The sequence below is a fragment of the Pantoea sp. 22096 genome (genome assembly GCF_052045955.1).
Classification (GTDB): Bacteria; Pseudomonadota; Gammaproteobacteria; order Enterobacterales; family Enterobacteriaceae; genus Pantoea; species Pantoea alfalfae.
In genome coordinates this window covers 972,821-1,087,152 of record NZ_JBQEPW010000001.1, presented here as the reverse complement: position 1 = coordinate 1,087,152, position 114,332 = coordinate 972,821, and the positions used below count along the sequence as shown (strand labels likewise).

Annotated in this window: 103 protein-coding genes and 1 pseudogene (2 of these 104 running past the window's edge); 50 read left to right on the top strand and 54 right to left on the bottom strand. The window is 55.4% G+C overall.

Features of this window, described 5'->3' with window-relative positions:
- The 3 genes from ACTJKZ_RS04970 to ACTJKZ_RS04960 all read left to right on the top strand — a co-directional run.
- On the top strand, positions 1-791 hold the 3' portion of the coding sequence (locus ACTJKZ_RS04970) for a LacI family DNA-binding transcriptional regulator (RefSeq protein WP_161734797.1). It extends 244 nt beyond the left edge of the window; only the last 791 of its 1,035 coding nucleotides appear in the window; the start codon falls outside the window, past its left edge; its stop codon occupies positions 789-791.
- Positions 792-1,054: 263 nt separating this feature from the next.
- Positions 1,055-1,948, top strand: a complete 894-nt coding sequence (locus ACTJKZ_RS04965; protein ID WP_161734799.1) for an SDR family oxidoreductase — start codon at positions 1,055-1,057, stop codon at positions 1,946-1,948.
- 92 nt (positions 1,949-2,040) lie between these two features.
- Positions 2,041-3,864 carry a glycoside hydrolase family 15 protein gene (locus ACTJKZ_RS04960; protein WP_440829315.1) on the top strand — a complete coding sequence of 608 codons (1,824 nt, stop codon included), beginning with the start codon at positions 2,041-2,043 and terminating at the stop codon, positions 3,862-3,864.
- Between the two features lie 13 nt (positions 3,865-3,877).
- On the opposite strand, the gene ACTJKZ_RS04955 is transcribed toward ACTJKZ_RS04960, so the two are convergent.
- From ACTJKZ_RS04955 to ACTJKZ_RS04935, 5 genes are all read right to left on the bottom strand, one after another.
- On the bottom strand, positions 3,878-4,375 hold the full coding sequence (locus tag ACTJKZ_RS04955; protein WP_222924021.1) for an RES family NAD+ phosphorylase: 498 nt from the start codon (positions 4,373-4,375) through the stop codon (positions 3,878-3,880).
- Positions 4,375-4,827: a type II RES/Xre toxin-antitoxin system antitoxin gene (parS, locus tag ACTJKZ_RS04950; RefSeq protein WP_161734809.1), complete on the bottom strand. Its 453-nt coding sequence runs from the start codon at positions 4,825-4,827 to the stop codon at positions 4,375-4,377. Before parS ends, ACTJKZ_RS04955 begins: the two co-directional genes overlap by 1 nt.
- An 86-nt stretch (positions 4,828-4,913) precedes the next feature.
- Positions 4,914-6,068 carry a class C beta-lactamase gene (ampC, locus tag ACTJKZ_RS04945; RefSeq protein WP_440829314.1) on the bottom strand — a complete coding sequence of 385 codons (1,155 nt, stop codon included), beginning with the start codon at positions 6,066-6,068 and terminating at the stop codon, positions 4,914-4,916.
- 30 nt (positions 6,069-6,098) lie between these two features.
- Positions 6,099-6,344, bottom strand: a complete 246-nt coding sequence (locus ACTJKZ_RS04940; RefSeq protein ID WP_161734815.1) for a hypothetical protein — start codon at positions 6,342-6,344, stop codon at positions 6,099-6,101.
- 67 nt (positions 6,345-6,411) lie between these two features.
- Positions 6,412-7,593 carry a glycosyltransferase family 4 protein gene (locus ACTJKZ_RS04935; protein ID WP_440829313.1) on the bottom strand — a complete coding sequence of 394 codons (1,182 nt, stop codon included), beginning with the start codon at positions 7,591-7,593 and terminating at the stop codon, positions 6,412-6,414.
- A gap of 628 nt (positions 7,594-8,221) precedes the next feature.
- Here ACTJKZ_RS04935 and hpxO point away from each other — a divergent pair.
- Positions 8,222-9,379 carry an FAD-dependent urate hydroxylase HpxO gene (gene hpxO / locus ACTJKZ_RS04930; protein WP_222924018.1) on the top strand — a complete coding sequence of 386 codons (1,158 nt, stop codon included), beginning with the start codon at positions 8,222-8,224 and terminating at the stop codon, positions 9,377-9,379.
- A 42-nt stretch (positions 9,380-9,421) separates the two neighbouring features.
- Here hpxO and dcp read toward each other — a convergent pair whose 3' ends face one another.
- The 5 genes from dcp to guaD are packed head-to-tail and all read right to left on the bottom strand — an operon-like array spanning position 9,422 to position 17,411.
- Entirely contained in the window at positions 9,422-11,464 is a 2,043-nt protein-coding gene (gene dcp, locus ACTJKZ_RS04925; protein WP_222924017.1) for a peptidyl-dipeptidase Dcp, read from the bottom strand.
- A gap of 60 nt (positions 11,465-11,524) precedes the next feature.
- Positions 11,525-12,301 (bottom strand): xanthine dehydrogenase accessory protein XdhC, encoded by a 777-nt coding sequence (gene xdhC, locus ACTJKZ_RS04920; RefSeq protein WP_253421955.1) that lies wholly within the window; start codon positions 12,299-12,301, stop codon positions 11,525-11,527.
- Entirely contained in the window at positions 12,288-14,654 is a 2,367-nt protein-coding gene (gene xdhB, locus ACTJKZ_RS04915) for a xanthine dehydrogenase molybdopterin binding subunit (protein ID WP_285085755.1), read from the bottom strand. Before xdhB ends, xdhC begins: the two co-directional genes overlap by 14 nt.
- Positions 14,644-16,086 (bottom strand): xanthine dehydrogenase small subunit, encoded by a 1,443-nt coding sequence (gene xdhA / locus ACTJKZ_RS04910; protein ID WP_260058227.1) that lies wholly within the window; start codon positions 16,084-16,086, stop codon positions 14,644-14,646. The genes xdhB and xdhA overlap by 11 nt, the downstream gene beginning before the upstream one ends.
- Positions 16,083-17,411, bottom strand: coding sequence for a guanine deaminase (guaD, locus tag ACTJKZ_RS04905; RefSeq protein WP_440829312.1), 1,329 nt, complete (start codon positions 17,409-17,411; stop codon positions 16,083-16,085). Before guaD ends, xdhA begins: the two co-directional genes overlap by 4 nt.
- Before the next feature lie 401 nt (positions 17,412-17,812).
- Here guaD and ydfG point away from each other — a divergent pair, with 401 nt between their 5' ends.
- On the top strand, positions 17,813-18,559 hold the full coding sequence (gene ydfG / locus ACTJKZ_RS04900; protein WP_161735918.1) for a bifunctional NADP-dependent 3-hydroxy acid dehydrogenase/3-hydroxypropionate dehydrogenase YdfG: 747 nt from the start codon (positions 17,813-17,815) through the stop codon (positions 18,557-18,559).
- 31 nt (positions 18,560-18,590) lie between these two features.
- On the opposite strand, the gene ACTJKZ_RS04895 is transcribed toward ydfG, so the two are convergent.
- Positions 18,591-18,917 carry a YnfA family protein gene (locus ACTJKZ_RS04895; protein WP_061063722.1) on the bottom strand — a complete coding sequence of 109 codons (327 nt, stop codon included), beginning with the start codon at positions 18,915-18,917 and terminating at the stop codon, positions 18,591-18,593.
- Between the two features lie 133 nt (positions 18,918-19,050).
- On the opposite strand from ACTJKZ_RS04895, the gene ACTJKZ_RS04890 reads away from it, so the two are divergent.
- Entirely contained in the window at positions 19,051-19,374 is a 324-nt protein-coding gene (locus ACTJKZ_RS04890) for a DUF1283 family protein (protein WP_013357904.1), read from the top strand.
- 45 nt (positions 19,375-19,419) lie between these two features.
- Positions 19,420-19,716, top strand: a complete 297-nt coding sequence (locus ACTJKZ_RS04885; protein WP_161735904.1) for a DUF1161 domain-containing protein — start codon at positions 19,420-19,422, stop codon at positions 19,714-19,716.
- A gap of 39 nt (positions 19,717-19,755) precedes the next feature.
- Here ACTJKZ_RS04885 and ACTJKZ_RS04880 read toward each other — a convergent pair whose 3' ends face one another.
- Positions 19,756-21,222, bottom strand: a complete 1,467-nt coding sequence (locus tag ACTJKZ_RS04880; protein WP_285085753.1) for an MDR family MFS transporter — start codon at positions 21,220-21,222, stop codon at positions 19,756-19,758.
- Between the two features lie 392 nt (positions 21,223-21,614).
- Here ACTJKZ_RS04880 and ACTJKZ_RS04875 point away from each other — a divergent pair, with 392 nt between their 5' ends.
- Genes ACTJKZ_RS04875 through osmV form a run of 4 tightly spaced genes read left to right on the top strand, consistent with a single transcriptional unit; the run spans position 21,615 to position 25,053 of the window.
- A complete protein-coding gene (locus tag ACTJKZ_RS04875; protein WP_222924012.1) occupies positions 21,615-22,331 on the top strand; it encodes an ABC transporter permease in 717 nt (238 codons plus the stop codon).
- A gap of 17 nt (positions 22,332-22,348) precedes the next feature.
- Positions 22,349-23,260, top strand: coding sequence for a glycine betaine ABC transporter substrate-binding protein (locus ACTJKZ_RS04870; protein WP_440829311.1), 912 nt, complete (start codon positions 22,349-22,351; stop codon positions 23,258-23,260).
- 9 nt (positions 23,261-23,269) lie between these two features.
- Positions 23,270-23,917: an osmoprotectant ABC transporter permease OsmW gene (gene osmW / locus ACTJKZ_RS04865; RefSeq protein ID WP_010244802.1), complete on the top strand. Its 648-nt coding sequence runs from the start codon at positions 23,270-23,272 to the stop codon at positions 23,915-23,917.
- A complete protein-coding gene (gene osmV, locus ACTJKZ_RS04860) occupies positions 23,917-25,053 on the top strand; it encodes an osmoprotectant ABC transporter ATP-binding protein OsmV (protein ID WP_222924011.1) in 1,137 nt (378 codons plus the stop codon). The genes osmW and osmV overlap by 1 nt, the downstream gene beginning before the upstream one ends.
- A gap of 420 nt (positions 25,054-25,473) precedes the next feature.
- Here the strand turns inward: osmV and ACTJKZ_RS04855 are convergent, their stop codons facing one another.
- From ACTJKZ_RS04855 to ACTJKZ_RS04840, 4 genes are all read right to left on the bottom strand, one after another.
- Positions 25,474-26,850 (bottom strand): nucleobase:cation symporter-2 family protein, encoded by a 1,377-nt coding sequence (locus ACTJKZ_RS04855; protein WP_440829310.1) that lies wholly within the window; start codon positions 26,848-26,850, stop codon positions 25,474-25,476.
- A 180-nt stretch (positions 26,851-27,030) separates the two neighbouring features.
- Positions 27,031-27,729 (bottom strand): dethiobiotin synthase, encoded by a 699-nt coding sequence (bioD, locus tag ACTJKZ_RS04850; RefSeq protein ID WP_161735893.1) that lies wholly within the window; start codon positions 27,727-27,729, stop codon positions 27,031-27,033.
- Between the two features lie 113 nt (positions 27,730-27,842).
- Entirely contained in the window at positions 27,843-29,060 is a 1,218-nt protein-coding gene (mlc, locus tag ACTJKZ_RS04845) for a sugar metabolism global transcriptional regulator Mlc (protein WP_161735892.1), read from the bottom strand.
- 130 nt (positions 29,061-29,190) lie between these two features.
- Positions 29,191-30,084 carry a LysR family transcriptional regulator gene (locus tag ACTJKZ_RS04840; RefSeq protein ID WP_161735890.1) on the bottom strand — a complete coding sequence of 298 codons (894 nt, stop codon included), beginning with the start codon at positions 30,082-30,084 and terminating at the stop codon, positions 29,191-29,193.
- A gap of 95 nt (positions 30,085-30,179) precedes the next feature.
- Between ACTJKZ_RS04840 and ACTJKZ_RS04835 the strand changes: the two genes are divergently transcribed.
- The 3 genes from ACTJKZ_RS04835 to ACTJKZ_RS04825 all read left to right on the top strand — a co-directional run bounded on the left by ACTJKZ_RS04835 (position 30,180) and on the right by ACTJKZ_RS04825 (position 33,330).
- A complete protein-coding gene (locus ACTJKZ_RS04835; RefSeq protein WP_222924008.1) occupies positions 30,180-31,430 on the top strand; it encodes an MFS transporter in 1,251 nt (416 codons plus the stop codon).
- A gap of 168 nt (positions 31,431-31,598) precedes the next feature.
- Complete coding sequence (locus ACTJKZ_RS04830) at positions 31,599-31,859, top strand: hypothetical protein (protein WP_033732735.1); 261 nt, start codon at positions 31,599-31,601, stop codon at positions 31,857-31,859.
- Between the two features lie 286 nt (positions 31,860-32,145).
- Positions 32,146-33,330 carry a sugar transporter gene (locus tag ACTJKZ_RS04825; RefSeq protein WP_161735885.1) on the top strand — a complete coding sequence of 395 codons (1,185 nt, stop codon included), beginning with the start codon at positions 32,146-32,148 and terminating at the stop codon, positions 33,328-33,330.
- A 78-nt stretch (positions 33,331-33,408) separates the two neighbouring features.
- Here ACTJKZ_RS04825 and bhsA (ACTJKZ_RS04820) read toward each other — a convergent pair whose 3' ends face one another.
- Both bhsA (ACTJKZ_RS04820) and bhsA (ACTJKZ_RS04815) read right to left on the bottom strand, forming a co-directional pair.
- On the bottom strand, positions 33,409-33,666 hold the full coding sequence (gene bhsA / locus ACTJKZ_RS04820) for a multiple stress resistance protein BhsA (protein ID WP_090960886.1): 258 nt from the start codon (positions 33,664-33,666) through the stop codon (positions 33,409-33,411).
- 36 nt (positions 33,667-33,702) lie between these two features.
- Positions 33,703-33,960: a multiple stress resistance protein BhsA gene (gene bhsA, locus ACTJKZ_RS04815; protein WP_253421967.1), complete on the bottom strand. Its 258-nt coding sequence runs from the start codon at positions 33,958-33,960 to the stop codon at positions 33,703-33,705.
- A gap of 308 nt (positions 33,961-34,268) precedes the next feature.
- On the opposite strand from bhsA (ACTJKZ_RS04815), the gene ACTJKZ_RS04810 reads away from it, so the two are divergent.
- On the top strand, positions 34,269-34,919 hold the full coding sequence (locus tag ACTJKZ_RS04810; RefSeq protein ID WP_222924005.1) for a TetR/AcrR family transcriptional regulator: 651 nt from the start codon (positions 34,269-34,271) through the stop codon (positions 34,917-34,919).
- A 34-nt stretch (positions 34,920-34,953) separates the two neighbouring features.
- Here ACTJKZ_RS04810 and rhaM read toward each other — a convergent pair whose 3' ends face one another.
- The 4 genes from rhaM to rhaB are packed head-to-tail and all read right to left on the bottom strand — an operon-like array spanning position 34,954 to position 38,832.
- A complete protein-coding gene (gene rhaM / locus ACTJKZ_RS04805; protein ID WP_161735880.1) occupies positions 34,954-35,268 on the bottom strand; it encodes an L-rhamnose mutarotase in 315 nt (104 codons plus the stop codon).
- Complete coding sequence (gene rhaD / locus ACTJKZ_RS04800) at positions 35,258-36,100, bottom strand: rhamnulose-1-phosphate aldolase (protein ID WP_440829309.1); 843 nt, start codon at positions 36,098-36,100, stop codon at positions 35,258-35,260. Before rhaD ends, rhaM begins: the two co-directional genes overlap by 11 nt.
- A gap of 10 nt (positions 36,101-36,110) precedes the next feature.
- On the bottom strand, positions 36,111-37,367 hold the full coding sequence (locus ACTJKZ_RS04795; protein ID WP_161735876.1) for an L-rhamnose isomerase: 1,257 nt from the start codon (positions 37,365-37,367) through the stop codon (positions 36,111-36,113).
- Positions 37,360-38,832: a rhamnulokinase gene (gene rhaB, locus ACTJKZ_RS04790; protein WP_222924002.1), complete on the bottom strand. Its 1,473-nt coding sequence runs from the start codon at positions 38,830-38,832 to the stop codon at positions 37,360-37,362. The genes ACTJKZ_RS04795 and rhaB overlap by 8 nt, the downstream gene beginning before the upstream one ends.
- 291 nt (positions 38,833-39,123) lie before the next feature.
- Here rhaB and rhaS point away from each other — a divergent pair, with 291 nt between their 5' ends.
- Together rhaS and rhaR are read left to right on the top strand one after the other, a co-directional pair.
- Positions 39,124-39,945 carry an HTH-type transcriptional activator RhaS gene (gene rhaS / locus ACTJKZ_RS04785; protein WP_440829308.1) on the top strand — a complete coding sequence of 274 codons (822 nt, stop codon included), beginning with the start codon at positions 39,124-39,126 and terminating at the stop codon, positions 39,943-39,945.
- A gap of 11 nt (positions 39,946-39,956) precedes the next feature.
- On the top strand, positions 39,957-40,823 hold the full coding sequence (rhaR, locus tag ACTJKZ_RS04780) for an HTH-type transcriptional activator RhaR (RefSeq protein ID WP_161735872.1): 867 nt from the start codon (positions 39,957-39,959) through the stop codon (positions 40,821-40,823).
- 529 nt (positions 40,824-41,352) lie between these two features.
- On the opposite strand, the gene rhaT is transcribed toward rhaR, so the two are convergent.
- Positions 41,353-42,387 carry an L-rhamnose/proton symporter RhaT gene (gene rhaT / locus ACTJKZ_RS04775; protein WP_222924000.1) on the bottom strand — a complete coding sequence of 345 codons (1,035 nt, stop codon included), beginning with the start codon at positions 42,385-42,387 and terminating at the stop codon, positions 41,353-41,355.
- Positions 42,388-42,745: 358 nt separating this feature from the next.
- On the opposite strand from rhaT, the gene ACTJKZ_RS04770 reads away from it, so the two are divergent.
- Positions 42,746-43,069, top strand: a complete 324-nt coding sequence (locus ACTJKZ_RS04770; RefSeq protein ID WP_440829307.1) for a hypothetical protein — start codon at positions 42,746-42,748, stop codon at positions 43,067-43,069.
- A 43-nt stretch (positions 43,070-43,112) separates the two neighbouring features.
- The gene (locus ACTJKZ_RS04765) at positions 43,113-43,211 is read left to right on the top strand and encodes a YoaK family small membrane protein (protein ID WP_008925225.1); all 99 of its coding nucleotides are present in this window, start codon (positions 43,113-43,115) and stop codon (positions 43,209-43,211) included.
- A gap of 3 nt (positions 43,212-43,214) precedes the next feature.
- Here the strand turns inward: ACTJKZ_RS04765 and ACTJKZ_RS04760 are convergent, their stop codons facing one another.
- Complete coding sequence (locus ACTJKZ_RS04760) at positions 43,215-43,481, bottom strand: DksA/TraR family C4-type zinc finger protein (RefSeq protein WP_098050469.1); 267 nt, start codon at positions 43,479-43,481, stop codon at positions 43,215-43,217.
- Positions 43,482-43,677: 196 nt separating this feature from the next.
- On the opposite strand from ACTJKZ_RS04760, the gene aldA reads away from it, so the two are divergent.
- On the top strand, positions 43,678-45,114 hold the full coding sequence (gene aldA / locus ACTJKZ_RS04755; protein ID WP_440829306.1) for an aldehyde dehydrogenase: 1,437 nt from the start codon (positions 43,678-43,680) through the stop codon (positions 45,112-45,114).
- Between the two features lie 541 nt (positions 45,115-45,655).
- Here aldA and ACTJKZ_RS04750 read toward each other — a convergent pair.
- Positions 45,656-46,924, bottom strand: coding sequence for an MFS transporter (locus ACTJKZ_RS04750; protein WP_253418672.1), 1,269 nt, complete (start codon positions 46,922-46,924; stop codon positions 45,656-45,658).
- Positions 46,921-48,342, bottom strand: a complete 1,422-nt coding sequence (locus ACTJKZ_RS04745; RefSeq protein WP_440829305.1) for a M20 family metallopeptidase — start codon at positions 48,340-48,342, stop codon at positions 46,921-46,923. The genes ACTJKZ_RS04750 and ACTJKZ_RS04745 overlap by 4 nt, the downstream gene beginning before the upstream one ends.
- Before the next feature lie 140 nt (positions 48,343-48,482).
- On the opposite strand from ACTJKZ_RS04745, the gene ACTJKZ_RS04740 reads away from it, so the two are divergent.
- Positions 48,483-49,397: a LysR family transcriptional regulator gene (locus ACTJKZ_RS04740; RefSeq protein ID WP_440829304.1), complete on the top strand. Its 915-nt coding sequence runs from the start codon at positions 48,483-48,485 to the stop codon at positions 49,395-49,397.
- Positions 49,398-49,833: 436 nt separating this feature from the next.
- On the opposite strand, the gene ACTJKZ_RS04735 is transcribed toward ACTJKZ_RS04740, so the two are convergent.
- Positions 49,834-51,429 (bottom strand): ABC transporter substrate-binding protein, encoded by a 1,596-nt coding sequence (locus ACTJKZ_RS04735; RefSeq protein ID WP_440829303.1) that lies wholly within the window; start codon positions 51,427-51,429, stop codon positions 49,834-49,836.
- Positions 51,430-51,556: 127 nt separating this feature from the next.
- Between ACTJKZ_RS04735 and pepT the strand changes: the two genes are divergently transcribed.
- Positions 51,557-52,783 (top strand): peptidase T, encoded by a 1,227-nt coding sequence (gene pepT / locus ACTJKZ_RS04730; protein WP_440829302.1) that lies wholly within the window; start codon positions 51,557-51,559, stop codon positions 52,781-52,783.
- 36 nt (positions 52,784-52,819) lie between these two features.
- Here the strand turns inward: pepT and ACTJKZ_RS04725 are convergent, their stop codons facing one another.
- Both ACTJKZ_RS04725 and ACTJKZ_RS04720 read right to left on the bottom strand, forming a co-directional pair.
- Positions 52,820-53,596 carry a transporter substrate-binding domain-containing protein gene (locus tag ACTJKZ_RS04725; RefSeq protein WP_440829301.1) on the bottom strand — a complete coding sequence of 259 codons (777 nt, stop codon included), beginning with the start codon at positions 53,594-53,596 and terminating at the stop codon, positions 52,820-52,822.
- 62 nt (positions 53,597-53,658) lie between these two features.
- Positions 53,659-54,825, bottom strand: coding sequence for a methionine aminotransferase (locus tag ACTJKZ_RS04720; protein WP_161736912.1), 1,167 nt, complete (start codon positions 54,823-54,825; stop codon positions 53,659-53,661).
- 125 nt (positions 54,826-54,950) lie between these two features.
- On the opposite strand from ACTJKZ_RS04720, the gene ACTJKZ_RS04715 reads away from it, so the two are divergent.
- On the top strand, positions 54,951-55,832 hold the full coding sequence (locus ACTJKZ_RS04715; RefSeq protein WP_285085745.1) for a LysR family transcriptional regulator: 882 nt from the start codon (positions 54,951-54,953) through the stop codon (positions 55,830-55,832).
- On the opposite strand, the gene ACTJKZ_RS04710 is transcribed toward ACTJKZ_RS04715, so the two are convergent.
- The 4 genes from ACTJKZ_RS04710 to ACTJKZ_RS04695 all read right to left on the bottom strand — a co-directional run bounded on the left by ACTJKZ_RS04710 (position 55,790) and on the right by ACTJKZ_RS04695 (position 62,365).
- Entirely contained in the window at positions 55,790-57,454 is a 1,665-nt protein-coding gene (locus ACTJKZ_RS04710) for a methyl-accepting chemotaxis protein (protein ID WP_253418687.1), read from the bottom strand. The two genes, ACTJKZ_RS04715 and ACTJKZ_RS04710, sit on opposite strands and share 43 nt — an antisense overlap.
- A 217-nt stretch (positions 57,455-57,671) precedes the next feature.
- Positions 57,672-59,192 (bottom strand): carboxylesterase/lipase family protein, encoded by a 1,521-nt coding sequence (locus ACTJKZ_RS04705; RefSeq protein ID WP_253418690.1) that lies wholly within the window; start codon positions 59,190-59,192, stop codon positions 57,672-57,674.
- Positions 59,193-59,619: 427 nt separating this feature from the next.
- Entirely contained in the window at positions 59,620-60,963 is a 1,344-nt protein-coding gene (gene hglS / locus ACTJKZ_RS04700; RefSeq protein WP_161735158.1) for a 2-oxoadipate dioxygenase/decarboxylase HglS, read from the bottom strand.
- Positions 60,964-61,030: 67 nt separating this feature from the next.
- Positions 61,031-62,365, bottom strand: a complete 1,335-nt coding sequence (locus ACTJKZ_RS04695; RefSeq protein ID WP_440829300.1) for an MFS transporter — start codon at positions 62,363-62,365, stop codon at positions 61,031-61,033.
- Positions 62,366-62,687: 322 nt separating this feature from the next.
- Between ACTJKZ_RS04695 and ACTJKZ_RS04690 the strand changes: the two genes are divergently transcribed.
- Complete coding sequence (locus tag ACTJKZ_RS04690) at positions 62,688-63,608, top strand: LysR substrate-binding domain-containing protein (protein WP_161735160.1); 921 nt, start codon at positions 62,688-62,690, stop codon at positions 63,606-63,608.
- Here ACTJKZ_RS04690 and smrA read toward each other — a convergent pair.
- Positions 63,605-64,171, bottom strand: a complete 567-nt coding sequence (gene smrA, locus ACTJKZ_RS04685; RefSeq protein WP_260058252.1) for a DNA endonuclease SmrA — start codon at positions 64,169-64,171, stop codon at positions 63,605-63,607. The genes ACTJKZ_RS04690 and smrA overlap by 4 nt on opposite strands.
- A 317-nt stretch (positions 64,172-64,488) precedes the next feature.
- Between smrA and ACTJKZ_RS04680 the strand changes: the two genes are divergently transcribed.
- A complete protein-coding gene (locus tag ACTJKZ_RS04680; protein WP_010244686.1) occupies positions 64,489-65,241 on the top strand; it encodes an FNR family transcription factor in 753 nt (250 codons plus the stop codon).
- Positions 65,242-65,358: 117 nt separating this feature from the next.
- Complete coding sequence (gene uspE / locus ACTJKZ_RS04675) at positions 65,359-66,315, top strand: universal stress protein UspE (RefSeq protein ID WP_013357947.1); 957 nt, start codon at positions 65,359-65,361, stop codon at positions 66,313-66,315.
- A 47-nt stretch (positions 66,316-66,362) separates the two neighbouring features.
- Here uspE and pntB read toward each other — a convergent pair whose 3' ends face one another.
- Entirely contained in the window at positions 66,363-67,751 is a 1,389-nt protein-coding gene (pntB, locus tag ACTJKZ_RS04670) for a Re/Si-specific NAD(P)(+) transhydrogenase subunit beta (protein ID WP_440829299.1), read from the bottom strand.
- Between the two features lie 3 nt (positions 67,752-67,754).
- The gene (gene pntA / locus ACTJKZ_RS04665; protein ID WP_440829298.1) at positions 67,755-69,287 is read right to left on the bottom strand and encodes a Re/Si-specific NAD(P)(+) transhydrogenase subunit alpha; all 1,533 of its coding nucleotides are present in this window, start codon (positions 69,285-69,287) and stop codon (positions 67,755-67,757) included.
- 539 nt (positions 69,288-69,826) lie between these two features.
- Between pntA and ydgH the strand changes: the two genes are divergently transcribed.
- On the top strand, positions 69,827-70,780 hold the full coding sequence (ydgH, locus tag ACTJKZ_RS04660; RefSeq protein WP_061062532.1) for a DUF1471 family protein YdgH: 954 nt from the start codon (positions 69,827-69,829) through the stop codon (positions 70,778-70,780).
- A 204-nt stretch (positions 70,781-70,984) separates the two neighbouring features.
- The gene (locus ACTJKZ_RS04655) at positions 70,985-72,376 is read left to right on the top strand and encodes a basic amino acid/polyamine antiporter (protein ID WP_161735174.1); all 1,392 of its coding nucleotides are present in this window, start codon (positions 70,985-70,987) and stop codon (positions 72,374-72,376) included.
- Between the two features lie 19 nt (positions 72,377-72,395).
- On the opposite strand, the gene ACTJKZ_RS04650 is transcribed toward ACTJKZ_RS04655, so the two are convergent.
- Positions 72,396-72,809, bottom strand: coding sequence for a hypothetical protein (locus tag ACTJKZ_RS04650; protein ID WP_161735178.1), 414 nt, complete (start codon positions 72,807-72,809; stop codon positions 72,396-72,398).
- 178 nt (positions 72,810-72,987) lie between these two features.
- On the opposite strand from ACTJKZ_RS04650, the gene rstA reads away from it, so the two are divergent.
- From rstA to ACTJKZ_RS04625, 5 genes are all read left to right on the top strand, one after another.
- On the top strand, positions 72,988-73,713 hold the full coding sequence (gene rstA, locus ACTJKZ_RS04645) for a two-component system response regulator RstA (protein ID WP_013357953.1): 726 nt from the start codon (positions 72,988-72,990) through the stop codon (positions 73,711-73,713).
- Complete coding sequence (rstB, locus tag ACTJKZ_RS04640; RefSeq protein ID WP_253418699.1) at positions 73,710-75,011, top strand: two-component system sensor histidine kinase RstB; 1,302 nt, start codon at positions 73,710-73,712, stop codon at positions 75,009-75,011. Before rstA ends, rstB begins: the two co-directional genes overlap by 4 nt.
- A 19-nt stretch (positions 75,012-75,030) precedes the next feature.
- Positions 75,031-76,518 carry a carboxypeptidase M32 gene (locus ACTJKZ_RS04635; RefSeq protein ID WP_285088416.1) on the top strand — a complete coding sequence of 496 codons (1,488 nt, stop codon included), beginning with the start codon at positions 75,031-75,033 and terminating at the stop codon, positions 76,516-76,518.
- A gap of 159 nt (positions 76,519-76,677) precedes the next feature.
- A complete protein-coding gene (gene asr / locus ACTJKZ_RS04630) occupies positions 76,678-77,199 on the top strand; it encodes an acid resistance repetitive basic protein Asr (protein ID WP_440829297.1) in 522 nt (173 codons plus the stop codon).
- A 294-nt stretch (positions 77,200-77,493) separates the two neighbouring features.
- A complete protein-coding gene (locus tag ACTJKZ_RS04625; RefSeq protein ID WP_008925243.1) occupies positions 77,494-78,303 on the top strand; it encodes a trypsin-like serine peptidase in 810 nt (269 codons plus the stop codon).
- Positions 78,304-78,357: 54 nt separating this feature from the next.
- On the opposite strand, the gene hrpA is transcribed toward ACTJKZ_RS04625, so the two are convergent.
- Complete coding sequence (gene hrpA, locus ACTJKZ_RS04620; RefSeq protein ID WP_440829296.1) at positions 78,358-82,260, bottom strand: ATP-dependent RNA helicase HrpA; 3,903 nt, start codon at positions 82,258-82,260, stop codon at positions 78,358-78,360.
- 257 nt (positions 82,261-82,517) lie between these two features.
- Here hrpA and ACTJKZ_RS04615 point away from each other — a divergent pair, with 257 nt between their 5' ends.
- Positions 82,518-83,117, top strand: coding sequence for an FMN-dependent NADH-azoreductase (locus ACTJKZ_RS04615; protein ID WP_440829295.1), 600 nt, complete (start codon positions 82,518-82,520; stop codon positions 83,115-83,117).
- Positions 83,118-83,181: 64 nt separating this feature from the next.
- Here the strand turns inward: ACTJKZ_RS04615 and ACTJKZ_RS04610 are convergent, their stop codons facing one another.
- Genes ACTJKZ_RS04610 through ACTJKZ_RS04600 form a run of 3 tightly spaced genes read right to left on the bottom strand, consistent with a single transcriptional unit; the run spans position 83,182 to position 86,344 of the window.
- Entirely contained in the window at positions 83,182-83,520 is a 339-nt protein-coding gene (locus tag ACTJKZ_RS04610; RefSeq protein ID WP_161735194.1) for a YdbL family protein, read from the bottom strand.
- Positions 83,521-83,531: 11 nt separating this feature from the next.
- On the bottom strand, positions 83,532-83,720 hold the full coding sequence (locus ACTJKZ_RS04605) for a YnbE family lipoprotein (RefSeq protein WP_009090058.1): 189 nt from the start codon (positions 83,718-83,720) through the stop codon (positions 83,532-83,534).
- Positions 83,717-86,344: a YdbH family protein gene (locus ACTJKZ_RS04600; RefSeq protein ID WP_161735196.1), complete on the bottom strand. Its 2,628-nt coding sequence runs from the start codon at positions 86,342-86,344 to the stop codon at positions 83,717-83,719. The genes ACTJKZ_RS04605 and ACTJKZ_RS04600 overlap by 4 nt, the downstream gene beginning before the upstream one ends.
- 145 nt (positions 86,345-86,489) lie before the next feature.
- On the opposite strand from ACTJKZ_RS04600, the gene ACTJKZ_RS04595 reads away from it, so the two are divergent.
- A complete protein-coding gene (locus ACTJKZ_RS04595; RefSeq protein ID WP_253418711.1) occupies positions 86,490-87,482 on the top strand; it encodes a 2-hydroxyacid dehydrogenase in 993 nt (330 codons plus the stop codon).
- A 46-nt stretch (positions 87,483-87,528) separates the two neighbouring features.
- Here the strand turns inward: ACTJKZ_RS04595 and ACTJKZ_RS04590 are convergent, their stop codons facing one another.
- Complete coding sequence (locus tag ACTJKZ_RS04590; protein WP_003853763.1) at positions 87,529-87,804, bottom strand: putative hemolysin; 276 nt, start codon at positions 87,802-87,804, stop codon at positions 87,529-87,531.
- A gap of 184 nt (positions 87,805-87,988) precedes the next feature.
- Between ACTJKZ_RS04590 and ACTJKZ_RS04585 the strand changes: the two genes are divergently transcribed.
- Both ACTJKZ_RS04585 and ttcA read left to right on the top strand, forming a co-directional pair.
- The gene (locus ACTJKZ_RS04585) at positions 87,989-88,645 is read left to right on the top strand and encodes an MgtC/SapB family protein (RefSeq protein ID WP_150010231.1); all 657 of its coding nucleotides are present in this window, start codon (positions 87,989-87,991) and stop codon (positions 88,643-88,645) included.
- 1,601 nt (positions 88,646-90,246) lie between these two features.
- Positions 90,247-91,182, top strand: coding sequence for a tRNA 2-thiocytidine(32) synthetase TtcA (gene ttcA, locus ACTJKZ_RS04580; RefSeq protein WP_161735202.1), 936 nt, complete (start codon positions 90,247-90,249; stop codon positions 91,180-91,182).
- Between the two features lie 87 nt (positions 91,183-91,269).
- Here the strand turns inward: ttcA and ynaL are convergent.
- From ynaL to ACTJKZ_RS04565, 3 genes and pseudogenes are all read right to left on the bottom strand, one after another.
- Positions 91,270-91,374 (bottom strand): annotated as a pseudogene (gene ynaL / locus ACTJKZ_RS04575) (proline-rich small protein YnaL); the annotation flags it as partial.
- Between the two features lie 300 nt (positions 91,375-91,674).
- Complete coding sequence (gene zntB, locus ACTJKZ_RS04570) at positions 91,675-92,658, bottom strand: zinc transporter ZntB (protein WP_161735206.1); 984 nt, start codon at positions 92,656-92,658, stop codon at positions 91,675-91,677.
- A 118-nt stretch (positions 92,659-92,776) separates the two neighbouring features.
- The gene (locus ACTJKZ_RS04565) at positions 92,777-94,396 is read right to left on the bottom strand and encodes a peptide ABC transporter substrate-binding protein (RefSeq protein ID WP_440829511.1); all 1,620 of its coding nucleotides are present in this window, start codon (positions 94,394-94,396) and stop codon (positions 92,777-92,779) included.
- A 152-nt stretch (positions 94,397-94,548) separates the two neighbouring features.
- Here ACTJKZ_RS04565 and mpaA point away from each other — a divergent pair, with 152 nt between their 5' ends.
- Positions 94,549-95,256, top strand: a complete 708-nt coding sequence (mpaA, locus tag ACTJKZ_RS04560) for a murein tripeptide amidase MpaA (protein WP_161735208.1) — start codon at positions 94,549-94,551, stop codon at positions 95,254-95,256.
- Here mpaA and ycjG read toward each other — a convergent pair.
- On the bottom strand, positions 95,231-96,214 hold the full coding sequence (gene ycjG / locus ACTJKZ_RS04555; RefSeq protein WP_440829294.1) for an L-Ala-D/L-Glu epimerase: 984 nt from the start codon (positions 96,212-96,214) through the stop codon (positions 95,231-95,233). The genes mpaA and ycjG overlap by 26 nt on opposite strands.
- A 146-nt stretch (positions 96,215-96,360) precedes the next feature.
- Between ycjG and tpx the strand changes: the two genes are divergently transcribed.
- On the top strand, positions 96,361-96,864 hold the full coding sequence (gene tpx, locus ACTJKZ_RS04550) for a thiol peroxidase (RefSeq protein ID WP_161735213.1): 504 nt from the start codon (positions 96,361-96,363) through the stop codon (positions 96,862-96,864).
- 329 nt (positions 96,865-97,193) lie between these two features.
- Here tpx and tyrR read toward each other — a convergent pair whose 3' ends face one another.
- The gene (gene tyrR / locus ACTJKZ_RS04545; protein ID WP_440829293.1) at positions 97,194-98,759 is read right to left on the bottom strand and encodes a transcriptional regulator TyrR; all 1,566 of its coding nucleotides are present in this window, start codon (positions 98,757-98,759) and stop codon (positions 97,194-97,196) included.
- Between the two features lie 229 nt (positions 98,760-98,988).
- On the opposite strand from tyrR, the gene ACTJKZ_RS04540 reads away from it, so the two are divergent.
- Genes ACTJKZ_RS04540 through ACTJKZ_RS04530 form a run of 3 tightly spaced genes read left to right on the top strand, consistent with a single transcriptional unit; the run spans position 98,989 to position 101,762 of the window.
- Positions 98,989-99,345 carry a GtrA family protein gene (locus ACTJKZ_RS04540; RefSeq protein ID WP_253418714.1) on the top strand — a complete coding sequence of 119 codons (357 nt, stop codon included), beginning with the start codon at positions 98,989-98,991 and terminating at the stop codon, positions 99,343-99,345.
- Positions 99,345-100,295, top strand: coding sequence for a glycosyltransferase family 2 protein (locus ACTJKZ_RS04535; protein WP_161735221.1), 951 nt, complete (start codon positions 99,345-99,347; stop codon positions 100,293-100,295). The genes ACTJKZ_RS04540 and ACTJKZ_RS04535 overlap by 1 nt, the downstream gene beginning before the upstream one ends.
- A 48-nt stretch (positions 100,296-100,343) precedes the next feature.
- Complete coding sequence (locus ACTJKZ_RS04530) at positions 100,344-101,762, top strand: hypothetical protein (protein ID WP_285088411.1); 1,419 nt, start codon at positions 100,344-100,346, stop codon at positions 101,760-101,762.
- A 42-nt stretch (positions 101,763-101,804) separates the two neighbouring features.
- Here ACTJKZ_RS04530 and ACTJKZ_RS04525 read toward each other — a convergent pair whose 3' ends face one another.
- The 6 genes from ACTJKZ_RS04525 to pspA are packed head-to-tail and all read right to left on the bottom strand — an operon-like array spanning position 101,805 to position 105,820.
- A complete protein-coding gene (locus ACTJKZ_RS04525) occupies positions 101,805-102,866 on the bottom strand; it encodes a YcjF family protein (RefSeq protein WP_440829292.1) in 1,062 nt (353 codons plus the stop codon).
- Entirely contained in the window at positions 102,863-104,260 is a 1,398-nt protein-coding gene (locus ACTJKZ_RS04520; protein ID WP_222925428.1) for a YcjX family protein, read from the bottom strand. The genes ACTJKZ_RS04525 and ACTJKZ_RS04520 overlap by 4 nt, the downstream gene beginning before the upstream one ends.
- A complete protein-coding gene (pspD, locus tag ACTJKZ_RS04515; RefSeq protein WP_003853796.1) occupies positions 104,241-104,489 on the bottom strand; it encodes a phage shock protein PspD in 249 nt (82 codons plus the stop codon). The genes ACTJKZ_RS04520 and pspD overlap by 20 nt, the downstream gene beginning before the upstream one ends.
- Positions 104,490-104,544: 55 nt before the next feature.
- On the bottom strand, positions 104,545-104,895 hold the full coding sequence (pspC, locus tag ACTJKZ_RS04510) for an envelope stress response membrane protein PspC (RefSeq protein WP_013357981.1): 351 nt from the start codon (positions 104,893-104,895) through the stop codon (positions 104,545-104,547).
- Complete coding sequence (gene pspB, locus ACTJKZ_RS04505) at positions 104,892-105,119, bottom strand: envelope stress response membrane protein PspB (protein WP_161735233.1); 228 nt, start codon at positions 105,117-105,119, stop codon at positions 104,892-104,894. Before pspB ends, pspC begins: the two co-directional genes overlap by 4 nt.
- A 35-nt stretch (positions 105,120-105,154) precedes the next feature.
- On the bottom strand, positions 105,155-105,820 hold the full coding sequence (gene pspA, locus ACTJKZ_RS04500) for a phage shock protein PspA (protein WP_098050427.1): 666 nt from the start codon (positions 105,818-105,820) through the stop codon (positions 105,155-105,157).
- A gap of 164 nt (positions 105,821-105,984) precedes the next feature.
- On the opposite strand from pspA, the gene pspF reads away from it, so the two are divergent.
- On the top strand, positions 105,985-106,986 hold the full coding sequence (gene pspF / locus ACTJKZ_RS04495; RefSeq protein WP_161735239.1) for a phage shock protein operon transcriptional activator: 1,002 nt from the start codon (positions 105,985-105,987) through the stop codon (positions 106,984-106,986).
- Positions 106,987-107,078: 92 nt separating this feature from the next.
- On the opposite strand, the gene ACTJKZ_RS04490 is transcribed toward pspF, so the two are convergent.
- Positions 107,079-108,314 carry an MFS transporter gene (locus ACTJKZ_RS04490; RefSeq protein WP_440829291.1) on the bottom strand — a complete coding sequence of 412 codons (1,236 nt, stop codon included), beginning with the start codon at positions 108,312-108,314 and terminating at the stop codon, positions 107,079-107,081.
- Between the two features lie 422 nt (positions 108,315-108,736).
- Between ACTJKZ_RS04490 and ACTJKZ_RS04485 the strand changes: the two genes are divergently transcribed.
- From ACTJKZ_RS04485 to sapD, 7 genes are all read left to right on the top strand, one after another.
- Positions 108,737-109,222, top strand: coding sequence for an Hcp family type VI secretion system effector (locus ACTJKZ_RS04485; protein WP_122458382.1), 486 nt, complete (start codon positions 108,737-108,739; stop codon positions 109,220-109,222).
- Positions 109,223-109,225: 3 nt separating this feature from the next.
- The gene (locus ACTJKZ_RS04480) at positions 109,226-109,642 is read left to right on the top strand and encodes a polymorphic toxin type 44 domain-containing protein (RefSeq protein ID WP_440829290.1); all 417 of its coding nucleotides are present in this window, start codon (positions 109,226-109,228) and stop codon (positions 109,640-109,642) included.
- On the top strand, positions 109,620-110,042 hold the full coding sequence (locus ACTJKZ_RS04475) for a hypothetical protein (RefSeq protein ID WP_161736798.1): 423 nt from the start codon (positions 109,620-109,622) through the stop codon (positions 110,040-110,042). Before ACTJKZ_RS04480 ends, ACTJKZ_RS04475 begins: the two co-directional genes overlap by 23 nt.
- Positions 110,043-110,375: 333 nt before the next feature.
- On the top strand, positions 110,376-111,998 hold the full coding sequence (sapA, locus tag ACTJKZ_RS04470) for an ABC transporter substrate-binding protein SapA (RefSeq protein ID WP_161736799.1): 1,623 nt from the start codon (positions 110,376-110,378) through the stop codon (positions 111,996-111,998).
- On the top strand, positions 111,999-112,964 hold the full coding sequence (sapB, locus tag ACTJKZ_RS04465; RefSeq protein WP_161736800.1) for a putrescine export ABC transporter permease SapB: 966 nt from the start codon (positions 111,999-112,001) through the stop codon (positions 112,962-112,964).
- Entirely contained in the window at positions 112,951-113,841 is an 891-nt protein-coding gene (sapC, locus tag ACTJKZ_RS04460) for a putrescine export ABC transporter permease SapC (protein WP_013357991.1), read from the top strand. Before sapB ends, sapC begins: the two co-directional genes overlap by 14 nt.
- Positions 113,842-114,332, top strand: the beginning of a protein-coding gene (sapD, locus tag ACTJKZ_RS04455; RefSeq protein WP_440829289.1) for a putrescine export ABC transporter ATP-binding protein SapD. The gene runs 505 nt beyond the window's last position; the window shows 491 of its 996 coding nt (coding positions 1-491); the start codon lies at positions 113,842-113,844; the stop codon falls past the right edge of the window.

The window sequence follows — 114,332 nt, the reverse complement described above, 5'->3', positions numbered from 1 at the left end:
GCCTGGTGCGCTGGATGACCCAGTATTTGCAGGAAGCGGGAAAAGTGGCGATGCTGATCAACACCGACCGCTCGGATGCGCGGGTTTCCGACGCACTGCAACAGGCGATTAATTTCCGTGCCGACGCCTCAATCATTCTTTCCGGTATGCCGGACAGCGGCATTACCCGGCTCTGCTACAAGCACGGTCAGCATCTGGTGCTGATTAACCGCGACGAATCCCTGCCCGGCACGCTCAATATTAATCCCGACTCCCGCCCTGCCGCCGAAATGGCGGTTAACGCCTTTGTCCGGGCAGGCTGCAATCGCATCGCCTTTGTCAATTCGCTGGCAGGCACGCCGAGTCTGCTGAAGCGCGAAGCCGATTTTCTGGTGGCGGCGCAAAAAGCGGGTATCACAGTTCAGGTGGAGCGATTCGGCACCACCTCCTATGAAAGCGGCCAGATTCTGGCCCAGCGTCTGCTGACGCGTAACATTCGCCCGGATGCGGTTTACTGTGCTACCGACCTGCTCGCCTGCGGTTTTATGGATGAGGCGCGTCACCGCTTTGCACTGCGTATTCCGGAGGATCTCTGCATCATGGGGCATGACAATATCCCGCAGTCGGGCTGGTCCTCGTATAACCTCACCACCTTTGCGCAGCCAGTGGAGCAGTTTGCCCGCGATGCGATTGCCTGGCTGGTGGAGAAAGAAGCGCAACCGGAAACGCTAACACCCAAAAATGAACAACAGCAGGAGCGGAGAATATATCCGGTCGATGTGGTCTGGCGGGGTTCAGTACGGGGCGGTTAACTGCCCTTTATTTATTTTCAGCCGGAACATTTCACCTGCTGAAATAATCCCCAGTCGGTTTTACGCTTCGCTTTACTTATTTCCTGCCCCCTTTGAAAATAATCGGACAGTGCCGCACACAATATCGATTTCCTGACTACGCTTTATCTGCATTATTAAGTTATTCTGGTTTTATCTGCTCAATGAATCAGCAGTCAGATGTGACAAATATCACATTTGTGCCAGGCTTAATGTCTCAGATAACTCTGTTCAAGGAGCATACAATGGCTACACCAACTAACAAGACGCTCGATCTGGATCAATTTCCTAAGCCTCCGTTTGAGGACCAGCCACAACAGGCGCCAGGCCTGGCCAGCAAGATGATCCCGGTTCCAGACCACGGTGAAACCAGCTACCGCGGTACTGGCCGACTGACCGGCCGTAAGGCGCTGATTACCGGCGGTGACTCCGGAATTGGCCGCGCTGTAGCCATCGCTTATGCCCGTGAAGGCGCAGACGTGGTGATTAACTACCTGCCGGAAGAACAGCCCGATGCCGATGAAGTGATTAAATTAATCGAAGCGGAAGGCCGTAAAGTTTTCGCTATTCCCGGCGACATTCGTTCTGAAGAATTCTGTCAGCAGCTGGTGAAAGACGCCGCTGATAAATTAGGCGGTCTGGATATTCTGGTGAATAACGCCGGTCGTCAGCAATTTAATGAGTCCATTCGTACTCTGAGTACGGAAGATTTTGACGCAACGTTTAAAACCAACGTTTATGCGATGTTCTGGATCACCAAAGCAGCGCTGGAATATCTGCCACGCGGTGCGTCGATTATTAATACTTCATCAGTACAGGCCTTTAAACCCAGCGATATTCTGCTCGACTATGCGCAGACCAAAGCGTGTATCGTTGCCTTCACCAAATCGCTGGCTAAGCAGCTGGGTGGCGACGGTATTCGCGTCAACGCAGTCGCGCCAGGCCCATACTGGACGCCACTGCAATCCAGCGGCGGACAGCCAATGGAAAAAGTGAAGCAGTTTGGTGCCGATTCACCGATGGGCCGTCCCGGTCAGCCGGTTGAGATCGCCCCACTCTACGTTACCCTGGCCTCAACCGAAAGCAGCTACTCCTCCGGTCAGGTCTGGTGCTCTGATGGCGGCACCGGCACGCTGTAAATTGTCTCTGATGGCCGCATAACGCGGCCATTTTTTTGTCCCGTTTTTGCCCACAGAAGAATTCTCGTTACAGTGAAATAAGGAAGCAGACCATGCAAAACCCGATCATTCATTCGCCGGTCAGAGAAGATGGCTTTGCGGGTCTGGGTGATTATGCCGCCATTGGTGAAGGCCGCTCGGTGGCGCTGATCGCGCCGGATGGGGCTATTGACTGGTGGTGCGCGCCTAATCTCGATGCGAAACCGCTGTTTGATCGCCTGCTTGATGCCGGACTCGGTGGCTACTTTCAGATCGTGCCGCGCACGCCCTATCAGGTTTCGCGCCGCTACCGTGACAACAGCAATGTGCTGGAAACCCGTTTCGAAACGGACAGCGGCAGCGTACTGTTGACGGAATCAATCAACAGCACGCTGGCGGGCCGTCTGCCGTGGTGTGAACTGGCGCGTCGCATTGAGGGCGTCAGCGGGGAGGTGGAATTAGCGATCACCCTGCGTTTCGGCACTGCCGCTGAAACCCGTTCGCCCTGGGTGGCTGACAATGAGAAAGGCAAGGTATTTCACATCGCGGAGATCATGGCGATGTTTCGCACCAGCGAAGATATTCAGATAACCGAGCTGGATGATGAGCAGGTCTGCGCCACGCTGCGCACAACGGCCGGTTCCCGATCGCTCTGCGCGCTGCTGGTGACCGAAAAAGAGCCGCTGGCGGTGCCGCCACTGGAGGCTATCGATCAGCGGATCGAAACCAGTCACACCGGCTGGACCAGCTGGGTGGAGAGCCTGCGTTACGCTGGCAGCTATCCGGCACTGGTAAAGCGCTCTGCCCTGTCGCTGAAGTTTCTCTGGTACTCTCCGACCGGTGCGCTGGCCGCTGCCGCGACCACCTCCTTACCGGAAGGTATCGGCGGCGAGAAAAATTATGATTACCGCTACGCCTGGGTGCGCGACGCCTGCCTGATTATTAAAGCGTTCGTCTATATCGGGGCGCTGGAAGATTGTAAGGCGGCCTTTTCCTGGCTGTCGCAGACCATTATGCGTCACGGTGTCAGACTGCGGGCCTGCTATGCCCTGAATGGCGATGAGGTGCCCGCCGAGCGTTATCCGCCGCTGAGCGGCTATAAAAACTCTCAGCCGGTGCGGGTTGGCAACAACGCCCGCGACCAGCTGCAGCTCAGCATGTATGGCGACATGCTGGTCACCGCACAGCACTTTATTGAAGCGGGACACGTACTGGATATCACCACCTCGCGCATGCTGGGTGAGCTGGCAAACTGCTGCGCCGATCACTGGCGGCAGAAAGATTGCGGCATCTGGGAACTGCCGGAGCTGCAACATTACACCCACTCCAAGATGGCCTGCTGGATGGCGCTGGACCGGGCGGTCGCGCTGGCCGAAAGCCAGCATATCGAACCGACCTGGCTGGGACGCTGGCAGCGGGAACGTGACCGCATTCGCGACTGGATTGAGTCGCACTGCTGGTCAGAGCAACAGCAGGCTTATCTCTTTTACGCCGGCAGTGACGATCGCCTCGACGCATCGCTGGCGCTGGTTCACGGCTACGGCAACGCGGTTAATCCGCAGCGGATGCTTTCGACCTACCGCGCAATCCAGCAGGCGCTGGGCGACGGCAGCGCCATGCTCTATCGCTACAGCGGCGTCAGAGAGGAAGAGAGTACCTTTCTCGCCTGCGCCTTCTGGCTGGTAGAAGCATGGGCAGAGATGGGCGAGACCGGCCAGGCGGAACAGGCGATGCAGGAGATTCTTGATACGCTGAACGGCCACGGTAACGTCGATATCTTCAATGAGATGTATGATGTCCGCAGTCAGAGCTGGCGAGGCAATATGCCGCAGGGGCTGAGCCATCTGGCATTGATCTGCGCGGCGCAGGCGTTGTCGGAATCGCAGCCGTCAGCGTGATGCATCACTCATGTTACAGAGAGGTCAGGGAACCGGCGTCCTGTTGCAGCCGGAAGCGCGGGTCGAAGAAAAACGGTTCTGCCACCACTTTACTGATGATGCCCGCTGCCGCCGGATGACGGGGATTGAATAGCGCGTTCCATTCACCCGTCAGCGTGCTCGGCACCTTGAGCACCAGGCCGTTGTCCGGGCTGGCGAGCCAGTCATCACCAATTTGTCGGGTAGAAGATGGTGCAGGATCGGCCTGCCAGTCAGCGGGTAACGCCGCCAGCGAAAGCTCGGTGATCAGCGATTCCGGTACGTTAATCGCCAGCATTGTGTAGTCATGCGCCAGATCCTGAATGGTGAGGTGCACCAGCGCCTCCAGCACACAGAGCGCCCGGCTCGATCCCATATAGACACAGATCGTTCCCACAGAATTCCAGCGCCCGCCATAAGTACGGGCACCGAACCCATCAAAAGCGGTCATCGCATACTCACGCTTCACCAGGCGAAAGAAAGGCACCGCCATCAGGTGATCACGCCATGCTCAAGCTGACCAATCAGGTTAATCACCGCTTCAGCACCCACCACCGTGGTGGTCATCTCGGCTGGTTTTTTACCACCCAGCGCTTTGGCGGGCGTTTCCAGCCACTGCACCAGCCGCTCTCTGTCGTCACGAAACAGGGTGCTGGCGGCAGAAAGAACGCGGATCAACATATAGATCCGTCCGCTCTGATCGGGCGAAAAGGTCTGCTGCGGATCTTTGACTTTACGGTTATAAGTGGTGCGATCGATGCCCGCCAGACGGCACAGCCAGCCCTCATCAAAGGTGGACAATGACGCGGTGCGTTTCAGCACGCCGCTGCTGAATCCTGTTGCGATACGCTGGTGTGCATCAGGCAGCGTTTCCGGCAGGTTCAGGGCGTGCAGGAGCGAACGGTTATGCTGATGCTGAGCGGGTGTGTAGATGGCGATGGACATAGCAGCCTCCTGTTCATTTGATTTTCATTTTAGCGCAAATGAACAGAGGGTGCCAGCCTGCTCGGGCTGAGCAGGCGTGAGGCGTATTATTCAGCCGTACCCTGCCGGAGCGCCTGCAGAATCTGCCACACTACGCGGATGCGAAGCGGATTGGGGTAATTTTTGTTGGCAAGTAGCACGATGCCGCTGTTCTGCTCAGGAATAAAAGCGATATAGGCACCAAATCCATTAGTAGAGCCGGTTTTATGCACCCAGCTGGCGCTCTGCGACGGTCCGACCGGATTGATCAGGGTCGCCGGACGCGGTTTCAGCGCCACGCCATTATCGTTGTCTTTGAGCAGCGTCTTAGCATCGACGGGCCAGTCGTAGATCTCCCAGCCCAGCCCCTGGTAAAGACTCCCGACGTTAAAATAGCGCGACTGCGCGGTGCGGATGGCATTGCGCAATACGGCATTGCCCGCCGACAACCGGTTGGGATCGACGTTGGCTTGCATAAAGGTCAGCATGTCACGCGCGGTGGATTTGACGCCATAGGCTTCGGCATCCAGCATGCCGGGGGAAACCCGAACCGGCTGACCGTTTTTATAGCCCCAGGCGTAGTTCAGCATCATCGACGGCGGCACGGTAATGTAAGTGCGCGTCAGGCGCAGCGGCTGAAACACATGTCGCTCCATCGCCTGCTCATAATCGCCCTTCACCATCAGCGAGCCAAACAGACCGATACTGGCGTTAGAGTACTGGCGCTGCAGACCGGGTGCTGCCTCTGGCTGCCAGTTCTGATAGAAGCGGAGCAGCGAAGCCTGATCGGTCACCTCATCGGGCAGCTGTAGAGGCAGGCCGCCCGCGGTATAGGTCGCCAGATGCAGCATCCGCACCGGACGCCACTGCTCACCCGTCAGCTGAGGCCAGACTTTCTGTACCGGATCGTTAAGACGGATTTCGCCGTTGCGGATCATGATTCCGGCCAGGGTGCCGGTAAAGGTTTTACTCACCGACCCCAGTTCAAACAGCGTGTTTTCCGTAACCCGGCGGCGTGACTCAAGATCGGCCACGCCGAGGTTCACAAACTGCGCCCGGCCCTTGTAAAGCACCGCCACCGACATACCGGGGATCGCCTGCTGCTCCATCAGCGGTTCGATCACGGCTTTAACCAGAGAAGTGACCTGCTGTGAGGAGAGATCGGCGGCAACACAGCTGGCAGAGAGAGAAAATAAAGCAAGGTAAAAAAAGGACTTTTTCATTGTTAACTAAGCGTTCTTCACTGAATCGAATTATTTACACTGGCTGGAACAGGCCTGTACGCACATCTGAGCCTTTGAGCTACAGGCACCGCTATCCCGGGTGTTGCAATGGGATTGCTCTACGTAGCAATTGGTCTGACAGGTGGAGAGATCGCAGCGGTCAGCGACGGGCGTCAACTGCACCAGCGGCGCGCGGGCCGGAAAAATCGGTGCAGGCTGAGCGAAGGCGCTGCTGCCCAGTAATCCGGACAGCAGCAGAGCGAGGATAATTTTCATAACATTTCTCCTGAGGTACGCAGCACTAAGTATGGCCAGTCTGGCGCGCGCCGTCAGAGAAATCTCATCAAATTGAGACCCCAGGAGGGTGTTGAGTGACATTCATCACGCCACGACTGTAAATATCATTGAGCCGGGCGATATAACGCTGGGTGTCATGCTGCTCTTTGATACGCAGAATGGCCGCTTCCCCTTTCTCCTGCAATATTTCAGGACGTTCAATGATGGCGAGCAGCGTCGATTTCAGCCCGTCCACCAGCGACCGGCGCAACTGCGATTTTTGCTCTGCCGAGGTGATGCTGTATTCGCGATCGGGGTCAAGCGGACTCGCAATGACCCAGCCCGCATTGGCAGGATTGATTTCCGGCAGCGCACGCACGTTGCTGGTGATGACCGGACAGCCGTTGGCCTGCATCTCCAGCACGGAGAAACCGTAAGTCTCCTGCCAGGTCGGTAATAAACCGGCATCGCTCTGACGGAACAGCTGCATCAGCGCACTGTTTTCCATCTGTGAATGATGCGTAATGCAGCGATAGCGCTTGATGCGGTTCTCAATGTCGCGACAAAAAGCATCATCATCCTGGAATTGACGGTGAGCAACATTACGACGTTTGGTGAGATCGCCAATCAGCTGCAGATCCAGCTGCGACTCGTCCAGCCGGTGCTCTTCAATCAGCTCACTGATTGCCAGCACCACTTCCGCCCCGCCTTTACGGTAGAACTCATTACCGGCAAAGATCAACTTCAGAATACCGGGCTGACGCGGCGTTTTTTGCTGAACGAACAGCTTTTGCGGCGGATGCAGCACCAGGGTTTTACGGCGGATTTGCTGCGCAACATCCGGTTTGAACAGTTTCATCTGAATGTTCAGCGTAGCGTCTGAGATGGCAATCAGCCCCAGACAGTTATCTTTTAACAGATAAGGAATAAGCCGTTGCAGCTCAGGGTTATCCTGCTTGGCAACACCCGCTACCGGCAACACGCGCGGCAGCTCGGTTTCAAACGAGGCGACCCACTTCTGCTGAGTGATGGCGACTTCGTTGAACAGATGAAGGATGTCAGCCCGCGATGCCCCGGAAAAAGGCACAGGCTGAAAGACAAAGGTTTTATTCTTTTTAAGCAATCGGGTACGTAACGGATTAATAAAATAGAACAGATTGCTCTTTTTCAGATTTATATAGTCGTTATCCGGATTAACTAAGATATTACGTTGCTCCGGATACTGGTTATTCGTGATTCCAATTTTCATGATCGTCTTCCAGAGTCCTTTATGTCCAGAGTGATCTATATCACGCGATCGCGGCGGATACGTTTGAGCAATTTCCTAAAAGCCCTTTCTGCTGTGGCTTGCACAGTTTTGCTAATGATTGCACCCGGTGATAAAACAGTCATAACTGTGTCTGTTTATGAATCTGCATTTTTTATTAACAGGTATGTTTAATTGTTTCAGCCCAACTGCCTGTTGAATAAGGTAAGGATTTCCCGGGCAATACCTGCGCCATTTATTATGTGTATGTTTAATTATTTGTTAGTAATGTTATCAAAGCGAGATAGTTATTTAGTTTACAACTTTTAAAGTAATTTACGGCGCGGGATAACGGGATGTCGACTCTCACTGACTGATGAATGTCCCGGAAACCTGATAGCGACCATAAAACAAATGATGAAACAAAAGATGCAGCCTGATCACATCTGCACTCTTCTGGCTCCCTGAGTTGCCACATTTAAGTGCATCACATCAGAAAGAGGTTGCCTGCCGCACACCGCAAGAATGAAAGTAAATCCATGATTTAATTTAATTTTGTAGCAAACCCCAGCGTAGCCACCTCTCTGGTACAAAAGTTGCAGGAGTCTCTCCATGCAGACAGGAGAGCATTATGAAAGCAATCGTAATTGGTGGCGGTATTGGCGGAATGAGCAGCGCGATTGCGCTGGAGAAAGCCGGGATCGACGTTGAGGTGTTTGAGGCCGTTCAGGCGATGAAACCCGTCGGCGCGGCGATTTCTATCTGGCCCAATGGCGTTAAATGCCTGAATGCGCTGGGAATGAAAACCGCGCTACGTAAGCTGGGCGGCAATATGGCCTATATGGCCTATCACGACGGCGCAACCGGTGCGCCCCTGACCCGCTTCAGCATGGCTCCGCTGGTGCAGCAGGTGGGCGAATATCCCTGTCCGGTGGCACGAGCAGAACTGCAGGCGATGCTGATTGATACCTTCGGACGAGAACGGGTGCAGTTTGGCAAGCGGGTGATCCAGGTCGAACAGACTGAAAATGGCGTCATCGCCACTTTCTCTGACAACAGTCAGGCGCACGGCGATTTTCTGATTGCCGCCGATGGCACCCATTCCGTCGTCCGCGACTATGTGCTGGAGCAGAAGCTGGAACGACGTTATGCCGGTTACGTTAACTGGAATGGCCTGGTCACCATAGACGAACGTATTGCGCCCGCCGATCAGTGGACCACCTTTGTTGGTGACGGTAAGCGTGTTTCACTGATGCCGGTCAGCGGCAATCGATTCTACTTCTTCTTTGATGTGCCGCTACCGAAGGGACTGCCGCAGGATCGCAGCACGGTGAAAGCGGACCTGACCGGCTACTTCCAGGGCTGGGCGGATCCGGTGCAGCAACTGATTGCGGCAATTCATCCCGACACCACTAACCGGGTTGAGATCCACGACATTGAACCGTTCAGCCGCTTTGTCAAAGGGCGAGTAGCGCTGCTTGGTGATGCGGCCCACAGCACCACGCCCGATATTGGTCAGGGTGGCTGTGCGGCGATGGAAGATGCCGTCGTGCTGGCCGCGACGCTGGCCTCTCATTCGCTGGGTATAGAAGATGCCCTGTTGCGCTATCAGGCGCGACGGGTTGAGCGGGTAAAAGATCTGGTGCTGAAGGCGCGCAAACGCTGTGACGTGACCCATGCGCGCGACCCGGCGGTCACGGCGGAGTGGTATCAGTCATTGAAAAACGAAACCGGTGAGCGAGTGCTGGCCGGAATGTGCGAAACCATCGAAGGCGGCCCGCTGGGCTGACCAAAAAAACAGGGGCTGTCACCATGACAGCCCTTTTAATTATCAATTCGCCAGACCGCGATTCTTCAGCATGGGCTCAAGCTGAGGTGCTGCGCCCCGCCAGCTTTCATACAGCGTTTTAAGATCGCTGCTGTTACCTCGTGACAGAATCTTCTGCCGGAAGATGTCGCCGTTTTCACGGGTCAGTCCGCCATGCTCCGCAAACCATTGATAGCCATCGTCGGCGAGCATCTGCGTCCAGATATAGGCGTAATAACCTGCGGCGTAACCACCGCCCCAGATATGCTGGAAATAGCTGGAACGATAGCGCGGCGGCACCGCCGACAGCGCCATATTGTCGCTCTGCAACGCCTGCTGCTCGAACCCTTCTACGCTTTGCGGTGCGGCATCACAGTTAAGGCTGTGCCAGTGCAGATCCAGCAGCGCGGCAGCCAGCAGTTCGCTCATCTCATAGCCTTTATTGAACGTCGCGGCCCGGACGATCTTTTCATGTAGCTCAGCAGGCATCAGCTCATGAGTCTGATAGTGACGGGCATAGTTTCGGAACACCGCTGGCTCGCTGGCCCAGTGCTCATTGATCTGCGAAGGAAACTCAACGAAATCGCGCGGGGTTTCCGTTCCCGACAGGCTCGGATAGCGCTGGCTGGCAAACAGACCGTGCAGCGTGTGACCGAACTCGTGAAACATCGTGATAACGTCGTCCCAGCTCAGCAGCGCCGGTTCACCGGCTGGCGGCTTGGTGTAGTTACAGACGTTGTAGATCACCGGTTTGCTGTCGAGCAGCGTAGACTGGTTGACGAAGTTGCTCATCCAGGCGCCGCCGCCTTTGCTGTCGCGCTTAAAGAAGTCGGTGTAAAACAGCGCCAGGGGGGTCTCATCGGCGTCAAAAATCTCGTAGACCTGGACGTCGGGATGGTAAACGGGCAGATCCTGTCGCGGCGTGAAACGGATGCCATAGAGTTGCGTCGCCGCCCAGAACACGCCATTCTGCAGCACTGAATTCAGTTCAAAGTAGGGCTTAATCTGGCTCTCATCCAGATCGTAACGGGCACGCCGCACCTGTTCGGCATAAAAACGCCAGTCCCAGGCCTGCAGGGTAAAGTCGCCCTGCTGCTGGTCGATGGTCTGCTGGATAGCCGCCGCTTCACGCTCCGCACGACCGCGCGCGGCAGGCACGATGTTATGCATAAACGCCAGCGCCGCCTTAGGCGTTTTGGCCATCTGATCCTGTAACTTCCACTCGGCATAGCTGGCAAATCCCAGCAGCCGCGCCTGCTCCGCCCTGACCTGCGCCAGACGTAATACCAGCTCGCGGGTGTCGTTCTCATCGCCTTTTTCCGTGCGCGTCACGCCCGCCTTAAACAGCGCTTCACGGGTTGCGCGATCGGCCAGGCTCTGAAGTGCGGGTTGCTGGGTGGTGTTTTGCAGCACCAACAGCCAGCGCTTTTCCAGTCCGCGTGCCTGCGCTTCCGCCTGCGCCACCGCCAGATCGGCCGGTGAGAGTCCCTCCAGCTTCTGCAGATCATCGACGACCAGCCCACCCGCTTTAGTGGCGGCCAGCAGTCTGTTGGTGAAGCGGGTGCTGAGGCGGGCCGCCTCCTGATTCAGTGCCTTAAGCTGCTGTTTCTGCGCTTCCGGCAGATTGGCCCCCGCCAGCTGGAAACGCTGCCAGATCACCTCGACCAGCCGTTTTGATTCAGCATCCAGTTTAGCGCGCTGCAGATAGACCGCATCGAGCCGCGAAAACAGCGGGCGGTTCAGCATGATGTCATCGTTGAGCGCGGTAAGCTGAGGCGCAATCTCCTCATCCACCTGCTGAAGATACGGACTGGTATGCGCCGAGGTCATGGCACTGAACACCAGATTCACCCGGTTGAGCAGTTGTCCGCTCCTCTCCAGCGCCTCATAAGTGTTGAAAAAGCTGGGCGCGTCGCTGTTCAGTGCGATCGCCTCGATCTCCTGACGCTTCTCCTCAATGCCCGCCTGCAGCGCGGGCAGAAAATCCTGCTCCTCAATCTGGTCAAAGGGAGGCGCCTGATAAGGCAGTGTGCTGACGCTAAAGAAGGGATTCTGACGGGCGTTCATGGTTCGCTCCTGGTGGGCATCGCAAAGTCTTATCCTGACAGGTTGCCGCGAAAGCGCAACTCAGGCGATTTGCTGCTGATACACGCTGATGATTTCCCCGGCAATCGCCACCGCAATCTCGGCGGGCAGCTTGCCTTTGACGTCCGGCAGGCCAATCGGACAGCGTAGGCGCGCCAGCGGCTCGCTTGCCACACCCTTGCCTGCCAGCCTGTAGCGGAAACGCTGGTTTTTCGTTTCAGAACCGATCACCCCGGCATAGCGGAAATCGCCGCGCTTCAGCACCGCCTCGCACAAATCGAAGTCGAGGGGATGATGATGGGTCATGATGATGAAGTAGCTGCCCGCAGGCGCCTGGGTCACACAGTCGAGCGGATCGTCCGGCTGCAGTGTCATCACGCCAGCGGGAACGTGGCTGAACTGCGCCGGACGGCTATCGATCCAGTTTACGTGACAGGGTAACGTCGCCAGCAGATTCACCAGCGCCTGTCCGACATGGCCCGCGCCAAACAGGTAAATTTCCGGCTGCGCCTGAAGCAGCGGCTCAAACAGCAGTGTGGTTTTGCCGCCACAACACTGTCCGAGCCGCGCGCCGAGGCTGAAATCCTCGATGTGGGGCGCAGTTGCCCCGCTCTGCAGCATCGCCCTGGCCTGAGCGATGCACGCAAACTCCAGATGACCGCCACCGATAGTGAGAAAACTCTCCTGCTGCGTGACGACCATTTTGCTGCCGCTGTCACGCGGCACCGAACCGTGCTCACTGAGCACGGTGATCAATACGCAGCTCTGGCGTTTTTCACGCAGCTGATGCAGCACGCCGATCCAGTCATGATAGATCATCAACAACTCCCGTCAGGCGCTGCACGCCCCAGAAGATCCGCTCCGGTGTCGCAGGCGCATCCAGCCCAGGGTGCTGCTGGTAACCGGCGACGCTGGCGACCGCATCCTGCAGCGCACACCAGGCGGCTATCCCTAACATAAACGGCGGTTCGCCTACGGCCTTGGAGTGAAACACTGTGTCTTTCGGGTTTTTACGGTTCTCCACCAGCGTGACCCGCAGGTCCGCCGGAACGTCGCTGATGGCAGGAATTTTGTAGCTTGCCGGACCATCGGTCAGCAGCTGGCCTTTGTCACTCCATACCAGCTCTTCGCAGGTGAGCCAGCCGACGCCCTGCACAAAGCCCCCTTCGACCTGCCCGATGTCGATGGCAGGGTTCAGCGAGGCCCCGACGTCATGGAGAATATCGGCGCGCAGCAGGCGGGATTCACCGGTTAAAGTATCGATCACCACCTCGCAGCAGGCAGCCCCAAAGGCGTAGTAGTAGAACGGCGTGCCACGCCCGGCCAGCCGGTCGTAATGAATCCCCGGCACGCGATAATAGCCGGTGGCAGAGAGTGGCACCTGATTGAGCCACGCCAGCTTCGCTACCTCGGCAAAGGTATAATGCTTTTCGCCAGCGCGCACTACGCCATTACGAAAGCTCACCGCCGCCGCATCGCACTGATGCAGTTCGCAGAGCATGGCGGTCATGCGGTCGCGCAGGATTTCCGCAGCGTTTTGCGCTGCTTTACCGTTAAGGTCAGCGCCGCTGGAGGCCGCCGTCGGCGAAGTGTTGGGCACTTTGCCGGTGTCGGTGGGGGTAATCTGGATTTTATCGGTTTCAATCTGCAGCACTTCGGCAACAATCTGAATCACCTTGGTGTTCAGTCCCTGGCCCATTTCGGTGCCACCGTGGTTAAGCTGCACCGTGCCGTCGGTATAGATCAGAATCAGCGCGCCCGCCTGATTGAGGAAGCTGGAGGTAAAGGAGATGCCGAATTTTACCGGCGTCAGCGCCAGGCCGCGTTTCAGCAGCGGACTGCGGGCGTTAAACGCTGTGATTTCCGCGCGCCGTGCCTGATAGTCGCTGCTCAGCTCCAGCTGTTCAGTGATCTCATCCAGCAGATTATCCTCTACCTGCTGGTGGTAATGGGTGATGTTACGCTCCTGCTTGCCGTAATAGTTACGCTTGCGCAGCGCCAGTGGGTCCAGTCCACGGTCGCGGGCGATATGATCCATGATCTGTTCAATCGCCACCATGCCCTGCGGTCCGCCAAAACCGCGATAGGCGGTATTCGAGGCCATATTGGTGCGGCAGCGATAGCCGGTTATTAGCGCATCGCCGAGGTAATAAGCGTTATCGGCGTGGAACATGGCACGATCGACGATTGATCCGCTAAGATCCAGCGAATAACCGCAGTTGCCGGCAAGATCGATTCTGATGCCGCACAGACGCCCGTCCTCTTCAACGCCCGCGTCGTAGCGTACAAAGAACGGATGGCGTTTGCCGGTGACGCGCATATCGTCGCGGCGTGAGAGCCGCATCTTTGCCGCCCGGCCGGTCTGACGCGCCACGATCGCGCAGAGGCAGGCAACCCCGGCCGCCTGTGTCTCTTTACCGCCAAAGCCGCCGCCCATCCGGCGCATATCGATGGTCACCTGATTCAGGCTGATGCCCATCACTTCCGCCACCAGCTTCTGCACTTCGGTGGGATTCTGGGTTGAGGAGAAGACCTGCAACTGCTGATCTTCGCCAGGAATGACCATTGCCGTCTGGGTTTCCAGATAGAAATGCTCCTGGCCGCCGATATGGAACGATCCGCTGACCCGATGCGGCGCGCGTGCCAGTGCCGCGTCTGCATCCCCGCGCTGGTGAATGTGCGGTTCCTGCACAAAGCTGCCCTGCGCCAGCGCCTGCTCCACATCCAGCAACGGTTCCAGCACGTCATACTCAATCACTGCCGCGGCCGCGCCAAGACGCGCAGCGTCAGGGGATTCCGCCGCCACCGCAATCACGATCTGCCCCAGGTACTCTACTTTGTCATGTGCCAGCAGCGGATCGCCCGGCTCCAGCGGCCCGACATCATTGATGCCCGGCACATCCTGCCAGGTTAATACGCTCACCACGCCGGGCACGGCATAACAGGGCTGCACATCTATGCGCAGGATGCGCGCATGAGCATGCTCACTCAGGCGCGGACAGAGGTGCAGCAGACCAGGCAATTCCGGCTTGTCGTCGATAAAACGCGCCTCGCCGGAGACATGTTTTTCCGCGCTCTCATGACGATGACTGCGACCCACGCCGCTCTGTAAATCCGCGGCATACTGCGCCTTGATCACCTCTTCGTTGAGTTCAGGACGGTTATGAGACATAGCGGGAGACCTCGAGGCAGGTGATTTCGCCGTTGTGGCGATGCCAGTAGCGGCGGAGCAGATTGCGTGCCACCTGAAGGCGGTAGTTACTGCTGGCACGGAAATCAGAAAGCGGCTGGAAATCTTCTGCCAGCGCGGCGGCTGCTCGTGACACTGTCACGGAACTCAGCAGCTGACCGACCAGCGCCTGTTCACACTGCCGGGCGCGTTGCGGCGTGGCCGCCATGCCGCCAAAGGCGATACGGGCGGAACTTACCACGCCCTGTTCCATCTGCAGATTAAAGGCAGCGAACACGGCGGAGATATCATCATCCAGCCGTTTAGAGACTTTCCAGGCAACAAAATCTGGTGACACCGTCACTTTATCGATGCGAATAGCGCGGATAAACTCCCCTTTTTCCAGCTGCGTCTGGCGATAGCCGGTAAAGAACTGATCCAGCGGCAGGCTCCGCTGCTGCTCACCGCGCTGCAGCAGCAAGCTGGCATTGAGGGCCAGCAGCACCGGCGACGCGTCCCCTATGGGTGATGCATTACCGATGTTACCGCCGAGTGTCCCCTGCAAACGGATTTGCAGTGAAGCAAAGCGTTGCAGCATCTCGCTGACGCCGGGAATGCGGCTGGCAAGAAACTCGCTAACCTGCTGTAGCGATGCGCCCGCACCCAGCAGATAGTGATCGTCAAATTCGCTGCAGACTTTCAGCGCGGCAACCTGCTCAAGTGCAATCAGTAGCGGTATTTTTTTATGCTGCTGGGTGATCTGCAGGCTGAGATCGGTGCCACCCGCAATCAGCTTCGCATCGGGATGTGCCTGATAGATTGCGGCCAGCTGGGATGGAGTTTTTGGCAGAAAGCAGCGATGACCCTCAACGCCTATCTCCTGCATCTCCGGAGTGGCCAGCGCCGCCAGCCGCTGTACGGTGCTGGCGGCACTGTGATCGAACTGGTCATTGACCGGCTGCGAGCAGAGCTGTTCGGCCGCAGCCATGATTGGCCGGTAGCCGGTGCAGCGACAGAGATTGCCCGCCAGCGCAGTTTCCGCCTGATGCCGATCCCAGCCCGCTGACTTTTTTTGCAGGCTGAAGAGCGACATTACAAAGCCTGGCGTGCAGAATCCGCATTGTGAGCCGTGGCAGTCGACCATTGCCTGCTGCGCCGGATGCAGTGCGCGACCGTGGCGCAGATCCTCAACCGTGATCAGCTGTTTGCCCTGTAACGCGGAGACCAGCGTCAGGCAGCTATTGATCGTTTCATACTGCATCTCACCGCCGACAGCTTTACCCAGCGTGACGCTGCAGGCACCGCAGTCGCCGGAGGCGCAGCCCTCTTTAGTGCCAGGCCGATGCTGACAAGTGCGCAGGTAGTTGAGCACCGTGAGATTCGGGTCGAGCGCATCTTCGCTGACCAGCTGGTTATTTAACAGAAACTGGATCATGCGGCTTGCTCCTGTGCATCGCGCTGCCAGACCGGACGACCACCGACCCAGGTCTGGGCAATGTTGCGGTCGTCGCCCAGCGTCATTAATACAAACAGTTTTTCCCAGATGTCTTTGCTGTTGCCGATGCGGAGTTGCTGAAGCGCAGAGACCGCCGGATCGAGCACCACAAAGTCCGCCTCTTTACCGACGCTGAAGTTCCCGATTGCATGGTCGAGATCCAGCGCGTGCGCCCCGCCCAGCGTGGCGTGATAAAAGGCTTCGGCGGCGCTGAGCCGGTAGTGCTGCAGCTGGCCTACCTTGTAGGCTTCGCCCAGGGTCTGCAGCATACTAAAGGTGGTGCCTGCGCCGACATCGGTGCCAATGCCTGTTTTCACGCCCTGCTGCCAGCTGCGTTTAATGTTAAACAGGCCGCTGCCGAGGAACAGGTTTGAGGTAGGACAGAAGGCAATGGAGGAATCGGTATCGTGCAGACACTGCCATTCCTGCTCTTCCAGATGCAGGCAGTGCGCAAACACGCTGCGGCGACCCGTCAGCTGGTAATGATGATAAACATCCAGATAACCCTCGCGCTCCGGGAACAGTTCTTTTACCCAGGCAACCTCCTGCGGGTTTTCGCTGAGATGAGTGTGCAGCCAGGTATCCGGAAACGCCTGACGCAGTTGCTGCACTTTCTCCAGCAACTGCGGGGATGAGGTCGGCGCAAAGCGCGGTGTCAGTGCATAATTCAGCCGTCCACGCTTGTGCCAGCGCTCAATCAGCGCTCGCGTCTGCTGGTAGCTCTGTTCCGGGGTTTCGATGAGATTGTCGGGTGCATTGCGATCCATCATCACTTTGCCGGCAATCAGCCGCATGTTCAGGGCTTCGGCCGCGCTGAACAGCGCATCGACGGATTGCGGATGCACGGTGCCAAACACCAGCGCGCTGGTGGTGCCGTTGGAGAGCAGCTGATGCAGGAAAAAGGCGGACATCTTTGCGGCGTGATCCGGGCAGTGATACTGCGCTTCAACCGGGAAAGTGTAGTGATTCAGCCACTCCAGCAGCTGTTCGCCAAAGGCACCAATCATCTCCGTCTGTGGATAGTGAATGTGGGTATCGACAAAGCCAGGCACAATCAGTTTGCCGCGCATATCGGTAACAGGCTGACCCGCCAGCCTCGCCTCGCTGTTCTCCCAGCTATCCAGCCCAACCACGTGTCCGTCACGCAGCAGCAGCAGGCCATCCTCCAGATAGCGAGCCTTTCCGGTCAGGTCGTCGGGATGATCCACCACGCCTGTGAAGTCAAAAAAGGTGGCGCGTATCGCCATATCGGTTGCTGATAGCATGGTATGTCCTTTCTGAAAGCGCGATTGATTATCTGCAGATGAATCTCTGTAAAAATCTTGCAACCTGCGTGCCAGATCTGAAATACAATAAAACCCTTAAATATCAACACACTATCGACAAAAGTTAAGCGTTGCGCAACAAAGGTAGCCTTCGTTAGCGTCGCAACCGTTTGCGAAGCCGATGCAAACGGTTGCGATTCGATATTGCACGGATGACTTAATGTGAGTATGGCCTGTTGCCAGACAATCTGCCCTTTTGCGGTGCAGACTGCCCTGAAAAGGCGCAGCGGGATGCCCGTTAAAATCCGTTTACGGGCCAGGCTGCTTTTCCTCGCGCAGAAGCAGAAATGAAATGCTATGGTGAAGCCCTCGACTCTGAAAATGGCATAAGGAACAGTGAGATGATTATCTTTGTCACCGGCGCGACTGCCGGTTTTGGTGAAAGCATCACCCGCCGCTTTATTGAGAACGGTCACAAAGTGATTGCGACCGGCCGACGCGCTGAACGTCTGAAAGCGCTGAAGGATGAGCTGGGCGACAACCTTTATACCGTGCAGCTGGATGTGCGTAACCGTGCCGCTATTGAAGAGGCGGTGGCACAGTTACCGGCCGAATGGCGCAATATCGACGTGCTGGTTAATAACGCCGGTCTGGCACTGGGCATTGAGCCTGCGCACAAGGCTAACGTGGAAGACTGGGAAAACATGATCGACACCAACACCAAGGGGCTGGTCTATATGACCCGTGCCCTGCTGCCACAGATGGTGGAGCGGGATGCAGGTCATATCATCAACATCGGGTCCATTGCCGGCAGCTGGCCGTATGCCGGAGGCAACGTTTATGGGGCGACCAAAGCCTTTGTGCGCCAGTTCAGCCTGAACCTGCGAACCGATCTGCACGGCACCGCGCTGCGTGTGACCGACATTGAGCCGGGTCTGGTTGGCGGCACCGAGTTTTCCAACGTGCGCTTCAAAGGCGATGATGACAAAGCCGGTCAGGTCTATGAAGGCGCTACTGCTCTGACGCCAGAGGATGTGACAGAAGCGGTCTGGTGGGTCGCCACGCTGCCTAAGCATGTCAATATCAATAGTCTGGAGATGATGCCGGTCAGCCAGACGCTGGCGGGTCTTAAAGTACATAAGCCGTAAACCTCTGCCGCGCCAGCCATGATGGCTGGCGTTAACCGCGTCCCCAGCCCATGACGATGATCAGCATGCCGCTAAAGGCAATCAGTGCCCCGCTCCAGTCCCACGCACTTAACTTCACGCCATCCACCACCCGTAACCAGAGCAGTGCGGTGAGCACATAGACGCCACCGTAGGCGGCATACACTCGTCCGCTGGCAGCCGGATGCAGAGTCAGCAGCCAGACAAACAGCGCCAGACTGGCCGCGGCAGGCAGTAACAGCCACGCCGATCCCCCTTTTTTAAGCCATAGCCACGGCAGAAAGCAGCCGGTGATCTCCGCCAGCGCGGTTATAAAAAACAGCAAGGCGGTCTTAATCAGCACCCTTACCTCTCCTGAACGTAAACAAACGACTCACCGCTGGTGAGCAAAGAAACGACGATGATATACTATGAGAACTCGCTGCAACAGCCGTCCCGGATGGCGATGTTTGCGTTAACTAAAGGATATTGTGATGAAAAAAATGATCCCTGCCGTGCTGATGGTGCTGCTCTCTACCGCGGCGTTGACTGCCACTGCGAATACTAACCGTCTGATCATTGAAGATGGCAGTTCTGCGCTGAGCAATGAAGCAGCGCGTCAGGACAAAGAGCAATGGAATGACACACGTATGCTGCGCAACAAAGTAAACACCCGCGTCGAAAAAGAGTTTGATAAAACCGACCGCGCCTTTGATACCCGAGACAAGTGCGAGCAGAGCCTCAATCTCAACGCGTACTGGGAACCTAACACCCTGCGTTGCCTGGATCGCCGTTCAGGTCGCCCGGTAGCGCCGTAAATTTGAGCTATAGTAATGACGGACGACTAACATAAGGAAGACGTGATGAAGCTACAGAGGGTTTTGTTAAGCGCGGCGTTTTTATCTCTGCCGCTGATGGCGCAGGCATCCTGTGAATCGGTGAAAGCCGATATCAGCCAGAAAATCATTCAGAACGGTGTGCCTGAATCAGGTTTTAGTCTCGACGTTGTTGCCAACGATCAGGTTGATCAGGCGGGCGGTCAGGTCGTCGGACATTGTGAAAACGACACACAAAAGATTGTTTACAAGCGAACAGGCCGTGACGATGAAGCTAGCGTCCCTGCCAGTGCCGGCAGTTCTCAGGACGCGCCAGCACAGTAGTCAACGTCAAACCAGGGCGACATCCTGTCGCCCTGCCAGCTAGTCCGCCTGTTCCGGCCGCTGACGCGGCATCATCCATGCCACCCCCACCGCAAACAGCGCAATGACCAGTGCGACTACAAACACCCAGTGCAGTGAGACGGCTATCGCCGCCACCATCTGCTGCAGGTTTTCCGGCTGTAACTGCTGACGACCGGGTTCAGACATGACCTGCTGTACCGGATCCTGCACCTGCGGTAGTCGCCACTGCAGATTGAGATTCAGCACCGCGCCCATAATCGCCGTCCCCACCGCCGACCCGATCATCCGGCTGAACATGATAGACGCGGTACAGATCCCGCGGATCTGGTAGTCCGCCTGGTTCTGCACAGAGACCAGGAAGGTGGTACTGGTCATCCCCATGCCGGTGCCAATCAGAAACGCCGTGAAGCCTGCCTGATAGAGGGAGCTGGCGGGCTGCAGGAACAGCAGCAAGGCGCTGCCAGCGACCAGCAACAGCGCGCCGAGCTGGGCGGTAAAGCGGTAGGACGTGTGGAGCATCAGCCTGCCGCTCAGCGTGCTGGCCAGCGGCCAGCCAATTGACATCATCGCCAGCACACTGCCCGCCTGTAACGGTGAGCCGCCGTGTATCCCCTGAATCCAGGTGGGCAGAAACGCGCTGATGCCCATCATAGCCGCTCCGATAATCAGGTTGCCCGCATTGCCCGCCACAATAAGCCGGCTGCGCCAGATGATTAGCGGAAACAGCGGTGCCGCTGAACGCTGCTCATGGCGTTTAAGCTGCCAGCCCGCGAACAGGGAGAAAAGCAGGAACGGCACCAGCCAGACGCCAAGCTGTTCAGCCTGCAACAGCGCAATCAGCAACGCGGTCACGCAGAGCATCAGCCAGCTACTGCCCGCCAGATTCAGCGGCTTCGCTGTCTCCTCCTTCTGGTGCGCCGGTAACCAGCGCGCCAGCATCAGCATGCTGATCAGGCCTATCGGCAGATTGACCCAGAAAATCACCGACCAGCTAAAGTGCTGCACCAGCCAGGCGCCGGTCAATGGCCCGACTATCGCCGCCACACCCCACACGCTGGAGAGCCAGCCCTGCACGCTGGCGCGTTCACGCGGTGAATAGATGTCGGCCACAATGGTGGAGCTGAGCGGCATAATCGCGCCCGCTCCCAGGCCCTGAAACGCCCGGAAAAGAATCAGCCAGGTCATGGTGTGGGCAAAGCCACACAGCACCGATCCCACCAGGAAGATGGCGGTGCCGACAAATAACATCGTTTTCCGACCCACCATATCCGCCAGCCGCCCGTAAAGCGGCACGCTGACCGCCTGCGTCAGCAGATAGATTGAGAAGACCCAGCCAAACTGAGAAAAACCGCCAAGGTCAGCAATAATGGTCGGCATCGCAGTGGCCACAATAGTGACTTCAATGGCCGCCATAAACATTGCCAGCATGCAGGCAATTAAGATCCAGTGGCGATGCCCGGTCTGGAGTTGTGCGCTTTCAGTCATAGGGTTCCTTTTTTAATCTGCAAGGCTAGCTCAAAAACAGCCAAAGCAGTTTCCCGCGCGTGCGCATCTTCTGCGCCATCTGTGACGGTGTCACCTAAAGTCGATGAATATTTTTTATTGTCGCATTAGCCCAGCGGCTACGCGGCTTTAACACACTTTTAACCTGTTTCTATCTGCCTGATAGATGACTTAAAAGCTGGCTTATGAAAAAAAGGCCTGCTATAGCATTACCCCATCTTGTTCGGTATTTACTGAAAAAGAGTGGATAAACAGTCATTTTATCTACATTTTATCGCAGTTTCGGTTTTGGGTGCGGCGGCAGTTTTTGTCGCACCTGTCGGGCTGTTTATGGTTGTTATAACAATTGAGATCGTCATCAGGGAGATTCTCCTATGCAAAATGCTTCACTGGCCCGACGCGCCGGTCTGGCACTGCTTGCAGTGGTCGCGGTGATCGCAGTACTGATCTGGGGCTTAGGCTGGGATCAGCTGGTCGCACGTAAAGTCGATCTGCTTTATCTCGGGCAGCAACACCTCTTCTTAGTTTTCTGGTCAATGTTGTTCGCTCTGCTGGTCGGTATTCCCAGCGGCATCCTGCTCAGTCGCCCGTTTGCGCGTCGCTGGGCCGAGTATGTGATGCAGATTTTCAATGTCGGTAACACTCTGCCACCGCTCGCGGTACTGGCACTGGCGATGGTTATCATCGGGATTGGCGACCGTCCGGCGCTGATTGCGCTGTTTCTGGCGTCGCTGCTGCCCATCGTCCGCAACACCTTCTCCGGTCTGAGCGCAGTTCCTCCGTCGCTGATTGAGGCCGCCAACGGCATCGGCATGACCAAATGGCAACGTCTGCGTCAGGTTGAACTGCCCAACGCGATGCCAGTGATCCTGGCAGGCGTGCGCATCGCCACCGCCATCAATGTCGGCACCGCGCCACTGGCCTTCCTGATTGGTGCCAGCAGCTTTGGTGAGCTGATCTTCCCGGGTATCTATCTGAATGACTTTCCGACACTGATTCTGGGTGCCGTTGCTACTGCGCTGGTGGCACTGGTTCTGGATATGATGCTGGCCGCGCTGGGCCGCTTTCTGAGTCCGCACGCTGCGGCCTGACCACAAGGAGCTTTGCAATGCTAACGAAGTGGATTAAGAAAAGCGCTGTCGCGCTGACCGCGACGCTGCTGCTTAGCCAGACGGCACAGGCGGCGGCCCCGCTGGTGATGGCGACCAAGAGCTTTACCGAACAGCATATCCTGTCAGCGATGACGGTGCTGTGGCTACAGAAAAAAGGCTTTGAGGTGGTGCCCAAACGTAATATCGCCACCACCATTGGCCGTAACGCGCTGCTGAATAAGCAGATTGATATGGTCTGGGAATATACCGGTACGTCACTGATTATCTTCAACCACATCAGCCAGCCGATGTTTTCACAACAGGCCTATGAGACGGTGAAAAAACTGGACGGAAAACTGGGGCTGGTCTGGCTGAACCCGGCACCGATGAACAACACCTACGCCTTTGCCATGACTCAGGAGCGGGCCAAAAAAGAGGGCATCACTACGATGTCACAGCTGGTCGCGAAAGTGGAACAGGTTCGTCAGTCTGACCCGGACCACAACTGGCGACTGGGACTGGACCTGGAGTTTGCAGGTCGTTCAGACGGCCTGAAACCGCTGCAGAAGACTTATAACCTGGCGCTGGATCGCCCGCAGATCCGTCAGATGGATCCGGGCCTGGTCTATAACGCCATTCGCGACGAATTTGTGGATGCCGGTCTGATCTACACCACCGATGGCCGGGTTAAGGGCTTTAACCTGAAAGTGCTGGAGGATGATAAACACTTCTTCCCGAGCTACAACGTGACGCCGGTCGTGCGTCAGGATGTGCTGGCGAGTCATCCAGGGCTGGATAGTGCCCTTAATCAGCTCTCTGCACAGATCACCAATGAGGCGATTACCGAGCTGAACAAGCGGGTCGATATCGATCATCAGTCACCGGAAAAAGTGGCACGTGATTTCCTTCAATCCAAAAACATGCTGTAAGGAGGCACTGTGGATACCCTTCACTACATCATGGATAACTGGAGCACCCTGCTCACTCTGAGCTGGCAGCACAGCTGGCTGGTGCTGGTTGCGGTCGGTCTGGCCATTGTGATTGGCGTGCCGCTGGGCATTCTGATCGTACGCGTCAGATGGTTAGCAACGCCGATCCTCGGTATCGCTACCGTAGTACTGACTATCCCGACCATTGCGCTGTTTGGTCTGATGATCCCGCTGTTTTCGCTGATCGGTCAGGGCATCGGTGCGCTGCCAGCCATTACCGCCGTGTTCCTCTACTCGCTGCTGCCGATTGTGCGTAATACCCACACCGCGCTGGAGAATCTGCCGGACGGTCTGCGTGAAGCGGGTCGCGGCATTGGCATGACCTTCTGGCAGCGTCTGCGCTGGGTTGAAATCCCGATGGCGCTACCGGTGATTTTTGGTGGCATCCGAACCGCTGTGGTGATGAATGTTGGCGTGATGGCGATTGCCGCCGTGATTGGCGCGGGCGGTCTGGGCCAGCTGCTGCTGGATGGTATCAGTGGCAGTGATATTCGTATGTTAATTGCCGGCGCATTGATGATCTGTCTGCTGGCTATTTTTCTTGACTGGCTGCTGCACCGTTTGCAGCAGGCGCTGACTCCAAAGGGGATTCGATAATGATTACGCTGGAAAACCTGACGAAAACCTTTACCCAGAAAAACGGCACGACTAATAAAGCCGTCGATAACGTCAGCCTGCATGTGCCAGCCGGTGAGATGTGCGTGTTGTTGGGGCCATCAGGCTGCGGCAAAACCACCACGCTGAAGATGATTAACCGTCTGATTCCGGCCACCAGTGGTCGGATCCTGATAAATGGCGAAGATACCAGTACTCAGGACACCACCACCCTGCGCCGCAACATTGGCTATGTGATCCAGCAGATTGGCCTGTTTCCCAACATGACTATCGAAGAGAACATTACCGTTGTGCCACGCATGCTGGGCTGGAATAAGAAGCAGTGTCATGAGCGCGCCACGGAATTAATGAGCATGGTGGCACTGGACCCTAAAAAGTTCCTGCACCGCTATCCGCGTGAGATGTCTGGCGGTCAGCAGCAGCGTATCGGCGTCATTCGTGCGCTGGCGGCGGATCCACCGGTATTGCTGATGGATGAGCCGTTTGGTGCTGTCGACCCGATTAACCGTGAAGTGATTCAGAACGAGTTTCTCGACATGCAGCGTCAGCTTAAGAAAACCGTGATGCTGGTGAGTCACGACATCGATGAGGCGCTGAAACTCGGCGATCGCATCGCGGTATTTGGTCAGGGCAGGATCGTGCAATGCGCCAGTCCGGATGAACTGCTCGCGACGCCAGCCAATGATTTCGTTGGCTCGTTTGTCGGTCAGGACCGCACGCTTAAGCGTCTGTTACTGGTGCAGGCGGGTGACGTAACCGATCAGCAGCCGACCATCACCGTGCGCCGCTCGACGCCGCTGGATGAAGCCTTTGGCATGATGGATGATAACGACATGCGGTCGATTACCGTTGTCGATGAGGATGGCAAACCGCTGGGCTTCGTGAAGCGTCGTGAGGCGCGTAACGTTAGCGGCCGCTGTGAAGAGAAGCTGCATACCTTTAAGGTGACCGGTAAAGCCGAAGAGAACCTGCGAGTGGTGTTGTCGAAACTCTATGAGCACAACACGGTCTGGATGCCGATTGTTGATGAAGAGGGGCGCTACAGCGGGGAAATTTCGCAGGATTATATCGCGGATTATCTCAGCTCGGGTCGTACCCGTCGTCGTCTGAATCCATAGTGCAGTCAGACGAAAGGGCCGCCATGGCCCTTTCAATCGCAGAGAAACCCTAATCCGGGTGAAACTGACAGCAATACAAAAGTTTAATGTGCAGGGAACTGGGTCAGAAGAGGAAAGCGTCCCGCGCCAGGGACGGCGCGGGTCGAGCAGTCAGGGATGACTCTTTTGCGTCTTTCCGATCTGATCCGGTTCCCTTCGCAGACTCGGTCTTATAGCGAATCAGTTTACGGGCTACATGGGACCATTCTTTCTGGTATTTCAGGTAATGGCTCAGGGAGCATACGCCCGCCGCAAAGACGCAAAACCCACCATCCCTGGCCCGCTATACTTTGCTACTGGCGTATGCTCCTATCGCTTTGAATTACTGCGTTGTCTGTAAGGACAACATCGGCCCTTCTGCATTTAACGGCTTTTTAGCTTTTAGCTCTCCGTGAGCGTTTCCGCCTCCACCTCTGCCACCGCAGGTGCCTCGTCTGGCAGGACCAGATTGAGCACAATCGCCAGAATGCCGCCGGTTGTCACCGCGTGACCAAATAAATGGTTAATCAGCGGCGGGAACTGCTTCAGCACCTCCGGCACCGCTTCCACCCCCAGACCAATCCCGAATGAGATCGCGACAATCAGCATCTCGCGGCGACCCAGCGGCGTCTGGGTCATTACCCGGATACCGGCAGCGACTACACTGCCAAACATTACCACTGTCGCTCCCCCCAGTACGGGTGGCGGAATCTGCTGCAACAGCGACCCAACATAGGGAAAGAGCCCCAGCAGCGCCAGCATAATCCCCAGAAGCATACCGACATAACGACTGGCGACGCCGGTCATCTGGATCACGCCATTGTTCTGCGCGAAGGTGGTGTTTGGAAATGCGGAGAAGACCGCAGCCAGCACGCAGCTCAGGCCGTCGGCAACAAGGCCGCCCTGCAACCGCTGCTGAAAAGGTTTACCAGTGATTGGCTGCCGGGAAATCAGGCAGTTAGCGGTGAGATCCCCGACCGCTTCAATCACCGCAATCACAGACACCAGCGCAATCGGCAGAAAAATGGTCCAGTCAAAGGCGAAACCAAACCGGAATAAAGCAGGCAACACCAGCCAGCTGCTCTCCGGCGCGGCCCTGAGTTGCAGATGACCGGTTAAGGCTGCTGCAATACATCCCACCGCGATGCCGGCCACTACCGCCACCAGTCGCGCCCAGCGGTTACGCGAGCGGTTCAGCGCCACGATCACCAGCAGCGTCAACGCACCCAGCGCCAGATTCCCCGGCGAGCCAAAATCTGTGGCGTTGTGACCACCCGCCCAGTCAGTGATGCTGACTTTTATCAGGCTGATGCCTATCAGGGTTATTACCGTACCGGTTACCACTGGTGTCAGCACTTTGCGCAGCGTGCCGACGCAGCGACTGATCAGAACCGGGATCAGCGCCGCCGCCAGGTTGCAGCCAAACAGCATCGCCATAATCTCTTCGGGCGAACCGCCGCGCCCTTTTACCATCAGGCCACCGGAGAGAATCACGCCCAGAAATGCGAAACTGGTACCCTGCAGGCAGATCATGCCCGCCCCGACGCCATAAAAACGTCTGGCCTGCATAAACGTGCCTAAGCCGGAGACGAACAGCGACATGCTAATCAGATAAGGAATATAGGCCTGCAATCCCAGAACCGAGCCAATAATCAGGGGGGGTGTGATAATGCCCACCACGCTGGCCAGCAGATGTTGCAGCGCGGCAAAGAACGCCGGGATGGGGCCAATGCGGGCTTCAAGCCCATATAACAAACCTTTCTCGTGCGAGTGCGACATGATGGGGCTCCAGCTCAGTGTGATAAGCGGAGTTAATGCATTTTCTGCGCCATGACGTCAGGGTTTCGCGATATCCGATCCAGGTCTTTCAATTCTAAATGGAAATAGTTAAAGACAGCCGACAACAAGCCTGAAACTTTAGGCTCATTGCCGACTCAGATGACTTAGTTTGTTTCATAATCAGGCGATCTTTGCACTCACAGCGTGCAGATTGTTCTGCTCCAGCAGAGAAATATCGATGTAAGAGGTCAGATCACGCTGTTCTGCACGCGGCAGATAAGGCAGCTCGCCGAGTAGCGGCGCACTAATTTTTTCACGCAGAATCTCAATAATGTCGCTGTACTGCGCCAGTCCCGGATTGATGCGATTGGCCACCCAGCCCACCAGTGGCAGTCCATCCTGCGCTATCGCTTCTGCGGTTAACAGGGCGTGACTGATACAGCCCGACTGGATGCCGACCACCAGTACCACCGGCAATTGCTGCTCAACGACCCAGCAGGAGAGCGGACGTCCGTCGTTCATCAGGCTGCGCCAGCCACCTGTGCCCTCAACAACCACCCGATCGGCCTGCTGCGTCAGGCTGGTTAATCCCCGGGTCAGCAATCCGTAATCGATAATCTGCCCCGGATGGGTGCAGATCTCCTCTTCCTGGAAAGCCAGCGGATTGATCGCCTGGTATGCCAGGTCGATTGACGACGCGCTTTGCAGAACCTGTGCATCTTTGTTACGCAGGCCATCCGCGGTTTTGACAGCACAGCGCGCGACGGGCTTGAAGCCCACAGCACTCTGTCCGGTCTCGATAAAACTTTGTAACAGCGCGCGGGACACTACCGTTTTGCCTACTGCGGTGTCGGTGCCGGTAACAAATAGTCTGTTCACTCAACTTCTCCTCTCGAACCGTTGCGGTTAATCGGTGATTAACCTTGCTGCGAACCGGCATTTTAAGGAATGGAGGATGAGAACAGATTGCGTTAGCGCAAGTTCAGGCCTGCTTAACCTTGCAACAGTTTCACTAACAGGTGTCCGTTGTAGAGCGCATCTTTGATCAACGCGGCTCCGCCCAGCGTTCCAGGCTCGCTGAATTCAGTAGGTGCCAGCTGAATACCAGCACTGTAGGCAGGCAGTGACTGCTGCAGAATAGTGTTGCGCACTGCGGGAAACAGCACATCAGCGGCGGCATTGAGAGGAGAACCGATAAGAATATGTTGTGGATTAAAAATGTTGACCATCATTGCCAGGATCCGCCCAACGTGATGCCCGACGCTGGCAATGGTGTCACGCGCCAGACGATCACCCGACTGCGCGGCCGCACACAGTGAAGTCAGCGTCAGCGGCTGGTTATTGAGCAGACTGTCAGGCTGGGCAGGCAGACGCTGCGCCGCCAGCGCCAGCAAACTGCCGGTGCTGGCTACCGTCTCCAGACAGCCATGATTCCCGCAATAGCACTGCTGGCCATAAGGGTCGATCTGAGTATGGCCAATCTCAACCAGCGCCCGGCCACTTTTATGCAGTAGCTGACCGCCACTGATGACGCCAGCCCCCACGGTTTCATCAATCACAATCTGAATCACATCCTGCGCGCCCCGGGAAGCACCAAACAGCGACTCCGCCAGCGTCCAGGCTGAAATGTCATGCTGCACAAACACCGGTAAGCCGGTTCGCGCCGCCAGCGCATCGCCCAGCGGCATATCGCGTACCTGATAACCCGGCAGCCGATGCACCACGCCTGATGCCGCGTTGATCAGCCCCGGCAGCGTAATGGCGATGGCCGTGAGACGCTCCAGCTTCTTCTGATGACGAATAAAGAAAGCATCGACCTGGTCAATCAGCGAGGTCAGTAAGGGCTGAGCAGCTTCATCCGGCAGAGGGAGACTCTCTTCTGCCAGCTCACGGCTGCTGAGATCGCGCAACGTAAAGGTCATGGCACCGCGATGCAGACGAATCGCCAGATAGTGCCAGGCGTCGGTATCCAGTATCAGGCCAATGGCCGGACGGCCACGGCTGCCGGGATCCTGAAACTCAGTCTCCTGCACCAGATGCGCATCCAGCATCTCGCGCACAATTTTGGTTATGCTGGCCGGAGCAAGCTGGGCACGGCGGGAAAGTTCGATACGCGAAATGGGACCGTAACGGTCAATTAATCGATATACGACACCTGCATTAGTCTGCTTGATCTGGTCAATGTGGCCAGGTTGACTGTCCGGATTCACAACCCTGCTCCCGGTTATTTTCGCGCTTCTAAATAAACATGCGCCATGGTGAGGCAGATCAGGCGACAGCGTCAAATATTTGATTAGAAATGTGATTTATCGCACAGATTGATGCTGTGTCACGCTCGCTTCAGGCGTGGTTTTCACGCAGCAACGCCATCATATTCTCCATCTGCGCATTTATTTCGCGTCCGGCTGACCAGACCAGCCAGAGTTCTGAAATCGCATCCTCTTCCGTTAAGGGCAGCCAGACCAAATCGGCCAGCCGTGCCCGGCGAAAGGAGGCGGGCAGAATGGAAACGCCTAAACCGGTTGCCACCAGCCCCAGGATGGTCATCGCCTCACCCACTTCCTGGGTGATGTAAGGCTTGATGTGGTAGCGGTGCAGCAATGCCAGAATATCGCTATAGAGCGCGGTTCCGCCCTGAGGATCGAAAAAGACAAAGGGTTCAGCCGCCAGCGCCGTCACAGAGATCTTTTCAGCCTCAGCCAGCAGATGCGCCTTGTGCACCACGGCATAGAGCGGCTCGCTCAGTAGCAGCTGATGACGCAGGTCGGCGGGCAGCGGCGTGTTGCGCATCACGCCGAGATCGAGCCGTCCGTCATGTAACGGTGCCAGTTGCTGGCGAGTGTTGATCTCCTGCATCTGAATATGCACCTGCGGCCAGCGCTGACGAAACTGGAACAGCGCATCAGAAACCACGGCGGTAAACGGAGCCGATGAGGTAAAGCCGATCCGCAGCTCTCCCTCTTCGCCACGATGTAACCGGGAAGCGCGATCGGCCGCCTGCTCAACCTGCAACAGTATCGCCCGGGCATCGCTCAGCAACTGATGGCCGGCGGCGGTCAGCTGCACGCTGCGGTTGTTACGGGTAAACAGCCTTGCGCCGGTCTCCGCCTCCAGCTGAATAATCTGCTGGCTGAGCGGCGGTTGGGAAATATTCAGACGCTGGGCTGCCCGCCCGAAATGGAGCTCTTCCGCCACCGCAATGAAGTAGCGCAGATGACGCAGTTCGATATTCATATTTTAAACGTCTTATTTGAGATTATTAATATATTAGACAACATAATGCCACTTTCCTAAGCTGACGACAGGTTTTCAGACTGAGAGGAAGATGTGTGAGTCGCTCAATACAGGCCACAGTGGATGAGAAAGCGGTGGCTGAACCGCAGGAGTCCGTTGCCGCAGCAGGTCATATCCGGCGGGGAACACCCGCTTTTATGCGCGTCACGCTGGCGCTTTTCTCTGCGGGGCTGGCGACGTTTGCCCTGCTCTACTGCGTGCAGCCGATTCTGCCGGTGCTGTCACAGCAGTTTGGTGTTTCTCCGGCGACCAGCAGCCTGTCGCTCTCTATCTCTACCGGCCTGATGGCGCTGGGTCTGCTGGTGACCGGGCCGCTCTCTGATGCTATCGGGCGCAAATCGGTAATGGTGACCGCTCTGATGCTGGCGGCCATCTGCACGCTGATCTCCGCCACCATGACCAGCTGGCACGGCATTCTGATTATGCGGGCGCTGATGGGACTGTCGCTCAGCGGTGTTGCGGCGGTCGGTATGACCTATCTTAGCGAGGAGATGGATGCGCGGGTCGTCGCCTTTTCAATGGGGTTGTATATCAGCGGTAACTCAATTGGCGGGATGAGCGGGCGTCTGTTAAGCGGTGTCCTGACCGACCTCTTCTCCTGGCGCATCGCCGTGGCGGTGATTGGCTGTTTTTCGCTGGCCTCAGCGCTGATGTTCTGGAAGATCCTGCCTGCATCGCGTCATTTCCGCCCCATCACGCTGCGTCCACGTAATCTGCTGATTAACTTCCGGCTGCACTGGCGCGATCCGGGCCTGCCCTGGCTGTTTGCCGAAGGCTTTCTGCTGATGGGTGCCTTCGTCACCCTGTTTAACTATATTGGCTACCGTTTACTGGATGCGCCCTGGCATCTCAGCCAGGCCGTGGTGGGTCTGTTATCAGTGGTCTATCTCACCGGCTCATGGAGTTCACCTAAAGCGGGTGCGCTGACCAGTCGTCTGGGACGCGGGCCGGTGATGCTGGGCGCAACAGCCATCATGCTGCTGGGTTTGCTGGTCACTGCCTTTAACTCGCTCTGGCTGATTCTGCCTGGAATGATGCTGTTCACCGCCGGTTTTTTTGCCGCTCATGCGGTCGCCAGCGGCTGGATTGGTCCCCGTGCACGCCGGGCGCGTGGGCAGGCTTCCTCGCTCTATCTGTTCAGTTACTACGTGGGTTCCAGCGTGGCGGGCACGCTGGGCGGTCTGTTCTGGCATAATTTTGGCTGGAGCGGAATCACGCTGTTTATCAGCGTTCTGCTGATCCTGGCGCTGCTGGTTGCCTCGCGTCTGCATAGTAAAAGACTCTGACCGTTTTCTCCCGAGCCAGGCTCCGACCTCTCCAGCGGGCCTGGCAGCTTATCATGCTGAACATTCCCTTCAGATCCATAACAAACAAAACGTGCTTTTCCCGCTATAATCCTTTTTATTGTAATAATTCATCTGCTTTGCCTTTTAACACGGCAACAAGGACCGCCTGTGGCTCTCTACTACTACGTTAATAAACAATCGGGATATAACGATAATCATGTTGTTCATGCCGCGGGCTGCCCCCATCTTCCTGACATGGATAACCGACTGTTTCTGGGCAGTTTTTATCATGTGAATGCCGCCATTCTGCAGGCAAAAAAATATTATGCGGGAGCCATCGGCTGCGAAAACTGCTGTCCGCTTAATCACAGCGACCCGCAGGCCAGTCAGCTTAGTGTGGCCCTGAAACATACTCCGCCATCGCGTTAATCAAACGGACAGCCCAGAGGTGAAACGCTTCCCGCTGTGCTGTTCCATGACATCCTGCCTGAGGGTAACCCGCTGCTCTGAATGATGATTGCACCTCTTCGCTCCTGATAACCTCAGGCTATCGCCCTGTGACAGGGAGATAATTAAAAATCAGCAATAAAAGGCATTTATAAGGTTTCGCTTCCCGCTTTATTCACTACAATGGTCAGTAATTTGTGACGCAGGTCACTTTCACTGGATGTTTCTGCCACATCCGATTTCGCTGTACTGACTGACTTGACTCCTCATGCAACCAACAACTGTTTCACGTAAAACTGCCTGGCTACGCGTGGTATTGCTGGCCATCGCCGCATTTGTCTTCAATACCACCGAGTTCGTGCCGGTTGGCCTGTTGTCCGATATCGCTGCTGACTTTTCAATGCAGACGGCTGATGTCGGGATCATGCTGACCATCTACGCCTGGGTAGTCGCACTGCTTTCACTGCCGCTGATGCTGCTGACCCGCAACATTGAGCGACGGCTGCTGCTGGGCGTGTTGTTCCTGATTTTTATCGTCAGCCACATACTTTCGACCGTCGCCTGGGATTTCCGGTCGCTGATGGTATCGCGCGTCGGCATCGCCCTGTCTCATGCGGTGTTCTGGTCGATCACCGCCTCGCTGGCGATTCGTGTTGCCCCGGCGGGTAAAAAAACCCAGGCGCTGAGTATGCTGGCGACCGGTACCGCGCTGGCGATGGTGCTGGGCGTGCCGATTGGCCGCGTAGTGGGACAGTATCTTGGCTGGCGCACCACTTTCGGCGCAATTGGGCTTTCGGCTCTGGTGCTGATGATCATGCTGGTACGTATTCTGCCACGCTTGCCGAGTGAGCATACCGGTTCGCTGAGCAGCGTCCCGATGCTGTTTCGTCGTCCGGCGCTGGTCAGCATGTATCTGCTGGTGACGCTGGTGGTGACCGCGCATTACACCGCCTACAGCTATATCGAGCCATTTATGCAGACCGTCGCGCACGCCAGCGGCAATTTCACAACCCTGCTGCTGCTGCTGTTTGGTTCAGCGGGCATTATCGGCAGCCTGCTCTTCAGTACGCTGGGTAACAAATTTCCTTCCGCCCTGCTGATTGCTGCCATTGCGCTGATCACCCTTTGCATGGGCCTGCTGATCTTTGCCGCCGTCCGCCCTGCAGCTATCTCCACGCTGTGCGTTGTCTGGGGAGTGGCGATGATGATGATCGGGCTGGGTATGCAGGTGCGGGTACTCTCGCTGGCACCAGATGCCACGGATGTTGCAATGTCGCTGATGTCCGGTATCTACAATATTGGTATTGGCGCGGGCGCGCTGCTGGGTAACCAGGTCAGTCTCCATCTGGGCATGGCTGAAGTGGGGAATGTCGGCGGGATGATTGGTCTGGTGGCGTTGCTGTGGTGTGTTTATATTTTCCGACGCTATCCGCAGTTACGCAGTAACGGATAATCAGCGCGGTACTAAATAAAAAAGGCTTCAGATAAGTAGGTTTATCTGAAGCCTTTTTATGATTATTTATAGCGCCTGTTACTTATAAAGAACGGCTGTGCCATGCAGGTTGTTGCTGCCAGAGGTCGAAGTGATGCGGAAAGACTTTGCGCCGACATCGCTGGCCTTCTCTGACAGTTGCTGTTCCAGCGAGGTCAGATTCGTGCTGCCCGTTGCGCTGATGACACCGATTTTTTGCTGATCCAGCGGGGTGCTGCTTACCTGTTGGGCCGCCACGCTGGCAAAGGAGAGGCCACTTAGCACCGCCGCCGCGACCATCATATTGATACGTTTCATAACGAACCCCTTCTCACTTCATCTGTTGAAACCAAATTACTGATAAATCACAGCCGTGCCGTGCAGTTTATTCTGGCCGCTGGTTGAGGTGATGCGGAATGATTTCGCACCGGCTTCATCAGCTTTGGCACTCAGCTGTGATTCAAGGGAAGTCAGGTTGGTGCCGCCTTGTACTGAGATGGTGCCTACTGGCTGCTGATTAGACGGCTCACTGGTCACGAGATCAGCGGCATAAGCGCCAAAGGTCAGGGTAGTCAGTAGCAGTGCTGCCAAAATAGTTTTGATGGTTTTCATAAAATTCTCTCTATTCGGTATTTGAATTCGGATGGTCTGAGTCAAGTTGTCGTCGTTTAATTAACGAACGTTAAATAAATGATAGACTCTGATCCGATTCGTCGTCAATATTTATTTAATGAGCGTTATTTTATTCGTGATGTGGCGTGATTATGGGCTTCAGCCCCTTTTCTGACTTAACCATAGGGGCGGTAAGATTGCGCCGACGCACAAAATGACAACGCTTGTGGGTGACGTTTTTAATGGACCTTGCACATTTTTATAATGATCGGTAATTTAATAAGATGTTTTACTGTCTGAGAGGGTGTATGAGTCAGGTTCAGGATTGCGATGTAAAAAAATGCCGCGGCCGACCCAAAGTGTTCGATCGCGAAGCCGCGCTTGATAAAGCTCTGACCCTGTTCTGGACGCACGGTTACGAGGGAACCTCTCTCGCCGATCTGGTCGCCGCAACCGGCGCAAAAGCGCCAACCCTCTACGCAGAATTTGTGAATAAAGAGGGACTATTTCGCGCAGCGATGGAGCGTTATGTAGAGAAGTTCAGCGCATGGCGTAAAGCGGCATTAGGCGATGATCAGTTACCGGTGGATCGGGCCATTGAAGCCTATTTCCGCTCTACTGCAGCCTGTTTTACCGAACGTGACTCTCCCGGTGGGTGCTTCTTTATCTGCACCTCAACTGCCCTGTCGGCGGCGTCGGCAGAGATTGCCGCCATGCTACAACAGCAACATCAGTCGCAGGAGCATGTGCTGAGTGATTTTTTGCTGGCGCGCCAGCGACGTGGCGAACTGAGTGCGGCAGTAAATATTCCGGCGCTGTCACGTTATCTGAGTTGTATGCTGCAGGGCATGTCAGTGCGCGCGCGCGAAGGCGCAGAGCGTGACGATCTTGAGGGTATTATTGATACGCTGATGGCCATGTGGCCAACGCTGACCGGCTTGTGTCAGGCTAAGCGTTAGAGTATCAGGGCGGCGATGCCGCCCTTTCCCTGCTTTATTCCAGAAAGAACACTGGTTTCAATGACTGACTGATCGGGCTGTTATCCGCATTAGACGGCATCACATCTTTCATTGATGCCCACCAGCGCTGACACACCTCGGTTTTTGCCACCGCTTCCCAGCGTGCTTCAGATTCAATCTCAACGCTGGCGAACAGCAGACTCCGCTCTGCGTCCAGCCAGATGGCATAGTTATGCGCGCCGTGTGCTTTCAGCGTCTCAGCCAGTTCAGGCCAGATTGGGGAGTGACGACGCTCATACTCTGCATGACAGTCGGCATTCACCTGCATCACAAAGGCTTTACGCAGCATTGGCTGGCCCCACATCCAGCGCCGGTTGCCACGGCTTCACGCCAAAGCGCTCACCCAAGGCAATCAGCTGTTCGGTGGTGATGCTCTGGCGAATTCCGCCCATTGAAAGCACTTTGACGATCACTTCTGACGATTTTTCCGCCGTATCAATCAGACCAAAGGTTTCATCGAGTGTCGGGCCTGTGCCAAAGACGCCGTGGAATGGCCACATCACCAGGGTGTGAGACTGCATCTGTCCGGCAGTCGCAGTGCCGATTTCATCGGTGCCAGGAACCATCCATGGCAGCACACCCACGCCATCCGGGAAGACCACCAGACATTCGGTACTGCCTTCCCACAGCAAACGGGTAAAGCGTGCAGAGTCCATCTCAACCACGTAACTCAGAGCCATAAAGTTGGTCGCATGGCAGTGCATTATCACCCGATCTGCGCCTTTGCTGACGGCTTTACGTACCGCATGAGACTGAAAGTGTGATGCCAGCTCAGAGGTGGGCAAACCGCCATTCGACAGGCCCCAGTGAATTTTATAGGAAAGTCCCTTGTCATCCACCTGCAGCAGTGCCAGACAATCCGCCGGATCCAGCTGGACGTTGCGCATGAATTTACCTGACCCGGTTACCAGAAACCAGTCATTCGCCAGCGCTGGCGCTGGCTGTGTCAGCTCAATGCAACGCGGCTCCTTATAGAAATCGGTGGCGAAGGACTTAACCTCCTCCTCCAGCAGACGGAGGCTGACGTTACCGCCGTTACGTTCGTCCCAGCCCTTGAGCCACATGTCGCTGGTCGCTTTGACCATTCCCTTAACAAATCCGGAAGAAAGAATGCTTTGCATAGTGAAATCCTTAACGTTGGCTCAAGATCTGTTGTTCATAATGACGGACATCGCCTAACCAGCTGGCATCAGCCGGGACGTCATGGCGCAGGCACCACGCTTCCCAGACCGCCTGCCATGGCAGTGATTTTTGCTCTTCCAGCAGGGTAAGCCGCGCGGTGTAATCGCCGCTGTTCTCGGCCTGCCGTAAGCGGTCGGTTGGCTCCAGTAAGGCACGCAGCAGCGCTTTTTTGGTATTACGGGTGCCGATAACCCAGGCGGCAATACGGTTAATTGAGGCGTCGAAGAAGTCGAGGCCGATATGCACTTTGTCGAACAGTTGGTGACGGACAATCTCACTGGCGATAGCCTGGGTCTCATCATCCAGCAGCACAACATGGTCGCTATCCCAGCGCACCGGACGGCTGACGTGCAGCAGCAGGCGCGGCACATAGAGCATGGCGGCGGAAATTTTGTCGGAAATCACTTCAGTGGGATGGAAATGTCCTGCATCCAGGCACAGCGCCGTCTGGCGACTGGCGGCATAGCCAAGATAAAACTCATTAGAACCTACGGTGTAGCTCTCAGCGCCTATGCCAAACAGCTTGCTCTCAACCGCATCGATATGATGCTGCGGGTTGATTTTTTCTGAGATGATTTCATCCAGCGCACTCATCAGGCGCTCACGCGGGGCAAGCCGATCCACGGTGATATCTTTCATACCGTCCGGCACCCAGATATTCATCATTGAGGGGGTGCCAAGCTGCTCACCAAATGAAGCGGAGATGCGGCGACTCGCTTTGCAGTGGTCGATCCAGAACTGACGGACGGTTTTATCACTGTGCGATAGCGTAAAGCCATCAGCGCTCTTTGGATGCGAGAAGCAGCTTGGGTTAAAATCGAGACCCAGCTTATTCTCTTTGGCCCAGGCGACCCAATTGGCAAAATGGGCAGGTTCAATGGCATCCCTGTCCACCGGCTTGTCGCTTTCAAGGTAGATAGCGTGCAGGTTCAGACGTTTAGCGCCAGGAATCAGCGACATAGCCTTGTCGATATCACTGCGTAGTTCACTGGCATTCCGTGCCCGTCCAGGGTAGTTACCGGTCGCCTGAATGCCGCCGGTCAGTGCGCCCTGGGGGTTCTCAAATCCCCGGACATCATCACCCTGCCAGCAGTGCATGGAGACCGGAATGCGATCCAGCTGGCGGATGGCCTGCTCAACATCAACCCCATTTTCAGCGTAGCGTTGTTTAGCCAGTTCAAAAGCCTGTTCAATCTGCTTAGTCATAAGCGGGTTCCTTAGCGGGTTGACTCAGCGTCGCGAAGCGTGCCTGACTGGCACTGAAGACGCTGTGTGTTTGCGGTTCGAATTTTTCGAGTGGGAAGTTGTTAATGACGCTGCAGCGGAAATCAGCCACATCGGTCAGCTCGCCCAGTGCAATCAGCTGGCAACCAACGTTACCCAGCGTGGAGGCTTCAACCGGGCCTGCCAGGACCGGGATCTGGCAGGCATCGGCGCAGAGCTGATTAAGAAAGCGGTTCTGGCTGCCGCCTCCCACCACGTGCAACTGGCTGAAAGGCTTGCCGCGCAACTGAGCCAGCTCCTGGATTACTTCACGGTAGAGCAGCGCCAGGCTATCAAATATGCAGCGCGCCAGCGCAGCGGCAGATTGTGGCACCGGCATGCCCTGCTCTGCGCAGGCGTTCTGAATCTCATTGACCATGCTGTCTGGATTGATGAAACGCGCATCATTGGGACTGATGAGTGAAACACAGGCGGGCTGACGGGCTGTCTCTTCAATCAGCATGCTGAGATCGTCAATCTGCAGTTCGCTGCAGATTCGCTGCAACAGCCACAGCCCCATGATGTTTTTCAGTACGCGATACCCCTCTGCGCCGCCTTCGTTGGTGATGTTGGCGCGCAGTGCAGTATCGCAGGCATAGGGCTGCAGACTTTCGAAGCCCATCAGCGACCAGGTACCCGAGCTAAGATAGGCGGCGTCGTCCTGCATCAGCGGCGTTGCAAGAACTGCGCTGGCCGTGTCGTGAGTGGCGACGGCGATCACCGGAACCGCCGTGCCTGCGCGATTGATCCAGTGACCGACGGTATTGCCTGGTGCCTGCGGCTGGCCAAACCATCGCGCATCAACGCCCGCCCAGGCGAGCAAATCGCGATCCCACTCACCGCTGTGAATATTGAGCATTTGCGTGGTGGTCGCGTTGGTGTATTCCCAGTTGAGATTACCGGTCAGGCGATAATGCAGGTAGTCAGGTATCATCAGCGCATGCGCCACGCGGGCCTGCCAGTCGGGCTGCTGCTGATGCAGAGCGCGCATCTGATAGAGTGTATTGAACGGCAGAAACTGAATGCCGGTTCGGGCATAAATGGCGCTACGGCTGAGCTCGTGCTGCGCCTGCTCCATCAGGCCATGCGTGCGCGCATCACGATAGCTGACCGCTTCACCCACCGGCTCACCCTCTGCATCCAGCAGCACCATATCAACACCCCAGGTGTCGATGCCGATACTGTCAGGGACGATGCCTTCATCATCTAACTGAGCCAGCCCGGCGCGTATCTCCTGCTCCAGCATAGACAGATCCCAGCAGTCATAACCGGCACGACGCTGGCGCTTATTTTTAAAGCGCCGGACCTCACGCAGTGCCAGCTGGCGCTGCGCGGCATCCCAGCTGGCGAGCATAACCCGTCCGCTGGATGCGCCGAGATCGATAGCAACAATGTTTCTCCTGGTCATGGCGACTTTTCCCTGTGATTAAGTGGTCACAGAGTAAAAATCTTGCCTGGTCGTCACCTTCCCGAGAATGCCAACAGGCGTTAGTGGCTGGCAGATGGGCAAAGAACTTGGTGAGAGAGATCACAGAGATGGCAGCAGAGGCGATGTGACCCCTGCCGCAAATCTGTTAACTGCCAGGGATTTCTTGAAAAATCAGCATGATTCCTGCTGAGTCCAGCTGAAAATTCAAGGTAAGGTAACAGCGTCCTGATTAGACTGCGTTACGGTTTTGTTAAGCAGCGAGAGACGACGATGACCATATTGCACAGTGCAGATTTTTTTCCCGAAGGCGATTACGCGATAGCGATTGAACCCCGCATACCGCAGGCAGCTTTTCCGGAACATCATCATGATTTTCATGAGATTGTACTGGTGGAGCAAGGCTCCGGCATTCATGTGTTTAATGGTCAGCCGCAGACGCTATGTGCGGGCTGTGTCTGCTTTGTGCGCGATCACGATCGTCATCTCTATGAGCAGACCGACAATCTTTGCCTGACCAATGTGCTTTATCGCAGTCCCGGCGCGTTTCGCTTTCTCTCCGGGCTGCAGGCTTTGTTGCCCTGCGATCAGGACGGGCATTATACCTCTCACTGGCGTATCAATCATAAAGTATTGTCGCAGGCGCTGAGCGTGACAGCGAAAATGCAGCAGGACGATACCTGGTCGCTGGAGAAACAGGCGCACCAGGAACAGCTCTTTTTACAGTTGCTGGTGCTGCTGCGTGAAGCCTGTATTGACGGGCAGAGTCAGGATCAGGAGGCACGGTTGCATCGCCTGCTCGACTGGCTCGGCGACCATTACAGTGACGAGATTGTCTGGGAGGAGCTGGCTGATCGCTTCTCCCTGTCACTGCGAACCCTGCATCGGCAGATGAAACAGCAAACCGGCAGTACGCCGCAGCGCTATCTGAACCGTTTGCGGCTGTTACAGGCTCGTCATCTGCTGCGTCACAGTGATATGCGAATTACCGATATCGCCTTCCAGTGTGGATTTGGTGACAGTAACCATTTCTCAACCCTGTTCAGGCGCGAATTTGGCTGCGCACCGCGAGCGGAGCGCCAGCAGATGTTGTAAAGGAGCAAAGTATGGCGTTGATACTCAGTCGGGATGACTATTTTCCCGCCGCCAGTTTACCGGTGGCGGTTGCCGAAAGGATGCCCCAACCCTCCTTTCCGCCCCATCAACACGAATTCAGCGAAATCGTGATTGTCTGGCGCGGTAACGGCCTGCATGTCCTCAATGATCGTCCCTGGCTGATAACCTGCGGCGATGTTTTTTATATCCGCGACAGTGACTGCCATAGCTACGATAGCGTCAACAATCTGGTGCTGGATAATATCCTCTACTGCCGTGACCGCTTTGGCCTTAGCCTTGACTGGAATCAGCTCCTGCCACAACAGGGACCGGACTCGCCCAGCTGCTGGCGTCTGACCACGCGCGGCATGTCACTGGCCCGTGGTGTTATCAGCCAGCTGGAGCGTGAAAGCCGCAAAAGCGATCCGCTGTCAGTGCAGCTCTCTGAGGCACTGTTTTTACAGCTGGCATTGATTCTGCGCCGTCATGGTTACGCTGCCGATCGCCCCTGGGCATTGCCGGAGGGGGAACAGCTCGATCTGCTAATGTCAGCCTTGCAGGGTGCCCTTGCCCGTCCCTTCGATCTGGCGGCATTTTGTCAGCAGAATCAGCTCAGTGAGCGGGCGCTGCGGCAGCTTTTTCGTCAGCAGACCGGAATGACCATTGGTCATTACCTGCGCCAGTTGCAGCTCTGCCAGGCAAAATATCTGCTGCGCACTCAGGATTGCCTGATTAGTGAGGTTGCCGCCCGCTGCGGCTTTGATGACAGTAACTATTTCTCGGTGGTCTTCACCCGTGATACCGGTTTAACGCCCAGCGCCTGGCGTCAGCGATTTATTGCGCCACGGCAGGTTTTGAAAAGTGCCGAGTCTGAATAAAAAGGGCCTGTGTTGGAGGCCCATTCAACACCCTTGCGGCAAACAATTTAGCGCACTGAGATTGCCGCAATGAATGAGCAGCAATGCACATGCTACAAAGCGCAGGGAACACGGTCAGAAGAGGAAAGCGTCCCGCACCATGGACAAAAACGCCAGGCGTTTTTGAACAACCCAGAGCGTTGACCCGGTAACGGGTGCACCTCAGGGATGAGGTGCGTACTAAAAACGCCGGGAGCGTTTTTGAACAACGCAGAGCGTTGGCCCGGTAACGGGCGCACCTCAGGGATGAGGTGCGTACTAAAAACGCCGGGAGCGTTTTTGAACAACGCAGAGCGTTGGCCCGGTAACGGGCGCACCTCAGGGATGAGGTGCGTAATTGTGCGGGTAGAGCATGCCATGGATGGCGGCTTTTGCGTCTTTCCGATCTGATCGTGTTCCCTGAGCGCGCACGATCTGACCGCATCTTTGCTAACGCTAAGGGCCTGTTATTCAGGCCCTTCCTGCATAAAGACAGCATTACTCTTCGCAATCAGGCCGCCATACCCAGCCCGACGATGTTAGCGGCAATGATGATCACCACACAACCGATCGATAACACGCTCACCGGGCGACGCCCTGCTGACTTCCACTCTTTCATCAGCAGGCCCACCAGGCCACCACACAGAACGTAAAGGCTCATGTGCAACATCCAGCTGACGTAGTCATACTGCGCCGGGATTCTGGCGTGGCCCCAGGCGTAAAAGAAGAACTGCAGATACCACATGGTGCCGCCGAGCACCGCAAAAGCGGTATTGGCAATCAGCAGCGACTTCCCGACAGAGAAATCTTTACGTACCGACAGCTCAGGCCGGGTGGCCAGCCGCCAGAAACAGAAGGCCAGATTCACCAGTGCACCGCCGCCCATGATGATGACGTAGCTGGGTAAAGCCACATAAAGCGGATCGATGCCCAGATTAGCGGCGGCCTGATGCATCGGTTTCGCCGCATCCATCGCAAAGGACATACCCGCTGAGAAAATGCCGCACATTACCGCCAGCAGCAGTCCTTTTCTGAGATTAAACTCTTCGGCGTTTATTCCCAGCGCCCGCTCCTTTAATAGCCCGGCACGTGTCACAATCCCAACGCCAATCAGCGCCACCAGCACGCCCAGCAGGGTTAACCGGCCCCCCGCCGAGGCGAACAGTTCGCCAAAACGGCCCTGCAGGAGTGGCGTCATCAGCGTGCCGACCACCAGGGTAATGCCAATTGCGATACCGATTCCCATCGACATGCCGAGGTAACGCATGGTCAGGCCGTAGTTAATATTGCCAATGCCCCACATCGCGCCAAACAGAAAGACCGGCGTCAGTTGCGACAGCGTGAAACTGCTGTAATAGGTCATAAAGTCTGGCAGTAAAATGGCACTCACCGCCCACGGCAGGATCAGCCACGACATCAGGCCACCAATTGACCACATGGTTTCCCATGACCATCTTTTCACCTGTTTAAAAGGCGCGTAAAAACATGCGGCGCTGGCAGCACCGACAAAATGCCAGAATATACCTGCAATAATGGCGCTGTTCATTGTTATTCCCCGGTTAGGTTGAGGCCTGTCGGAAACCTGTCAGCTTCCGTTCAGCATGCAGTCTACGTTTTGCAGGAATTCCTCAGCCTTTGGATAAATGCCGGAAGCCGCAGCGAAGTGGCAATATTTACCCGTTATCAACGTTAAGGATCACAATTTCAACGTTGTCAGATAACCGGACAATGAATATGTTAAGTATCTTATTATTCTGACTTTTTTATCATTTTGCTGTGTGGCGCAGCACACTTTTAAACTGACTGCCATTTAAACTGGTATGGTGGCAAAAGGGCAAAGAAGCCTTCTTTACCGCAGAGAAGGTCGTATAAACTGGGGCAAATTGATTGGATCAGGGATTGGGATGACAACGAAGTGGTTAACACTGTTTCTTTCGCAGTCAGTCAGCCGGGTGATGATGGATGATCTCCGGGCGATATTACCTGCAGATGCGATAAAGGTGTTTGTGAATGGTCTGGATGAAACGCACTATGCCACCATTGAGTGTGTGCAGGCGGAGCAACATTGCGCCCTTATCGCCTCGGCGATTGTGGTCTGGCGTCAGCTCGGCCATGTACATCATATTATTTATAAAAAAGGCGAGGTGCTGCGTGAGGAGAACGAGGCAACGCAGTTCCAGCTTTTCACCCTGCTGAAAACCCACCGCGCAGTCCTCCAGATCTCATGATAAGATCGCGCTCCCTGAAATCGCTGTTTGCAGCAGGTTGAATATGAGAATTGGAATTCTGTTTCCGATCGCCATCATCGTGGCGGGCGTGGGCTTTCTGGCGTGGTTTATTGGCAGCGGCCTGGCGATGCCAGGCTCCTGAGAGTTAGCGCAGCTGACTGTCTTTACTGCCCCGACGGTTATATAAGCTGCTGGTCTGCTGCTGTTTGTCGATTTTTTCCTGACACGCCACGCAGTAATGCACCCCTTTGAGTGCCTGACGGCGCGCTTCGGGAATCGGTTCGCCGCAGAGTTCACATTCGGTGGCGCTTTCGCCCTGCCCGAGCGATTGTCTGACCCGCTCAATCCCGTCGTTAACGGTGCTATCAATCTGTTCCTGTACTGCGCCTTCTGCCGCCCATCCGCTTGCCATGATTTAACCCCTTTTTCACGATTTCACTCCTTTAAATCTACAACAGATTGACGTTTTTGCCGCAGAACTCACCGATATCTGTGATTGGCTGCCATCCGGACCACCAGGCTGGCAATAAGCTAAAGGTCACGTTTAGCGATCTGTTTCACCCTGCTATCACATTACTGCAACGTATCGATAGCGGAGAGCTAAGCGAATGACAACACATCATCAACATTACATTAATGGCGAGTTTGTCGCCCATCAGGGTGACCAGTGGATTGAAGTCACCAATCCGGCCACTGAAGCGTTGCTGTCACGCATACCCCAGGGCACCCGTCAGGATGCCAGCCTTGCGATCAATGCCGCCGAAGCCGCTCAGCCGGCGTGGGAAGCGCTGCCTGCGGCAGAGCGCGGCGTCTGGCTGCACAAAATCGCCGGCGCCATCCGCAACCGCGAGCCTGAACTGACGGCAACCATCGTGGCGGAAGGCGGCAAAACCCAGGGACTGGCCAAGACGGAAGTGCTGTTTACCGCCGACTACCTCGATTACATGGCGGAGTGGGCCCGCCGTTATGAAGGCGAGATCATCAACAGCGACCGCCCCAACGAAAACATCTTCCTGTTTAAAAAAGCGATTGGCGTCACCACCGGGATTTTACCGTGGAACTTTCCCTTTTTCCTGATCGCCCGCAAAGCGGCGCCAGCCCTGATCACGGGCAACACGATTGTGATTAAACCCAGCGAGCTGACGCCGAACAATGCCGCACTGTTTGCCGACATTATCCAGACGCTGGGTCTGCCCACTGGCGTCATCAACATTGTCTATGGTCTGGGACCGGAAGTGGGACAGGAACTGGCGGCAAATCCTAAGGTCGGGCTGGTGAGCCTGACGGGCAGCGTCGGCGCAGGTATCGCCACCATGGAAGCCGCGGCTAAAAATGTGACCAAAGTGTCGCTGGAACTGGGCGGCAAAGCGCCCGCCATCGTGATGGAGGATGCCGACCTGGATCTCGCGGTGCGATCTATTATCAGCTCACGAGTTATCAACAGCGGCCAGGTCTGTAACTGCGTGGAGCGCGTCTATGTGCAGGAAGGTATTTACGATCGTTTTATCAGCGCACTGACTACCGCATTTCAGCAGGTGACGTTTGGCGATCCCGCCGAACGCAGTGATATCGATATGGGACCGCTGATTAATGCCGCCGCACGGGATCGGGTCGAGCAGAAAGTGGCAGACGCCGTTGCCGCAGGCGCAAAAGTAGTACTGGGCGGCAAGCGTGCCGGAGAGCGAGGCTTTTTCTTCCAGCCCACGCTGCTGACCGATGTCCGTCAGGAGATGGCGATTATGCAGGAGGAGATTTTTGGTCCGGTGCTGCCGGTAATGACCTTTAAAACGCTGGATGAGGCAATTGCGCTGGCCAACGACTGCGAGTACGGACTGACCTCCTCAATTTATACGCAGAACCTCAATACCACCCTGATTGCGCTGCGCAAACTTAAGTTTGGCGAAACCTATGTTAATCGTGAGAACTTTGAGGCGATGCAGGGCTTTCACGCCGGATGGCGTAAGTCGGGTGTCGGCGGAGCCGATGGAAAACATGGTCTGGAGGAGTATCTGCAGACCCATGTTGCCTATCTGCAGTTCAGTTAAGCGCAGGCTCGATTTTCAGACCTGACAGAGTCATGACAAGACTGAATCAGTGTGAGTGTGGCAGCACCCTATAGGCTCAACGCGCAGGGAACACGGTCAGAGCAGGAAAGTGTTCCCCGCCACGGACAAAAACGCCGGGAGCGTTTTTGAACAACGCAACGCGCTGGCCCGGCAACGGGCGCACCTCAGGGATGAGGTGCGTACTAAAAACGCCGGAAGCGTTTTTGAACAACGCAACGCGTTGGCCCGGGTACGGGCGCACCTCAGGAATGAGGTGCGTACTAAAAACGCCGGGAGCGTTTTTGAACAACGCAACGCGTTGGCCCGGCAACGGGCGCACCTCAGGGATGAGGTGCGTACTAAAAACGCCGGGAGCGTTTTTGAACAACGCAACGCGTTGGCCCGGCAACGGGTGCACCTCAGGGATGAGGTGCGTAATCGCGCGGGCCGGGCATGCCAGGGATGGCGGCTTTTGCGACTTTCCGATCTGACCGTGTTTTCTGCGCAGGCTCGATCTCACCACAGAACGTTTCTGATTCTGCTATGACACCCGCTTACTGCAGCGCAGCAGCGCGATACCGCTCAGCACAGCCACTGCCATCAGGTAGTAGCCTGGTGCCAGACTGCTGCCGGTGGCGGCAATCAGCATGCTGCAAATCAGCGGCGCAAACCCGCCGAATACCGTTACAGCCACGTTGTAACTGATCGCCATCCCGCTGGCGCGGGTAGTCGCCGGGAAGAGATCGGCCATCACCGACGGCACCGTCGAGAAGTAGATCGACTTCAGCAGCGCCATCCAGGCCACCAGCAGGATCAGCGTGGTGGGCGTGGTATGATCGACCATCCATTTAAATGCGGGATAGATGGTGACCACCAGTAACAGCAGCGATCCCCACATCAGCGGCAACCGGCCAATACGCTCCGCCCACAACCCCATGATGGGCGTTACCACCGTCAGGATAATCCCCGCTATCAGCGTGGCGGTGAAGGCGACCGAGCCTGGCAGGTGCAGCGTTTTGGTGGCATAGGTCGGAATGTAATTGAGCATGTAGTTGACTGCGGTCGAGATCACCATCACGCCAATTGCCAGCGCGATCAGCGCTTTCTGCCGCCCGAACAGCGTTCTAAGCGGTGCGGCTTCCTTTTCCTGCGATGCAAAGCTGGCAGGTTCCTGCACATGACGGCGAATGTAGATCCCCAGAGGCCCAATCAGTAAGCCGAAAGCAAACGGGATACGCCAGCCCCACGCCTGAATCTCACTTTCGCTCAGCCACTGTGTCAGCCCCAGCCCAAAAACCGATGCCATCAGCGTGCTCGCCCCCTGGGTGGCGAACTGCCAGCTGGCGATAAAGGCTTTGCGCTCAGGAAAGTGCTCCACCAGGAAGGCGGTCGAACTGCCAAATTCGCCGCCAGCAGAGAAGCCCTGAATCAGACGCGCCAGGATGATCAGCAGCGGTGCCGCCAGACCGATGGTGGCGTAGCCCGGCATAAAGGTAATGATCGCCCCGCCCAGCATCATCAGGTTAATCGACAGCAGCAGCGCCTTTTTGCGACCATGCCGGTCGGCATAGTTGCCGAGCACAATGGCTCCCAGCGGACGGATCAGGAAGGAAATACCAAAACTACCAAAGGTCAGCAGCAGCGATACCGACGGATCGCTGACCGGGAAGAAGACGTGCGCGATATAGCTGGCAAAAAAGCCATAAACCGCAATGTCGAACCACTCCAGCGCGTTACCGATGCAGGTGGCGAACAGCGTTTTGTGCAGGCTCGGTTTCACCTGCGGGGCACTTTGCGCGATGCTGCTCATTGTTCACCTCTCCGCCACTGATGGTGGCGCGTCATCAGCTGTTCGCCCTCTTCTCCCAGTTGCCAGAACAGCCGGGTCATGATTGCCAGACCCTCCCGTGCAATCGAGTTGAGCATATGTTCGTTAATGCCATGCTGGCCGCAGGCGGGATAGGAATGTGGCACCCACAGCGTCGGCAGGCCCAGAATGTCGGCGAAGACCTCATTGGGAAGCGAGCCGCCGAGATTGGGCAGCAGTGCCGGTTTTGTGCCGCTGCTACGGGCCAGCGTATCCAGCGCCCAGTCCACCAGCGGATCCTGCGGATCAAGCCGTGTTGCCGGTGAGCCGCGCAGAAACTCCACGCTGACGTTATCGAAACCGTGCTGATGCAGATGACGTTCGACATGTTGCACCAGATTTGCCCAGTCGGTGCCGACCACAAAACGCAGCTGACATACCGCTGTGGCGCTGCCCGGAATCGCGTTCATGGGTCGTGCCGGATTGCCGGTTTCAAAGGCCAGCACCTCCAGCGTGTTCCAGCCATAGAGCCGCTCGGCAGGTGTCAGACCAGGCTCGCCCCAGCCGTCAGCAAGTGTGGGATCGCCCGGCATGCCGCCCACATCAATATCACTGAGGATGGCGCGCACGGCGTCGGTCAGAGAGTCCGGTTTCAGCGCGGTAACCTGTAATACGCCCTGCGCATTCACCAGGCAGGCGATCGCACTGGCCAACTGGGTACCGGGATTGCTCAGCAATCCGCCCCAGTTGCCGGAATGGTAGGCGTTGTCACGCGCCCGAATAGTCAGACGAAAGTTCGCCGCACCGCGCGAACCCAGAAACAGTGTTGGCCGCAGCGCATTAAGACGCGGGCCATCCGAGGCGATAAAAAGATCGGCCTTTAACAGCGCCTGCTGTTGATGGCAGATCTCAGCCAGCCCCGGCGAGCTGATCTCTTCACCCATTTCAAACAGGATTTTGCAGTTGAAGCCTAGCGCGCCGCCGCGTGCCTGCCACACCTGCTCCAGCGCCGCGAAATTAACGCAGTGTTGCCCTTTGTTATCCGCGCTTCCCCGTCCATACAGGCGGTCGCCTTCAGCTGTGAGTTGCCACGGCGATAATCCTTCTCGCCAGTTTTCATCGTCGCCAAACACGACATCGCCGTGGCCATAGCAGAACAGCGTCGGTTTTAGCGGATCTTCAATGCGGGTGGCGATCAGAAACGGCGGGCTGCCGGGTTGCGGATTGTCAAACGGGTGCAGCGTAAACCCCATCTTCGCCAGTTGCGGGCCAATTTCCTGCTGCAGATAGTGGTCCAGCTCTGTCCGTCGGTTGGTGTGCTGGCTTTCTGTCACGCAGGCGACACGCCGTGCCAGAAGCTTCTGAAACTCACCGCTATCGAAATAGTGCATCGCCTGGTCAACTGCCTGTTGCTCTGTCATGTTTGCCCTGTCTGTTATTTTTATCGTGCTTTATCTTTGACAAACTTCACCCTTTGCCACAATTATCAATTTATCGAGTTCGCTTTGCTTTTAAAGCAAGGCTATGCTGCCCTTTTATGATGCATTTTGTCGGAGTGACCATGTTAAGCAGCGAGATACGCTATTTCCTGGCGGTTGTTGAGAGCGGCTCGCTGAGCGCCGCCAGTGAGAAACTGTTTGTCGCGGTGTCGGCGATCAGCCGTCAGATTCAGCGGCTCGAAGCGCAGGTTGGTGTGCCCCTGTTTGAGCGGCATGCGCGCGGCATGGTGTTGAATGAGGCGGGTGAGATTTTTGCGCATCACGTGCGTAAAAGTCAGCTTGATATGGAATATGCGCTTGCGGAGATTAAGGGCTTGAAAGCGGTACGCCGCAGCCTGATCCGTATCGCCTGCACGGATGGCATGGCGTTTAGTCTGTTGCCTGGCCTGCTGGCGGAGTTTCGACTGGCGAATCCCGGCGCACTGTTTGCGATTATTGTGACGCACTCCCAGGGCGTGGCGGCATGTGTCAGGGCGGGTGAATGCGATGTGGCGCTGCAATTCAGTCTCCAGCCTGAGCGCAGCGTTGAGGTGCTTGGCTCGTGGCCTGCCCCGGTGTTACTGGCGATGCATGAGTCACATCCGCTGGCGTCACGTGAGGTAACACTGGGCGATCTGCATCGCTGGCCGCTGGCGCTGCCGGGCCATCACACGACCGTGCGGCAGCTGTTTGATCTCTCCTGTCAGATGAATGACTGCGTGGTTGAACCGGTATTGACCTGCGACTATTTCGCTACGCTTTATCACTTTTTGCTGCATACGCCGCAGGCGGTGACCATCTGTAGCGCGTTTACCCTGTTGTTTGAGCGCGAGTCCCGAAATCTGGTGTTGCGATCGATGGGGGTGGACCAACTGAGTCAACGCACGCTGCAGCTTCAGACAGTGTCGGGACGTCAGCGCAATGCGGCTCTGACGCTGTTTTTGCAGTTTTTGCAGCATCGGCTGACTAAGATGGATCAGCAGGTGAGGATGGGATAAGGGGTACACTAGCGTGGGTATTTTGAATGGTAATTAAGATCTGCGCCGATTCGCTGTGAGACGGTGCCGGCTAAGGGAATACGAGCAGACCGGAAAGTCGCAACAGCCGCCATCCATGGCATGCCCGGCCCGCGCGATTACGCACCTCATCCCTGAGGTGCGCCCGTACCCGGGCCAACGCGTTGCGTTGTTCAAAAACGCTCCCGGCGTTTTTAGTACGCACCTCATCCCTGAGGTGCGCCCGTACCCGGGCCAACGCGTTGCGCTGTTCAAAAACGCCCGGCGTTTTTGTCCATGGCGCGGGACGCGTTCCTCCTCTGCTCGTGTTCCCTTCGCATTCAGCTTATGTGTTGCGGTTAGAATCAAACTCATGTGAGTTTGTCAGCAGTTGCAATGGCCCACTGATGTGCGGGCCATTGAAGTTAACTGCTACGGGTTACTGCTTAATATCAACCTGATAGAAGATGTGTTTGCCGAACGGGTCGACCTGATAGCCGCTGACCGATTTGCGCACCGGCTCAAAGATGGTGGAGTGTGCAATCATTACGGCGGGCATCTGGTCATGCATCATCTGCTGCGCCTGCAGATAGAGCGCAGTACGTTTGCCCTGTTCCGGCTCAGCACGGGCTTCGGTGATTAACTTCTCGAACGGCTGATAGCACCATTTTGAGGAGTTGGAACCACCCTGTGCAGAGGTGCAGCTGTAGAGTGGGCCAAAGAAGTTATCCGGATCGCCGGTCGCGGTGGTCCAGCCCATCAGCGCCGCCTGATGCTCGCCGCTGCGAACGCGTTTCAGGTACTCGCCCCACTCATAGCTGACGATACTGGCTTTGATGCCAACTTTGGCCCAGTCCGACTGAATCATCTCCGCCATGCGGCGTGCATTCGGATTGTAAGGCCGCTGAACCGGCATCGCCCAGAGTGCAATCTCGGTGCCCGGTTTCACACCCGCCTGTTGCAGTAACGCTTTGGCCTTTTCTGGATCGTAGTCGTAATCTTTCAGATCTTTGTCCGCACTCCAGACGCCTGGTGGCAGGATATTTTTCGCGACCGTGCCGGTGCCTTTAAATATCGCCTCGATGATCGCCGGTTTGTTGATCGCCATTGCCAGCGCCTGCCGCACTTTAACGTTGTCGGTTGGCGCTTTGGTGGTGTTGAATGCCAGGAAGCCGGTGTTCAGACCCGCCTTCTGTTCCAGGGTGATATCCGGATTGGCGCGCATTTTGTCGAGATCGGCGGGATTCGGGAATGGCATCACCTGGCACTCGTTCTTCTCCAGCTTGGCATAGCGCACAGAGGCATCCGGCGTGATGCTGAACACCAGTCGATCAAGCTTCGCCTTACCCTGCCAGTAGTCCGGGAACGCTTTGTAGAGGATGCGGGAATCTTTCTGGTACTGCACCAGCTCAAACGGGCCGGTGCCGATCGGATTCATATCGACCTTCTCCGGCGTCCCCGCTTTCAGCATGACATCTGCGTATTCAGCCGAGTGGATTGAGGCGAAATACCACGCGAGATCGGCAAGGAACGGCGCTTCAGGATGGGCGAGCGTAAAGCGCACGGTGTGGTTATCAACCCGGTCGATACTTTTAATCAGCGTGGAGAGTTCGAGGCTTTCGAAGTTGGAATAGGTGCCGCCAGAGACGTTATGGTAGGGATTTTTCGGGTCCATCTGGCGCATAAACGAGAAGATCACATCATCGGCGTTAAAGTCGCGGCTGGGTTTGAACTGTTTGTTGCTCTGGAACTTCACGTTTTTGCGCAGATGGAAAGTGTAGACGGTGCCATCCGGGCTGATCTCCCAGCGTTCTGCCAGGCTGGGCACCAGGTCGGTGGTGCCAGGCGTAAAGTCCACCAGCCGGTTAAAGACCGGCACCGCACTGGCGTCAACACTGGTTCCGGAGGTATAGAGCTGAGGGTTAAAATTCTCTGGCGATCCCTCAGAACAGTAGACCAGCGTTTTGGCGTTAACGCTGCCAGCCAGCGCTATCCCAGCCGTAACAAGCGCTAAGGTGGCTATCTTGATTTTCATTATCATCCTCGCTTTGTATTGACTTCCGGTGATCACAATATCTAAATGAATCATTCAGATGCTTCATTGATAGCACGATTCGGCACCATAGCGAACCCCGCCCATGGCTGACTAATAAGGAATAGTGATGACAGACAAACTTGAGTCGCAACTCACCGAACGTTTTTTCCGTTACCTCGCCGTCAGCAGTCAGAGCGATGCCAAATCCACGACTCTGCCGAGTACGCCGAGCCAGCACGCCATGGCGGAACTGCTGGCGGACGAGCTGCGAGCGCTGGGGCTGGATGAGGTGGTGCTTGATAAACATGCTACGGTGACCGCGGTGAAACGTGGCAACCGTCCAGACGCACCGCGCATCGGGTTTATTACGCACATCGACACCGTTGATGTCGGTTTGTCGCCCGATATTCACCCGCAGATTCTCACCTGGCAGGGTGACGATCTCTGTCTGAATGCAGAGCAGGATATCTGGCTGCGCCGCGATGAGCATCCGGAGATCGCGCCTTACGTCGGCCAGCAGGTGATCTTTAGCGATGGCACCAGCGTGCTGGGCGCAGACAATAAAGCGGCGGTCACCGTGGTGATGACGCTGATGGCGAACCTCAAAGGCGATCATGGCGATATCGTGGTGGCCTTTGTGCCGGATGAAGAGATTGGCCTGCGCGGTGCGAAAGCTCTGGATCTGGAAACGCGCTTTAATGTCGATTTTGCCTGGACCATCGACTGCTGCGAACTGGGCGAAGTGGTGTACGAGAACTTTAATGGTGCCGCGGCAGAGATTGTGTTTACCGGTGTGCCGGCACATCCGATGTCGGGCAAAGGCGTGCTGGTCAATCCGCTGTTGATGGCGCATGACTACATCAGCCTGTTTGATCGTCAGCAGACACCGGAGCACACCGAAGGCCGCGAAGGTTACATCTGGTTTAATGAGATTCAGGCCAACGCCAGCAAGGCGACGCTGAAGGCTTCAATCCGTGATTTTGATCTGACAAGCTTCGCAGCCCGTAAGCAGCAGTTGCAGCAGGCGGCAGCGGATCTTGCGGCGCGCTATCCCACCGGCGAGGTCAGCATCACGATCAACGATATCTACAGCAACATCAGTAATGCACTGGGTGAGGATCGCCGGGCAATAGATTTGATCTTCAGCGCCTTTGCCGCGCTGGAGATTGAGCCGAAAGTGATTCCGATGCGTGGCGGCACGGACGGCGCGGCACTGTCCGCCAAAGGGCTGCTGACGCCGAACTTCTTTACCGGCGCACATAACTTCCATTCACGTTTCGAGTTTCTGCCGATACCGTCGTTTGTGAAGTCCTATCAGGTGGCAGAAAAGCTCTGTTATATGGCGGCGGGTTAAGCAGGGAAATCGGGCGCAGAACGCGCCCGATTGCGATTATGGCTTCGCGCTGACATCAATACCCGGGAAGTATTTTTCAGCCAGCTTTTTGAGGGTGCCATCGCCCTGCACTTTGGCGATCGCCGCGTCCAGCGACTGCTTCAACGACGCATCATCTTTGCGCAGGCCATAGCCGATGCCTGAGCCGAGAATCGCGTCATCTTCGACGGGCTTGCCCACAAAACCAAACCCTTTGCCCTGTGGCTTATCGAGGAAGCCAGACTGACCGGCGGCAGACATCACCAGCGTGCCATCAAGGCGGCCCGCGACCATGTCGTTGTAGACCTGGTTCTGATCCTGATACGACGTCACCGTCACGCCCTGCGTCTCCCAGTGCTTCTTCGCATAGGTTTCCTGAATCGATCCCTGCAATACACCAATGCTTTTGCCTTTCAGACCTTCGGCGGTCGGGGACAGATTTTCACCCTTTTTCGCCACTAACATGGTCGGAATACGGTAGATTGGCTGCGTAAACGCGATGCTTTTGGCGCGCGCTTCAGTGATATTCATCGCCGAGTTAATGGCGTCGAACTTTTTCGCCTGAAGTGCCGGGATCAGCGCATCAAAGCTGCTCTCAACCCAGTGGCAGCTGAAGTTGCCTGCCTTACAGATGGCATTACCCAGTTCAATATCAAAGCCTTCCAGCTCACCTTTAGCGTTGCGGCTTTCAAACGGCGGATACTGTGACTCCACGCCGTAACGTAAATCCTGAGCCAGTGCCTGTACCGTTGTCATCATGCCCAGAGCGAGAAAAAGCGCGTTCAGTTTTTTCATTATTTATTTACCCCGAAAAGTCCTGGTTACCTGTTCCCCGTACTGAATCACGCTCGCGTGATTCAGTGAGAAAAAGCACATAGCGCAGCCGCGCCAGCCTCTAGTGTCGCCTCGTCTTTCGCAAAAGAGAGACGAATCAGTTTGTTGTCTGTGCCATCCATATAAAACGCCGACAGCGGTATGGTTGCCACACCGTGATCGACGATAAGACGTTTTACCATTTCACTGTCCGGTTCGTCACTGAAATGTCCATAGCTGGCGAGCATAAAGAACGAACCGGCGCTCGGTAGCAGCCGGAACGGCGAGTCCTGCATCAGAGCAATTAGCCGATCGCGCTTCTGCTGATAGAAAGCGTTAAGTGACAGGTAGTTCTCTGGCGTCTGCAGATAGTGCGCGAACCCAACCTGCATCGGCGTATCGGCGGCGTACATCATAAACTGATGCACCTTCACCAGTTCGGTCATCAGCTCTGCCGGTGCCAGACAGTAGCCTACCCGCCAGCCGGTGACGTGGAAGGTTTTACCAAACGAGGAGACGATGATACTGCGTGCGGCCAGCTCCGGATGCCTCGCCATGCCGCAGTGCGGCCGGCCATCAAACAGAATATGTTCATAAACCTCATCGGAGAGCACCACGATATCGGTGTTGCGAATCAGAGCCGCCAGCTGATTGAGATCGTCGGGCGTCAGCACCTGCGCGCTGGGGTTGTGCGGCGTATTAATAATGATCATCCGGGTGCGCGGCGTGATTGCCGCACGCAACTGATCCCAGTCGATAGCAAAAGACGGCACCTGCAGCTTCAGGCCTATCGGCGTACCGCCCTGTAACCGCACCACCGGCGCATAGCTGTCAAACGCCGGTTCAAAGAAGATCACCTCATCGCCCTGATGAACCAGCGCGGTAATCGCCATATAGAGTCCCTGACTGGCGCTGCCGGTGATCAGCACCTCACTCGCGGCATCATATTTCTGTCCATAAAGCGTCTGCACTTTGCCGGCGAGTGCCTCGCGCAGGGCCGGCAAGCCCATCATAGCGGCATACTGATTGTGCCCCTCCTGCATGGCACGGCTGACCGAGTCGACCAGCGCCGGATCGCAGGGGAAACTGGGTGCGCCCTGCGACAGGTTAATCGCCTGATGCTGCGCCGAAAGCTGACCAATTACGCTGAAAATAGTGGTGCCGACGTCCGGCAATTTTGAGTGAATAGCGACAGGCGTTTTCAGGGACATATTTTCTCCGTCAGGTGCATAACTGTTCAGATGCGATAAATCATTATTCAACGGGCTGTGGCTTGAGTCGGCAAGCGAAATGTCGTCATAATAGCCATGACAAAATTGCATAGCTGAGGTCCACCGTGTCACGCTCATCGCTGCCACTCAATGCCATTCACGCCTTTCTGGTAACAGCTCGTCACCTTAATCTCACCCATGCTGCCCGCGAGCTCTGCCTGACCCAGGGCGCGGTCAGTCGTAAGATTGCCGCGCTGGAACAGTGGCTGGGCGTGACGCTGTTTGACCGCCATGCGCGCGGGCTGCGGCTGACCCCGCAGGGTGACGCGCTGCTGCCTGAACTCAGCCAGGGTTTTGATCTGATGGTCCAGGCCAGCGAAAAGGTCCGTCGCAGTCAGGTCAGCCTTCGCCTGAAAGCGCCGACCTGTGCTATGCGCTGGCTGGTACCGCGGCTGATGGCGCTTGAACGTCACTGCCCTGAACTGCATGTGGCCCTGACCACCACGCTGGATCATGCGGCCCAGCTTGAGAACTTTGATGCGGCGATTATCTATGGCAAGCCGCATCCTGACGGGATCTGCCTGTTCAGCGAGTCGCTGACGCCGGTGATAGCGGCTGGTCAGCCCTGCCCGGAAACGACGGCGGCGCTGGACGCCATGACCTTTTTGCATCCCACGTCAGACACGCGTGACTGGCAGTGCTGGTTACAGGCGCAGCAGGTGACGCTCAGCATGAAGCGAAATCAGCATTTTGCCACGATGGATTTAGCGATCAGTGCCGCGATTCAGGGGTTTGGTGTGGCGATTGCCGACAGCAATCTGGTGGAGAGTGATATCGCCAGCGGCAGGCTGCTTAAGCCGTTCGCTGGCGAGGTCAAAACCGGAGCCGTTTACAGTTTACTGCAACGGCCCGCGCCGGATGCGCCACCGTTCCTGGCGGAACTGGTGGCGTGGCTGTGCAGGGATCAGAAGGTGACCCAGTCGCCGTTATCCGCCGGTTTAGCCTGAGGCGCATTCAGCACGGTTGCTTTCGGCGCGGCAGGTTTATTCGTGATGACCGGTGCGGTCTGGCGGTTGCTGGAGAGACGGAACTTCGACACAGAGGCCTGCAGCGCTTCTGTCTGCAATGCCAGTGCGCTCGCCGCGGCAGAAACCTCTTCAACCAGTGAGGCGTTCTGCTGGGTCACGCTATCCATTTCGGTTACCGCAGCACCCACCTGAGAGATGCCTTTGCTCTGCTCTTCCGAGGCGGAAGCAATCTGTTTCATGATCGCATCCACATCCTGCACTGATTTCAGAATATTGTTCATGGTGCCGCCGGTGGTGCTGACCAGCTCCGCGCCTTTCCCTACACGCTGCACCGAGTCTTCAATCAGCGTCGCGATCTCTTTGGCGGCGTTGGCGCTACGCTGTGCCAGGTTACGCACTTCAGATGCCACGACCGCAAAACCACGCCCCTGTTCGCCGGCACGTGCCGCTTCGACCGCAGCGTTCAGCGCCAGGATATTGGTCTGGAAGGCAATGCCGTTAATCACGTTGGTAATCTCAGCGATCTTCTTCGAGCTGCCGGAGATGCCATCCATGGTGCTGACCACTTCACTCACCAGCTGACCGCCACGTTGTGCCGTGGTGGTGGCGGTTTCTGCCAGCAGGCTGGCCTGACGAGCGTTATCGGCGTTGAATTTCACCGTGGCCGTCAACTGCTCCATGCTGGCCGCAGTCTGTTCCAGCGCAGCGGCCTGCTCTTCGGTACGTGAAGAGAGGTCATTGTTACCGGCAGAAATCTCTGCAGCACCGCGCGAGATGTTCTCGGTGCCGCTGCGAATGGCGCTGACCGCTTCCCGCAGACTATCCTGCATAGCGCTCAGCAGCGGCACCAGTTTACCGACACAGTTGCGACCGAAATCGGCTACCGGCTGGCTGAGATCGCCTGTCGCGATCACCGCGAAGTGGGTACGAATACTTTCCAGCGGACGAACCAGCATCGCCACCAGATAGCGGTCGGTAAACAGCAGAATCAGCAGGCCAATAATCACCGTGATGGTAATAATCGTTTTGGTCATCGCGGTGAGGTGATCAACTTCAACCCGGGTTTTGTCCAGTTTTTCGGCTGCGCCCTGGTTAAACTTCTCTGCGCTGACGCCAAAGGCACGACTGAGCGGCGGTGTGACATTGTTCGCCTGCTGGCGATACGGGTCCGGTGAGGCCTGGCGGGCCAGTTGCAGTTGTGGCGTTACGCCCTCATCCACCAGCTTTTGCCAGCTCTGAATTACGCCATCGACGACTTCCGGATTCATCGGACCGGGTGCAAGCTGCTTAAAGCGCGCCAGTTGCTGAGTCATGCTGTCCAGCGCCTGCTGCACAGGGGCATAGGCCTCATCAGTCAGCGTTTTACCTGCTGCTTTGCTTTCCATTACGCGGGAAAGGCGCGTGATAACACGAAAATATTGATCGTTGCCTTTGCTCAGCACCGTCATTTGCTCAACCAGATGACGGTCAACATTGTTGCCTTCGCTGAGCGCGCCAAGCGAGTGGATGCTGTACAACCCGACGCCGCTCCACAGTAAACAAAACAGGCCCAGAATAGTGAGCATCACTGCGCGAATGGTAAAATTTTTGAGCATTCCCATACCAAAATCCTATACACGTTGACCCGCAAGCGTCGGGCATAGGAGATTTATCGGCATGAGATAGTGAAAATGTAACTGTTTTGTTACCTATTAATTTACAGCGTCAACGATGAGTTAATCAGTAAAAAATCCTTAAATTCATAAAGTTAAAATTAAATAAGTAGATTAATTGCATTCGCATAACTTAATGGTTAGCAGGCTAATTTTCATCATCTGCTTAAAGCCTGACCATACGCGTCATCAACAGCCTGAAAAGCCGCATACGGGCGCGCATAAAGTTTCTTTTCAGAGTCAACCCGCTCATACGCTTATTCCCAAGTGACATTGTCACGTCATTGCCTGGATGCCAGGCTGGCCAGATAACCTCGCCTTCAAGCTGATGCTTATATTCCGTGGCGTCACGGGCAAAGGTAAACCAGTATTCGCTGACACGTGCCGCAAAAGCGCGATCGGCTTCACTGAATGGCCGCGCTTCATTGGGATCCGGCATCTGACTCAGGGTGTTCAGGACATAAGGCACTTCGTTACCGTGCCAGGTGCCATGGGGATAAAGGTCGCGAGCGTGCTCAGAAACATAATCGAACCAGTAGCGCCAGCCCGGCATGCCGGCATTGTGCTGCGCCCGCATCACCAGCCACGGCACCAGGCTGAAAGCCATATCACGCGCCACGGCACGTCCCAGCAGTTGATCGTCATGGATGTCATACATCCATTTCAGCGTCCGATAGGTGAGCCGGTTTTTATTGCGCAGCTGATGCAATACTGCGGTGGCATCCACGCCAAAATATTCCAGCACGCTGGCTTCATCGCTGTTACTGCCCGCCATCAGCGGCAGGCGATGCTGTTTAGCTGCCATAAAGGTTTTCAGCATCGGCTCAGGCAGCACGGCATCACCGGCAATCGGCACCGGCGGGATCGCCAGTGGCCCTTCCAGCGACCAGAAGGCATCGGCAGGCAGTGCGCGCAGGTCATCCGCGCTGGCATCGGGCGGCAGACCAAAATGGCGGGCTACCGCTATTCCCTGCTGACGCGCTTTTTTCAGCGGCGTATCCGGCAGGCTATAGGCACTTTGCACGATCCCTTTATGGAATAGCCCTTCAGCCAGCGGCGAACAGCAGTGGGAGAGCACGCTGCGCGCGCCAGAGGATTCACCGAAAAGCGTCACATTGTGGCGATCGCCACCAAAAGCTGGAATGTTGCGCTGCACCCACTGCAGTGCGGCAATCTGATCGAGCAGGCCAAAATTGTTTACTCTACCCGCAGCAGGGTATTCCGCATCCAGCGCAGGATGGGAGAAGAAACCGAGGTGACCCAGCCGGTAATTCAGCGTGACCACCACTGCACCACGTGACGCCAGCGGCTTACCGTTGTACGGCGCCAGCCCGCCTGCACCGATGGTGAAGCCCCCACCGTGCAGCCACACCATTACCGGCAGCGGCTTTGACGGCGCCACATCGGGTGTCCAAACATTCAGGTAGAGGCAATCTTCACTAAACTCACCGGGATCGCCACCGCCCACCGCCTGACAGTATGTGCGATTTTGCCAGCCAGAAGCCCCAAATGCGGTGGCATCGCGCATCTGATGCCAGGGCGTGACCGGCTGTGGTGGACGCCAGCGCAGCGCGCCAACCGGAGCCGCCGCATAAGGTATGCCTTTGAATACGAAAAGGTCATCGTCCATGCATCCACGCAACTCCCCCTCGGCCGTCATGATCCTCAGACCTGTTTCGTTTTTCATTCCCGTTTCCCTGTTCAGACGTTCCTCCATTATTTGCAGGCCCGCCACCATTGTCCAGGTATGGAGGGGATTTGCAGATTATGCCGAAACATCAGAGGCGGGCGTGAATATGCTCATCAACAGGTTCAGAGCTACTGTCTCAGTCAGGGTTTAGCATTGTTTATCCTTTTACCCAGGATGAGTACCGTGCCATATCGCCTGAAAGCGGTGACCGGCTGTGATTCTGTGCAGTTTTTAACATCGTTAAGTAGTCAGAATGCTAACCGATTAAGATACTTACGCCGCGAAATCTGCGCTGGCCGGTAAAGGGTAATTTTTCTTTAATGAGATCAGTCTGTTTCCCTGTTGCTCTGCTTCAGGACCAGAGCTTTAATATCCGGATCAGTTAAGCTGTTACGGGCAACGGAGGTGTTGCCCGAGGATAACATCAGGACGGCCGTACTCCGCACTGTGCCAGCGAGCGCTGCTGGCGCTCTTCATATAACACCATCTCATCCAGCACCGCAGAGCCCAGCGCTGCTTCAAACGTCTGCCGGCTCGCCTGTCCCGCTGAACGGACCTGCGCCCGATCGCCGAGGTTGGACTGAAAAATTCCCGCCGCGCTGACGGGCAGAAAATCTTCATAGACGATCGGGTCTGCCAGTACACGCCCCTCCCTGATCAGATCCTCAAGCACTTCACCCTTGTCCGGCGGCGTGGCAACGCCCTTTTCACTCAGGCGATAGTGGAACCAGGCCAGCCCCTGCTGGCGTAGCGTGGTCTCGTCGTCGGGAAAGTCGCGGAATATGGCCGCCAGATGTTGCTGGTGCTGCTGATTGTCCTGACCACTCCCCGCCTCGCTGAGCAGCCGATCGTAGAGCGCACGACCTGCAGGCGTCAGCGCCGCGCCGCGCTGCTCAATTTCACCGAAGCGCGCTGTATGGGTGCCCTGATGCCCGTCCTTAAAGATGATCGGCTCTTCCAGCGCTTTGAAGCTGGTCTGACGCAGCAGAATCGGCACCTGACGACGCGGCGGTCCTTCGATCAGCGTTTTCGGATCGATGCCGCGCGATGGCATCAGTTGCTGAACGCGGTCAATATCGAGCGTGCGCGGGGTGAGATGGTTGATGTGGCAGCCGGGAAAGCAGACGACATCTGCGATCAATCGATGCTGCTGGTTCAGCGCCTGATAGGTCTGACTGTCCACGCTACTGTGGGCGTGCCAGCGGAAGGTTTCCAGTGCTTCGGTAACAAACTCGGTAGCCTGAACGTCAGTTAATCCGCCCTGCTGCTCATGCAATTGCAGCAGCGCCCGGCAACGGGAAGTGAATATGTCGCGTGCGGCCAGAATCTCCGCCGTCTTTTCGCGCAGCGCGGGATCGTCGATCAGTTCAGGACGTAACAGCGAGGTAAAGACCCGGAAAGGATTGCGCCGCAGCGCCGCATCGGTGACCGGCCGGAACGCCGTAGAGTGCACCGGCACACCCGCCTGAGAGAGATCGTAATAGCCAACCGGATACATCCCCATCACCGCAAACAGCTGCCGCAGCGTGGCTAATTCGTCTGCCGTGCCCACACGGATTGCGCCGTGTCGTTCAAGGCTGAGTCGGTCAATTTCATCGGCGGCCGTGAGACGATCTTTCAGCGCGATATCGGCTTCCAGCGAGCGCTCGTTGACGGTGGCGACCAGTTGCATCAGCGTGCCATACTGCGGCACCTCCTGCTGGTACATTGCTGACATCGCCTGAGAGAAACGGGTGCGGATGAGATCCGCACTGATAAACTTGTCCATCTTATCCACCTGACACCATGAGCGTTGCTGCTAATGTAATGCAACGCGCTGGCCTCAGTGGAAAAAATCATGAATCTGTGATCGGCTTAAAGCCGTAGCGGTTTTTTAACAGCAGCATCAGGGTAGTGATCACAGCAGGTATCGCCAGCAGCAAAAATATCACGCTGAAAGACCAGCCGAGTGACATCATCTCTGCGCCGACGAAGGCGCTCAGAATTGCGCCGATGCGCCCCACGCCATGCATCCAGCTGGAGCCGGTGGCGCGAGCGTGTGTAGGATAGTAGCTGGCGGATAAGGCATTCATCCCGGTATTGGCACCGTTAAAACAGAAGCCACTGCAAAAGGCGATCGCGCTCATTATGCCGACTTCGGCGGGCGAAAAGCCAAGCGCCACAATAAACAGTCCGCCGCAGCCGTAGATGGCCGCCAGGGCCAGATTGGCATTGAAGCGATCCATCATCCAGCCCGCAAAGAGTGAGCCCAGCGTTCCGCCTGCCTGATACATGGCGGTGATAATCGCCGCTTCGGTCACTGACATACCCAGGGTATTCACCAGAGATGGCAGCCAGCTGCCAATCAGGTAGACCATGAACAGTCCCATGAAATAGCCCCCCCACAGCATTGTGCTGCCAAACAGATAGCGGCGCGACAGCACGGTGCTAATCGCGCCGCCTGCCGGCAATGTCGCTTCAGGCGCGTGAAATGCGCAATCAGGCGCCGTTTTTCCCGGCATCATCCGTTCGAGGATGGCGTGAATGCGGGCAGCGGGTGCGCCACGACTGATAAGAAACCGCACTGACTCCGGCAGGCCGCGGAACAGGAATGGCAACACCAGCAGCGGCAGAATGCCACCCAGCAGCAACACAGAGTGCCAGTTATAACGCGGTAATAGCCAGGATGCGGCAAATCCACCGCTGGCGGCACCAAAGGTAAAACCGCAGAACACCACAGTGATAATGAAGGCCCGCCTCCGTTCAGGCGCATATTCCGCCACCAGCGTACCGACGTTGGGCATTGCCGCACCCAGTCCCAGACCGGTCAGGAAGCGGAAAAGCATCATCTGCTCGATGTTCTGAGACAGCGCTGTTGCCAGTGTCCAGAGACCAAAAAAGAAAACGCTGAGGATAATCATCATACGTCGGCCATAGCGGTCAGCCAGCGGGCCCGCGACCATGGCTCCCAGCGCCAGCCCGATCAATGCTGCGCTGATGACAACCCCGAGCTGGTGATTGGTGACGCCCCATGCAGCTTTAAGTGTTGGCGCAATAAATCCCATGATCGCAATGTCCATGCCATCGAGTGCCACCACAATAAAACAGAGCGCAATGAGCCGTTTTTGCCAGTGGCTCAGGCTCTGCTGGTTGATAAGCTGGCGGACATCTACCGCCCCGATGCTGGTCAATGAACACTCCCTGGCAATAGCGCAATCTGGCATCAGATTAAGTAAAAAAAACGGCGTTTATGATAGCCCATCGTTAACCTTAAGCGGTCAGATTTTTATATGATAGTGAGAATTATTCAACTTTAAGCCGTTAAGCTCTTGATATATCGTAGTCTCAGAAACCAGTGCGTCTGTGACAATATGAGATGAGCGCTTCTTAATCAGAGAGTTAGCGTATTAAGTAGCCATTCTGCCATGCTTGTTAAAATAAATTTGCAGCAAAGTTAACAGAATTCATTTTAAACAGTTGCCTGTAAGCGGTCATTCTCATTAAGTTTAAGGTATGGAAAAAAATATCCTTTTCAATCAGCGCATTCGCTTGCGCCATCTACATACCTTTGTTGCTGTCGCGCAGCAAGGCACACTGGGCCGGGCAGCAGAGACGCTGAGCCTGAGTCAGCCTGCTCTGTCCAAAACCCTGAATGAGCTGGAAGAGCTGACAGGCGTTCGTCTGTTTGAGCGGGGTCGCCTGGGTGCCCAGCTCACCACGATGGGAGAACAGTTTCTGACGCATGCAGTGCGGGTGCTTGATGCGCTGAATCATGCCGGACAGAGCTTTAATGAGCAGTCGGGCGATGCCCCAGTGATTATCCGGCTGGGCGCGCTGACTACTGCTGCGATGGGCATGCTGCCCCGCATCCTTGATCGTTTTCATCAGCTGCAGCCTAACACCACTATCCAGGTGGCGACGCTGCATAACAATGTGTTACTGGCGGGATTGCGCGGCGGCGAGTTTGACATCGGTATTGGCCGGATGGCGGACAGCGATATGATGACCGGGCTGACTTACGAACTGCTGTTTCTGGAGTCACTGAAGCTGGTGGTCAGGCCCGAACACCCATTATTGAGTGACAATGTCACGCTGTCGAGGGCAATGCAGTGGCCCGTGGTGATTTCCCCGGAAGGCACCGCACCGCGCCGGATTGCGCAGCAGATGCTTGATGAACAGGGCTGCACGCTGCCACCCCATTGCATTGAAACGTCGTCGACTTCACTGGCGCGCCAGCTGGCGCTTCGCTACGACTACATCTGGTTCGTGCCGTCCGGCGCGATTAAAGAGGACCTCAGCCATAACGCGGTCTGTGCGCTGCCAATCAACTCCTCCGGGCCAGGCGAGCCAGTGGGCATCATTACCCGTACCGGCGCAGAGCTGAGCCTGAGTGCTGAAGTGTTAATGTCCACCATCCGTAAGTTTCACAGCTAGCGGCTGCGTTTCGCATGCCGTTCGCGGTTTTCAAGGCGCGCCTTATCGGTCTTCCGCAGTCCCACATAGAGCGCCCCGGCTCCGCCATGGCGGGTCTGGGCCACGCAGTAAGTCTGCACGTCATCAAACTGCTGTAACCAGCGCGCCAGATAGCTGCGCACAATATTGGCATGGGATTCGTCATCACGGCCCTTGCCATGAATGATAAGCAGATTCCGTAAGTCCTGCTTTTGCGCCTGCATCATAAAGTTAAACAGCGCCTGACGGCAGGTCTCCACTGGTTGCCGCAACAGGTTGAGACTGGCATCCAGTTTGTACTCACCCCGACGCAGCTTATCCAGAATACCCTGCTGTATGCCGTCGGCTTTATACTCCAGCGGTGTGTTAAGCGGGATAATCTCCAGATAACCCCGTGTCAGGAAATTCTCCTGCTCCTTCTCTCCTGGCGGTTTACGGGGCGCTTTAGTCGAGGGCGACTTAAGCCATAACGTTGTGGTGGTGTCTTTTAACGGCGTGACATCGCCCATGGCATCCCGAAAGAGATCGTTGTCATCAAGGTTCATGGTTTTCTCACACCTGATTAAAATTGATGGAACCTACAAAACAGGCTTAAGCAGTTAGCGTAGCAAAAGCTGCAATCGCCGGGCTACCCCGCTTTTATCCATGTTGCCGCTGATGAAGATATGGGTAACAGATCACAAAAGCGGAAACTTTTCGTGACAGTTAACGGTAACGGCATTCTGAGAAGCCCGTCACATCAGCGTTTATCGATGTGTGCTTCATCCATAATGTTTGTGGGTGTAAAACTGCTCGGATGAGTTCCCTTCAGCACAAAAAATGTTAAAATTGACACCAGTCAATAATCGTCGAGCAAACCATTATGATCCCTGAAAAACGCAGCATTCGTCGTATTCAGTCGGGCGGTTGTGCCATTCACTGCCAGGATTGCAGCATCAGTCAGCTCTGCATCCCCTTCACGTTAAATGAACATGAGCTGGATCAGCTCGACAATATCATTGAGCGTAAAAAACCAATTCAGAAAGGGCAAACCCTTTTCAAAGCAGGCGACGAACTGAAATCTCTGTATGCGATTCGTTCCGGCACGATCAAAAGTTACACCATTACCGAGCAGGGTGATGAGCAAATCACCGGTTTCCATCTGGCGGGCGATTTAGTCGGCTTTGATGCCATCATGGGTTCCAGCCATCCCAGCTTTGCGCAGGCGCTGGAAACTGCAATGGTCTGTGAAATCCCGTTTGAAACCCTGGATGACCTGTCAGGAAAAATGCCTGCCCTGCGTCAGCAGATGATGCGTCTGATGAGCGGTGAAATCAAAGGCGATCAGGATATGATCCTGCTGCTGTCGAAGAAAAATGCCGAAGAGCGCCTGGCGGCGTTTATCTGGAACCTTTCCCGTCGTTTCGGCCAGCGCGGTTTTTCTCAGCGTGAATTCCGCCTCACCATGACGCGTGGTGACATTGGTAATTACCTGGGCCTGACGGTTGAAACCATCAGTCGCCTGCTGGGTCGTTTTCAGAAGTCCGGTATGCTGGCGGTGAAAGGGAAATACATCACTATTGAAAACCACGCCCTGCTGGAAGAGTTAGCCGGTCAGAGCCATCAGGCCGCCTGATCCGCAGCCGGATCAATAAATCTTATTTTGTTGATCCGGCAGTAACTTTTTCCCTTCTTCCGCTGTGCAACATAGGCTATCTTTATTCCAGTCGCTCTGGTTTAAGGAGAACGCCTCATGTCCCAGTACCAAAATATTCTGGTCGCCATTGATGCCCAGCAAGACGATCAGCCCGCGCTGCGACGTGCGGTCTATCTGAATCAACGCATTGGCGGAAGGATCAAAGCCTTTCTGCCTATCTATGATTTCTCATACGAGATGACCACCCTGCTTTCGCCTGACGAACGCGCATCAATGCGCCAGGGCGTCATCAGCCAGCGCACTGAATGGATCCGTGAGCAGGCCCGCGCTTATCTGGATGCCGGTGTCGAAATTGACATCAAAGTGATCTGGCACAACCGTCCTTTTGAGGCCATCATTCAGGAAGTGCTTGCCCATCAGCATGACCTGGTGCTGAAGATGGCTCATCAGCATGATCGTCTTGAATCCGTGATCTTCACCCCGACTGACTGGCATCTGCTGCGTAAATGCCCGTGTCCGGTCTGGATGGTCAAAGATCAGCCGTGGCCGGAAGGCGGTAAAGCTATTGTCGCGGTCAATCTTGCCAGTGAAGAGCCACATCACGATGGCCTGAATCAGAAGCTGATTCGTGAAACGGTGAAACTGGCAGAAAAAGTGAATCAGACCGAGGTGCACCTGGTCGGCGCTTATCCGATTACGCCTATCAACATCGCTATCGAACTGCCGGACTTTGATCCCAGCGTTTATAACGATGCGATTCGTGGTCAGCATCTGGTGGCGATGAAAGCGCTGCGGCAGAAGTTCTCGATTGGTGAAGAGTTCACCCATGTGGCTAAAGGCCTGCCGGAAGAAGTCATCCCGGATCTGGCGGCGCATCTGGGTGCTGGTGTGGTGGTGTTGGGTACCATAGGACGTACCGGCCTGTCGGCAGCCTTCCTGGGTAATACGGCGGAACAGGTGATTGATCATCTGCGCTGCGATCTGCTGGCGCTCAAGCCTGACGATTTCAAATCGCCGATTGACCTGGATGATGAAGAGGATGAGGAGGATTGATTCTCCCCTGATAGAAGACGGGCGGCGGATTAGCCGCCCTTTTTTTATTACAGCGCTTTGAGAATGGCTTCCACGCTGGCTTTGGCATCGCCAAACAGCATCTGACTATTCTCTTTGAAGAACAGCGGATTCTGTACGCCAGCATAACCGGTGTTCATTGAGCGTTTAAACACCACGACATTGTGCGCTTTCCACACTTCCAGTACCGGCATGCCCGCAATCGGACTGCGGGGGTCATCCTGCGCCGCCGGGTTAACCGTGTCATTGGCACCGATAACCAGCACCGTGTCGGTGTCGCTGAAATCGTCGTTGATCTCATCCATCTCCAGCACCACGTCATAAGGTACTTTGGCCTCGGCCAGCAGCACGTTCATGTGACCCGGCAGACGCCCTGCCACCGGATGAATGCCGAAGCGCACGTTGATGCCGAGTGCACGCAGTCGGGCAGTAATTTCCGCAACCGGGTACTGCGCCTGCGCCACTGCCATACCGTAGCCAGGGGTAATAATCACCGAGCTGGATGCCTTGAGCATCTCTGCGGTTTCTTCAGCTGTGATTTCACGATGCTCGCCCGCTTCCTGACTGTCATCGCCGCTGCTGACTTCCGTGCCAAACCCGCCCGCAATTACGCTGATGAACGAACGGTTCATCGCTTTGCACATGATGTAGGAGAGAATCGCACCCGACGACCCCACCAGTGCACCGGTTACAATCAGCAGATCGTTGCTCAGCATAAAACCGGCAGCGGCAGCGGCCCAGCCTGAATAGGAGTTCAGCATCGACACCACAACCGGCATGTCCGCGCCGCCGATAGAGGCAACCAGATGCCAGCCAAACGCCAGCGCAATCACTGTCATCAGGAGCAGTGCAAACACCTGAGCACCCGTGCTGCTGGTGTTAACAAACCACAGCAGCAGCAGGAACGTGACGACCAGCGCCAGCAGATTCAGCTCGTGACGATGCGGTAACGCCAGCGGTTTTGAAGAGATTTTGCCGCACAGCTTGCCAAACGCTACCAGCGAACCGGTGAAGGTGACAGCACCAATAAAGATACCGATAAACACTTCGCTCAGATGGATATTCTCCATCACGGCTGGCAGGCCAGGCGCGTGGTCGATGTAACTGTTGATGCCGACCAGCACAGCGGCCAGGCCGACAAAGCTGTGCAGAATCGCGACCAGCTCCGGCATTTCTGTCATTTCGACTTTCTTCGCCAGACGAATCCCGATAGCGCCGCCAATGACCATCGCCAGCAGGATCCAGACGACATTTCCGCTGTCCGGGCCAAAGATGGTGGCAACCAGCGCAATCGCCATGCCGCTGATACCAAAAATATTCCCGCGCTTTGAGGTCTCGTGACGCGAGAGACCCGCAAGGCTACAGATGAAAAGAATTGCAGCCACAATATAGGCTGCAGTGACTAATCCGCCAGACATGTGTTACCCCTTACGAAACATTTTCAGCATGCGCTGGGTGACGGTAAAGCCACCAAAGATATTGATGCTGGCAATCAGCACGGCAATAAAGGAGATAAAGGTGACCCAGCCACCGTGGCCCATCTGCAGTACCGCACCGATGACGATAATGCCGGAGATGGCGTTGGTAACGGACATCAGCGGCGTATGCAGCGCGTGACTGACGTTCCAGACCACGTAATAACCCACCACACAGGCGAGCGCGAACACGGTAAAGTGGGAGAGGAACTCAGCTGGCGCTACGTTTGCGAGGCAGCCAAACAGCACGACAGCCAGTGCGATCAGCAGGTAGTTACGCCACGGAGACACAGGCTTTGCTTCAGCCTTCTCTGCGGGTTTCTGGGCTGCCGGTTTAGCCTGTGGCGCAGCAGAGACCTGAATCGGCGGTGCTGGCCAGGTGACTTCACCCTCACGCACGACAGTCACGCCCCGCACCACTACATCGTCGAAATCGACCTGGATTTCGCCATTTTTCTCTTTACACAGCAGCTTAATCAGATTGACAAGGTTGGTGCCGTAAAGCTGGGAAGATTGAGTTGCGAGACGGCTGGGCAGATCGGTATAACCGATAATTTTCACGCCGTTAGGCGTTACGGTCACCTGATCAGCGACGGTCAGCGCACAGTTGCCGCCGGTCTGCGCCGCCAGATCAACAATTACGCTGCCTGGTTTCATGCTGGCGATCATCTCTTCGGTGATCAGTTTCGGTGCCGGTTTGCCTGGGATCAGCGCCGTGGTGACAATGATGTCCACCTCTTTAGCCTGGCTGGCAAACAGTGCCATCTCCGCTTTAATGAACGCCTCGGACATGACTTTAGCGTAACCATCGCCACTGCCCGCTTCCTCTTCGAAATCGAGTTCAAGGAATTCGGCACCCATACTCTGCACCTGCTCCTTAACTTCAGGGCGGGTATCAAAGGCCCGGACAATCGCGCCCAGACTGCCCGCTGCACCGATCGCGGCCAGCCCTGCCACACCGGCCCCAATCACCATAACTTTGGACGGTGGCACTTTTCCGGCGGCGGTGATCTGACCGGTAAAGAAGCGTCCAAATTCATGGGCGGCTTCGACGATAGCGCGATAACCGGCAATGTTCGCCATCGAGCTCAAAGCATCCAGCGACTGCGCCCGCGAAATACGCGGTACCGAGTCCATTGCCATGACGGTGACCTGACGCGCAGCCAGCTTTGAAAGCAGGTCGGGATTCTGTGCAGGCCAGATAAAGCTGACCAGCGTGCTGCCCGCCCGGGTGAGCGCAATCTCATCCTCATCCGGTGCATTCACCTTCAGAACGATATCGGACTGCCATACCTGTTTCTGGTCGCAGAGTGTGGCACCTGCTGCTCTGTAGCTTTCATCATCAAAGCTGGCGCGTTGACCGGCGTCATGCTCCAGGGTGACGCTGAAACCCAGCTTAATGAGTTGTTCCACGGTCTTTGGCGTGGCAGCCACGCGCGACTCGTTTGGCAACCTTTCCTTGGGGATTCCAATTAACATAGTGTTTCCTTTCATCGGTTAAGGATGATGGCCCGGATCTGCATGACGACATCGCAGCTAAAACAGCGTTTCAGCGACTTATAGTCGGAATGCATGTATTTCAAAGTGTTTATAACCTACTTAAAATGTGACGAGCGATCCAGAGCAGCTACGCAGAGTAGTGACATTCACATGATTATTCAGGATTCTGCTAAAAAAGCTGCGTAATCCCACTGCGAAACAGTCCTGCAAGCAGATAATCTGCCAGAATAAATTGTGCCCGGCCGAATTAACCTTCAATAAAAACCTTTATTTAACAATGCATTAACTGTTTAAGCGCTAACAGTTACCGCTTTTAATGGTAACCCGCACGAAAACACGCCATAACTGTGTTTGATGACAAACAAATGAAAAAATCATGGTTGAATAACGCGATCTGACACAAAAAATCGCTGCGACAGTCTGTTTATAACATGCAATAATCAGCGGCTAATCTGTTATACATCAAGAGTCCAGCACGTTTTCGTACTCATTTTTGCGTAAGGCGAAGGATTATTTTTATGAAGCTGAAGAACACTATTCTGGCGTCCACTCTGTTGTCTCTGCTGGCAGCCAATGCATTCGCTGCGCAGGAGTTAACGCCAGAAAAAGCGGCCGCGCTGAAGCCATTCGAACGTATTAATATCACCGGTCGTTTCAACGCAATTGGCGACGCAGCCGATGCGGTCTCTAAGCGTGCAGATCAGATGGGCGCTGCCTCTTATTACATCCAGGCGATCAACGACAGCAACGGCAACAGCGGTAACTGGCGCGTTACGGCTGACCTCTATAAAGCTGATGCCCCGGCAGCCACCCAGTCCACGACCTACCGTCGTTTCAATGGCGTCAATGAACTGCCAAAAGCAGAAGCGTATAAGCTTGAACCGTTCGATACCGTTTCGGTCAGCGGCTTCTTTGCCAGCCAGCCGGATGTGAACGACGCGATTTCAAAAGCGGCTAAACAGAAAGGCGCGGCCTCCTTCTTTATCGTTCGCCAGATCGATGCCAACAGCGGCGGCAATCAGTATGTCACCGCCTATGTTTATAAAGCGGATGCTAAAGAACGCAAGGTGCAGACACCGAATGCGATTCCTGCCGATTCAGAAGCGGGTAAAGCCGCTCTGGCTACCGGTGGCGCTGCGGCGGCTAACGTCGAAATTCCAGGCGTGGCCTCGTCTGAAACGCCAAGCAACAAAGTGGGCCGTTTCTTCGAAACCCAAAGCTCTACCGGCAAGCGCTATACCGTCAATCTGCCAAACGGTAAATCCGTACAGGAAGTGAACGCAATCACTGCCGCGCAGATGCAGCCGTTTGATACCGTCACCTTCACCGGGCACTTCGGTACACCAACGGCGATTTCAGAAGAAGTGGCAAAGCGTGCAGCCGATAAAGGTGCCAAGTTCTACCACGTCACCCGTCAGTGGCAGAACCAGAGTGGCGGCAACCTGACCGTTACGGCTGACCTGTTTAAGTAATCCCTCCAGGGCGGCACCCGCCGCCCTGCTGTTTGCATAATTCCTGCGCTGTTTTGCATAGTCACGCATTGCCATCCCCTGCCACTCTCCGTAAAATCCTCCGCCTGTTTACCGGATATTGTCCCTGTATTCTGCCTTTGGTGTGACATAACCCAGCGACAGAATCCGATTTACCCAGCCATATATGCTAGCGGGAAGGTAGTTTTGGAGAAAAAATTAGGTCTCGGTGCGCTGACGGCGCTGGTGCTCAGCTCAATGCTGGGCGCAGGCGTGTTCAGTCTGCCGCAAAACATGGCCGCAGTGGCCGGTCCGGCCGCGCTGCTGCTGGGGTGGCTGATTACCGGTGTCGGCATTATTTTTCTGTCGCTGGCGATGCTGCTGCTGACCCGCCTTAAGCCCGAACTGGACGGCGGCATCTTTACCTATGCACGCGCCGGGTTCGGCGAACTGATGGGCTTCTGTTCCGCCTGGGGCTACTGGCTATGCGCCGTAATCGCCAATGTCTCCTATCTGGTGATTGTCTTCTCTGCCCTGAGCTTCTTCACCGATACACCCGACCGGATTATCTTTGGTGATGGCAATACCTGGCAGGCGATGCTGGGTGCGTCCGTGCTGCTGTGGCTGGTTCACTGGCTGGTACTGCGCGGCGTGCAGACCGCGGCCAGCATCAATCTGATGGCGACGCTGGGCAAGCTGGTGCCGCTGCTGCTGTTTATTGTACTGGCGGTGATGGCGTTCAACTATGATCGTTTCCGCTTCGATTTTTCCGGTGTCACGCTGGGAAAACCGCTCTGGGAGCAGGTTAAGCAGACCATGCTGATTACCCTGTGGGTCTTTATCGGGGTTGAAGGTGCTGTGGTCGTCTCTGCCCGTGCACGCCAGAAAAAGGATGTGGGCCGCGCAACCTTATTCGCCGTGCTGGCTGCGCTGCTGGTCTATCTGCTGGTGACACTGCTGTCGCTTGGCGTGGTGCCGCGTGCTGAACTGGCTGAAATGCGTAACCCGTCAATGGCCGGATTAATGACCCGACTGATGGGGCACTGGGGCGATGCGGTGATTGCGATGGGTCTGATTGTTTCCGTGTGCGGTGCCTATCTGAGCTGGACGATTATGGCCGCGGAAGTGCCGCTGATTGCCGCGCAACAGGGTGCTTTTCCCCGCAGTATCGCCCGGCAGAACCGCCATAACGCGCCAGCTGCCTCGCTGTGGCTGACAAACGGCAGTATTCAGCTCTGCCTGATCCTGATTGCCCTGACCGGTGCTGACTACAACAACCTGCTGACCATCGCCTCGGAGATGATTCTGGTGCCCTATCTGCTGGTGGGGTTATATCTGATCAAAGTGGTGCGCGGACAGCATAAGCCGCTGGCGATGGCAATCGGTGTGGGTGCCAGCGTGTATGGCATCTGGCTGTTGTACGCCTCGGGACCCATGCACCTGATGATGTCAGTGGTGCTTTACACACCGGGCCTGCTGCTGTTTCTGTTTGCACGACGCGGCGGCCGCGGCGATATTGCGCTGACCTCGCTGGAGCGCATTGCGATGGGATTGCTGATTGCCGCGACATTGCCCGCCGTGTGGGAGCTGACGACTTAACGCCCGATAAAAAGGGGTCTCAGTGTGCCTGCACTGGAATGGATACACACAGCAGGTCATCCTGCTGTGTGAGGTTCAGCGGCTTCGCATACTCATAGTGGATGGCATCCAGCTGCTCCGCCGAAAGCGGATAAGGGAGCTGGATATCAAAGCGACTAATATGTTGTTGTTCTGCGAGAGTAATCAGGCGCGCGATATTAATTTCGTCGCTAACCTGAGTGGAAATGATTTGTAATGCTAATTCTTTTAACGGGTCGTCACTGCCCTGTAAACGGTGTGCCGATTTACGTGTCACCATGCCAAATATCGGCATCACACCATAAATAGCATCGACGAAGCTCCAGCGCTTTTTGCAGGAAGCGGAAAGAAAGTCACTGTAATTGAAGCAGATGCGGTCAGGGTATATGGCTGATGCCAGCTCTTTATCAGACACACTAACGCTCCTCATGGTAATCATCAATATCCCAAACCTGGCGCAAAAAGGCCGCGCTAATGATTGCACATTTTGCCGGTTATATACCAGCAAGCCACGGATATTTCGTGCGATAACGTAGAGCTCAGGACCAGGAAAAGATATGCTTTCATTCATCCCTGACTCTGCCCTGTGAACTATGAACAAAATTGTTTATGTAGAAGATGAACCCGAAGTGGGTTCGCTGATTGCGGCCTATCTTGGCCGTCACGATATTGAAGTCATTGTTGAAACACGCGGCGACCGTGCTGAAGCGGTCATCGCCGAACAGCAGCCCGACCTGGTGATGCTGGATATCATGTTGCCGGGCAAAGATGGCATGACCATCTGTCGCGACCTGCGGGCCAACTGGCAGGGACCAATCGTGTTGCTTACCTCACTGGACAGCGACATGAACCATATTCTGGCCCTGGAGATGGGTGCGCAGGATTACATCCTGAAAACCACACCACCCGCTGTGCTGCTGGCCCGCCTGCGCCTGCATCTGCGCCAGTCCCAGCATGGGCAGCCGGAAGATGCGCCTGCTGCGCCTGCCGCGAATCGTATGCTGCGTTTTGGCTCGCTGACCATTGATGCCCTGAACCGTCAGGTGACGCTGTTTGACGAGCAGATCGCCCTCTCCACTGCGGATTTCGATCTGCTGTGGGTTCTCGCCAGCCATGCAGGTCAGACGCTTAACCGTGATGCACTGTTGAAAACATTGCGCGGCGTCAGTTATGACGGCCTGGACCGCAGTATCGACGTGGCCATCTCCAGGCTGCGTAAAAAGCTCCACGACAGTGCCACCGAGCCGTTCCGCATTAAAACCATCCGCAATAAAGGCTATCTGTTCGCACCCCAGGCCTGGGATACGCGCGAATTATGAGAAAGCTTTTTATTCAGTTCTATCTGCTGCTGTTTGTCTGCTTTCTGGTCATGGCGCTGCTGGTGGGTCTGGTCTATAAGTTCACCGCTGAGCGCGCGGGCCGGCAGTCGATGAATGATCTGATGGCCAGCTCGCTCTACCTGATCCGCAGCGAACTGCGTGAGATCCCGCCGCGTGACTGGAACAAAACCATCAAGAGTCTTGATCTCGGCCTGTCGTTCGACCTGCACATTGAGCCGATGAACAAATATCAGCTCGATGAGACCAACATGCGGCGGTTACGGGCAGGCGAGATCGTGGCGCTCGACGATCAATACACCTTTCTGCAGCATATTCCGCGCAGCCACTATGTCTTATCGGTGGGGCCGATTCCCTATCTCTTTTATCTGCACCAGATGCGACTGCTGGATATTGCTCTGCTGGTGTTTATTGGCATGTCGCTGGCGCTGCCGGTATTTATCTGGCTCCGCCCGCACTGGCAGGAGATGCAGCGCCTGGAAAAAGCGGCACAGCGCTTTGGCCGGGGCGAACTGGATGTACGTACCCATTTCGACAGCACCTCCAGTCTGTTCCGGCTGGGTATCGCCTTTAACCAGATGGCCGAGAACATCAACACGTTGGTCGCCAGCAAGAAGCAGCTGATTGACGGTATTGCCCATGAGCTGAGAACGCCGCTGGTACGCCTGCGCTACCGGCTGGAGATGAGCGATAACCTTACGGATGGCGAACGGGTGGCGCTGAATCGCGACATCGGCCAGCTTGAAAGCCTGATTGAGGAGCTGCTGACCTATGCGCGTCTTGACCGGCCGCGCGTCGATCTGAATCTTAAATCGCTGGATCTGGCCAGCTGGCTGAGCGAGCGGCTGGACGATTTCCGCACCATCAACCCGGACATGCGACTCGACCTTGATCTGCCGCAGCGTGAAAACATCGGCATTTCTGACACCCGATTGATGGAGCGGGTGCTGGATAACCTGGTGAACAACGCGCTGCGTTATGCGCAGCAGCGACTGCGCGTCAGTTTATGGTTCGACGGTCCGGTCGGTTGTCTGCAGGTTGAAGATGACGGCCCGGGCATTCCGCCCGACGAACGTGAACGGGTTTTCGAACCTTTTGTCCGGCTTGATCCCAGCCGCGATCGCGCCACAGGCGGCTGCGGACTGGGCCTGGCCATTGTTTACTCGATTGCCCAGGCACTCAGCGGCAACGTAACCATTGAGTCCAGCCCGCTGGGCGGTGCCAGCGTTCGCTTTTGCTGGCCGGTTGATCTAACCTTGCGTGAAATTCCGCTGCGTTAAAATCCACAAGGAGTCTTACGTGACCTCAGCGTATCAACAACTTACCAAAACGTTCCAGCGCCTTTCCCGTTTCAGTCACGTCACGGCCATCGCTGGCTGTGACATGCAAACCACCATGCCACCTGGCGGCAGTCAGGCGCGTGGTGAAGCGCTGGCCGAAATGAGCGTATTGCAGCACCAGATCCTGACCGCCCCACAGGTCGGCGAGTGGCTTAAAGCCGCCGAGCAGCAGTCGCTGAACGATGTCGAGCGGGCCAATCTCAACGAGATGCAGCGCGCATATCAGCAGGCCACCCTGCTCCCTGATGATTTTGTTGAAGCCAAATCGATCGCCGGTTCCGTATGTGAACATGCATGGCGCACTCAGCGTCCCGCCAACGACTGGCAGGGCTTTGCCGCCAACCTCAAAGAAGTCGTACGACTGAGCCGCGAAGAGGCCCAGCGCCGCGCTGACGCCCGTGGCTGTTCGCGTTACGATGCGCTGCTGGATCTCTATGAGCCGGGTATGAGCCGCGCCCGACTGGATAAAACCTTTGGCGAGCTGAAAACCTGGCTGCCCGATCTGCTGCAACAAGTCGTGGAAAAACAGGCACAGCAGTCATTTATCACGCCGCACGGGCCGTTCGCCATTCCAGCGCAGCGTCAGCTCGGTCTGAGCATTATGGAGACGCTGGGTTTTGACTTTAACCATGGCCGCCTCGACATCAGTGCGCATCCCTTCTGTGGCGGCGTCCCGGAAGATGTGCGCATCACCACCCGTTACAACGAGAATGAATTTCTCAGCGCCATGATGGGCGTGATTCACGAAACCGGTCATGCCCGCTATGAGCAGAATCTGCCGCAGCAGTGGCGCGGTCAGCCAGTGGCGCTGGCGCGCTCCACGGCTATTCACGAATCACAAAGCCTGTTTATGGAGATGCAGCTGGGTCGCAGCCGCGAATTCCTGCAGCGCATTTTACCGCAGGTGATCGCTACCTTTGGCGATCAGCCCGCTCTGCAGGCGGATAATTTCGTGCGCCTGACCCAGCAGGTGAAACCCGGCCTGATCCGGGTTGACGCAGATGAACTGAGCTACCCGGCGCATGTCATTCTGCGCTATGAAATCGAGCAGGCGCTAATTGAAGGCGAGATTGAGGTTGAAGACATTCCGGCGCTGTGGGATGAGAAGATGATGCAGTCACTGGGTCTGGATACCCGGGGTAATTATCGCGATGGCTGTATGCAGGATATCCACTGGACCGACGGCGCATTTGGTTACTTCCCGACCTATACGCTGGGCGCGATGTATGCCGCACAGCTGTTCCGGTCAGTTCAGAAGGCCATCCCTCAACTCAGCGAGCTGATTCAGCATGGTGAACTGCAGCCGGTATTTGACTGGCTGCAACAGAACATCTGGCAGCACGGCAGCCGTTTCTCCACCGACCAGTTGCTGATCAATGCTACCGGCGAAGCGCTGAATCCGGCTCTCTTCCGCCAGCATCTTGAACAACGCTACCTGAATAGCTAAGCTTCCGGGCGGTCTGCTGACCGCCCTTTTCCGCCTTTGTACAATCGGTTACACGCCGATACCAAACACCCACGGACACCGTTCATTGATTTCCCTATAGTCTCTTCACCGGCCCCGCAGTGGGCTACACATGAAAAAACAGTCTCCGAGGGATTTGCAATGAAAAAATTATTTGCACTGGTTGTCGCCGCTGCTATGGGTATGTCTTCTGTTGCTTTCGCTGCTGACACCACAGCTGCTCCAGCTGCTGCGCCAGCCGCAACAACAACTACCGCTGCAGCACCGGCTAAAACCGTTCACAAAACTGCGCACAAGAAACACCATAAAGCAGCTCAGAAAGCCCAGGCTGCTAAGAAACACCACAAAAAAGCAGTGAAAAAAGATGCCGCGCAGAAAGCGCAGGCGGCTAAAAAAGTTCACCATAAAAAAGCAACTAAACCAGCCGCTCAGAAAGCCCAGGCTGCTAAAAAAGTTCACCATAAAAAAGTAACTCAGCCAGCTGCTCAGAAAGCCCAGGCTGCTAAAAAAGTTCACCATAAAAAAGTAACTCAGCCAGCTGTTCAGAAAGCCCAGGCTGCTAAAAAAGTGCACCACAAAAAAGTGGTAAAACCTGCTCAGAAAGCGCAGGCCGCTAAAAAAGTTCACCACAAAAAAGTTGTGAAACCAGCAGCTAAAAACTAAGGTCGCCTTCAGCGCACGGCCACGAGATGATAATTAAAAACACCCGGTTATGCCGGGTGTTTCTTTACTGGAGTGGATGAAATGACGAGAGTGGATGAAATAGTGCGTCGCTATCGCTTCGAAATTATTCTGCTTGTTATGATCCTGTGTGGCATTGTTGCAGCCAGCTTTTTTATTTAGCCGCTGTAGCGTACTGATTAACCAATAAAACTCCCTTTTTCAACGCTCACCGACTATAGTTACCGTACTTACGTAATAACAATAACGTTAATTTTTGTCGCCATTGAGATTTCTATGCGCCTGGCTACCCTGTTAATGGTTGGACTCTTCAGCTTTGCCACCACGGTTCACGCCGATGATGACGATGACTCGCCTACTCCTGCTGAAATTAAGATGCTGTTCTTCGGCAAGGATCATCGCCAGGCAATCACCGATATTACCGCTGCCCCCTGGGATGCCATTGGTCAGCTGGAAACCGAAAGCGGCAACCTCTGTACTGCCACGCTCATCTCTCCGCATCTGGCGCTGACGGCCGGACACTGTCTGCTCTCTCCACCGGGTAATTTCGATAAGCCGGTGGCACTGCGATTTATGGCCAGTGATAAAGGCTGGCGTTACGAGCTTCATGATATTGATGCGCGCGTTGAACCCTCGCTGGCGTCAAAATTAAAAGCGGATGGTGAAGGCTGGATCGTGCCGAGCAGTGCTGCGCCCTATGATTATGGCATCGTGATTTTACGCAATCCGCCCTCTGCAATTACGCCGATTCCATTGTTCGATGGCTCACGCAGCGACCTTACTGCGGCGCTGAAGCTGACCGGACGCAAAGTGACGCAGGCAGGCTATCCGGCCGATCATCTGGATACGCTCTATTCTCACAGTGATTGCCTGATTACCGGCTGGGCGCAGCGTGCCGTGCTGTCGCATCAGTGTGACACCCTGCCGGGCGACAGTGGTTCACCGCTGCTGCTCAAAAGCGATAAAGGCTGGCAGTTAATCGCGGTACAAAGCTCAGCACCGGCAGCGAAAGATCGCTATCTGGCTGACAATCGCGCGATTTCGGTCACCTCGTTTAAAGATAAGCTGGAATCTCTCGCGCAGTAGCCTTCCCAACCCTTCACTGTTGATGCGTGCCTGTTAAGGCACGCATCCTGGCTTTTATCCTGCTATCTGCTCCATTGTCTGCAGAATTCGCTTATCTGAGATGGGGTACGGCGTACCCAACTGCTGAGCAAAGAAGCTGATACGCAGCTCTTCAATCATCCAGCGGATATTCTGCACCTCTTCATCATCCTGACGCTGCGGCGGCAATTTGTTACGCCACGCCTGATACGCCTGTTCCACTGCCTGCACTTTTAACATGCGCGCACGATCGCTGTGTGGATCGGCAGGCAGTTTTTCCAGCCGACGCTCAATGCCATGCAGGTAACGCAGCGTATCCGCCAGCCGCTGCCAGCCGTTTCCGGTGACAAAGCCGCGGTAGACCAGGCCACTTAATTGCGCCTTGATGTCGGACAACGCCAGCGCCATCGTCATATCGACCCGGCCCTTCAGACGCTTATTGATGTTGAAGACGGCCGTCAGGATCTGTTCAACCTGCTTTGCGATGGTCACTACGGTCTCATTGAGTTCGCCGCGAACTTTGTCACGCAACTGCTCAAATGAGGTCTGATCCCAGGCCGGACCGCCCGCTTCACCCATCAGTTTGTCGATGCCGCAGGCGATGCAGTCATCAATCAGCTCCAGCACTTTGCCATAAGGGTTGAAGTAAAGTCCGAGCTTGGCTTTGTTCGGCAGCTTCTCGTGCAGATATTTAACGGGTGACGGCACATTCAGCAGCAGCAGACGACGCTGACCGCGCCACATCATTTTCTGCTGCTCCTGCTCGCTGTCAAACAGGCGAATGGCGACGCTCTCTTTCTCATCGACCAGCGCAGGCCAGGCTTTGACCTGATAGCTACCGCGCTTCTGTTCGTAGCTGCGCGGGAGTTCACCAAAGCTCCAGATATGCAGACCACTCTGCTCCAGCCCGTCATCTGCCACTTTCGATAGCGTCTCCTGCACTTTGCCTTTCAGCTGTGCCTTGAGCGCGGTGAGATCTTTGCCTTCCAGCAGTTTGCGGTTGTGCTCATCCAGCACACGGAAGGTCATTTTCAGATGATCGGGCACCTGTTCCCACTGCCAGTTTTCCCGTTCCAGCGTGACACCAGTCATGCGGCGAAACTCACGCGACAGCGCATCGAGCAGCGGCATTTCCATTGCGTTGACACGTCCCAGGAACGCCTCGGCGTAGTTGGGTGCCGGCACCAGGTTGCGGCGCAGCGGCTTGGGCAGTGACTTAATCAGCGCGATGATCAGCTCACGGCGTACGCCCGGGATTTGCCATTCAAAACCGCTATCTTCAATCTGATTCAACAGCGGCAGCGGAATATGTACCGTCACGCCATCCGCATCGGCCCCCGGCTCGAACTGGTAACTCAGCTTCAGTTTAAGGTTGCCCTGATGCCAGAAGTTAGGATAATCAAGCTGGCTGACCTTATCCGCGCCCTCTTTGATCAGCATCTGTTTGTCGAAGTTCAGCAGCTCCGCGTTTTCACGGCTGGCCTTTTTCCACCAGCTGTCGAAATGCTTCGCTGAAACAACCTCTTTGCCAATGCGCTGGTCATAAAAAGCAAACAGCGTTTCGTCATCTACCAGAATATCGCGACGGCGGGATTTGTGTTCCAGATCTTCGACTTCACTGCGCAGCTTCTGGTTAGCACGGAAGAAAGCATGTCGGGTCTGCCAGTCGCCCTCCACCAGCGCGTGACGGATAAACAGCTCACGACTCAGAGTGGGATCAATGCTTCCATAGTTCACCTTGCGCGCGGCGACAATGGGCAGACCATAGAGCGTAACCTTCTCGGCAGCCATTACCGCGCCCTGCGATTTCTCCCAGTGCGGTTCACTGTAGCTGCGTTTAATTAAATGCTGCGCCAGCGGTTCAATCCACTCCGGTTCAATGCGACCCGCAGTGCGGCCCCACAGGCGGCTGGTCTCGACCAGTTCTGCCACCATGGTCCATTTCGGCGGTTTTTTAAACAACCCGGAGCCGGGGAAAATCGAAAAGCGGGTATTGCGTGCACCGGTGTACTCCTGCTTGTCGGTGTCCTTCTGGCCGATATGTGACAGCAGACCGCTGAGCAGCGCGCAGTGAACAGGCTGCAGTTCAGCCGGCTCGCTGTTAACCGAAATGCCCAGTTCGCGCACTACCTGCCGCAGCTGGGTATAAATATCCTGCCATTCCCGCACCCGCAGATAGTTCAGGAAGTCACTTTTGCACTGGCGACGGAAGAGGTTGCCGGACAGCGCTTTCTGCTGCTCCGCCAGGTAGTTCCACAGGTTCACATAGGCGAGGAAGTCGGAATCTTTGTCGGCAAAGCGCCGGTGCTTCTCATCGGACGCCTGCTTTTTCTCTGCCGGGCGCTCGCGCGGGTCCTGGATCGACAGACCGGCAGTGATGATCATCACTTCACGTACGCAGCCAAATTTCTGCGCTTCCAGCACCATCCGCGCCAGACGCGGATCGACCGGCAGCTGTGCCAGCTGACGCCCGGACCCGGTGAGTTTGTAGTGTCCGCTCTCCTCATTCAGGGTCAGCGCGCCCAGCTCTTCCAGCAGGCGGATGCCATCCTGAATATTGCGCTTATCGGGCGCTTCCACAAACGGGAAGGCGGCGATATCGCCTAGTCCCAGTGAGGTCATCTGCAGGATCACCGACGCCAGGTTGGTGCGCAGGATTTCCGGATCGGTAAAAGCCGGACGGCTCAGGAAGTCATCTTCCGAGTAGAGGCGAATACAGATACCGTCCGAAACACGGCCGCAACGCCCTTTTCGCTGGTTAGCGGAGGCCTGCGATATCGGCTCAATCGGCAGGCGCTGCACCTTGGTGCGGAAGCTGTAGCGACTGATACGCGCCGTGCCAGGATCGATGACATATTTGATGCCCGGCACCGTCAGTGAGGTTTCCGCGACGTTGGTCGCCAGCACGATGCGACGGCCACTGTGCGACTGAAATACCCGGTTCTGTTCCGCGTTCGACAGTCGCGCATAGAGCGGCAGCACTTCGGTGTGCGGCAGGTCGCGTTTGTTCAGCGCATCGGCGGTATCGCGGATTTCGCGCTCACCGCTCATGAAGATCAGGATATCGCCGCGACTCTCGCGTCCCAGTTCATCCACCGCATCAAAAATCGCCTGCAGCTGATCGCGATCGCCATCATCCGCTTCTTCAACCACCGGCCGGTAGCGCACTTCGACCGGATAAGTCCGGCCGGAGACTTCAATCACCGGCGCGTTGTTGAAGTGCCGCGAGAAGCGCTGCGGATCGATGGTCGCCGAGGTGATAATCACTTTCAGATCGGGGCGGCGCGGCAGCAGCTCACGCAGATAACCGAGCAGGAAATCGATATTCAGGCTGCGCTCGTGCGCCTCATCAATGATGATGGTGTCATATTGCATCAGCAGGCGATCCTGCTGGATCTCCGCCAGCAGGATCCCGTCGGTCATCAGTTTAATCTGCGTCAGATCGCTGACCTGGTCGTTAAACCGCACTTTATAGCCGACACAGCCACCCAGTGAGGTGCTGAGCTCATCAGCAATACGGTTCGCCACGGTGCGCGCAGCCAGACGGCGCGGTTGCGTATGACCAATCAGACCCGTGATACCGCGTCCCAGCGCCAGACAGATTTTCGGCAGCTGCGTGGTTTTACCTGAGCCGGTTTCACCCGCAACAATCACTACCTGATGGTTGCGAATCGCGGCGGCAATATCCTGCTGTTTCTGACTGACCGGCAGATTGTCCGGAAAGGTAATGGCTGGCGTAGCCGCGTGGCGCTGGGCCACGCGCTGTTCAGCAGCAATAAATTCCTGCTCCAGCTCACGGGCAATGCCCTGCTGTGCCTCGGAATTTTTAACTTTTCTGGCACCCTGCAAGCGGCGCTGCAGACGCTGGCGATCGCGCAGCATTACACCGTCGAGCCGTGGCCAGAGCGCTGCCAGTGGGGAAGTATCGGGAGATGACATAATAGTGACGTACCTTACTCAGACGGTGTCGCTGCGAGAAGCAGCGCCCTGCAAGCCGGGATAACCAGCTGATTCAATAAAAATAATTGTGCGCATCATAGCACATTCTGAACCGTTCCGGCGGCTGGCCCCGGTTACGCTTATTCAATAAATTCGAACATGGGTCTCGAAATATTGCGCTTTCACCGCGCCATTGATAACCGTAGAGTGTAAACCATTGAGCGGAAAGTCTTCCGCGTAACAGACAGGAAACCACCATGACCAAAGTTTTAGTTCTGAAATCAAGCATCCTTGCAGGCTACTCACAGTCAAGCCAGCTCGCTGACTTCTACGTTGAACAGGCAAAGGCACAGGGTAAAGAAGTCACTGTACGTGATCTGGCCGCTAACCCGATTCCGGTTCTGGATGGTGAGTTAGTGGGTGCAATGCGCCCATCCGAAGCGCCACTGTCACCACGTCAGCAGGAAGCACTGGACCTGTCCGATGAACTGATTGCAGAACTGCAGGCTCATGATGAAGTGGTGATTGCCGCGCCAATGTACAACTTCAACATCCCGACGCAGCTGAAAAACTATTTCGACCTGATTGCCCGTGCTGGCGTGACGTTCCGCTACACCGAAGCAGGTCCGGAAGGTCTGGTTAAAGGCAAAAAGGCTGTGGTGATCTCCAGCCGTGGCGGCATTCATAAAGATACCTCAACCGATCTTCTTACCCCATACGTTAAGCTGTTCCTGGGCTTCATCGGCATCACTGACGTTGAGTTCGTGTTTGCTGAAGGCATCGCTTACGGTCCTGAAGTGGCCAGCAAAGCGACCGCTGAAGCGAAAGACGCTATCAAGCAGATCGTGACGGCATAAGTCTCACTCATCTCAGGATGACGCTGTAAAAGACCGGGCCATGCGCCCGGTTTTTTTTCGCCGGTTACTGACTGCTCTGTGCCACTTTTCTCAGCCACTGACCGTTAATGCCGCGCACATATTCTCCCGCTGCCGCACGGCCCACCAGCTTCTGTCCGGCAATACTGGCGATGTCAGCCGTGGAGAGATTATTCTGCTCTGCCAGCCGCTGATACTCCTGCTGACGTCCGGCATTAATCCGCTGCACCAGCGCCAGCGTTTCACTGTCCTGCGAACGTGCCGCCAGATAGCCGGAAAGCGTTTCACCTGCCCGGCCCGATTGCCGCGCCTCATCGAGCGTCAGTGCCCAGGCAGGCTGAGCTATCGCCAGGGCGAGGAACAGCGCCGCGCTTATGCGTTTCATCGTTGCTCTCCTCAGAACAGACCGCTCTGGTTTTTCAGTAACGCTTCCACATCTTTATCGACTTTGATGTGGATCTCATGTTCGATTTTCACGTTCATATTGATGGTGATGGGATCTTTGGGTGCCGTGACTTCAATGCGCGGCACGCAGCCGATGCTCAGCAGTCCGGCTGCCAGAACCAGTAGTGCCCTCAGGCTCATGGTGAAGTGTCCTTGTTCGATGGCAAAGTCGCATGTTGCTCTAACCAGGATTGCAAATTATCGCCAAAGCGCAGGCTGCGCCAGAGCTGAAACAGGTTTTCCTGATGATGATAGTTGAGATTAACCGTCTGACGACGGTTACTGAACTGGCTCACGCCCTGCACCTGCGCCTCCATAGTGAGGTCGCCAAGATTATCCAGATTGATCGTGGCCCAGCTGCGGGAGACTTCCATATAGCGTAACCAGTCCAGCGCGGCGCCCGTCGCCACGTTATTGCCGGTAATGGCATCTGCCATATCTTTATCCAGCCGGAAGGTCAGCGGACCGCTGTTGGCAATCCACCCTTTCTCCACCAGCCAGCGTGGGTTATTGAGCCACAGCGGAAGCTCACCGTTAACCTTGCCCGACATGGCGAACTGTTTAGGCTTCAGCGCCGTGACAAGTTCGCTGAGGCTGATTTGACGCAGCGACACCCGGGCTGGCTCATGCTGAGGCATACGCAGGGATGGCAGCGTGATTTGTCCGCCCAGCAGATCGAGGCTGACATCCTGCAGCGTCAGCGGCGCCTGTTCAGACCATGGCCAGTTCCCCTGCAGGTCGGCGCGAATGTTCTGCATCGCAAACTGGTTCTTAACCTCGGCAATGCGCAGTGATACCGGGCCGTGCTGCCCAAACTGCCACTGCTGATCATGAAATCGGAACGGCAGCGAGAAGTCGATACCGTTCACCTGGCTGTCAGGCGTCCAGACGCTGCCCTGTCTGACCGTCCAGTGGCCTCCGGCCTGGAAGCCCTGATCGCTGGCGGCGGAAAAAGCGACCTGTGCCTGCAGACTGCCGCCCTGAATCTGCATTTTCATGTCGGGGCTGAGCAGTGGCTGAAATACTGTCAGCGACTGAGCGGGCCACCAGGCCTGGCCGCGTAACCGTTCGCCGTCCCAGCGACCATTCACACGCAGCGGGCCGACCTTGCCCGCTTTTAACTCGCCCCGCCAGAGGAAATAGCCGGGATCACGACCTTTAGCCTCAAAGTCGAGCATGGAATCTGCCAGATGTCCGCCATAGCTGAAGCGGGTCTCTCCTGCCTGCAGGCGGAAATGCCCATTGAACGCCGGATGCGCCGCATCACGCTGCCAGTCTACCGGTGCAGTCAGCGTCAGACGCGGTTTTGCTATGTTGACGCTGCCGTACGCCAGCTGATTAAAGCCGGCAGACAGGGTGTCAAGATGGATCAGCGTATCGTGCCAGCCACCGGTTCCTTTAACATCCCAGCGCGCCTGCAGCGGCAGCATCTCGCCTCCGCCCCAGTAGCGCCAGTTCCATTCGCCCTTATCGGGCCAGAAGTCTGTGGCGCGACCATCGAGATGCAGCCGGAAGCGGCCAAAACTGGCATCGTGTGCGTTGAGAATCGCCTGAAGGCGACCATCAATGCCCTGTGAGGAGAGCCGCACACCCGCCAGCGGCCAGCGCGCCTCGTCCACTTCCAGCGTTGACAGCAGCCGACCGCGCAGACGCAGCAGCGATTTAGGTTGCAGCACCAGCTGAGGATCGAGTAGCGATCCACTGAGCACACCAGGAATCGAGCCATAAAGTTGCAGAGCGGCCAGTTTGCTTTCACCGGTCAACTGAAAGGGAAGGTTGCTGTTGGTCAGGCTGAGGTTACCAGGACCGATGCCCAGCACCACGTTGCCCTTGCCGCCGCGTCCCTGGGTCAGCAGGTTAACGCGACCGCTAATCTGGCTACTTTCAAGGCCAGACTGCCAGTTATCCAGCGTCAGGTTAACAAACCCTGATAGCGGCTGAGCCTCCAGCGGCCAGAAGTATTCGCCCTTTTCAATCCGAATCTGATCGCGGCTGATCTGCCACGGCAGTCTGAGAAGCGGCCTGGTCACTTCGGCCATTGCCACGCGTAGCTCGCCCTGCTGCTGCTGCCAGTTAAGCGTCAGCTTCAGGGGATGCGGCAGCGCGTCCAGCGCCAGCTGTCCGGTCACATCGCCGTTCACCGGCAGATCAGTGGCAAAGGTGGGTAACGCCAGATGACCACTCAGCGTGACGGGGTCAGGCAGTGCAGGATGGGTGAGCGTCAGGCGACGGATAGCGAGCTGCTGACCGGTCAGCGTGGCCGCCAGCTGCAGATTATCGCCCTGGTAACTGAGTTGCTGGCGATCTTTTTCCAGCGTCAGATCCAGCGCGCCCGCATACGTCTGCCACGGCGTAACGATTAATTTGCCCAGATGAACGTCGGCGCCAGGCAGCATTGCCTGCCATTCGGCCAGCGTTTTGGGCGCAGCCGTACTGTTACTGGCAGGTAATTGTTGCAGGCAGGCGCTATCCAGCGTCAGCGCTTCAGCATTGAGTTTCCAGCGTGACTGATGCCAGCCCAGTGACACCGCCTTTACGGTGGCCAGTGAGCAATCGCCAGCGAGATAACGGATCTGAGGTAACCACAGGCCACCTTCACGCCAGCGGGGTGCGCCTGACAACGCAATGCGCGTCCCGTCAGGCAGCCAGATGCCGGCCAGCCGCGGCAGCCATTGCGTCACAGTTAAGATCAGGCCGAGCAGAAGCAGGATAACCGCCAGAATGGCCGCCAGCCGTCGCCGGAAAATCCGTGGCATAAAAGCCATAATCCTTTTCCTTACAATATCCTGACAACGATGATGGCATGTAATCTGCCAGAGGTGAAGGCCTGTGCCAGGCGCAAATCAGCAGTTTCAGCAAAGTCGGTCAGAAAACGTTATCCTTGGTTTATCACTCTGCAGGAGCATAACAATGAAGATCGCGGTTTACAGCACTAAACATTACGATCAGAAATACCTTGAGCAGGTCAATCAGCAGTTCGGCTTTGAACTGGTGTTTTATGACTTTTTACTCTCTGAAAGCACGGCTAAAACCGCTGTGGGTTGCGATGCCGTCTGCATCTTTGTTAACGATGACGGCAGCCGTCCGGTACTGAAAGAACTGGCCGGACTGGGTGTGAAATACATCGCGCTGCGCTGTGCCGGTTTCAATAATGTCGATCTGGCTGCGGCGAAAGAGCTGGGTCTGGAAGTCGTCCGGGTTCCAGCCTACTCACCAGAAGCGGTGGCTGAACATACGATCGGCCTGATGATGACCCTGAACCGCCGTATTCATCGCGCTTATCAGCGTACCCGTGACGCGAACTTTTCGCTCGATGGGCTGACCGGCTTCAATATGCACAACAAAACTGCGGGCGTTATCGGCACCGGTAAAATCGGGATTGCGACGATGCGCATTCTGAAAGGTTTTGGTATGCGGTTGCTGGCGTTTGATCCTTACCCAAGCGAACAGGCACTGGAGCTGGGCGCGGAATATGTCGATCTGAAGACGCTGTTCGCTGAATCTCACGTCATCACGTTGCACTGCCCGCTGACGCCGGAGAATCATCATCTGCTTAACGCCGACGCGTTTAAACAGATGCGCGATGGCGTCATGATTATCAATACCAGTCGCGGTGGTCTGATTGATTCACAGGCGGCCATTGACGCGCTAAAACAGCAGAAAATCGGCGCGCTTGGCATGGATGTTTACGAGAATGAACGCGATCTGTTCTTTGAAGATAAGTCGAATGATGTGATTCAGGACGACGTATTCCGTCGTCTGTCAGCGTGCCATAACGTTTTGTTCACTGGCCATCAGGCGTTTTTAACCGCCGAAGCGCTGACCGCCATTTCTGAAACGACGCTGAGTAATCTCAGCCAGCTCGATCGGGGTGAAAACTGCCCGAACCGACTCTCAGCCTGACTGTTCTCGGTGTGACTGCGCGGGCCGGAGAAATCCGGCCCGTTCATCAGCGCGCGCAATTCCCGCCAATCAACGCCTGCTCATCACAGCGGCGTCCATTCACTAACTGACACATTCCCACGCGCGAGCCATCCAGCTGATGCGAAAATGCCAGCGTTCCGCCTGCATTCGAACAGGTGCTTTCTGCCAGGGAAGACATCACCACCCGTGGCTGGATATGGGCGGCGGTGGCTTGTTGCGGTGGCTCGTTATCATCACTGTTGCTGCTACAGGCAGAGAGTAATAGCGCGGCACCGGCCAGCAAAAAGGTGGCTGCTTTCATCAGTCGGACTCCGGGAATTGAGGTAAAAGGCTGGCTCAGCATATGTCAGGCAGCACAAGGGGTCGAGAGGTGAAACAGCTTTTTACAAAATTCTGCAGCGTCATTTGCAAGCAGAATTATCTTGTTTACCTGTTATCACTGAACTGCCACCCTTTTTCAGCCCATATTTATTCGGAGTAAACCCATGTTAATGGATATGTTAATTCGCATAGCGCTGGCCGGTATTCTCGGCGGCCTGATAGGCCTGGAGCGGCAGATGCGGGCTAAAGAAGCGGGATTACGTACGCATATTCTGGTCGGTATCGGCAGTGCCATGTTTATGCTGGTGTCGAAATATGGCTTCGCCGACATGCTCAGCAGCGACCACGTAGCACTGGACCCCAGCCGTATTGCCGCTCAGGTGGTCAGCGGAATGGGCTTTCTTGGCGCGGGCACCATTATGATCCAGAAGCAGGTGGTGAAGGGTTTAACCACGGCGGCCGGCCTGTGGGTAACGGCAGCGATTGGTCTGGTAATCGGCAGCGGCATGTATGAGATCGGCATCTATGGCACGGTGCTGGCGCTGGTCGTGCTGGAAGTGTTTCGCCGCCTCAGTCATCTTTTAATCGGCAAACACCATACACTGCTGGTTTTTCTTAAGCCTAAAAGCGTGCCGCTGGTATTGCTGGTCATGCAGCGGGAAGGCATACGCTACGGCAATGTGACGGTGATTAATCGTGATGAAGAGAGCGGTCTTTGTGAACTCAGTGTCCAGGTGACGCTTTCCCGCAAATCAAACGATGCGTACCTTTATGATAAGGTTATGGAGATCAAGGGCGTTCAGTCGCTGGAAATGATGTGATTCCGCCACAAAAGCCGCTCAGACCCGATGTCTCCCTGCAGGCATCCGGACATCGCAGAAGGCGGTGAGTAGCAGCCAGCGCCTTCTGCACTCCCCCATCCAAATCTGGCTGACCGCACATCTGGCTATCCTGTAAAGAAGCTGACTGACTGACCTGAGACATAGTGCGTGCCGATAATTAATGGCATAATCCGTTATTGTTTATCAATGTAATCATTTTACCCGGGGACAAATGCGCCAAGACTCTGACCATTCTGAAGACACCCTGCCTGCTGCTTCGCGCAAAAATTACCAGCCAGCATTAATCTTGCTGATTTTTACACTGATTGCGGGTGCTGCGGGGATCATGATGATACTGGATCATCGGAACTCGGTTAATAACGCGCTGGAGACCGGACAATGTCTGGCTGAAGAAAGTGCGGAAGATATTCTGGAAGTACTCAGGCATTTTTTACATCATGCTTATCGCTGGATTTTTAAGGCCTGCGGCTGAATTCAGTGCAGCATAAAATGGAGTAAGCCATGCCGGTTGACCAGCAGCAGAACACCGCAATACATAACCGCAACATAGCAAAGTAAAAAGAGTATCAGCGTCACAATAAATCTGGTGCCGTACTTTTTTATTTTACGATTTTTATCGGGATGCCTCATAGACATTAAATATTGATTCATTTGTTATTCACATTGATAGCCCGACATTAAACGGCTTCACAGGCAGTCTGTATTGACGAAATGTGCGAACCGACAGTTCACTTTATAAGAGAGTCTGCGTAAACGCATTTAAGCATAAAACGTAAACACCCGCTCTTGCGAAATCTGCTTATCGGATGTCCTTAACATCACCAGATTTATTAAAAAATCACTTTTTAGTGCGTGCTAAGAGATGATAAAACCACCGTTTTAATGAGATGCATAACACGCCAGTACGTCTGAATTTATTATTATAAACCCAACGGGTCAACGCACATTCAACAGCGCCCTTTTTTAAGATTATCACCTGAAAAACGAAAGCAGCGATTAATATCTGACTCTCTGATAATTTAATGAAAACATTTCTTTTGATGTACATCAAATCATAACAATACAACCCGAAATCTATTTAGTCCCGATTGAGTCATGGCAGCGCATGCTGTGTTTTTTATTAATTCGGTAGTGCTGATGAAAATTTTTTTAATTATCTCTGTCATTTTTATGGCCACAGGCTGTGCGGTTAAAAGAGATCATGCGCGGACTGATGCTTACCCGTCATCACCGCCGTCCTGCTCAACGCACAGTGATGAAATTGATTGTCAGTGGAAAGATGTGCCCGTCAGCTGACATCGCGCAGCTGAACGCTTTCCGTTTGCTCACGACGAAGCAAAGCCTGCCCTCTATCCTCACGCGCTTGCTCAGCACCGCATTCCGACAATGATTGCCCAGACGGGTCACGCGGCCTTTGACTCTGACGGCAATTATCCGCTGATTACTTCACTCCGGGCTGGCTTTCGCGGCAACAATCCGTACCATACGCTGCATATTCGTAACATCACAGTGAAGTGACCGGCTGGGCGTGCATCAATTTGCCCTTTAGCTACGCTTTCTGGTTTTTGAGATAGGTAAAAATGCAAGATAATCAAACGGTTGACAAGAAAGAACAGTACAACCTGAATAAACTGCAGAAGCGTTTGCGTCGTAATGTCGGCGAAGCGATTGCAGATTTTAATATGATTGAAGAAGGTGACCGCATCATGGTCTGCCTGTCGGGCGGTAAAGACAGCTACACCATGCTGGAAATTTTACGCAGTCTGCAAAAAAGCGCACCGGTCAACTTCAGCCTGATTGCCGTCAATCTCGACCAGAAACAGCCGGGCTTCCCTGAGCACATCCTGCCGCAATATCTTGAGTCGCAGGGTGTTGAGTACCGGATTGTCGAAGAAGATACCTACTCCATCGTCAAAGATAAGGTACCTGAGGGCAAAACCACCTGCTCACTCTGCTCGCGCCTGCGCCGTGGCATTCTCTATCGCGTCGCGACAGAACTCGGTTGTACTAAAATTGCGCTGGGCCACCATCGCGATGACATCCTGCAGACGCTGTTCCTGAATATGTTCTACGGTGGAAAACTGAAAGGGATGCCGCCAAAGCTGATGAGCGACGATGGTAAGCAGATTGTGATCCGTCCACTGGCCTACTGCCGTGAGAAAGATATCATTCGTTTCTCCGAAGCACGTCAGTTCCCGATTATCCCGTGCAACCTTTGCGGTTCTCAGCCGAACCTGCAGCGTCAGGTGGTAGCCGATATGCTGCGTGACTGGGATAAGCGCTATCCTGGCCGCATCGAAACCATGTTCAGCGCGATGCAAAACGTGGTGCCGTCGCACCTGGCCGATGTCAATCTGTTCGATTTTAAAGGCATCAAACATGGCGATGCAGTCGTTGATGGCGGCGATCTCGCCTTTGACCGGGAAACGCTGCCATCACAGCCTGTCGGCTGGCGGGTCGATGAAGACGATGCACCCGATATCAGCGTGCGTCTGGATGTACTACAGATTAAATAAGTCCGGAAAAGATTAAGGGCGTGCTGCAGGCAGCACGCCCTTTTTTTATATGTTGCGATGTGGCGGTGGATCCATTATCGGCGGAAATTCCGGATCGGTTGGTGGATCAGGCTGCGGTTGCGGCTGGGGAATTGGCTCAGGAATCGGGACTGGATCCGTGGGGATCGGCTCGCTGTTAAGAATCGCGCTCATGCCGTACTCCTTTTGTTGCGAATGGACTTTAAGCTTAGATAAGGAACGGCGTTACAGCCAGGCAGACAAAAAAAAGCCGGCACACTGGCCGGCATGTTTCGAATTAAATGTGCTATGCATCAATTCTAAATATGGAAGTAAGACAATATGGAGCGCAACGCCCATCGCTTGACGTTGCATTCACCTGCGGGAGAGAGTTTGCGTCAGCAGCGACAATGGGTTCTTGATGTCGATCAGCTTTTGTTCGCTTAACGGGATTTTCAGCCCACATAGCGGGATTGCCGCATTACCTTTGTCGCATCAGAGCCAGTGCCGTTTACGCAGATAACCTGCGACCCCTACTGCCAGTGCCACCAGCAGCAGACAGAAGATTGAAAAACCATATTTCCATTCGCCGCCCGGAATGCCGCCCAGATTGACACCAAACAGGCCGGTCAGGAACGTGGCGGGCAGAAAGATCATCGCCATCAGTGACATGGTATAGGTGCGGCGGTTCATCGACTCCGCCATCGCAGAGGCGACCTCATCAGCCAGAATCGCAGTGCGCGCCACGCCTGCATCCAGATCATCCAGCCCGCGCCCCAGACGGTCGGCAATTTCCTGCATCCGGCGGCGTTCACTGTCATCCATCCAGGCCAGTTTTTCACTGGCCAGCCTGGCATAGACATCGCGCTGAGGGGCCATATAACGCCGCATCACAATCAGCTGTTTGCGTAGCAGGCCCAGCTCGCCGCGCGCGGGCATCCGCTGATCGAGCAGCGCATCCTCCAGCTCGATAATTTTGTCATGTAACTCTTCAATAAATTCGCTGGTGTGATCGGTCAGCGCATCACAGACATCCACCAGCCAGCTGCCGCAGTCAATCGGGCCATTGCCGTTTTGCAAATCGGTGAGCACTTCATCGACGGCAGAAACTTTGCGCCGCCGGGTGGAGACGATGAGCTTATCGTTGATAAACACCCGCATGACCACCAGCTGGTCGCGACGTGCATCGGTGTTGTGGTTAACGCTGCGCAGCACAATCATAAATCCGTCGCCCAGCCTGCTCACGCGGGGACGCATGCTGTCGCCCGCTAACGCGTCACGCACAGCATCGGGGATTTGTGGCGTGGACTGCAGCCATTCGGCGCTCTTGCGATGGGTATAGTTCAGATGCAGCCAGCAGGGCTGCTCACACTGGATGACTTCATCTTCAGCAATCGGGATCATTCCCCCCTTGCCATCCAGCTGGCAGGAAATGATGGCATCTGAAACCTGTAATGCTTTTCCTTCAATAACGTCCACTCCGTCGCCTCTCTACTAAAATCAATATGATACAGTCTAGCGTGACGGCGTTGAGTTGCAATCTCCGGGCTGTGTAGAAAGATGTCAGCCGATGGCCGGAAAACCAGCCATGACAGGCTTAGTGCTTTTCAATCCAGAGTTCACGGCTGTAGGCGACGTCTTCAGGATTGGTGATGGGGTAGCCTTTGACCCAGGGTTTAATCAGGCGGCCATTAGTGTACTGATAGATAGGGGCAATGGGCGTCTGTTCAGCCAGGATCTGCTCCACCCGGTTGTAGTCGCTGTTGCGCGCCTGGTCATTTGTCTCTTTGCTGGCTTTGGCGATGGCCGCATCATAATCCGCGTTGCTGAAACGCGAAATATTACTGCTGTTGCCTGAGGTCAGAAGATTCAGGAAGGTAGATGGCTCATTGTAGTCACCCACCCACGAAGCACGAATCACATCAAAGTTCCCGCTATTACGGCTGTCGATATAGGTTTTCCACTCCTGATTTTCCAGCGTGACATCTACCCCGAGGTTCTTTTTCCACATCGAGGCCACAGCAATCGCAATTTTCTGATGACTCTCAGAGGTGTTGTAGAGCAACTTAAGTTTGAGCGGCTTAGCGGGGCCATAACCGGCGGCGGCGAGCAGCGCTTTCGCCTGCGCGTTCAGGGTGTTCTGATCGTGCTGCTGCATGAAAGTGGGCAATGGCTTAAAGCCTGCTGTTACATCTGGTGTAAAGTGCCACGCCGGCTTCTCACCGGTGCCCAGCACTTTTTCAGCAATGACTTTGCGATCGATAGACCATGAAAGCGCTTTGCGGACCCGCACATCGGCAGTCGGCCCCTTCTGCGTGTTAAAAGCATAGTAATAGGTGCCTAACTGGTCAGGTGTGTAGACCTCACCCGGCAATGTTTTTTTCAACATCGCATACATATTTTTAGGGAAGGATTCGGTGATATCGACATCATTTGCGCGATAGCGCTTAGTGGCGCTCGACTCTTCATTGATCGGGACAAAGGTCACTTTTGTCAGCACCGAATGCGCATCATCCCAGTAGTCCGGATTACGGATCAGGACGATTTTTTCATTTACGACCCGCTCACTGAGCTGATAGGCACCGTTGCCCACCAGTTTGCCGGGTGCCGTCCAGCTGTCGCCCTCCTGCGCAATCGTCTTCTGAGGAACCGGGAAGAGCGCGACGTTAGCCACCAGCGCCGGGAACCACGGCACCGGACGATCCAGCGTCACTTTCAGCTGCGTTTTACCCTGAGCGACCACACCCAGCTTATCGGGCGTCATTTCGCCTTTGGTAATGGCTGCCGCATTTTCAATGCCGCTTAAACCCGCGAACCAGGCAAAGGGCGAACTGTTTTCAGGAGCGACCAGGCGCTGCCAGCTGGAGACAAAGTCCTGTGCGGTAACCTGATCGCCGTTTGACCAGCGCGCGTTATTGCGCAGGGTGAAGACCCAGGTTTTGTTGTCGCTACTGCTCCAGCTCTGCGCCACGCCCGGCACAATTTTGCCCTGCGCATCCTGATTGGTCAGGCCTTCAAACAGATCGCGAATCACCTGAATTTCCGGCAGTCCGACTGCTTTAAGCGGATCAAGTGAAGCGGGTTCATCTTTAATGTGGCGAACGATCTGCTGCTGTTCAGCCAGCTGTGCGCCAGCGGGTGGATTCGCCGCGATAGCGGGTGTGATAACACTGCTCAGACTGATTGCTGCCAGCGTCATGCGAAAGGTCTTAACCATCATCACTCCTTTACCCCAAAGAAGTGCTGCATCAGTCTGTTGCTGATACAGCTTGTGCAGGGCACTTTAGCGCAAATGGCTGACAGATAAATAGCTATTTTCCGCACACGGCTTTTCCGCTACTTTGAGTAAAACCCTTTGAGGAAATGAGTATGTCACCACTCCATCCGCGACCCCTGCGGGGCAAACTTGACGTTCCCTATCAGCAGTATGGCCGCTCTGTGCTGGGCGCACCGCTGCTGTGGTTTCCGGCCCCATTGGGCGATCCCGACAGCGGTCTGATCCTTGCCGGCACCCACGGTGATGAGAATGCGGCCATCGCGACGCTCTCTGCCGCATTACGCACGCTGCCCGACGGCATGCGTCGGCACCATGTGGTATTAGCGGTCAATCCGGATGGCTGCCAGCTTGGGCTGCGCGCTAACGCAAATGGCGTCGATCTCAACCGTAACTTCCCCGCCGCAAACTGGCAATCAGGCGAGACGGTATATCGCTGGAACAGCGCGGCCGATGCGCGTGATGTGGCGCTCTCAACCGGTACGCATCCGGGTTCGGAACCGGAAACCCAGGCACTCTGTGCTCTGATTCATCAGCTTAAGCCGTGCTGGATCGTCTCATGGCATGAACCGCTGGGCTGCATTGACGATCCGCATCAGGTGGATATAGGCGGCTGGCTGGCCAGCCACACCCGCCTTCCCCGAGTCAGCAGCGTCGGCTATGACACGCCAGGCTCATTCGGCAGCTGGTGTAACGATCTCAGTCTGCCCTGCGTCACCGCTGAAATGCCGGTGATTTCCGTGGATGAAGCCACAGAGACTTACCTTGAGATGATGGTCAACCTGCTGCGCTGGCAGCAATAATCAGTTGACCGTTGCGCACGTTGATCGCCGGTTCTGCATCGGCCGCCAGCCAGGTTGGCCCGTCAAGATCGGCGAAGCGGGTCTGCGGCACCAGCGGCAACGCAGCACGTATCGCCCGCGAGGTGCAGATCATGCAGCCCAGCATCACCGTAAAGCCCTGCTGCTGAGCCGCATCGGCCAGTGCCAGCGCCTCGGTTAGTCCACCCGTTTTATCCAGTTTAATGTTGACCATCTCATAACGGCCTCGTAGTGCCGCCAGGCTTTCGCGGGTATGACAGCTCTCATCAGCGCAGATCGGTAACGGATGGATAAAGTTCTCCAGTGCCGCATCCTCATCCGCGGGCAGTGGCTGCTCAAGCATCGCCACATTGATATCGGCCAGTAGCTGACAGCGTGCTGCCAGGCCTTCGGCGTGCCATGACTCATTCGCATCCACAATCAGGGTCGCGTCCGGCACGGCGGCGCGGATCGCCATCAGCCGTTCGGTGATGAAATTATCGTCAAGCTTAACCTTCAGCAGCGTTGCACCATGCTGCCACAGCGCCAGCGCGCTGCTGGCCATCGCTTCCGGGGTATCGATACTGACGGTCTGTGCGGTGACCACATCCTCAGGCGCGGTAACGCCGCTAAGCTGCCAGAGGCTGCTCTGCTGCTGATGTGTGGCCAAATCCCACAGGGCGCTGTCAATGGCGTTGCGCGCGGCACCAGCAGGCAGTGCCTGTTGCAGCGCTTCACGCGTCATGCCCTGTTGCAGCGCAGGCAGCAGCGTGGCGATTTGCGCCAGCACCGAGGCTTCGCTTTCACCGTAGCGCGCATAAGGGGTCGCTTCTCCGACGCCTTTGACGCCGTCCTCCTCAATTTCAACCACCACCACCTTGACTTCGGTTCGCGTTCCACGGGCAATGACAAACGGCGTATGCAATGGCCAGGCTTCGGGGTAACTTTTTACCGTTCTCATTTCCACTCCAGAATGTAGGACGCAGTGGCAGCCCGCCACGTTAAATTCAACAATTGAACTCGTAAACCCTTAACATTTATGTCATAAACAACGGCTATCTTTAGCCGTTTTGTGTTGGATGTTTTTTCTCATCAAAAGGAATCACTATGTCTCAGACTGTTCATTTTCAGGGTAACGCCGTACCAGTTGCTGGTCAGTTTCCTCAGGCTGGCGATAAAGCTAAAGCTTTTACGCTGGTCGCTAAAAATCTGGTCAACGTTGCGCTCTCTGAGTATGCAGGAAAACGCAAGATTCTGAACATTTTCCCGAGTGTTGATACCGGCGTCTGTGCTTCATCAGTGCGCAAATTCAATCAGGCCGCGAGTGAACTGAATAATACGGTGGTGCTGTGTATTTCAGCGGATCTGCCGTTTGCCCAGTCACGTTTCTGTGGCGCAGAAAACCTGAGCAACGTAGTGACCCTGTCGACGCTGCGCGGCTCAGAGTTTAAGTATGATTATGGCGTGGAAATTGCCGATGGTGCGCTGGAAGGTCTGACTGCTCGTGCGGTGATCGTGCTGGATGAGAACGATAAAGTGCTCTACAGCCAGCTGGTTGATGAAATCACTACTGAGCCTGATTACGACGCTGCGCTGGCCGCGTTGAAGTAATACAAAAAGCGGATAGCCAGGTTATTCGACGATGTTACAGATAATGTCTGGCTCGATTAGCTGTCAGAACGAGCCTGCACAGAAAATTGGGGCAGATCGGAGAGACGCAAAATCTGTCATCCATGACCGCCCGGCCCGCACAATTACGCACCTCATCCCTGAGGTGCGCCCGTAGACGGGCCAACGCTTCGCGTTGTTCAAAAACGCTCCCGGCGTTGTTACTACGCACCTCATCCCTGAGGTGCGCCCGTAGACGGGCCAACGCTTCGCGTTGAGTTAATCTATGACTGCCAGATTCGCCATGAGTCTGCTAAGAGGAACTGAAAAGCTTATTCGCTTTCGGTACGCTTCTGCCCCAGATCATATTCCCGCAGCTTATTGGCAATCGCGGTGTGCGAAACACCCAGCCGTTTTGCCAGCTTTCGGGTACTGGGATAAGAGAGATAAAGCCGCGTCAGAATCGAACGTTCGAAACGGCTGGTGATCTGATCCAGTGTCCCTTCCAGGGCTTCATCTCCGAGTGACACATCCAGCGCCTGTTCGGGCAACACGATATCCTGCGGACGTAGCTCGTAACCTTCCAGCTGGGTTAATGCCCGATACAGCGCGTTTTTCAATTGACGCACGTTGCCAGGCCAGGCATAACGGGTCAGAAACGCATTGAGCTGTGGCGAGAGACGCGGACGCGCCATTCCCTGCTCATCCGCGAAGCGGGCCACAAACATCTCAGTCAGTGGCAGAATGTCCTGTGGACGATCGCGCAGCGGCGGCAGTTGCAGCGTCAGCACATTGAGACGATAAAAGAGATCTTCGCGGAACTCGCCCCGCTGCACCAGTTCAATCAGGTTCTTCTGTGTGGCGCAAATCACCCGCACATTGACATGCACTTCATGCTCTTCGCCGACGCGACGGAAAGTACCGTCATTAAGAAAACGTAGCAGCTTGGTCTGCATTCTTGGCGACATCTCGCCAATTTCATCCAGCAGAACCGAGCCGCCATTGGCCTGCTCAAAAAAGCCTTTTTTGCCTTCCAGGGCATTCGGATAAGCGCCGGCAGCATGACCAAACAGCTCGCTTTCCGCCACGTCGTCGGGCAGAGAGGCACAGTTCAGCGCCAGGAAAGGATTTTTCCCGCGGGCACTGCGCAGATGACAGGCGCGTGCCAGCATATCTTTCCCGGTCCCGGTGTCGCCAACAATCAGTAGCGGCGCATCAAGCATCGCCAGTTTACGTGCCTGATCGACCACCTGACGCATCTTCGGCGTGACGGCAATGATATGGTCAAACTCCGATTCGTCGGTAACCACCAGATTCTGCAACTGGCGGCCCATACGGGCTGTCGACTTCAGCATCACCATCGCCCCAACCGGCCTGTCGCTCTGGCCCTCTTCACCCGGCAGGTAGATGGGACGTGCCTCCATCAGAAAATCACGCCCCTCAATGACGACATGCTGGGCCTGCGCCTCAACACGATCGCTCTCGAGCCAGCGCAGGAAATTAAAGCCGTTAATCAGATGACCGGCGCTAAAGTTGCGCATCTTCTCTTCATCGAGATTAAACAGGTTCTGAGCAGCGGGATTCGCCAGTTCAACCTTGCTTTTCAGATCGATAGAGAAGACCGGATCTGGCATCGCCACCAGCAGCGCACTCAGCGCGCGATGCTCCCGTTCAGAGGGCATGTACGTAACCGTGCGCACATCTGTTACGCCGGGTGTACGGCGGATTTCCGCCATCAGATTACTGAAGGCGTCAAATTCCAGTGCAGAAAAGTTCAGGTAGATGCGGCCCAGTGCCGTGATTTCGATACCGCGTAAATCAATGTTGCGTGCCACCAGCAGGTCAAGCAGTTCACGCGTCAGACCGATACGGTCCTGACAGAACACTTCCAGACGCATTGCGTTCGCCTTAATCAGGTTCAGATAAAACAATAATACGCTATGTGGCGCACCTGCAGAAAGGTGTCTGTCAGGAAATGTTGACAGTTCTGGCTCGTATGGTGAGGTTTTGTACTAACCTGCTGTCGACGATCATTTCCGGTTGAATGTCAGTCTTTGTCAGCACCGGACTGTTGATTGCGGGCTGATTACGGTATATTTTTCTTAACTGAGTAGAATTGATTTTAAAATGCTGACTTTCTTCGCAAAATATCTGACTGTGGGTATGGTTAATACCCTGATTCATTGGCTGACCTTTTTCCTCGCCCTGAGCATGGGTCTCATGCAATCGACCGCTAACCTGATTGCTTTTTGCATGGCCGTCACCTTCTCTTTCTTTGTTAATGCGCGCTGGACCTTTAAACAGCAGGCCACGGCATGGCGTTATATTCTTTACCTCGTTTTTATGGGCGCGATGGCATTCAGCGTAGGTTATCTGGCTGACCGGTTGGGCCTCTATCCAATTATTACATTGATTGCCTCATCGGCTATCAGTCTGGTATGTGGCTTTCTTTTTTCCCGCTTTGTTGTATTCAAAGGAGAATAATGAAAATCTCTTTGGTGGTGCCGGTATTTAATGAAGAGGAGGTCATCCCTCTTTTTTATGATGCGGTCAGAAAATATGAAGCGCTTGCAGAGTGGCAGGTTGAGATTGTTTTTATCGATGATGGCAGTACAGACGCAACGTATAAGCTGATAACGCAACTGAGCCAGCGCGATCCACTGGTGTGCAGCCTGTCATTTATTCGTAATTTCGGCAAGGAACCGGCGCTATTTGCCGGACTGGAAGCCGCCACCGGCGACGCCGTTATCCCGATTGATGTGGATTTGCAGGATCCGATCGCGATTATTCCCGACATGATCCGAAAATGGCAGGCGGGCGCTGATATCGTGTTAGCCAAGCGGATTGACAGACGTGCCGATGGTCACCTCAAACGCAAAACTGCGCACTGGTTTTATAAACTGCACAACAGTATCAGCGATCCGCAAATAGAAGAGAACGTCGGTGATTTCCGGCTGATGTCGCGTGAAGTGGTTGAGAACATTAAGCTGCTGCCCGAGAAAAATCTCTTCATGAAGGGCATTCTGAGTTGGGTCGGCGGACAGACGGACATCGTGGAATATGTACGCACTGAGCGAATTGCTGGCCGCAGTAAATTCGGCGGCTGGAAGCTGTGGAATCTTGCGCTTGAGGGACTGACCTCATTCTCTACTGTTCCGTTACGCATCTGGTCATATCTGGGTTTCTTAGTGGCCTCGCTGGCCTTTCTGTATGGACTCTGGATGATCGTGGATAAACTGCTGTTCGGTAATCCGGTGCCCGGCTACCCCTCTATTCTGGTTTCTGTGCTTTTTCTCGGTGGGGTTCAGCTTATTGGCATTGGTGTGTTGGGTGAATATATTGGCCGCATCTATATGGAAACCAAAAACCGTCCTCGCTATATTTTGCGAAAATCCGCGACGACCAGACTAACCCCGCCTCAGAACACGGATTAAACCGCGCGTTCAGGCGCAGAGAGATGGCCTGATTAATAAGGATGTAAGATGTTCGCCACTGATACCGTACTGACACACCGTAAGGTTTTTTTACTTATTGCGATCGTTTTTCTGATTGCTTATAGCCCCGCTTATTTAACCCATTACGCCTATACCGATGACTGGACAAATCTCTACTGGGCTAACTCTGACAAGCTCAGCATCTTAAACTGGGACACGTTATCCGGCAGGCCGGTGTATGGCGTTATTCAGTACAGTGCTTCTTTTCTGGTGGAGAGCGTAGAACGACTGGCGCTGTTGCGTTCTGTCGCCCTTGTTCTGCTCATTTTTACCGGGTATTACATCTATACCCTTTGTCAGAAAGATGCGCTGCTGGAGAATCAGGCTCAGCGGATCACTTTTGCATTATTGATTTGTCTGCTCCCTTCATTTCAGGTTTACGTTGCATGGGCATCCTGTTTCCCCTATATCGCTGCGATTTTACTGGCGGGTGCCAGCTACCGTTTGTCGATTAAACCGGGCATCCCAGCCAGGCTGTTAGCATTCTGCCTGCTGACCATCGCTTTCTGTCTCTACCAACCGGCCGCAATGAGCTTTACCTTCTTTGCTGCGCTGGACCTTTGCTTTTCCGCGCGGAAAATTGATAAGAAACAGGCGCTAATCTCACTGATGGTGCTGGGCGCAGGCATGTTTGCTGCGCTACTCGCCTCGAAGGTGCTGCCCGTTCAGCTTTATGGTCACACGCTGCCCCGCTCGGCATTCAGCTACGACATCCCGGTTAAGCTGAAATGGTTTTTTACCGAGTACCTGAAAAACGTTATCTGCAACTTTGATCTCGGTGCAAAAACGGTGTCGGTGATCCTCTCTGCGACCATTATTGGTTTTGGGCTTAAGAAAATTAAAGCCGCAGGCAACGACAAATTTTATCTGATGTTCGTCTTACTGCTGATCGCCGCACTGCCCAATCTGATTGTCAGCGAAAGCATGGCTGCTTACCGCACGTTGATTGCCGGTGCATTGATTACCACCAGCGCATTTATTCTCGGCCTGTTTGAAATCAGCAAAAAGATAAAATGGAAAAAGCCTTTTTATACGCTGCTGGTGATAGCGGCTGGCTCGCTGACGATAAGCCATCTGATCAACGGCTACTCCGTTCCGGCTCGCAAAGAGTTTGCCCTGCTCGATCAGGCAATCATTCAGCAGGTTCCGAAAGATTTTAAGGGCGCACTCTATTATCGCCTGACCGGGGAGTACCTGCCGAAGGTTGCGACGTTACGTAAATATGATGATTTCGGCGGGCTGGGCCTGAGCATGTCATGGACATTCGCCGGAATGGCGCATTTTATCAGGGAGAAGAATGGGATGGCTTTTACGCTGCCAGCGGACCCGGTGATCACTGATGAATCTGCCTGTCCGGGTGAGTGCCTGACTATCGATTCGCGGCAGGTCCTGCGTCAGCCGCATTAAATAATAAAGGCGGCAAGGCCGCCTTTATTGTCCTCCAAAGGTTCAGGCGGACTTATTGCCGCCCTTCTGCAGCGCCTCTTTTAACTGGCTCAGCAGCTCACGACGAAAGTCGCCGAGCCTCGGCTTATCCTGCTCCAGCCAGGGCAATGGACGGCAAAGCTCCATCGCTTTTATGCCCAGTCTTGCGGTTAATAACCCTGCACCAATACCCTGCGCGGCCCGCGTAGAAAGCCGGGCGGCAAGGTCCTGCGACATCCAGTCCATACCCACTTCCCGCACCAGTTCAGATGCCCCGGCAAAGGCCATATTAAGCAGCACCAGACGGAATAGCCGGATGCGGCTGAAGTAACCCAGCTCAATGCCATAGATTGCCGCGATACGGTTGACCAGCCGCAGATTACGCCAGGCGATAAACGCCATATCCACCAGCGCCAGCGGGCTGACCGCAATCATCAGTGTGGCTTCCGCTGCATGACGGCTGATCTCGCGTCGCGCCTGACGATCCAGCACTGGCTGCACCAGCTGTGCATATAAACGGACGATTTCACTGTCATTGTGGGTTTCGTGCAGTGAAGCATGCCAGCGCTGCAGAGCCGGATGCGCCTGATCCAGCTCCGCCTGTTGCGCCAGCTTTTCGCAGAATGCGCGGCCTTTGCCGATGCCATGACTGTGCAGCTGCTCGCGGCCCACATCCCTCTCCTCTGCGCGCTGACGCAACTGATAGAGGCGACGCCACTCGGTGGTCAGCGCACCCACACCGGCCAGGACGATCAGGCCACCTGCCACGCCGCTGCCCAGCGAAAACCAGTCGCGGGCCAGCCAGGCATCGTGCGTCCACTGTACACCCTGCGCCATCACGCTGACGCCGAACAGCAGTGCGCCTGCTGTCACCATTTTGCGCCACAGGCTCCGCTTAGGCTTCAGCGCGGCTTCTACCGCCCGTTCACCTGCGCCCTCCTCTTCAACGGCGGCATCTTCATCCTGCACCGCCAGAAACGCAGCCTGCGCTTCTGCTTCAAAGGTTTGCGCCGGACGCAGCGGCGTCGTGCTGCTCTCATCCAGCGGATGGGCAAAATCGATACGCGGCTTCAGCGGATCGCTCATCGCAATTTATCTCCCAATAAAAATTCCAGCGCGGCATCCATGCGGATATGCGGCAGCGGACGATCAACGTCAAGCTGCTGCGGCCGGAACTGTTCAAACTGAAAACCCTGCTGCTGCCAGAAAGCATTACCGGGCAGGCGCGGCGGCACTTCGCCGGGATAGACGGTGAGCGGCTCGCCATCGGTCAGTCGATGACCGCGCAGGGCCGGGATCTTCTCGCCACGGTGATCGACCAGCCCGCTTTGCGTCGCCTGCACTGACGCCAGCCCGATGCAATCCATACTGATGCCTTCAAATGCCGCGTTCTGCCACGCATCCTGCACCAGTTGCTGCAACAGAGACACCATGTTGCCATGCTGATCGCTGGTAATGTGGTCCGCCTTGGTGGCGGCAAACAGTAATTTGTCGATTACCGGTGAGAACAGCCTGCGGAACAGGGTGCGCTGACCGTAATGAAAACTCTGCATGAGTTGCGTAAGTGCCAGTCGCATATCATTAAACGCCTGAGGTCCGCTGTTCAGCGGCTGCAGACAGTCCACCAGCACAATCTGGCGATCAAAACGCAGGAAATGGTTTTTATAAAAGCCTTTAACCACATGCTGACAGTAGTAGTTAAACCGCTGCTGCAACATGCTGAAGTTGCTGCCTTTGTCGGCCTGCGCAAGCTTAGTCAGTTGCGCCTCATCAGAAGTCGGCCAGGGGAAGAACTGCAGCGCGGGCGCGCCTGCCATATCGCCAGGCAGTACGAAGCGGCCCGGCTGAATAAAGTGTAAGCCTTCCGTTTTACAGCGATGCAGGTAGTCGGTCCAGGCGGCAGCAATTTCCGCCAGCTGGGTTTCATCGGCGGGTGCTAACGGGTCGAGTTTTTCGCAAAGTGCGCGCCACGACTTAGCCCACTCAGCGCGATCGCCCTGCAGCAGAGCGTTCATCTGTCGGGACCAGGTGAGGTAATCCTGCGCCAGCATCGGAAGATCGAGCAGCCATTCGCCGGGATAGTCGACAATCTCAAGATAGAGGGTCGCCGTCTCTTTCAGATGGCGCAGCAGTGAATCATTAGGCCGGTAGCGCAGCGCAAGACGCATTTCGCTGACGCCGCGGGTTGGCGTGGGCCAGGCGGGCGGCGTGCTGTAGAGCTGTGCCAGACCTTCGTCGTAGGTAAAACGCGCCGTGCCCATGTCGCGCTGCGGCACCCGTTTCACGCCCAGCAGGCGTTCATCCCGCACAACGGAAAACAGCGGCAAACGTGCGCCGCTGTGAACCGTTAAAAGCTGATTAACCAGTGAGGTGATAAAGGCGGTTTTACCGCTGCGGCTTAAACCGGTGACCGCCAGCCGCAGGTGGCGATCGACGCCACGGTTCATCAACGCCACTAATTCAGTTTGCAGTCTTTTCATCGTTCTCCCTGATGAAGCGCGATGCCACCCGGTTCATCACGCGTTTCAGCAGTGGCTCAAGTGCCACAGCCAGCAACAGACGTAACGGGCGTCGCGCTACCGATTTCACCGCCCAGCCAGTCACACCAGCAGGACCGTAGGTAACAGCATTGATAATGATGAATTTAGCCGCCGACTTCAATGCAGGTGCCGCGCGGTGACGAAAAGCAGTGGATCGCGAAAAAGACATCAACACCTCCATAGAGAGAGCGGACGGGCCTGAAGACGGCCCGGGAATAAAATAATCAAATCTGGCGGAAACGGCTGCGTACGCTGAAGGTTTCAGACGTGACATAGCGCTCCAGGTCGCGCACGTTGCGCTCATCCCGTTGCAGGGTGCTCTCCAGCTGATCCAGCAACTCGCTGGCGGTTGGCTGGCGTTCGCCGTCACTGGCATTGGCAGGCTTCTCATCCAGCACAAAACCCAGCACGAAGTAGGCGATCACCGTAAAGACAAACAGTCCAAAGAACAGCGATAACACCACAATAACCCGCAGCAGGCGAACCGGAATGTCGAGATACTCTGCCAGACCCGCGCAGACGCCCATCAGCTTGCCTTCATCAGGCTTGCGCCATAATTTACGACCTTTCATCATGGCTGCCTCCAGTTAGGATGCTCGGCGTCCAGAATCGCTTCCAGCGCATCAATACGTTCACGCATCCGCTGCGCATCCTGCGTGACGCGCTGCAGGCGCTGGATTTCGCTTTGCGACAGTTCCGAACCGCCGCTGCGTTTGTTGCTGTAATGCAGCCATAACCAGATCGGTGCGACAAACAGCACGAAGATCGTTAGCGGTATGGCGAGAAAAAGTGCGCTCATTGACTCTCCTTAATCACTTATCGCAACGTCGATGATTACTCACTGCGGTTCATTTTGGCTTTCAGCGCATTAAGCTGCTGGCTGATTTCATCATCCGCTTTCAGGTCAGTAAACTGCTGGTCCAGAGTTTTAGGTTTACCAAAACCGTGGCTTTCAGCTTCGGCTTCCATGTGGTCAATGCGACGTTCAAAAGATTCAAACCGAGCCATCGCTTCGTCGATTTTGCCGCTGTCGAGCTGACGACGCACATCGCGTGATGAAGAAGCCGCCTGATGACGCAGTGTCAACGCCTGCTGACGAGCACGCGTCTCGCTCAGTTTTTTCTCCAGCTCGCTGATTTCGCCTTTCATGCGTTCCAGCGTCTCTTCAACCTGGCCCACTTCCTGTTTCAGGGAGGCGATCAGGTCGGTGAGTTTCTGTTTTTCAATCAGCGCCGAACGCGCCAGATCATCTTTGTCTTTGCGCAGCGCCAGCTCCGCTTTTTCCTGCCAGTCAGCCTGTTGCAGCTCAGCCTGCTCAATACGGCGTGACAGCTGTTTCTTTTCAGCCAGCGCCCGGGCAGAGGTGGAACGCACTTCGACCAGCGTGTCTTCCATTTCCTGAATCATCAGGCGGACCAGTTTCTGTGGATCTTCCGCACGCTCCAGCAGGGAATTAATGTTGGCATTTACGATGTCAGCGAAACGAGAAAAAATACCCATAATGATGTTCCTCTTTTAATGTTTTAAAACGTGATGCCCTGCCTGATTAATACAATATGCGTGCCAACTTTTTATCATATTGATTTTAATGTAATTTTAAATTTTACAGCCTTTTCGCCTTGTTTTAAGATAGTCAAAATGATTAAGGGATGGCGAAATTCATCATGACAGGCACTAATGATAATCTGCTGGGTGAGTCTAATAATTTTCTGGAGGTACTGGAGCAGGTTTCAAAACTGGCTCCCCTTGAGAAACCGGTGATGGTGATTGGCGAGCGCGGCACGGGTAAAGAGCTGATCGCCAGCCGGCTGCACTATCTTTCTGACCGGTGGCAGGGACCCTTTATCTCACTGAACTGCGCCGCGCTGAATGAGAATCTGCTCGACTCTGAGCTGTTTGGTCATGAAGCCGGCGCCTTTACCGGGGCACAGAAGCGCCATCTGGGACGTTTTGAACGTGCTGACGGCGGCACGCTGTTTCTGGATGAGCTGGCAACCGCACCAATGCTGGTGCAGGAAAAACTGCTCAGGGTAATTGAGTACGGGCAGCTGGAGCGCGTAGGCGGCAATCATGCCCTGCAGGTTAACGTACGGCTGGTCTGCGCCACCAACGAAGATTTGCCCGCCCTGGCGGCGGCAGGAAAATTCCGCGCCGATCTGCTGGATCGTCTTGCCTTTGATGTGGTTCAGTTGCCGCCTCTGCGCGAACGTCGCAGCGATATTCTGGTGATGGCCGAGCATTTTGCCATCCAGATGTGCCGCGAGCTTGGCCTGTTGCTGTTTCCCGGATTTACCGCTAAAGCGCAGCAGGCCCTGCTTGATTACCACTGGCCCGGCAATGTTCGCGAGCTAAAAAATGTGGTCGAGCGTTCGGTTTATCGTCACAACAGCAGCGAGTTGCCGCTGGATAATGTCATTATCAACCCGTTCGCTTCACGCTCTGAACCGGTTGTGCTCCCGCGATTCAGTCAGGAGACGCAGCGTGGCGGCCTGCCTGCTCTGCCGCTGGATCTGCGTCAATGGCAGAATCAGCAGGAGCGGGATCTGGTCGATGCCAGCCTGCACCAGGCTCGTTATAACCAGCGCCGCGCTGCCGGATTATTAGGCGTCACCTATCATCAGTTGCGCGCAATGATGAAGAAGCACGATATAAAAGCAGAGAGTTAATTTACGCCACCCCAACCTATGATTTTTCTCGTCCTTGTGAATTAACAACCCGGTATAAACCGGGCTGTTTTTCACGTAGAGCCATCTATCCATTATGTGTTGTGCGACTTAGTCCCCATTTTTTCAGGTTGCCTGATGGCAGGAACCAGACCGACGCCAGCGGTAGCCATCACCACGGCCAGCGCTGACATCAGCAATACAGCACTCATACCAAAGTGTGTTGCCAGCGGACCCGCGACCAGTTGTCCAAAGGGAATGGCGATAAAGGAACCCATCGCATCATAAGCGTACACGCGAGCCAGCTTATCCGGTGGAATATGAGTCTGTAATGCGTGCGCCCAGGTTACGCCGAACAGGCCCAATGACATGCCAGCAATAAAGAACCCTGCTATCAGCAGTGCTGCTGACGCATTCTGGCTCAGCATAAGTATTGGGAGTGCGTAAAGACCTGCCAGCATCGCGCCAATAAAGAGATCACGACGTGGATGCCATCTCATAGCCAGAAATGAACCTGCAATTAAACCCGCGCTATGGGCGGCCACAATAATCCCCCACTGCGCCCGTCCGAAAGAGGCGTCGGCAATCATCGGGCCAAATACCTCTGCAATTCCATTGAACGCGACGTTAATAATGGCAAACTGAAGGACTATCGACCAAATCCAGCTTCGTCCGGCGAACTCTGCCCAGCCTTCTTTGATATCACGCAGGATATTGCCTTGCGAAGCCGCGGCTTTATTCGATTTCACACGGATCAGGAAATAGAGCGGCGCGGAAACGGCAAAACCCAGCGCATCAATTGCCAGTCCCCATCCCGGCCCGACAGCGCTGGTGATAATTCCCCCCAGCGATGCCCCCATTACCGTACCGCCATAAATCCCCAGCTGAATTAAAGCATTAGCCTGACGCAAATCCGTTGCAGGAACCACCTGCGGAACCAGCGCAGACGAAGCTGGCAGAGCGATGCCTGCTGCCGCACCATTCAGGGCACCCAGCAAAGTCAGGCTAATGACGGTTGCTGAACCATTGAGTACAGACCAGGCGACGATAGCCTGAGAAACAGCGGCAACCAGCGCCGATACAACTAATACATGGCTGCGTGAGTAGCGATCGGCAATGACACCCCCTACCAGCAGAAATAGCACGTTGAACAGTGAGCGGGACGCAACAACTATCCCTAAGTCAGAGGCAGAACCACCAATATCCAGTACCGCAAAAGCCAGCGCAATGGGAGCAATTCCATTGCCCAGTACGGTGAAGAGACGTCCGAAAAAGAGGTAACGAAAGGATGAATGCTGAAAAGCCTGAGCGTTTTTTTGGAATTTATTCATTGCCAGGAAGTAGGTGACCAGAAGATGAGCTTATAGTACCTGCGTTTTTGTAAAAGTTAAGCGCGATATTACACTTTCCAGCGTCAGATACATCGAATGCATGCGGATATAAACACAATCTATAATTCAAGGGATTACATGATTTACTATTCTGGTTTGAATCTTAACTAAACTATTGATACCAATACCCGTTAATAGTTGAAGTGGCTTTTAATCAGATTTACAGCAATTAATTGAATAATCCATTTCGCACTACATAACCATGGTGTGGAAAGATCCCAGCCATTACATATGAAATTATTAAATATTGATCTTTATCATTATGCCTTCGATTTTTTTAATATGCACTTGAGGTTTATGCGAAGCCAGCATTAACTCTCCTCCAAAAGGAATATAACTTAACCCATTAAAGTATTTTTAATATGGCTATTCCAGCATATCTTTGGTTGAAAGATGATAGTGGTGCGAGCATCAATGGTTCAGTAGATGTTAAAGACCGAGAGGGAAGCATTGAAGTTACGGGTTTTTCTCATAACTTAAGACTGCCGACTGATTCTATGACAGGCAAGCCCACAGGGACAAGAAAACATGCACCCATCATCGTTCAAAAAGAATTCGATTCCTCTTCGCCCTACCTTTATAAAGCAGTGGCAACTGGACAAACATTAAGGTCAGCCGAGTTCAGATGGTACAATATCAACTACGCAGGTCAGGAAGAAGAATACTTCAACATATTACTTGAAAATGTCAGAATTGTCGGTATCTCGCCCATTATGCATGACACTAAAGACCCTGAAAAAGAAAAACATAATCATCTTGAATGCGTTGAGTTTGCTTACGAGAAAATAACCTGGAAGCATTGTGATGGTAACATCATTTTTTCAGATAGCTGGAATGAAAAGGCATAAATCATGAGATATCCTGCCTTAGCGGCATCTCCGTCTCCTCCTTATGATATTCTTTCATTTACTCCAGCTGGAGTTTCGTTGATAAACAATATGATGGTTGCACGTTTTCACAGGGGACCCTCAGCCCTGACATATGTCTGGTTTTATAACCAGGTTAAAGGACATGGCCCATGGGACTATAAATTTCAACAGGGGAGCCAATATGAACATTTTGGTAATTTTCATTATGGTGCTGTGGGGCATGCCGCTGGAATAAAAGACACTGTTTTTCTTCGCGCAGCCGGTTGGGCGCAAAACCGGGCCGGAACCCGCAGAGAGGAATTTGATGTCTGGTATGGCGCAGCGCCTTTTGGAGATGACCCTGACGATCAATACTGGATAAGAGCTGGGATAGATTATGCAAAACGTTCCGGTTTTTAAAAAGCGCACGCTGGTTCTGATGCTGATGACTATTGTCTTTGCAGGCTGGCGGCTTTCGCAGTTATCACCGCTTGAACAGTCAATCATCAGGAAAGTTAACGTCAGCAGCCGGATTAACCTTTACATCACCGAAGCCAGTGCGGGTGCCACAACTGCCTTCTCATACCGTTTTTATCTTTATGATGCATCCCGAAGCGATGAATCTTTTAAAGAAAGTCTGAACGACGACCTAAAGCCTTTCCTGATCACCTCAGATGATGACGTCTTTCCTCGCGTTCGTGATAAGGCGATATATTTGACGATTAACGGCGAGATTTTCGCTTTCCACAATTTGCCTGGTATTCGCATCAACGAGGAGCCCTATTCCGTCCCGGTCTTCCTCACCGCCTCACCACTTTGATCCCCTTTGCTTGCAATCTCTTCCCCGTCCAGACAGGCATGCCACTCTACAAAAGCAAAAAAAAGCCCGCCAACAGGCGGGCAACAATACTGGAAGCAATGTGAGCAATGTCGTGCTCTTCTTCGGCAGAGCCACCGTCGAAGCGCAGGTGAATAATAATCATTCTTATTATCATCTGTAAAGCAGTTATTGAGAATTTTTCTCATTACCACACCTTCTGTGTGCGCATTATGCGTTGCGATGACGAAAATCAGGCTGCCAGTGGCTGCAGGTTTTGGGACTATGCCCGCTTTGCGATACACTTCGGTTAATGCCTCAAAATCGTTGAGTTCTATGTTAAAACTACTATGTTCGCTGTTGCTTGGCCTCAGCGCGTTAAGTGCCCCTGCGTGGTCAGCGCCTGCCGGTGATATACGTCAGACCGGCTTTGTCTATTGCGTCAGCGGGACGCTGAACACCTTTAATCCGCAGATGGCCAGCAGCGGGCTGACTGTCGATACGCTGGCAGCACAGTTGTATGACCGCTTACTGGATGTCGATCCCTACACCTATCGTCTCAAGCCCGATCTGGCGTCGAGCTGGGAAGTACGCGATAACGGCGCGACGTATCGTTTTCATCTGCGCAGTGGCGTCCAGTTTCAGCAGACTAATCAGTTTCGCCCGACCCGGCCGCTGAACGCCGACGATGTGGTCTTCAGCTTTGCAAGGATGTTTGACCGTCATCACCCCTGGCATAACGTCAATGGCGGTAACTACCCCTACTTTGATAGTCTGCAATTTGCCGATTCCGTACAGAGCGTGAAGAAGATCGACAACAGAACGGTTGAGTTCAGGCTTAACAGCCCGGATGCCTCGTTCCTGTGGCATATGGCGACCCACTATGCGCCGGTATTGTCGAAAGAGTATGCCGACCAGCTCACCGCTAAGGGCCGTCAGGAAGAGATGGATCGTCAGCCAGTGGGCACCGGTCCTTATCAGCTCAGTGAATATCGCACCGGTCAGTACATCCGTCTGGCGCGCAATCCTCACTATTGGCGTGGGGTGCCGCGTCTGCAACAGGCGGTGATCGATCTTGGCTCCGGCGGAACCGGGCGCCTCTCCAAACTGTTAACCGGTGAATGCGATGTACTTGCCTATCCCGCTGCAAGCCAGCTCAGCATACTGCGCGATGACCCGCGCCTGCGGATGACGCTGCGTCCCGGTATGAACATCGCCTATCTGGCTTTTAATACCCGTAAACCGCCGCTCGACCGCCCTGAAGTGCGGCATGCGCTGGCGCTGGCCATCAACAATGAGCGGTTAATGGAGTCGATTTATTACGGCACTGCCGAAACGGCCGCTTCGATATTACCGCGCGCGTCATGGGCTTATGACAATGATGCACGCATTACCGGCTATGATCCCGGGAAGTCCCGTGCCGCGCTGGCTGCACTCGGCATCAGCGATCTTCATCTGAGGCTGGTTGTGCCTGCCGCCTCGCAGTCGTGGAATCCCAGCCCGCTGAAAACCGCCGAACTGTTACAGGCGGATCTGGCGCAGGTTGGCGTCCGGCTGACAATTGTGCCGGTAGAGGGACGTTTTCAGGAGGCGCAGCTGATGGCAATGAATCATGATCTGACGCTGTCAGGCTGGGCAACCGACAGTAACGATCCGGACAGCTTCTTCCGCCCGCTACTCAGCTGTGCGGCGATTCGCTCGCAGACCAATTACGCGCACTGGTGCTCTCCGGCTTTTGACGAAACGCTGCAGAACGCTCTGTTATCACAACAACTCTCTGGCCGCATAGACAGTTATGACAAAGCGCAGCAGATTCTTGCGCAGGAGTTACCGGTGCTGCCGCTGGCCTCCTCTCTGCGACTGCAGGCATTTCGTCATGATATCAAAGGGCTGGTACTGAGTCCGTTTGGCAACGCCTCGTTTGCCGGAGTTTATCGTGAAGCTGATGAGGGTAAGTAAGTGATTATCTATATTTTGCGCCGCCTGCTGCTGCTGCTCATTACCCTGTTCCTGCTGTCGCTGGTCAGCTTCAGCCTGAGCTACTTTACCCCTAACGCCCCGCTGGAAGGCGCTGCGCTCTCCGATGCCTGGTGGTTTTGGTTTAAAGGGATGCTGCAGTTTGATTTCGGCGTCTCCAGCACCAACGGTCAGGAGATTGGGCTGCAGCTGCGTGAGGTTTTCCCGGCCACCATGGAGCTCTGTATCCTGGCGTTTCTGTTTGCGCTGCTGGTCGGTATCCCGCTGGGGATTTGCGCCGGTGTGATGCGCAATAAATGGCAGGATAAAACTATCAGTGCGGTGGCCCTGATCGGCTTCTCTGCACCCATTTTCTGGCTGGCACTGCTGCTGACGCTGTTCTTCTCGCTGACCCTGGGCTGGCTGCCGGTATCGGGACGTCACGACCTGCTCTATCCGGTGCAGAATATCTCCGGCTTTGCGCTGATTGATGCCTGGCTGAGTCCTTCGCCCTGGCGGCATGAGATGATTATCAGCGCCCTGTCCCACCTGATTCTTCCGGTGCTGGTGCTGGCGATGGCGCCGACCACAGAAGTGATCCGGCTGCTGCGCAACAGCACCAGCGATGTGATGGATAAAAATTATGTCAAAGCAGCGGCCACGCGCGGTCTTTCGCGCTTTACGGTGATCCGCCGCCATGTGTTGCACAACGCGTTACCGCCCGTCATCCCGCGTCTGGGCCTGCAATTCTCCACCATGCTGACGCTGGCGATGATCACCGAAATGGTCTTTAACTGGCCTGGTCTGGGCCGATGGCTGATCAACGCGATTCGTCAGCAGGATTATGCGGCGATCTCAGCGGGTGTGATGGTGATTGGCGGGCTGGTGATTCTGGTGAATGTGATTTCTGACGTGATTGGTGCGGCAATGAATCCGCTGAAACATAAGGAATGGTATGCCCTCCGATAATATTTACGCCGAAAAACGCCTGCCCAGCGCGTTTCGTCAGAGCTGGCATCATTTCTATGGCAACCCGATTTCGATGGTCGGCCTGTATGGCTTTGGCGCATTGCTGCTGCTCTGCCTGTTTGGCGGGTTCATGGCACCTTATGGTATCGACCAGCAGTTCCTGGGATATCAGTTGCTGCCGCCGTCATGGTCGCGCTACGGCGATGTCTCGTTTTTCCTCGGCACCGACGATCTGGGCCGTGACGTACTGAGTCGCCTGCTGAGTGGTGCCGGCCCGACGGTGGGTTCGGCGATTCTTGTGACGCTATTCGCTACGCTGGGCGCGCTGGTGCTGGGCGTGCTGGCGGGCATGACGCACGGCATTCGCTCGGCGGTGATGAACCACGTGCTGGACACCCTGCTCTCTCTTCCGTCGCTGTTGCTGGCGATTATCGTAGTGGCGTTTCTCGGGCCGCGTCTTGAGCATGCCCTGCTGGCGGTCTGGCTGGCGCTGATGCCACGCCTGGTGCGCGAGATTTACAGTGCCGTGCATGATGAGCTGGAAAAAGAGTATGTGGTTGCCGCACGCCTGGACGGTGCGCGTGGCCGTAATATTCTGCGCTACGCTATATTGCCAAACATTTTACCGTTGCTGATTACCGAAATTACCCGCGCGCTGTCGATGGCGATTCTGGATATTGCCGCACTCGGCTTTCTTGACCTCGGCGCGCAATTGCCTTCGCCGGAATGGGGTGCGATGCTGGGCGATTCGCTGGAGCTGATCTACGTTGCGCCCTGGACCGTGATGCTGCCCGGTGTGGCGCTGATGGTCAGCGTATTAATTGTTAACCTGCTCGGTGACGGCATCCGTCGCGCCGTCGAAGCGGGAGTGGAATAAATGCCATTACTTGATATCCGTAATCTGACCATTGAATTTATGACCGCTGACGGGCCGGTCAAAGCGGTCGACCGTGTTAATCTGACGCTGGGCGAAGGTGAAATACGGGGTCTGGTTGGTGAATCCGGCTCCGGTAAAAGTCTGGTCGCCAAAGCTATCTGCGGCGTGACCAACGATAACTGGCGCGTGACCGCCGATCGCATGGTATTTGATGATGTGGACCTGCTGCGCCTCTCCGCGCGCGAGCGCCGTCGCATTATCGGACATAACGTCTCAATGATTTTTCAGGAGCCGCAATCCTGTCTCGATCCCTCTGAGAGCATTGGCCGTCAGCTGATGCAGGTGATCCCACGCTGGACGTATAAAGGTCCATGGCTTAAACGCTTCTGGTTCTGGCGCAAAACCCGCGCTATCGAACTGCTGCATCGCGTCGGCATCAAAGATCATAAAGACATCATGCGCAGCTTCCCCTACGAGCTGACCGAAGGCGA

What these genes read in the sequence shown, in the direction of transcription:
- ACTJKZ_RS04875 (WP_222924012.1), top strand. Translation starts at nt 21,615, where the DNA reads ATGCAAAATGCTTCACTGGCCCGACGCGCCGGTCTGGCACTGCTTGCA.
- ACTJKZ_RS04740 (WP_440829304.1), top strand. Translation starts at nt 48,483, where the DNA reads ATGTTAAGCAGCGAGATACGCTATTTCCTGGCGGTTGTTGAGAGCGGC.
- ACTJKZ_RS04600 (WP_161735196.1), bottom strand. Translation starts at nt 86,344, where the DNA reads ATGGCTTTTATGCCACGGATTTTCCGGCGACGGCTGGCGGCCATTCTG.
- ACTJKZ_RS04940 (WP_161734815.1), bottom strand. Translation starts at nt 6,344, where the DNA reads ATGAAAATTATCCTCGCTCTGCTGCTGTCCGGATTACTGGGCAGCAGC.
- ACTJKZ_RS04475 (WP_161736798.1), top strand. Translation starts at nt 109,620, where the DNA reads ATGCAAAACGTTCCGGTTTTTAAAAAGCGCACGCTGGTTCTGATGCTG.
- bhsA (WP_253421967.1), bottom strand. Translation starts at nt 33,960, where the DNA reads ATGAAAACCATCAAAACTATTTTGGCAGCACTGCTACTGACTACCCTG.
- ACTJKZ_RS04880 (WP_285085753.1), bottom strand. Translation starts at nt 21,222, where the DNA reads ATGACTGAAAGCGCACAACTCCAGACCGGGCATCGCCACTGGATCTTA.
- ampC (WP_440829314.1), bottom strand. Translation starts at nt 6,068, where the DNA reads ATGAAAAAGTCCTTTTTTTACCTTGCTTTATTTTCTCTCTCTGCCAGC.
- rhaT (WP_222924000.1), bottom strand. Translation starts at nt 42,387, where the DNA reads ATGAACAGCGCCATTATTGCAGGTATATTCTGGCATTTTGTCGGTGCT.
- hglS (WP_161735158.1), bottom strand. Translation starts at nt 60,963, where the DNA reads ATGGACAAGTTTATCAGTGCGGATCTCATCCGCACCCGTTTCTCTCAG.
- ACTJKZ_RS04770 (WP_440829307.1), top strand. Translation starts at nt 42,746, where the DNA reads ATGACAACGAAGTGGTTAACACTGTTTCTTTCGCAGTCAGTCAGCCGG.
- ACTJKZ_RS04605 (WP_009090058.1), bottom strand. Translation starts at nt 83,720, where the DNA reads ATGAGCCTGAGGGCACTACTGGTTCTGGCAGCCGGACTGCTGAGCATC.
- pspB (WP_161735233.1), bottom strand. Translation starts at nt 105,119, where the DNA reads ATGAGCGCACTTTTTCTCGCCATACCGCTAACGATCTTCGTGCTGTTT.
- tpx (WP_161735213.1), top strand. Translation starts at nt 96,361, where the DNA reads ATGTCTCAGACTGTTCATTTTCAGGGTAACGCCGTACCAGTTGCTGGT.
- ACTJKZ_RS04540 (WP_253418714.1), top strand. Translation starts at nt 98,989, where the DNA reads ATGCTGACTTTCTTCGCAAAATATCTGACTGTGGGTATGGTTAATACC.
- sapC (WP_013357991.1), top strand. Translation starts at nt 112,951, where the DNA reads ATGCCCTCCGATAATATTTACGCCGAAAAACGCCTGCCCAGCGCGTTT.
- bhsA (WP_090960886.1), bottom strand. Translation starts at nt 33,666, where the DNA reads ATGAAACGTATCAATATGATGGTCGCGGCGGCGGTGCTAAGTGGCCTC.
- ACTJKZ_RS04885 (WP_161735904.1), top strand. Translation starts at nt 19,420, where the DNA reads ATGAAGCTACAGAGGGTTTTGTTAAGCGCGGCGTTTTTATCTCTGCCG.
- ACTJKZ_RS04760 (WP_098050469.1), bottom strand. Translation starts at nt 43,481, where the DNA reads ATGGCAAGCGGATGGGCGGCAGAAGGCGCAGTACAGGAACAGATTGAT.
- ydgH (WP_061062532.1), top strand. Translation starts at nt 69,827, where the DNA reads ATGAAGCTGAAGAACACTATTCTGGCGTCCACTCTGTTGTCTCTGCTG.
- ACTJKZ_RS04745 (WP_440829305.1), bottom strand. Translation starts at nt 48,342, where the DNA reads ATGACAGAGCAACAGGCAGTTGACCAGGCGATGCACTATTTCGATAGC.
- ACTJKZ_RS04855 (WP_440829310.1), bottom strand. Translation starts at nt 26,850, where the DNA reads ATGTCGCACTCGCACGAGAAAGGTTTGTTATATGGGCTTGAAGCCCGC.
- pspA (WP_098050427.1), bottom strand. Translation starts at nt 105,820, where the DNA reads ATGGGTATTTTTTCTCGTTTCGCTGACATCGTAAATGCCAACATTAAT.
- ACTJKZ_RS04690 (WP_161735160.1), top strand. Translation starts at nt 62,688, where the DNA reads ATGGAAAAAAATATCCTTTTCAATCAGCGCATTCGCTTGCGCCATCTA.
- pspD (WP_003853796.1), bottom strand. Translation starts at nt 104,489, where the DNA reads ATGTCTTTTTCGCGATCCACTGCTTTTCGTCACCGCGCGGCACCTGCA.
- xdhB (WP_285085755.1), bottom strand. Translation starts at nt 14,654, where the DNA reads ATGTCTCATAACCGTCCTGAACTCAACGAAGAGGTGATCAAGGCGCAG.
- ACTJKZ_RS04610 (WP_161735194.1), bottom strand. Translation starts at nt 83,520, where the DNA reads ATGAAACGCATAAGCGCGGCGCTGTTCCTCGCCCTGGCGATAGCTCAG.
- ACTJKZ_RS04960 (WP_440829315.1), top strand. Translation starts at nt 2,041, where the DNA reads ATGCAAAACCCGATCATTCATTCGCCGGTCAGAGAAGATGGCTTTGCG.
- ACTJKZ_RS04485 (WP_122458382.1), top strand. Translation starts at nt 108,737, where the DNA reads ATGGCTATTCCAGCATATCTTTGGTTGAAAGATGATAGTGGTGCGAGC.
- rhaB (WP_222924002.1), bottom strand. Translation starts at nt 38,832, where the DNA reads ATGACCAGGAGAAACATTGTTGCTATCGATCTCGGCGCATCCAGCGGA.
- parS (WP_161734809.1), bottom strand. Translation starts at nt 4,827, where the DNA reads ATGTCCATCGCCATCTACACACCCGCTCAGCATCAGCATAACCGTTCG.
- asr (WP_440829297.1), top strand. Translation starts at nt 76,678, where the DNA reads ATGAAAAAATTATTTGCACTGGTTGTCGCCGCTGCTATGGGTATGTCT.
- ACTJKZ_RS04525 (WP_440829292.1), bottom strand. Translation starts at nt 102,866, where the DNA reads ATGAGCGATCCGCTGAAGCCGCGTATCGATTTTGCCCATCCGCTGGAT.
- uspE (WP_013357947.1), top strand. Translation starts at nt 65,359, where the DNA reads ATGTCCCAGTACCAAAATATTCTGGTCGCCATTGATGCCCAGCAAGAC.
- rhaM (WP_161735880.1), bottom strand. Translation starts at nt 35,268, where the DNA reads ATGCTGCGTAAAGCCTTTGTGATGCAGGTGAATGCCGACTGTCATGCA.
- dcp (WP_222924017.1), bottom strand. Translation starts at nt 11,464, where the DNA reads ATGAACGCCCGTCAGAATCCCTTCTTTAGCGTCAGCACACTGCCTTAT.
- ACTJKZ_RS04735 (WP_440829303.1), bottom strand. Translation starts at nt 51,429, where the DNA reads ATGAAAATCAAGATAGCCACCTTAGCGCTTGTTACGGCTGGGATAGCG.
- ACTJKZ_RS04535 (WP_161735221.1), top strand. Translation starts at nt 99,345, where the DNA reads ATGAAAATCTCTTTGGTGGTGCCGGTATTTAATGAAGAGGAGGTCATC.
- rhaD (WP_440829309.1), bottom strand. Translation starts at nt 36,100, where the DNA reads ATGCAAAGCATTCTTTCTTCCGGATTTGTTAAGGGAATGGTCAAAGCG.
- ACTJKZ_RS04840 (WP_161735890.1), bottom strand. Translation starts at nt 30,084, where the DNA reads ATGAATATCGAACTGCGTCATCTGCGCTACTTCATTGCGGTGGCGGAA.
- ACTJKZ_RS04520 (WP_222925428.1), bottom strand. Translation starts at nt 104,260, where the DNA reads ATGAAAAGACTGCAAACTGAATTAGTGGCGTTGATGAACCGTGGCGTC.
- ACTJKZ_RS04725 (WP_440829301.1), bottom strand. Translation starts at nt 53,596, where the DNA reads ATGAAAAAACTGAACGCGCTTTTTCTCGCTCTGGGCATGATGACAACG.
- guaD (WP_440829312.1), bottom strand. Translation starts at nt 17,411, where the DNA reads ATGCTATCAGCAACCGATATGGCGATACGCGCCACCTTTTTTGACTTC.
- xdhA (WP_260058227.1), bottom strand. Translation starts at nt 16,086, where the DNA reads ATGATCCAGTTTCTGTTAAATAACCAGCTGGTCAGCGAAGATGCGCTC.
- ACTJKZ_RS04720 (WP_161736912.1), bottom strand. Translation starts at nt 54,825, where the DNA reads ATGTCCCTGAAAACGCCTGTCGCTATTCACTCAAAATTGCCGGACGTC.
- pntA (WP_440829298.1), bottom strand. Translation starts at nt 69,287, where the DNA reads ATGTTAATTGGAATCCCCAAGGAAAGGTTGCCAAACGAGTCGCGCGTG.
- osmV (WP_222924011.1), top strand. Translation starts at nt 23,917, where the DNA reads ATGATTACGCTGGAAAACCTGACGAAAACCTTTACCCAGAAAAACGGC.
- pntB (WP_440829299.1), bottom strand. Translation starts at nt 67,751, where the DNA reads ATGTCTGGCGGATTAGTCACTGCAGCCTATATTGTGGCTGCAATTCTT.
- aldA (WP_440829306.1), top strand. Translation starts at nt 43,678, where the DNA reads ATGACAACACATCATCAACATTACATTAATGGCGAGTTTGTCGCCCAT.
- pepT (WP_440829302.1), top strand. Translation starts at nt 51,557, where the DNA reads ATGACAGACAAACTTGAGTCGCAACTCACCGAACGTTTTTTCCGTTAC.
- ACTJKZ_RS04590 (WP_003853763.1), bottom strand. Translation starts at nt 87,804, where the DNA reads ATGAAAGCAGCCACCTTTTTGCTGGCCGGTGCCGCGCTATTACTCTCT.
- mpaA (WP_161735208.1), top strand. Translation starts at nt 94,549, where the DNA reads ATGTCACCACTCCATCCGCGACCCCTGCGGGGCAAACTTGACGTTCCC.
- ACTJKZ_RS04965 (WP_161734799.1), top strand. Translation starts at nt 1,055, where the DNA reads ATGGCTACACCAACTAACAAGACGCTCGATCTGGATCAATTTCCTAAG.
- hpxO (WP_222924018.1), top strand. Translation starts at nt 8,222, where the DNA reads ATGAAAGCAATCGTAATTGGTGGCGGTATTGGCGGAATGAGCAGCGCG.
- pspF (WP_161735239.1), top strand. Translation starts at nt 105,985, where the DNA reads ATGACAGGCACTAATGATAATCTGCTGGGTGAGTCTAATAATTTTCTG.
- pspC (WP_013357981.1), bottom strand. Translation starts at nt 104,895, where the DNA reads ATGATGAAAGGTCGTAAATTATGGCGCAAGCCTGATGAAGGCAAGCTG.
- ydfG (WP_161735918.1), top strand. Translation starts at nt 17,813, where the DNA reads ATGATTATCTTTGTCACCGGCGCGACTGCCGGTTTTGGTGAAAGCATC.
- ACTJKZ_RS04710 (WP_253418687.1), bottom strand. Translation starts at nt 57,454, where the DNA reads ATGGGAATGCTCAAAAATTTTACCATTCGCGCAGTGATGCTCACTATT.
- rhaS (WP_440829308.1), top strand. Translation starts at nt 39,124, where the DNA reads ATGACCATATTGCACAGTGCAGATTTTTTTCCCGAAGGCGATTACGCG.
- ttcA (WP_161735202.1), top strand. Translation starts at nt 90,247, where the DNA reads ATGCAAGATAATCAAACGGTTGACAAGAAAGAACAGTACAACCTGAAT.
- ACTJKZ_RS04595 (WP_253418711.1), top strand. Translation starts at nt 86,490, where the DNA reads ATGAAGATCGCGGTTTACAGCACTAAACATTACGATCAGAAATACCTT.
- rstA (WP_013357953.1), top strand. Translation starts at nt 72,988, where the DNA reads ATGAACAAAATTGTTTATGTAGAAGATGAACCCGAAGTGGGTTCGCTG.
- ACTJKZ_RS04615 (WP_440829295.1), top strand. Translation starts at nt 82,518, where the DNA reads ATGACCAAAGTTTTAGTTCTGAAATCAAGCATCCTTGCAGGCTACTCA.
- ACTJKZ_RS04565 (WP_440829511.1), bottom strand. Translation starts at nt 94,396, where the DNA reads ATGGTTAAGACCTTTCGCATGACGCTGGCAGCAATCAGTCTGAGCAGT.
- ACTJKZ_RS04625 (WP_008925243.1), top strand. Translation starts at nt 77,494, where the DNA reads ATGCGCCTGGCTACCCTGTTAATGGTTGGACTCTTCAGCTTTGCCACC.
- ACTJKZ_RS04935 (WP_440829313.1), bottom strand. Translation starts at nt 7,593, where the DNA reads ATGAAAATTGGAATCACGAATAACCAGTATCCGGAGCAACGTAATATC.
- smrA (WP_260058252.1), bottom strand. Translation starts at nt 64,171, where the DNA reads ATGAACCTTGATGACAACGATCTCTTTCGGGATGCCATGGGCGATGTC.
- ACTJKZ_RS04490 (WP_440829291.1), bottom strand. Translation starts at nt 108,314, where the DNA reads ATGAATAAATTCCAAAAAAACGCTCAGGCTTTTCAGCATTCATCCTTT.
- ACTJKZ_RS04795 (WP_161735876.1), bottom strand. Translation starts at nt 37,367, where the DNA reads ATGACTAAGCAGATTGAACAGGCTTTTGAACTGGCTAAACAACGCTAC.
- ACTJKZ_RS04870 (WP_440829311.1), top strand. Translation starts at nt 22,349, where the DNA reads ATGCTAACGAAGTGGATTAAGAAAAGCGCTGTCGCGCTGACCGCGACG.
- ACTJKZ_RS04765 (WP_008925225.1), top strand. Translation starts at nt 43,113, where the DNA reads ATGAGAATTGGAATTCTGTTTCCGATCGCCATCATCGTGGCGGGCGTG.
- rstB (WP_253418699.1), top strand. Translation starts at nt 73,710, where the DNA reads ATGAGAAAGCTTTTTATTCAGTTCTATCTGCTGCTGTTTGTCTGCTTT.
- ACTJKZ_RS04955 (WP_222924021.1), bottom strand. Translation starts at nt 4,375, where the DNA reads ATGGCGGTGCCTTTCTTTCGCCTGGTGAAGCGTGAGTATGCGATGACC.
- rhaR (WP_161735872.1), top strand. Translation starts at nt 39,957, where the DNA reads ATGGCGTTGATACTCAGTCGGGATGACTATTTTCCCGCCGCCAGTTTA.
- ACTJKZ_RS04890 (WP_013357904.1), top strand. Translation starts at nt 19,051, where the DNA reads ATGAAAAAAATGATCCCTGCCGTGCTGATGGTGCTGCTCTCTACCGCG.
- ACTJKZ_RS04680 (WP_010244686.1), top strand. Translation starts at nt 64,489, where the DNA reads ATGATCCCTGAAAAACGCAGCATTCGTCGTATTCAGTCGGGCGGTTGT.
- ycjG (WP_440829294.1), bottom strand. Translation starts at nt 96,214, where the DNA reads ATGAGAACGGTAAAAAGTTACCCCGAAGCCTGGCCATTGCATACGCCG.
- ACTJKZ_RS04480 (WP_440829290.1), top strand. Translation starts at nt 109,226, where the DNA reads ATGAGATATCCTGCCTTAGCGGCATCTCCGTCTCCTCCTTATGATATT.
- hrpA (WP_440829296.1), bottom strand. Translation starts at nt 82,260, where the DNA reads ATGTCATCTCCCGATACTTCCCCACTGGCAGCGCTCTGGCCACGGCTC.
- tyrR (WP_440829293.1), bottom strand. Translation starts at nt 98,759, where the DNA reads ATGCGTCTGGAAGTGTTCTGTCAGGACCGTATCGGTCTGACGCGTGAA.
- ACTJKZ_RS04810 (WP_222924005.1), top strand. Translation starts at nt 34,269, where the DNA reads ATGAGTCAGGTTCAGGATTGCGATGTAAAAAAATGCCGCGGCCGACCC.
- ACTJKZ_RS04750 (WP_253418672.1), bottom strand. Translation starts at nt 46,924, where the DNA reads ATGAGCAGCATCGCGCAAAGTGCCCCGCAGGTGAAACCGAGCCTGCAC.
- ACTJKZ_RS04585 (WP_150010231.1), top strand. Translation starts at nt 87,989, where the DNA reads ATGTTAATGGATATGTTAATTCGCATAGCGCTGGCCGGTATTCTCGGC.
- ACTJKZ_RS04705 (WP_253418690.1), bottom strand. Translation starts at nt 59,192, where the DNA reads ATGAAAAACGAAACAGGTCTGAGGATCATGACGGCCGAGGGGGAGTTG.
- sapA (WP_161736799.1), top strand. Translation starts at nt 110,376, where the DNA reads ATGTTAAAACTACTATGTTCGCTGTTGCTTGGCCTCAGCGCGTTAAGT.
- ACTJKZ_RS04530 (WP_285088411.1), top strand. Translation starts at nt 100,344, where the DNA reads ATGTTCGCCACTGATACCGTACTGACACACCGTAAGGTTTTTTTACTT.
- xdhC (WP_253421955.1), bottom strand. Translation starts at nt 12,301, where the DNA reads ATGATCTATCATGACTGGATCGGCGTGCTGCATCAGCTGCGTGAAAAA.
- ACTJKZ_RS04825 (WP_161735885.1), top strand. Translation starts at nt 32,146, where the DNA reads ATGCAACCAACAACTGTTTCACGTAAAACTGCCTGGCTACGCGTGGTA.